We start from the raw sequence: 89,525 nt of genomic DNA on the forward strand, positions 1-89,525 counted from the left end.
ACTGCGCAGAACCTCCACTCGGCCTCCCGAAGGGGCGGGCAGATCAAAATCAAAAGCTGCAGGCGAGCTAACGCTCGGCCTGATGAGTGGTGAAAAGCGGGTGTTCGCCGATCCATTGTAGGAGCCGGCTTGCCGGCGATGGCGGCCTGTCAGCCAACCCGATTTCGCGGATGTACCACGCCTTTGTAGGAGCCGGCTTGCTGGCGATGGCGGCCTGTCAGCCGACCCGATTTCGCGGATGTACCCGAACTTTTGTAGGAGCCGGCTTGCTGCGGGCGGCGTTCCGACGATGGCGTGCGTAGCAGCGCCGCAAAATCCGGAATTTTTCGCCAGCAAGCCGGCTCCTACAGGATCGGGATGCGTCGATTTTCCGGGGGCATAAAAAAACGGCGATCACTTTGGTGATCGCCGTTTTTTGTACGGACTATCGAATCAAGGCATCAATACTTCAATCGACCCATCCGCCGTCATGCTGACCTGGCTGGTGCCGGCTTCAACTTCCGGCGTCACCGGTGCGGCATCCATGCTGGCCGCTTTCATCATCATCGGCCCACGCATGTACGGTTGTGGATAACCGTTGCTGTTCAGGTTCAGGTTGACGATTTTGTAACCCTTGCCGCCCAGCGCGTCGGTGGCCAGTTGTGCACGGGCCTTGAAGGCGGTCACGGCGTCTTTGAGCAGTGCGTCTTCGCTGGCCTTGCGGGTTGGTGTGGCGATGGCGAAGTCCATGCCGCCCATTTTCAGGTCGGTGAGCAGTTCGCCGGTCAGTTTCGACAGGGCGGCGAAGTCGGAGCTTTCCAGGCGCAGTTCGGCGCGCTCGCGCCAGCCAGTGATTTTCTGGCCCTTGGTGTCGTAGATCGGGTAGCTGTTGCGGCTGCCCTGGCGCAAGGTGATGTCTTTGACTTGCTTGGCCTGGGCCAGCGCCTTGTTCATGGTGGTGCTGACGTCGGCCGCGAGTTTGGCCGGGTCGGTGTTTTGTTCTTCGGTGTAGAGGGTCACGATCATCAGGTCGCGTGCGACTTCCTGACTGACTTCGGCGCGCAGGGAAATCTGGTTGTAATGCAGTTCGTCGGCGGCCATGGCCGGGAGGCTGGCGAGGGTGCCAACGCTGAGGGCGAGAAGGGCGGCGCTGCGGCGGAAAGTGTGCATGAAAACTCCTTGGACGATGCGCAGGGGTTAGGTCCGAGCCTGCGTGAAACCATCAGACTCTAGCTTTAATGATCCGGTTCGCACAGTTACAACTTCTATACAGATGTGTGGCGGCAAGCGGCATTCTGTAGGAGCTGGCTTGCCAGCGATGGGCTCAAAAGCGCCACGTCAATGCTGAATGACCGCGTTATCGTTAACGTTCATCGCTGGCAAGCCAGCTCCTACAGGGGATCGTCGCCATCATTCCTGCCATGTGGCCGTTTGCCGCACTTTTGCCTGTCAGCCCCCGTGCTTGGTTATACTCCGTGCGATCTGCCTGGAGCGCTCATCAGGAGAGCTCATGCTCGCCCCCGTTCAAATCACTTCCGCAACTCGTCAGAATCTCTGGCGGCTGACGTTCATCCGCACATTGGTGTTGGCCGCTCAGGCCGGTTCCGTGGGCCTGGCCTACTGGCTCGACTTGCTGCCGCTGCCTTGGTTTCAACTGGCCGCGACCCTCGGTTGCTCCATGTTGCTGTGCGCGTTCACGGCGATTCGGCTGCGCACCTCCTGGCCGGTTACTGAGCTTGAATACGCCGTACAACTGGCCTGCGACCTGTTTATCCACAGCGCCTTGCTGTATTTCTCCGGCGGCTCGACCAACCCCTTCGTCTCTTATTACCTGGTGCCGCTGACCATCGCCGCCGTGACGTTGCCATGGCGTTACTCGGTGATTCTGTCGGGCATCGCCCTGGCGATGTACACCTTGTTGCTGGCGGGTTTCTATCCGCTGCAAACCTTCCCGATTGCCCGGGAAAACCTGCAGGTCTACGGGATGTGGCTGAGCTTCGCCCTCGCCGCGGCGGTCATCACCTTCTTCGCCGCGCGCATGGCCGAAGAGCTGCGGCGGCAGGAAGAGCTACGGGCCATCCGTCGCGAAGAAGGCCTGCGTGATCAGCAATTGCTGGCCGTCGCGACCGAGGCCGCCGGTGCCGCCCATGAACTGGGCACGCCGCTGGCGACCATGAGCGTGTTGCTCAAGGAAATGCGCCGGGACCATCACGATCCGATGTTGCAGGACGACCTCAGCGTGCTGCAGGATCAGGTCAAACTCTGTAAAGAAACCTTGCAGCAACTGGTACGCGCCGCCGAGGCCAATCGCCGCTTGGCGGTGGAGATGCAGGACGTCACTGATTGGCTCGACGAAGCGCTGAACCGCTGGCACTTGATGCGCCCGGAAGCCAGTTACCGCTTCCAGCGCCTGGGCCAAGGCACCGTGCCACGCATGGCGCCGCCGCCGGACCTGACCCAGGCGCTGCTGAATTTGTTGAACAACGCCGCTGACGCATGCCCCGAAGGGCTGCAAGTGACGCTGGACTGGAATGCCGAGAATTTGACCATCAGCATTCGCGACCACGGCGCCGGTGTGCCGCTGGCCATTGCCGAACAGATCGGCAAACCGTTTTTTACCACCAAGGGCAAAGGTTTCGGCCTGGGCCTGTTTTTGAGCAAGGCCAGCGTGACACGCGCCGGCGGCTCAGTGAAACTCTACAGTCATGAGGAAGGCGGTACGCTCACCGAGCTGCGCCTGCCCCGTGTCGCCCGAGGAGACGAACATGAGTGAAGAGATCCAAGTCGAAGGCGAAGAACTGCCGCATTTGCTGCTGGTAGATGACGACGCCACGTTCACCCGCGTGATGGCGCGCGCCATGGCTCGCCGTGGTTTTCGCGTCAGCACCGCCGGCTCCGCCGAAGAAGGCCTGACCATCGCCCAGGCCGATATCCCGGATTACGCCGCGCTGGACCTGAAAATGGACGGCGATTCCGGCCTGGTGTTGCTGCCCAAACTGCTCGAACTCGACCCGGAAATGCGCGTGGTGATCCTCACCGGTTACTCGAGCATTGCCACCGCTGTCGAAGCGATCAAGCGCGGTGCCTGCAACTATCTGTGCAAACCGGCGGATGCCGATGACGTGCTGGCCGCGTTGTTGTCCGAGCACGCTGACCTCGACTCCCTGGTGCCGGAAAACCCGATGTCGGTGGACCGTTTGCAGTGGGAGCACATCCAGCGCGTGTTGACCGAACACGAAGGCAACATCTCCGCCACTGCCCGCGCCCTGGGCATGCACCGCCGTACGCTGCAGCGCAAACTGCAAAAGCGTCCCGTTCGTCGCTGAACCTGCGCTGAACAAATGCCGGCCGCGCCTCGCGACAAACCGAGCCGATCATCTATGATCGGTTCGTGCGTGTTCTTTTCTTTATCGAGCCTTTTCCATGAATCAGAACGCTGAATATTCCGCGGTCAACGATGCCGTGCGCGGGCAGTTTTTTCGCAAAGTCTGGGCGATGATCACGCCTTATTGGCAAAGCGAAGAGAAGGTCAAGGCCTGGACACTACTGATCGCGGTGATCGCGTTGTCGTTGATCAGCGTGGGGCTCTCGGTGTGGTTCAACACCTGGTACAAGGATTTTTACAACGCTCTGCAGAAGAAGGACGAAGCCGCGTTCTGGCAGCTGATTCTGTACTTCTGCGGGATTGCGGCGGTGGCGATCATCGGTGCCGTTTACCGGCTCTATCTGACGCAGATGCTGACCATTCGCTGGCGTGCCTGGCTCACGGAAAAGCATTTCGCCCGCTGGCTCGGCAACAAGAATTACTACCAGCTGGAGCAGGGCGGTTACACCGATAACCCGGACCAGCGGATTTCCGAAGACCTCAACAACTTCACCTCCAATACCCTGGAGCTGGGCATCGGTTTGCTGCGCAACATTGTCAGCCTGGTGTCGTTCTCGATCATTCTGTGGGGCGTGTCGGGCAGTATCGAAGTGTTCGGTTTCACCATCCCCGGCTACATGTTCTGGTGTGTGCTGGTGTATGCCGTGATCGGTAGCTGGCTGACGCATCTGATCGGTCGTCGCCTGATCGGCCTGAACAACCAACAACAACGCTTTGAAGCCGACCTGCGTTTCTCCATGGTACGGGTTCGCGAAAATGCCGAGACCATTGCCCTGTACAACGGCGAACCCAATGAAAATCGTCGCTTGAGCCACCGCTTCGGGCTGGTCTGGCACAACTTCTGGGACATCATGAAGGTGTCCAAGCGTCTGACGTTCTTTACTGCGGGTTACCAACAGGCCGCCATCATCTTTCCGTTCATGGTCGCCGCCCCACGTTATTTCGCTGGCAAGATCGAACTCGGTGATCTGATGCAAATCAGCTCGGCGTTCGGCAATGTGCAGGAGAGTTTCAGCTGGTTTATCAGTGCGTACCAGAACCTCGCGGCCTGGCGTGCCACTTGTGATCGTCTGCTGAGTTTCCGTCAGGCCATGACCGACAACGAAGAGCGTGCGCCGGCCATCGACGTGCAGAATCAGGGTAATGGGTTGAAGATTCACAACCTGGGCCTCGATCTGGCGGACGGTCGGCATTTGCTGACCAATGCCGACATGACCGTGGAGGAGGGCGAGCGCGTGATGCTCAGCGGCCGTTCCGGCAGTGGCAAGTCCACGTTGCTGCGAGCGATGGGGCATTTGTGGCCAGCAGGCCATGGCAGCATTCGTCTGCCGGCGGCGCGCTATTTGTTCCTGCCGCAAAAGCCTTATCTGCCGATTGGCACGCTGCGCGAGGTGTTGAGTTATCCACAGCCTGGCGAGACCTATCCGCAGGAACGCTACGTTCACGTGCTGGAAACCTGTCGTTTGCCGCACCTGGTTTCGCGCCTGGATGAAGCGAATCACTGGCAACGCATGCTTTCGCCGGGCGAACAGCAACGTCTGGCCTTTGCCCGTGCGCTGCTTTATGCACCGCAATGGCTGTACATGGACGAAGCGACTTCGGCGATGGATGAAGAGGATGAAGCTTCGCTGTATCAGGCGTTGATCGATGAGATTCCGGGGCTCAGCATCGTCAGCGTCGGGCATCGCAGCAGCCTGAAACGCTTCCATCCACGGCATGTGCGCATCGATAACGGCCATCTGGTGGACCAGACCGTAACCGCATAATCACCACCACCCCTGTAGGAGCGAGCCTGCTCGCGATGGACCTGAGAGCGCCGCGGAGTGTCAGACTTCCAGCGTTATCGTTGGCGACCATCGCGAGCAGGCTCGCTCCTACAAGGGCGGGGTGATCGTACAACCGCGTTGAGCTATGATGCGGTTTCAGCCGAATTTTTCGAGACAGACGTTCACCATGGAAAACCCGATCGACGCACCACGCCTCCCTCGCAAGCGCCGCAGCCTCGCACAGGAATTGGTGACGGTGCTGTCCGAGCAGATCCGCGATGGTCACCTCAAGCGCGGCGACAAATTGCCCACCGAGTCGGCGATCATGGATGCCCATGGCGTCAGCCGCACCGTGGTGCGCGAGGCGATTTCCCGTTTGCAGGCGGCCGGGCAGGTGGAAACCCGCCACGGCATCGGCACCTTCGTGCTCGATACACCGAGCCCGAGCGGCTTCCGTATCGACCCGGCGACGGTGGTGACGCTGCGTGATGTGCTGGCGATTCTGGAGCTGCGTATCAGCCTCGAAGTGGAATCCGCGGGGCTTGCTGCGCAACGCCGCAGCCCTGAACAGTTGGCGTTGATGCGCGCCGCCCTGGACGCCTTGAACGAAAGCGCGGCCCACGCCAGCGATGCCGTGGCCTCGGACTTCCAGTTCCATCTGCAAATCGCGCTGTCGACCGGCAACCGCTATTTCACCGACATCATGACCCACCTGGGCACCAGCATCATTCCGCGTACGCGCCTCAACTCTGCGCGCCTGGCCCATGACGACCAACAGCACTACATGAGTCGCCTGAGCCGTGAGCACGAAGAGATTTACGATGCGATCGCACGCCAGGATTCCGATGCGGCGCGGGCGGCGATGCGCTTGCATCTGACGAACAGCCGCGAGCGGTTGCGTCATGCGCATGAAGAGGCTGAGGCGCAGCGGGGGTAGGTTTCCAATTGGGTTGATCTGTCGCCTGACAGACCGCTATCGCCGGCAAGCCGGCTCCTACAGGAACCGTGTCGTACGCAAATTTTGTGTGCGACGAAGAACCTGTAGGAGCCGGCTTGCTGGCGATGGGGTCAGTGGCCGTTACACCACAGCGTCAGCCAGTACGAAGAATCGAACGATCCACCCTCACCGCCAACCGACCTGCACCGGGCTTGGTATCGAACACCACATCCCCATGCTTACCCACCACCGCTTTGGCAATGGCCTTGCCATCAGCCAACAACTCCAGCGGCGCACCCTTCAGCGAATCGCCCGAAGCCAATTCCAGTTTCAGTTTGATAGTCATCATCGATCTCCTTATCAGGCCACGTTGCCAGTCGGGTTGTAGTCCTTGAGCAGCAGGTAAGTGCTCCAGCCCCACCAGTCATCGACGGTGGCGGTGTCATTCAGGTTATTGACGTCCTTGCGCCGCAACACCTTGTTGCCCTCGACCTTGAACAGCGGCGAGAAATTGCCCGTCGGGTTCAGTACCGCCTGCAGATCAGGCAGTTTTTTCAATGCCGCGAAGCTGCCGGGCGACGGGGCGATGCCGCTGAGGTACGTCGCGAAAATTTCATCCGCCGACACCTGGACCGCTAGATTGACCTGGACGCGATTGGCGCTGTCGATTGCATCGAAGTAGCGCTTGTCGCCATAAGCGTGCCATTGAACGCCGTCACCGTTGCGCACATTGAGGCCGAACTTGCTGTCTTCGTCGTGCATGAAGCGGGTAATCAACGAGCCCAGGTCACTCGGCGTGACCACCGCTGCCAACTGTTTGCGTGGCACCCGCAGGTGACCGGCGGAAAACAGGTCAGTCAGGTAGTGATCGGCGAAAGCGTTCATCGCGTAAGCCAGTTCCAGCGACGCGTCATCGCCACTGTTGTGGGCGACCACCGCTTGTTGCAATGCCGCTGTATGCCCGGCGATGTAGGCCAGCAGTGCCCACTCGGCGAAGTGGTCAGCGTTGTTGGCGGCCAGTTTCAGGTAGCGGCCCAATGGATACAGGGCCGAGACGAAACTGCCGCCGCCGGTGATTTTGTTCCACTCTTCCGACAACGTATCACCCAATGCTTCATACGCCTCGTGGGGCTGTTTGCCGTCCTTTATCGCCTGTTTAACCGCGGCGATTTCCTTCTGCATGACGCCGAGGATCAGCTTCGCTTCGGCATTTGACGCCGGCAGCACCGCCAGGGAATTGAAGGCCTCAGTAAAGCGCTGGATCCGGTCGGCAGCGGTTGCGCCTTCGCTGACCGGTTTGTCCGGGATTCCATAGAAATCACCGCCCAGTGCAACAACCTGCCCATACGTCAGAGCCAGTCCGTTAGGCAAATGCAACTCGACCTGCGAGGCCGTTATCGCCGGTGCATCCTTGACGAAACGCAGCAGCGTGTTATCGCCGATGGCGGTGTGTTCACCACCCTCGAACCTCAGCTGTGGCTTGCCTTTCAAGGCGCTGCCGGATGCAGGGGCGGATGGCTGTTGGGTGTCGGTTTGGTGCTCGTCGAGGCGCAGGACCAGATGGTCATTGCCCGTAATGGCGATGCCGTTCTCGGTGAACAGATCATCCAGCCCGGCAATGACCTGTTTTGGTTTTTCCTGAGTTTTTGTGTGTAGACCTGACATTTCTATCTCCTTGATATGTCGTCGGTATGTTTCAAATAACTGTATGCATATACAGTTGTTCAGAGCATAGAGGAGATCTTTCCTACGTCAAGAAAATACTTTTCCGACGCATAAATTTTGGGTGCGGCGATGAAATGCAGTTGACGGTTGTTTTTTAAGTTGTACGATGACCTACAACTTCGGCGCAGGCTGAACGGTTTTCTCACACACACAAACAAACGTTGCTACCCAGGGTGTTCGAATAATGAATCCACAAGAACTGAAGTCCATCCTCTCTTCCGGTCTGTTGTCTTTCCCGGTTACCGATTTCAATGCTCAGGGCGACTTCAATCGCGCGGGCTACATCAAGCGTCTCGAATGGCTGGCCCCATACGGCGCCTCGGCTTTGTTCGCCGCAGGCGGCACCGGTGAGTTCTTCTCCCTGGCGGCCAGCGAATATTCGGAAATCATCAAGACTGCCGTCGACACCTGCGAAACCAGCGTGCCGATTCTGGCCGGCGTTGGCGGTTCGACCCGTCAAGCCATCGAATACGCACAGGAAGCCGAGCGTCTGGGCGCCAAAGGCCTGTTGCTGCTGCCGCACTACCTGACCGAAGCCAGCCAGGACGGCGTTGCCGCCCACGTTGAAGCCGTGTGCAAATCGGTGAAGATCGGCGTGGTGGTTTACAACCGTAACGTCTGCCGCCTGACCGCGCCGCTGCTGGAACGCCTGGCTGAGCGCTGCCCGAACCTGATCGGCTACAAGGATGGCCTGGGCGATATCGAGTTGATGGTGTCGATCCGTCGTCGCCTCGGCGATCGCTTCAGCTACCTGGGTGGTTTGCCGACCGCCGAAGTCTACGCCGCTGCCTACAAGGCCTTGGGCGTACCGGTTTACTCCTCGGCGGTGTTCAACTTCATCCCGAAAACCGCGATGGATTTCTACCACGCCATCGCTCGCGAAGATCACGCCACCGTCGGCAAGATCATCGACGACTTCTTCCTGCCGTACCTGGACATCCGTAACCGCAAATCCGGTTATGCGGTGAGCATCGTCAAGGCGGGTGCGAAAATTGCCGGCTATGACGCAGGTCCTGTGCGTGCGCCGCTGACCGATCTGACCGGCGAAGAGTACGAAATGCTCGCCGCGCTGATCGACAAGCAAGGTGCGCAGTAACACACCCGATTAAACAAGGCCGCTGAGCAATCAGCGGCCTTTTGCGTGAGGAGATTGTTGTGGCTGATACAAAGCGTTTCGATAACTACATCAACGGTGAATGGGTTGCCGGCAGTGAATACTGCGCCAACATCAACCCGTCCGAACTGACCGACACCATCGGTGAATACGCCAAGGCTGATCTGGCCCAGGTCCACGCCGCCATCGACGCCGCTCGCGCTGCGTTCCCGGCCTGGTCGACCTCGGGCATTCAAGCCCGCCACGACTCGCTGGATAAAGTCGGTACTGAAATCCTCGCTCGCCGCGAAGAACTCGGCACTTTGCTGGCTCGGGAAGAGGGCAAGACCCTGCCTGAAGCCATCGGCGAAGTGACCCGCGCCGGTAACATCTTCAAGTTCTTCGCCGGTGAAACCCTGCGTCTGTCCGGCGACTATTTGCCGTCGGTGCGTCCGGGCGTCAACGTCGAAGTCACTCGCGAAGCCTTGGGCGTGGTTGGCCTGATCACCCCGTGGAACTTCCCGATCGCCATTCCTGCGTGGAAAATCGCTCCGGCCCTGGCCTACGGCAACTGCGTCGTGCTGAAACCGGCGGATCTGGTGCCGGGCTGCGCCTGGGCGCTGGCTGAAATCATCTCCCGCGCAGGCTTCCCGGCCGGCGTGTTCAACCTGGTGATGGGCAGCGGTCGCGTGGTTGGCGATGCAATGGTTCAGAGCCCGAAAGTCGATGGCATCAGCTTCACCGGTTCCGTCGGTGTCGGTCGTCAGATCGCCGTCAGCTGCGTGTCGCGCCAGGCCAAGGTTCAGCTGGAAATGGGTGGCAAGAACCCGCAGATCATTCTCGACGACGCCGACCTCAAGCAAGCGGTCGAACTGTCGGTACAGAGCGCGTTCTACTCCACCGGCCAGCGTTGCACCGCTTCCAGCCGCTTCATCGTCACTGCCGGCATCCACGACAAGTTCGTCGAAGCGATGGCCGAGCGCATGAAGTCGATCAAGGTCGGCCACGCGCTGAAAACCGGCACCGACATCGGTCCGGTGGTCTCGCAAGCTCAGCTTGAACAGGACATGAAGTACATCGACATCGGCCAGTCCGAAGGTGCACGTCTGGTCAGCGGCGGCGGTCTGGTGACCTGCGACACCGAAGGCTACTACCTCGCGCCTACGCTGTTTGCCGACAGCGAAGCTGCGATGCGCATCAGCCGCGAAGAGATCTTCGGCCCGGTGGCCAACATCGTTCGCGTGGCGGATTACGACGCTGCACTGGCCATGGCCAACGACACCGAATTCGGTCTGTCGGCGGGCATCGCCACCACGTCGCTGAAGTACGCCAACCACTTCAAACGCCACTCCCAGGCCGGGATGGTGATGGTCAACCTGCCGACGGCGGGCGTGGATTACCACGTTCCATTCGGTGGGCGTAAAGGTTCATCCTATGGTTCCCGCGAGCAAGGTCGCTACGCGCAAGAGTTCTACACCGTGGTGAAAACCAGCTACATCGGCTCTTAACAGGAACCACCGCGGTATTGGCAACGATACCGCACCCCCTGTAGGAGCGAGCCTGCTCGCGATGGTCTCGAGGTCGTGAAGTTCAGCCTGATGCCCAGCGTCATCGTTGACGACCATCGCGAGCAGGCTCGCTCCTACAAGGGACACAAAACGATCCACCCCGCATAAAAATAATCAGTGGGAGTACATCTACATGCAAGCGACCAAGCCGACCCACGTCCGCTATTTGATTTTGCTCATGCTTTTTCTGGTGACCACGATCAACTACGCCGACCGGGCAACCATCGCAATCGCGGGCTCCAGCCTGCAAAAAGACCTCGGCATCGACGCGGTCACCCTCGGTTACATCTTCTCCGCATTCGGTTGGGCCTACGTGGCCGGGCAAATTCCCGGTGGCTGGCTGCTGGACCGTTTCGGCTCGAAAAAAATCTATGCGCTGAGCATTTTCACCTGGTCATTGTTCACCGTGCTCCAGGGCTATGTCGGCGAGTTCGGCATGTCCACGGCAGTGGTTGCGCTGTTCATGCTGCGCTTCCTGGTGGGCCTGGCCGAAGCGCCGTCCTTCCCCGGTAACGCACGCATCGTGGCCGCCTGGTTCCCGACCGCTGAACGTGGCACCGCCTCGGCGATCTTCAACTCGGCGCAATACTTTGCCACCGTGTTGTTCGCGCCGCTGATGGGCTGGATCGTCTACAGCTTCGGCTGGCAGCACGTGTTCATCGTGATGGGCGTGATCGGCATCATCTTCTCGGGCATCTGGCTGAAGGTGATCTACAGCCCACGCCAGCACCCGATGATCAACGACGCCGAGTTCAAGCACATCGCCGACAACGGCGGCATGGTCGATATGGACCAGGACAAAGGCAAAGGCAAAAAAAGCGACGGTCCGAAGTGGGACTACATCCGCCAGTTGCTGACCAACCGCATGATGCTCGGCGTGTATCTGGGCCAATACTGCATCAACGGCATCACCTACTTCTTCCTGACCTGGTTCCCGGTGTACCTGGTGCAAGAACGCGGCATGACCATCCTCAAGGCTGGTTTCATCGCCTCGTTGCCGGCGATCTGCGGTTTCATCGGTGGTGTGCTCGGCGGCGTGATTTCCGACTACCTGCTGCGCAAGGGCCATTCCCTGACCTTTGCTCGCAAGGCGCCGATCATCGCGGGCTTGCTGGTTTCCAGCAGCATCGTGGCTTGCAACTATGTCGATGTTGAATGGATGGTCGTGGGCTTCATGGCCTTGGCTTTCTTCGGCAAAGGCGTGGGTGCGCTGGGTTGGGCCGTGGTGTCCGACACCTCGCCGAAACAGATCGCCGGTCTCAGCGGTGGCCTGTTCAACACCTTCGGCAACATCGCGTCGATTACCACGCCGATCGTCATCGGCTACATCATCAGCTCCACTGGCTCGTTCAAATGGGCGCTGGTGTTTGTCGGTTGCAACGCACTGGTTGCAGTGTTCAGCTACCTGGTGATCGTTGGTCCGATCAAACGTGTGGTGCTCAAAGAGCCACCGGTCAGCGGCCCTGAAACAAACAACAAATTGTCACAAGCGCATTCCTGAGGAGCGGCGTCATGCAGTTGATTGAACATTCCGACTCGCCGCGCTACATCCGCCTGCACGAGCGAGACAACGTCGTGATCGTGGTCAACGATCAGGGCGTGCCGGCGGGCACCGAGTTTCCCGATGGCCTGGTCACCGTGGACTTCGTGCCGCAGAGCCACAAGGTCACCCTCGAGGACATTCCCGAGGGCGGCCAGGTGATTCGTTACGGCCAGACCATTGGCTACGCGTTGCAGCCAATTCCGCGCGGCAGTTGGGTCAAGGAAGATCAACTGCGCATGCCCACCGCGCCACCGCTGGACAGCTTGCCGCTGTCCACCGAAGTGCCGGCGGCGCAGGCACCGCTGGAAGGCTTTACGTTCGAGGGGTATCGCAACGCCGACGGCACCGTCGGCACGCGCAACATTCTCGGGATTACCACCACGGTGCAGTGTGTCACCGGCGTTCTGGATCATGCGGTCAAGCGCATCAAGGACGAGTTGCTGCCCAAGTATCCGAACGTCGATGACGTGGTCGCGTTGACTCACAGCTACGGCTGCGGCGTGGCAATCACCGCGACGGATGCGTACATCCCGATTCGCACCGTGCGTAACCTGGCGCGCAACCCGAACCTGGGTGGCGAAGCGCTGGTGATCAGTCTGGGCTGCGAGAAATTGCAGGCCGGGCAGGTGATGTACGAGAACGACAGCTCGGTGGATTTGAGCGATCCGTGGCTGTATCGCTTGCAGGATTCGAGTCACGGTTTCACCGAAATGATCGAGCAGATCATGGCCCTGGCCGAGACCCGATTGAAGAAGCTCGATCAACGTCGCCGGGAAACCGTGCCGGCGTCCGAGCTGATTCTTGGCATGCAGTGTGGTGGCAGCGATGCGTTCTCCGGCATCACCGCCAACCCGGCGCTGGGCTACGCCTCTGACCTGTTGCTGCGCGCCGGTGCGACGGTGATGTTTTCCGAAGTCACCGAAGTGCGCGACGCGATTTACCTGCTGACGTCCCGCGCCGAAACCGAGGAAGTCGCTCAGGAACTGGTGCGGGAAATGGACTGGTACGACCGTTACCTGGCCAAGGGCGAAGCGGATCGCAGCGCCAACACCACGCCGGGCAACAAGAAGGGCGGGTTGTCGAACATTGTCGAGAAATCCCTTGGGTCGATCGTCAAATCCGGCAGCAGCGCGATCAATGGCGTGCTGGGCCCTGGCGAGCGCTTCAAGCGCAAAGGCCTGATTTTCTGCGCGACCCCGGCCAGTGATTTTGTCTGCGGGACGTTGCAACTGGCGGCCGGGATGAACCTGCACGTGTTCACCACCGGGCGTGGCACGCCGTATGGTCTGGCGATGGCGCCGGTGGTGAAGGTATCGACCCGGACCGAACTGGCGCAGCGCTGGCCGGACCTGATCGACATCGATGCCGGGCGGATTGCGACTGGACGCGCGTCGATCGAGGATCTGGGGTGGGAGTTGTTTCACTACTACCTGGACGTGGCCAGCGGGAAGAAACAGACGTGGTCGGAGCGGCACAAGCTGCATAACGACATTACCCTGTTCAACCCGGCGCCGATCACGTAAGACCGCGTCATCGTTCTTCGCGGGCAAGCCTCGCTCCTACAGGTCCGGTGATCTTCTGTAGGAGCGAGGCTTGCCCGCGAAGGCTTTCCACCAGACGCCAACGCCTCGGGTGGCTTATCATTAGCCCCCTAACGACGCCCACCCAAGGTGACCCCCGGCATGCTGGCTATCTTCCTCGAAACCCTGAACATCACCGCGCCGGTGTTTGCCATGCTGTTTCTGGGCGTGCTGCTCAAGCGCATCAACTGGATCAACGACAATTTCATCCACACTGCGTCGGCTCTGGTGTTCAACGTCACCATGCCGGCGTTGCTGTTTCTGGGCATCTTGCATGCCGACTTGCACGCGGCGCTGCAACCGTCGCTGCTGATCTATTTTTCGATTGCCACGCTGGTCAGCTTCGCCATCGCCTGGGGCTGGGCGATCTGGAAGTGCCCGCGTGAAGACCGCGGGATTTACACCCAGGGTGCGTTTCGCGGCAACAACGGCGTTATCGGCCTCGCGCTGGCAGCGAGCATGTACGGCGATTACGGAATTTCCCTCGGGGCGATTCTCGCGGCATTGGTGATCCTGTTTTACAACACGCTGTCGACCATTGTGCTGGCGGTGTACAGCCCGGTGATCAAGTCCGACCCGTGGAGTATCTGCAAAAGCGTGATGAACAACCCGCTGATCATCAGCGTGTTTGCGGCGGCGCCGTTTGCGTATTTCAATATTGCCTTGCCGGGCTGGCTGGAGAAGTCCGGGCAGTACCTGGCGCAAACCACGTTGCCCTTGGCGTTGATCTGCATCGGCGGCACGCTGTCGCTGGCGGCGATGCGCAAAAGCGGCAACATGGCGCTCAGTTCCAGCCTGGTGAAGATGATCGGCCTGCCGGTGCTGGCGACGCTGGGCGCTTGGCTCTGGGGGTTTCGCGGGGCGGAGTTGGGGATTCTGTTCCTGTACTTCGGCAGCCCGACTGCGGCGGCCAGTTTTGTCATGGCGCGTCAGGCCGACGGCAATCATGAACTGGCGGCGGCGATCATTGTGATCACCACGTTGATGGCGGCGGTGACCACCAATATCGGGATCTTTTTGTTGCAGTGGGGTGGGTGGATCTAGCGTCGGGATTTGTAGCGTTCTTCAGGGCCTCATCGCGGGCGAGCCTCGCTCCTACAGAAGGTCATCGAGCGTGTAGGAGCGAGGCTTGCCCGCGAAAGCGGCGGACCTGCTTACTCCGGCTTCTGATAGCTATCGATCACTTCCTGCGCCGCCCGAAACGCATCGATCGCCGCCGGCACACCGGCATACACCGCGCAATGCAGCAGTGCCTCGCGAATCTCCTCCACGGTGCAGCCATTGTTCAGCGCGCCGCGCACGTGGCCTTTCAATTCCTGCGGGCACTTCAACGCGGTCAGCGCGGCGAGGGTGATCAGGCTGCGGGTTTTCAGCGGCAACCCTTCGCGACTCCACACACTGCCCCAGGCGTGTTCATTGACGAAATCCTGCAACGGCTGGGTGAACTCGGTGGCATTGCCCAATGCGCGATCGACGAAAGCGTCGCCCATCACTTGGCGGCGGACTTCAACGCCGGTTTTTTTGTTGTCGGTCATGGCAATTCCTTCTTGTGGTGTTGGCGACGCCAGGCGCGCAGCGACGTGAACAGCAAAAACGCCAACAGCGCCGGCAGGACGAAAAACAGCATCAGGTGTTCAAGCTTGCCGGCCAGCGGCATGCCGGTGGTGAACGACACCACGTGCAGACCGTAAGCCAGGTACAAACCCAAAAACAGCAGACCTTCGGCGCGGGTCACCCGGTAGCCGGAATAAAACATCGGCAAGCACAGCACCGCGACGCCGAGCATCACCGGCAAGTCGAAATCCAGCGCGTTGGGCGAGACCGACAGCGGCGACGGCGCGATCAGTGCGGTAACGCCCAGCACGCCCAACAGGTTGAACAGGTTGCTGCCGATCACGTTGCCTACGGCGATGTCGCGCTGGCCACGCAATGCCGCGATCAACGAGGTCGCCAGTTCCGGCAACGAAGTGCTGACGGCGACGATGGTCAGGCCGATGATCCGTTCCGACAGCCCCAGATCCGTGGCGACCGACACCGCGGCGCCCAGCAGCAAATGCCCGGCGTAGATCAGCATCGCCAGGCCGGCGACGATCATCAGCAGGCTGCTGAACCACGGAACTTCAGGGCCTTCATGCGGGCTCGTTTGTGGGCGCGCCGAATGCCGCGACTGGCGCAGCAACAGGCCCAGATACACCATCAGCGCCGTCAATAGCAGGACGCCGTCGACCCGGGTCAGTTCTTCATTCCATGCCAGAACGAACACCAGCAGGCTGGCGCCGATCATCAACGGAATATCCAGGCGCACCAGTTGTCGCGAGACCCGCAGCGGGATGATCAGCGCCGAGAGCCCGAGGGTGACGAGGATGTTGAAGATGCTGCTGCCGATCACGCTGCCGACGGCGATATCGGCGTTCTGCGCCAGCGTGGCTTGCAGGCTGACGGCCATCTGCGGCGCGCTGCTGCCGAGGGCGACAATGGTCAGGCCGATGATCAGCGGTCGAACGTGCAGTCGCGCGGCCACGCGCACGGCGGCGCGCACCATCAGTTCGGCACCGGCGATCAGTAGAACCAGGCCGCTGAGCAGTTCAATCACGCTGAGCAGGGGTAAGTCGGCAAGTCCGAAAATGGTCGGGGCTCCGTGAGTCAGTCGAGGGCTTGCACGCGAACCCGTGCGGTGCCGCTTTTGATCATGCCCAGTTGCTCGGCGGCCTCATGGGACAAGTCGATCAGGCGCCCGCGAGTGTGCGGCCCGCGATCATTGATGCGGACCACGCAGGATTTGTCGTTTTTCAGATTGGTGACCTTCACCCGCGTACCAAAGGGTAGTTGGCGGTGGGCAGCGGTCATGGAATTTTTGTCGAAACGTTCACCGCTGGCGGTGCGTTTGCCCTGGTGTTTGGCGCCGTAGTAGGACGCCACGCCTGTCTGGTCGTAACCGTGAGGATCGACGGCATCGGTGCTGGCGCAACCGGCCAGTAAAGACAACAGGGCGCAGGCCCCCAGTAGACGTTTCATTCAAAGGTATCCACATACAAATGTGGGAGCGGGCTTGCTCGCGAAAGCGGTATCACATTCAACATCGATGTTGACTGTTTTACCGCTTTCGCGAGCAAGCCCGCTCCCACAGGGGGTAGAGCCAGGTTTGAATACTGGCTCCATGCTCATCAGCCTTCGAGCTTGCTTTTCAGCAGTTCGTTGACCTGTTGCGGGTTGGCCTTGCCTTTGGAGGCTTTCATGGCCTGGCCGACGAAGAAGCCGAACATCTTGCCGCGTTTGGCTTCGTCTGCCGCGCGGTATTGTTCGACCTGCTCGGCGTTGGCCGCGAGCATTTCGTCCAGCACCGCCGAGATCGCGCCGGTGTCGGTCACTTGCTTCAGGCCGCGCTTGTCGATGATCTCGTCCGCGCTGCCTTCGCCATTGGCCATCGCTTCAAACACCACTTTGGCGATCTTGCCGGAGATGGTGTTGTCCTTGATGCGCAGCAGCATGCCGCCCAGTTGCTCGGCCGAAACCGGCGACTGATCAATGTCCAGGCCTTGTTTGTTCAACAGGCTGCCCAGTTCAACCATGACCCAGTTGGCTGCCAGTTTGGCATCGCCGCCAATGCTCGCGACTTTCTCGAAGTAATCGGCTTGCTCGCGGCTGGTGGCCAGGACGCTGGCGTCGTAGACCGACAGACCGAACTGCTCCTGGAAACGCTCGCGTTTCTGCGGTGGCAATTCCGGCAGGGTGGCGCGCACGTCGTCGAGGAACGAGTTCTCGATGACCACCGGCAGCAGGTCCGGATCGGGGAAGTAACGGTAGTCGTTGGCTTCCTCTTTGCTGCGCATCGGACGGGTTTCGTCCTTGTTCGGGTCGTACAGGCGGGTCTGCTGGATCACCTTGCCGCCGTCTTCGATCAGTTCGATCTGACGCTGCACTTCGGTGTTGATCGCCTTCTCGATGAAGCGGAACGAGTTGACGTTCTTGATCTCGCAACGCGTGCCGAACTCAGCCTGGCCTTTCGGGCGGATCGACACGTTGCAGTCGCAACGCAGCGAACCTTCGGCCATGTTGCCGTCGCAGATACCCAGGTAGCGCACCAGCGCGTGGACAGCCTTGACGTAAGCCACGGCTTCCTTGGCGCTGCGCATGTCCGGCTCGGAAACGATTTCCAGCAGCGGCGTGCCGGCGCGGTTCAGGTCGATGCCGGTGGCACCGTTGAACTCTTCGTGCAGGCTTTTACCGGCGTCTTCTTCCAGGTGCGCGCGGGTGATGCCAACGCGTTTGACCGTACCGTCTTCAAGGGCGATGTCCAGGTGGCCTTTGCCGACAATCGGCAATTCCATCTGGCTGATCTGGTAGCCCTTGGGCAGGTCCGGGTAGAAATAGTTTTTACGGGCGAACACGTTGTGCTGGCCGATCTCGGCATCGATAGCGAGGCCGAACATCACGGCCATGCGCACCGCTTCCTGGTTCAGCACTGGCAAGACGCCAGGCATGCCGAGGTCAACCAGGCTGGCCTGGGTGTTCGGCTCGGAACCGAAAGTGGTGGAGCTACCGGAAAAGATTTTCGACCGGGTGGTGAGCTGGGTATGAATCTCCAGCCCGATCACGACTTCCCATTGCATGTGTTTCTCCTCAGAAGCCGGTTGGGGTGCGGGTGTGCCAGTCAGTGTTCAACTGATACTGATGGGCAACGTTCAACAGGCGACCTTCCTGGAAATACGGGGCGAGCAGTTGCACGCCGACCGGCAGGCCGTCGACGAAACCGGCGGGCATGGACAAGCCCGGCAGGCCGGCGAGGTTGGCGGTGATGGTGTAGACGTCTTCCAGGTAGGCAGCGACCGGGTCGCTGCTCTTGGCGCCAAGCTTCCAGGCCGGGTTCGGCGTGGTTGGGCCGAGGATGATGTCGACTTCATTGAAAGCCGCCATGAAGTCGTTTTTCACCAGGCGACGAATCTTCTGCGCCTTCAGGTAGTAGGCGTCGTAGTAACCGGCCGACAGCGCGTAGGCGCCGACCATGATCCGGCGCTGCACTTCTGCACCGAAACCTTCGCCACGGGAACGCTTGTACAGGTCTTCCAGGTTTTTCGGGTCTTCGCAGCGATAGCCGAAACGCACGCCGTCGAAACGCGACAGGTTGGAAGATGCTTCTGCCGGGGCGATCACGTAGTACGCAGGAATCGCGTGCTGCATGTTCGGCAGGCTGATTTCCTTGATCACGGCACCGAGCTTTTCCAGCTCCTTGATGCTGTTCTGGATCAGCTCGGCGATACGCGGGTCGAGACCGGCGCTGAAGTATTCCTTCGGCACACCGATGCGCAGGCCTTTCAGCGAATCGTTGAGGCTGGCGCTGTAATCCGGCACGGGCTCGTCGATGCTGGTGGAGTCATTGCTGTCGAAACCGGCCATGCCTTGCAGCAGGATCGCGCAGTCTTCGGCGGTGCGCGCCAGCGGGCCGCCCTGATCGAGGCTGGATGCGTAAGCGATCATGCCCCAGCGCGAAACGCGACCGTAGGTCGGTTTCAGGCCGGTGAGGTTGGTGAACGCAGCCGGCTGGCGAATCGAGCCGCCGGTGTCGGTGGCGGTCGCGGCTGGCAACAGGCGAGCGGCAACGGCCGCCGCCGAACCACCGGACGAACCGCCCGGCACGTGTTCCAGGTTCCACGGGTTTTTCACCGCGCCGTAGTAGCTCGACTCGTTGGCCGAACCCATGGCGAATTCGTCCATGTTGGTCTTGCCCAGGGTCACCGCGCCGGCGGCTGCCAGTTTGGCGACGACGGTGGCGTCGTACGGTGCCTTGAAGTTGTCGAGCATCTTCGAGCCGCAGCTGGTGCGCACGCCTTGGGTGCAGAACAGGTCTTTATGGGCGATCGGCGCGCCGAGCAGGGCGCCGCTCTCACCATTGGCACGGCGTGCGTCAGCGGCTTTCGCCTGCTGGAGCGCCAGGTCTTCGGTGAGGCTGATGAAGCTGTTGAGCTGTGGGTCGAGCTGGGCGATGCGCGCCAGCAGGACTTTGGTCAGCTCTTCGGAAGAAAACTTTTTATCGGCGAGTCCGCGGGCGATCTCGGCCAGAGTCAATTGATGCATTGCAGGCTCTTTCCCTTTAGTCGATGACTTTCGGAACCAGGTACAGGCCGTTTTCGACCGCTGGTGCGATGGACTGATAGGCCTCGCGATGATTGGTCTCGGTCACGACGTCTGCACGCAGGCGCTGGCTGGCTTCCAGTGGGTGGGCGAGCGGCTCGATACCGTCGGTATTGACCGCCTGCATTTCGTCGACCAGTCCCAGAATGCTGTTCAGGGCCGAAGTGATGTGTGGAAGATCGGCATCATTGAGGCCCAGACAGGCCAGATGAGCGATTTTTTCCACGTCGGAGCGTTCAAGCGTCATGGGATTCTCCAGTGGAAGGAAAACAGAACGGATGCTATCCGTGTGTTAGATTGTCGGAACACTACCGCATTTCTACGGTCATAAGGCCGCGATTGTGGGGGTTGGTGCACAGAAAAGCGGCCAATTTAACATATTGGCGCCTTGCCCAAAATCCCTGTCGTTGTTAGAGTTTGCCGCACTTTTTTACCCACGCGTTGCCTAGGGTCCCTTTCCCATGTTCAAGAAACTGCGTGGCATGTTTTCCAGCGATCTTTCCATTGACCTGGGCACTGCCAACACCCTTATTTACGTGCGCGAGCGCGGAATCGTCCTGAATGAGCCATCGGTTGTGGCTATTCGGACACACGGTAACCAGAAAAGTGTCGTTGCTGTCGGCACCGAGGCCAAGCGCATGCTCGGCCGTACGCCGGGCAACATTGCCGCCATTCGTCCGATGAAGGATGGCGTCATTGCCGACTTCAGCGTCTGCGAAAAGATGCTGCAATACTTTATCAACAAGGTTCACGAAAACAGCTTCCTGCAGCCTAGCCCTCGTGTGCTGATCTGCGTTCCGTGCAAATCCACTCAGGTTGAGCGTCGTGCCATCCGTGAATCGGCCCTTGGTGCCGGCGCACGTGAAGTGTTCCTGATTGAAGAGCCGATGGCGGCTGCGATCGGTGCCGGCCTGCCGGTTGAAGAAGCACGCGGTTCGATGGTGGTCGATATCGGTGGTGGTACCACTGAAATCGCACTGATCTCCCTGAACGGTGTGGTTTACGCCGAATCCGTACGGGTTGGCGGCGACCGCTTCGACGAAGCGATCATCACCTACGTGCGTCGCAACTACGGCAGCCTGATCGGCGAATCCACCGCCGAGCGCATCAAACAGGAAATCGGTACTGCCTACCCGGGCGGCGAAGTTCGCGAAGTCGACGTTCGCGGCCGTAACCTGGCCGAAGGCGTTCCACGCGCATTCACCCTGAACTCCAATGAAGTGCTGGAAGCTCTGCAAGAGTCCCTGGCCACTATCGTTCAGGCTGTTAAAAGCGCACTGGAGCAATCGCCTCCGGAGCTGGCTTCCGATATCGCCGAGCGTGGCCTGGTACTGACCGGTGGTGGCGCCTTGCTGCGTGACCTCGACAAGTTGCTGGCCCAGGAAACCGGTCTGCCGGTGATCGTTGCCGAAGACCCGCTGACCTGCGTTGCTCGCGGCGGTGGCCGCGCATTGGAAATGATGGATAAACACACCATGGATCTGCTGTCGAGCGAGTGATCGCCCGATGCAACTATGCTGTTGAGCGCGCAGGCGGCACTTTGCAGTGCTGCCTGTTTGCGTTTACCTTCTGTCAGTCTGTATCCAGGCCGGTCTGCCGTATGAATAAAGAAAACATTTGCCTGGGAGGAGCGGCTTATTAAACCGCTTTTCACCAAAGGGCCTTCACTGGGCGTGCGCTTGTTGGTGCTGGTCGTGCTATCGGTCGCGCTGATGGTGGTCGATGCCCGCTTCACACTGCTCAAGCCAGTGCGTAGCCAGATGTCGCTGGTGCTGATGCAGTCTTACTGGATCACCGACCTGCCGCAGCGGCTATGGCAAGGTGTGGCCAGCCAGTTTGGCAGCCGTACCGAACTGGTCGCCGAAAACGAAAAACTCAAGACCGAAAACCTGCTGCTGCAGGGTCGCATGCAAAAGCTTGCCGCCCTCACCGAGCAGAACGTTCGGCTGCGCGAGTTGCTCAATTCCTCCGCGCTGGTCAACGAGAAGGTCGAAGTGGCCGAGTTGATCGGCATGGACCCCAACCCCTTCACCCATCGCATCATCATCAATAAAGGTGAGCGCGACGGTGTGGTCCTCGGTCAGCCGGTGCTCGATGCCCGTGGCCTGATGGGCCAGGTGGTCGAGTTGATGCCGTACACCTCTCGTGTGCTGTTGCTCACCGACACCACCCACAGCATCCCGGTGCAAGTGAACCGTAACGGACTGCGAGCGATTGCCAGCGGCACCGGCAACCCGGAGCGTCTGGAACTGCGTCACGTGGCCGACACGGCGGACATCAAGGAAGGCGACTTGCTGGTCAGCTCCGGTCTCGGCCAGCGATTCCCGGCGGGTTACCCGGTGGCGACGGTCAAGGAAGTGATTCACGATTCCGGCCAGCCATTTGCCATTGTCCGCGCCGTGCCGACCGCTGCCTTGAACCGTAGCCGTTACCTGTTGTTGGTGTTCAGCGATACGCGTACACCGGAAGAGCGTGCAAACGACGCCGCTCAGGCTCAGGAAAACCTCGATGCGCAAGGCGGCGGGCCAATCATTCCCGCCACCGTGCCGAAACCTGCTGCGGTGATTGCACCTGCCGCCGCCGCCGTTCCAGCGACTGCACCTGCTGCGACCCCGGCCAAGCCTGCTGCCACAACCCCGGTCAAACCCGCTGCCGCACACCCTGCCGCCGCCAAGCCGCCCGCGACTGCACCCGCCGCCAAACCACCGGCGACACAACCCGCTGTCGTGAAGCCCGCTGCCAAACCGCCTGTCTCTGCACCGGCTACCACTGGGGGAAGAGAATAATGGTCAGTGCTACCGCCTCCCGAAATGGCTGGATGATCTGGCTGACGTTCGCCATCGGCATGTTGCTCAGCGTTTCGCCGCTGCCGCAATTCATGGAAATCCTTCGCCCGCTATGGCTCGCCTTGTTGCTGGCGTTCTGGGCATTGGCCTTGCCGCAGAAAGTCGGCATGGTCACCGCGTGGTGCCTGGGCCTGGCCGAAGATGTGCTTTACGGCACGCTGCTGGGCCAGAACGCACTGATCCTGACGCTCATCACGTTCCTGGTGCTGTCGCTGCAACAGCGGCTGCGGATGTTCCCGATGTGGCAACAGAGCCTGGTGATCCTGGTGATCTTCGGCCTCGCGCAGCTTGTTCAGCTGTGGCTCAGCGCCCTGACCGGCAATCGTCAGCCAACGCTGGCGCTGGTCTTGCCGGCACTGGTCAGCGCGTTGCTCTGGCCGTGGATCAGCTTCGGTTTGCGCGGTCTGCGTCGACGTTACAAAATTAACTGATTCGGTCAGGCATTTGCCCACACCACGACAAGGGAGATGTCTTGATGAAACAGCTATTCCTCGCCTCAGGCTCGCCGCGTCGGCGTGAACTGCTAACGCAGATCGGCGTGCCGTTCTCCGCCATCAGCGCGGACATCGATGAAACCCCTTTGAATCATGAATCGCCGTCGGCCTATGTCGAGCGCCTTGCGCGCGGCAAGGCTGAAGCCGGGCGCGACACGGTCATGTCCGACGCCGATTTTTGCGTGCTGGGCGCTGATACCGCCGTAGTGCTCAACGGCAAAATTCTCGGCAAACCGGTGGACGAAGCCGACGCGTGCGCCATGCTTATGATGTTGGCAGGACAAGAACATGAAGTGCTGACCGCCATTGCCTTGCTTGACGGTGAGCGTTGCGAGTCTCGTGTTGTGCGCAGCCTGGTGCGTTTTCGCCCCATCGATCTCAATGAGGCGAAGGCCTACTGGGCCAGCGGCGAACCGCGGGACAAGGCGGGTGGCTATGGCATTCAAGGACTGGGCGCGGTGTTTGTCGCCGGGCTCAATGGCAGCTACTCGGCGGTGGTCGGACTGCCGCTGTGCGAAACCGCTGAGCTGCTTGGCCATTTCGGCATACCCTGTTGGCAAACCCTTAACGCGCGCTGAGCGTCGTACTGACAAGATGCGGCCATTATCGTGAACATGCCTGAACGAGACCCTGCCATGAGTGAAGAGATCCTGATCAACATCACGCCGATGGAATCGCGCGTGGCGGTGGTTGAAAACGGTGTCCTGCAAGAGGTCCACGTCGAACGCACGCAAAAACGCGGTATCGTCGGCAACATCTATAAAGGCAAGGTCGTACGGGTGTTGCCGGGCATGCAGGCGGCGTTCGTCGACATCGGTCTGGACCGCGCTGCGTTCATTCATGCCTCGGAAATTTCCCTGCGCGAAGGCCCTGCGGTCGAAAGCATCAGCTCCCTGGTCCATGAAGGCCAAAGCCTGGTCGTGCAAGTCACCAAGGACCCGATCGGTTCCAAAGGCGCACGCCTGACCACTCAACTATCAATACCTTCGCGTTATCTGGTGTACATGCCGCGTACCGCGCATGTCGGCATTTCCCTGAAGATCGAAGACGAAGCCGAGCGCGAGCGCCTCAAGCAAGTGGTCACCGATTGCGTGGCCACGGAAGGCATCAAGGAAGCCGGTGGTTTCATCCTGCGTACCGCCGCCGAAGGCGCCGGGGCCGATGAGATCCTCATGGACATCCGCTACCTGCGCCGGCTCTGGGATCAGATCAACGAGCAGATCAAAACCATCAGCGCGCCGAGCGTGATCTACGAAGACCTTGGCCTGGCATTGCGCACTTTGCGCGACCTGGTCAGCCCGAAGATCGAGAAGATCCGCATCGACTCCCGGGAAACCTTCCAGAAAACCACGCAGTTTGTGGCCGAACTGATGCCGGAAATCGCAGATCGCCTGGAGCATTATCCGGGCGAGCGGCCGATCTTCGACCTGTACGGCGTCGAAGACGAAATCCAGAAGGCCCTCGAACGCAAAGTCCCGCTGAAGTCCGGCGGTTATCTGGTGGTGGACCCGGCGGAAGCCATGAGCACCATCGACGTCAACACCGGGGCGTTCGTCGGTCATCGCAACCTTGAAGAAACCATCTTCAAGACCAACCTCGAAGCCGCGACCGCCATTGCTCGCCAGCTGCGCCTGCGCAACCTGGGCGGGATCATCATCATCGACTTCATCGACATGGAAGACGAAGAGCATCAGCGTCAGGTACTGCGCACGCTGGAGAAACAACTGGAGCGCGACCACGCCAAGACCAACATTATCGGCATCACCGAGTTGGGCCTGGTGCAGATGACCCGCAAGCGCACCCGCGAAAGTCTCGAACAAGTACTGTGCGAGCCGTGCAACAGTTGCCAGGGGCGCGGCAAGCTCAAGACACCGGAAACGGTCTGCTACGAAATTTTCCGCGAAATCCTCCGTGAGGCTCGCGCCTATCAAGCGGAAGGCTATCGTGTATTGGCGAACCAGAAAGTCGTCGACCGTTTGCTCGATGAAGAGTCGGGCAACGTCGCCGAGCTGGAAGGATTTATCGGACGCACCATTCGGTTCCAGGTGGAAACCATGTATTCCCAGGAACAATACGACGTGGTGCTGCTCTGAATCGCTGTGTTTCAACCCGACTAGAACAGCTGGCCTCAGCTTTTTGCAGTAATTTTGCCATGGGAGCCAACTGACATGGACCGTCTGACACGCATTTTGGCCGCACTGACCCGCTGGGGTCTGGGCCTGTGCGCGTTGGCTTTGGTGATGATGGCGCTTTACGTCAGTCTCGGTCGCGAGCTGGCGCCGCTGGTGGCCGAGTACCGGGCCGAAGTCGAAACCAAAGCCGGTGCTGCCCTGGGCATGCCGCTGCATATCGGTGAGCTGGAAGGCAACTGGAGTGGCTTCGCGCCGATTCTGCTGGCTCACGACGTGATGGTCGGCGAGGGCGCCAATTCCCTGCGTCTAGATCAGGTGCGCGCGGTGCCGGACCTCTGGGCCAGCCTGACGGCCCGCGAAGTGCGCATCGCTCATCTGGAACTCAACGGTCTGAAGATCAGCCTCAAGGAAGGCGAGGACGGTCATTGGGCGCTGGAAGGCTTGCCGGTGCAGCAGGATCAGCCGCTGGATCCGGAACAACTGCTCAATCGCATGCAGATGGTCCAGCAGTTGTCGGTGCTCGACAGCCAAGTGACCTTGCAGCCGCTGGATCACCCGCCGCTGACCTTGACCTACGTTGGCCTGAATCTGAAAACCGGCGTATCCCGGCAGCGACTCGACGCACGACTGACCCTGCCCGACGGGCAGCCGGTCGCCATGAGCGTGCGCACCCGCATTAGCGCCAGTCAGTGGCAGGAGGGGGCAGCGGATGCGTACCTGAGCCTGCCGCAAAGCGACTGGTCGAAATGGCTGCCCGAGCGCGTGACCCGGCAATGGAACTTCTCCGAAATCAAGGCCGGTGGCGAACTCTGGGTCAACTGGGATAAAGGTGCTCTGCAAAGCGCCGCAATCCGCTTGAACGCGCCGCAACTCAAGGGCGCTTACGCCGAGCGCAAGCCGATCCAGATCAACAACCTGGCGCTCAACAGCTATTTCCAGCGCAGTGCAGCAGGCCTTCTGGTGACTGTGGACTCCCTGTCCATGAACCTGGGCGAAACCCGCTGGGAATCGCACCTGCAACTCAAACAGAGCCTGGCCACCGACGCGACCGAAGAACTCTGGCATCTGCAAGCCGACCGCCTCGACCTCACCCCGCTGACTCCGCTGCTGAATGCCTTGGGGCCATTGCCCGAAGGCCTCGCCACCGCCGTCGAGCGGCTCAAGGTGACGGGTGGTTTGCGTAATGTGCTGGTCGACATCCGGCCCAACGCCACCGACGACAGCAAGGTCAGTTTTGCCGCCAACCTCGACCGGGTCGGCTTTGATGCCTATCACGGCGCCCCGGCAGCGCGGAATGTCAGCGGCAGCATCAGCGGTGATCTGGGGCACGGCGAACTGCGCATGGACAGCAAGGATTTTTCCCTGCACCTGGACCCGATTTTCGCCAAGCCATGGCAATACATTCAGGCCAACGCCCGTTTGACCTGGAAGCTCGACAAAGAAGGTTTCACCCTGATCGCTCCGTACCTGAAGGTGCTGGGCGAAGAGGGCAAGATTGCCGGCGACTTCCTGATCCGCCTGCATTTCGATCACACCCAGGAAGACTACATGGACCTGCGGGTCGGCCTGGTGGAGGGCGATGGCAAGTACACCGCCAAGTACCTGCCCGAAGTGCTCAGCCCGGCGCTGGACGAATGGTTGCGTACGGCGATTCTCAAGGGCGCGGTGGACGAGGGCTTCTTCCAGTATCAAGGCTCGCTGAACCATGACGCCGCCGACACCGCGCGCAGCATCAGTCTGTTCTTCAAAGTGCACGATGCCGAGCTGGCGTTCCAGCCGGGCTGGCCGCATGTCAGCAAGGTCACTGGCGACGTGTTCATCGAAGACAGTGGCGTGCGGATTCTGGCCAGCAAAGGCCAGTTGCTCGACACACAAGTCAGCGACATTTACGTCAATATTCCCCACGCGCCCGCCGGGCAAAACCCTCACCTGTTGCTCGATGGCGCTTTCGCTGGCGGGTTGGGCGATGGCCTGAAAATTCTCCAGGAAGCGCCGATCGGCACCGCCGCCACCTTCGCCGGATGGGAAGGCGAGGGAGAGCTGAAGGGCAAGCTGAATCTGGATATTCCGCTGGCCAAAGGCGAACAGCCGAATATCCTCGTCGACTTCAAGACCGCCAAGGCGCGCTTGAAACTGGCCGAGCCAGTCCTTGAGCTGACTCAGTTGAAGGGCGATTTCCGCTTCGACAGCACCAAAGGTTTGAGTGGGCAGAACATCACCGCTCGTGCCTTTGACAAACCGGTCAGCGCACAGATTTTCGCTGATGGCAGACCGGGTGACATCAAGACGCGTGTCACTGCTTCCGGCCAGGTCGAGGTCAAGAAACTGACTGATTGGCTGAGTGTCACGCAGCCGTTGCCGGTCTCCGGCTTGATCCCGTATCAGTTGCAACTGAACCTGGATGGCGCAGACAGCCAGTTGATGGTCAATTCCAGCCTCAAAGGCGTGGCCGTCGATTTGCCGGCGCCGTTCGGCATGGCGGCCGATGTGGGGCGCGACACGACGTTCCGCATGACCCTGCAAGGGCCGGAACGGCGTTACTGGGTCAAGTACGGCGAATTGGCCAGCTTCACGTTTGCAGCGCCGGCCGGCAGTTTTGCCGACGGTCGCGGTGAACTGTTCCTCGGTGGTGGCGATGCCGTATTGCCAGGCGGCAAAGGCCTGCGGGTGCGCGGCGTGCTGTCGGAGCTGGATGTCGGCCCGTGGAAGGATCTGGTGGACAAGTATGCCGGCCAGGATCCGGGCGGCAGCGCCAAGCAGTTGCTCAGCGGCGCGGATTTCAAGGTCGGCAAGCTCAGCGGCATCGGTACCACGCTTGATCAGGCCTCGGTGCAGCTGAACCGCAAGCCGAGTGCGTGGGCCCTGCAACTCGACAGCCAACAAGTCAAGGGCACCGCCGGTATCCCCGATGCGAAAGCCGCACCGATTGCGATCAATCTGCAATACGTGCGTTTGCCGGCACCGGACCCAACGGTTTTGGCCGATGAAAATTCGCCGGATCCATTGGCCTCCGTGGATCCGACGAAGATTCCGGCGCTGGATATCACCATCAATCAACTGTTCCAGGGGCAGGATCTGGTAGGGGGCTGGTCGCTGAAAGTGCGTCCGACCGCCAAAGGCATCGCGCTCAATACGCTGGATCTGGGCCTCAAGGGCCTTCTGTTGCAGGGCAGCGGTGGCTGGGAAGGCGCGCCTGGTGCTTCCACCAGTTGGTACAAGGGCCGGGTCAGCGGCAAAAATCTGGCGGATGTGCTGAAAGGCTGGGGCTTTGCGCCCAGTGTCACCAGCGAAGAGTTTCATATGGATGTCGACGGTCGCTGGCCCGGTTCACCGGCCTGGCTGGCCACCAAGCGCTTCTCCGGGACGCTTGATGCGTCGCTGAATAAAGGCCAGTTCGTTGAAGTCGAGGGTGGCGCTCAGGCGTTGCGGGTATTTGGCCTGCTCAACTTCAACTCCATCGGCCGGCGCTTGCGGCTGGACTTCTCCGATCTGTTTGGCAAAGGCTTGAGTTACGACCGGGTCAAAGGCCTGCTGGTCGGGACCAACGGCGTTTACGTGACCCGTGAGCCGATTCTGCTGACCGGTCCGTCGAGCAATGTCGAGCTCAATGGCACGCTGGACCTGGTGGGTGATCAGATCGATGCGAAACTGCTGGTGACCTTGCCGGTTACCAACAACCTGCCGATTGCCGCGCTGATTGTCGGTGCCCCGGCCATCGGTGGGGCGCTGTTCCTGATCGACAAGCTGATCGGTGACCGCGTGGCACGTTTCGCCAGCGTGAAGTACACCGTCAAAGGCCCGTGGAAAGAGCCGAAAATTACCTTCGACAAACCTTTTTGACGCGAGCCGATGGAGTAGCATGGCCGTAGAGAAATTTGACTGTAGGAGCGAGCCTGCTCGCGAAGGACGTCAACGATAACGCGTACATTCTGGATAAACGCGTTGTCATTAAGTCCATCGCGAGCAGGCTCGCTCCTACAGGGAATCTGTCGATTTCGGTATAGGAAAGCACCATGTCTTTTGCGGTGATTCAAATGGTCAGCCAGAGCGACGTGCTGGCCAATCTGGCCCAGGCCCGTCGGCTGCTCGAACAAGCGGCCGTCGGGGGCGCAAAGCTTGCCGTGCTGCCGGAAAACTTTGCCGCCATGGGCCGACGCGACATCGCTGACATCGGCCGCGCCGAGGCGTTGGGCGAAGGTCCGATCCTGCCCTGGTTGAAACAGACCGCCCGCGACCTCAAGTTATGGATTGTGGCCGGCACATTGCCGTTGCCGCCGGCGGATCAGCCGACGGCGAAAGTGCATGCCTGCTCGCTGCTGGTCAATGATCAGGGCGAGACGGTGGCACGCTACGACAAGCTGCACTTGTTCGACGTGGACGTGGCGGACAACCGTGGGCGGTATCGTGAGTCCGATGACTATGCTTATGGCAGTGACGTGGTGGTCGTGGACACGCCCGTCGGTCGAGTCGGCCTGACGGTCTGTTACGACCTGCGCTTCCCGGAGCTGTACAGCGAATTACGCGCTGCCGGGGCGGAGTTGATTACCGCGCCGTCAGCTTTTACCGCAGTGACCGGCGCGGCGCATTGGGATGTGCTGATTCGTGCGCGGGCCATCGAGACCCAGTGTTACGTGCTCGCGGCTGCCCAGGGTGGAACGCATCCGGGGCCGCGAGAAACCTGGGGGCATGCCGCAATTGTCGACCCGTGGGGTCGAGTGCTGGCGCAACAGGATCAAGGCGAGGCCGTGCTGCTGGCCGAACGCGATAGCAGCGAACAGGCGTCCATACGGGCGCGGATGCCGGTGTCCAGTCACCGGCGCTTTTTCTCGCAGGGCGCCCGGCGACCTGCCTCAGAACGATGAATTTAAGGCGTAAAGCATATGAGCGAGTTGTTGTCCTCAGTCAGTGAACACCTCCTGGCGCCCGGCGGCGTCACCATCGAAAGCCTGCAAGGTGTGCTCGGCGATCTGGCCGGCCCGGGCATCGATGCCGCCGACCTGTATTTCCAGGGGCAGATTTCCGAGTCCTGGGCGCTGGAAGACGGCATCGTCAAGGAAGGCAGTTTCAACCTTGACCAGGGCGTTGGCGTGCGCGCGCAATCGGGTGAGAAAACCGGTTTTGCCTACAGCAATGCCATTACCCTCGAAGCCCTTGGCGCTGCGGCCCGTGCTGCGCGCTCGATCTCCCGCGCCGGGCAGAACGGCACGGTGCAGGCCTTCACCACTCAGGACGTCGCCCAGTTGTACGGGCCGGACAACCCGCTGGAAGTGATGACCCGCGCCGAGAAAGTCGAACTGCTCAAACGCATCGACGTCGCCACCCGCGCCCTCGATCCGCGCATTCAGCAAGTCACGGTGAGCATGGCCGGCGTCTGGGAGCGCATTCTTGTCGCTTCGACCGACGGCAGCCTGGCGGCGGATGTGCGGCCGCTGGTGCGCTTCAACGTCAGCGTGATCGTCGAGCAGAACGGTCGTCGCGAGCGCGGCGGCCATGGCGGCGGCGGTCGGACCGATTACCGTTATTTCCTCAGCGACGACCGCGCCATGGGCTACGCCCGTGAAGCGTTGCGTCAGGCGCTGGTCAACCTCGAAGCCATTCCGGCACCGGCCGGTACGTTGCCGGTGGTGTTGGGTTCGGGCTGGTCCGGCGTGTTGCTGCACGAAGCGGTCGGCCACGGTCTGGAAGGCGATTTCAACCGTAAGGGCAGCTCCGCTTACAGTGGCCGTATGGGCGAGATGGTTGCGTCCAAGCTCTGCACCATCGTCGATGACGGTACGCTGGCCGGTCGTCGCGGTTCGTTGAGCGTCGACGACGAAGGCACGCCGACCGAATGCACCACGCTGATCGAAAACGGCGTACTCAAAGGCTACATGCAGGACAAGCTCAACGCGCGCCTGATGGGTGTCGCCCGCACCGGCAACGGTCGCCGTGAATCCTACGCGCACCTGCCAATGCCGCGCATGACCAATACCTACATGCTGGCGGGCGAAAGCGATCCGGCGGAAATCATCGCCTCGGTGAAGCGCGGCATCTACTGCGCCAACCTTGGCGGCGGTCAGGTGGACATCACCAGCGGCAAGTTCGTGTTCTCCACCAGCGAGGCGTACCTGATCGAAGACGGCAAGATTACGGCGCCGGTCAAAGGCGCGACGTTGATCGGCAACGGGCCTGAAGCGATGAGCAAGGTGTCGATGGTCGGTAATGACCTGTCGCTGGACAGCGGCGTGGGCACGTGCGGCAAGGATGGGCAGTCGGTGCCGGTGGGTGTCGGCCAGCCAACGCTGAAAATCGATGCGATCACTGTGGGTGGTACAGGATCGTAAGTTGATAGACGTAGGAGCTGCCGCAGGCTGCGATCTTTTGATCTTTGAAAAAGCAAAGATCGCAGCCTGCGGCAGCTCCTACAGGGCGAGATTTAACGCAGACCGCGTTGAGTCTCGTCCAGCTCACGGATGTACTTGAAGATTTTACGGCTCGATGCCGGTGGCTTGTTGGTCGCCAGTTCGTGCTGGGCCTGACGGATCAGGGAGCGCAACTGCTGACGATCAGCCTCCGGGTAGTCGAGCACGAACTTCTCCAGGACTGCATCGTCGCCCGCGATCAAGCGATCGCGCCAGCGTTCCAGGCCATGGAAACGTTCGTTGTACTGCCGGGTGGAGGCATCGAGTTGATCGAGCAAAGTCAGAATGGCGTCAGTGTCCTGATCGCGCATCAGTTTGCCGATGAACATAAGGTGCCGTTTACGCGCGATATTCGCGGTGTGCTTGGGCGCATCGCCCAGAGCCCGGCGCAGAGCGTCGGTCAACGGGAGTTTTGCCAGCAAGTCAGGCTTGAGCGTTGTAAGGCGTTCGCCGAGGTCAACCAGAGCATGCAGCTCGCGTTTAACCTGGGATTTGCTTTTTTCTCCCGTATCGAGGGAGTCGTCGTAAGAATCAACCATGGTGGCCGTCCGCAAAGAAACGCCGCCATGATAACCAGTCGGGGGCCGCTTGTCCGGCCCGGTCGCTCGAAGGCCTTTACCGAAAGCAGAATTTGAGTGGAGAACAGCATGAGTGCAGTTGAAAGCGTCGGCCCACAAGCGTTGCCGGCACTGCAAGAACAAGTCGAGCAGATCATCGCTGAAGCCAAGCGTCAGGGCGCCAGTGCCTGTGAAGTGGCGGTGTCCCTGGAGCAGGGCCTGTCCACATCGGTACGTCAGCGCGAGGTCGAAACCGTCGAATTCAACCGCGATCAGGGCTTTGGCATCACCTTGTACGTCGGGCAGCGCAAGGGCTCGGCCAGCACGTCGGCCAGCGGTCCTGAAGCGATTCGTGAAACCGTCGCTGCGGCGCTGGCCATCGCTAAACACACCTCCGAAGACGAAGCTGCCGGCCTGGCGGATGCCGCGCTGATGGCCAAGGATCTGCAGGATTTCGACCTGTTCCATCAGTGGGACATCACACCGGAACAAGCCATCGAGATGGCCCTGAGCTGTGAAGCTGCGGCATTTGCCACCGACAGCCGGATCAAGAACGCCGACGGCACCACCCTCAGCACGCATCAGGGCTGCCGCGTTTATGGCAACAGCCACGGTTTTATCGGCGGCTATGCATCGACTCGTCATAGCTTGAGCTGCGTCATGATCGCCGAAGCCGACGGCCAGATGCAGCGTGATTACTGGTACGACGTCAATCGCCAGGGCAACTTGCTGGCCGACCCTGCGAGCATCGGCCAGCGTGCCGCGCAGCGGGCGGCAAGCCGACTGGGCGCGCGTCCGGTGCCGACCTGTGAAGTGCCGGTATTGTTTTCCGCTGAACTGGCCGGTGGCTTGTTCGGCAGTTTCCTTTCGGCGATTTCCGGCGGCAGTCTGTATCGCAAATCGTCGTTCCTTGAAGGCACGCTGGGTCAGAAGCTGTTCCCGGAATGGCTGACCATCGATGAGCGTCCGCATTTGATGCGCGCGATGGGCAGTTCGGCGTTCGACGGCGATGGCCTGGCGACTTACGCCAAACCGTTCGTCGAAAAAGGCGAGTTGGTGTCCTACATCCTCGGCACCTATTCCGGTCGCAAACTCGGCATGCCGAGCACGGCCAACGCCGGCGGCGTGCACAACCTGTTCGTCACCCATGGCGATGAAGATCAGGCGGCGTTGCTGCGCCGCATGGGTCGCGGCTTGCTGGTCACCGAGCTGATGGGCCAGGGCCTGAACATGGTCACGGGCGATTACTCCCGTGGCGCGGCGGGTTACTGGGTCGAGAATGGCGAAATCCAGTTTGCCGTCCAGGAAGTGACCATCGCCGGCAACATGCGCGACATGTTCAAACAGATCGTTGCGGTGGGTAACGACCTGGAATTGCGCAGCAACATTCGCACAGGTTCGGTGCTGATCGAGCGGATGACAGTCGCAGGCAGCTAACTCGCGACCGCTACACAAAAGGCGCGCCACCCAATGGGTGGCGCGCCTTTTTTATGCCTGCACAACACACATGTAGGAGCCGGCTTGCTGGCGATTACGGTCAATCAGTCGACATCGATGTTGAATGCCAGATCGCAATCGCCAGCAAGCCGGCTCCTACAAAGGATCATGCTCGAGCTTGTGTTGGTTCTCATTATCATATAATAATAAATCTCATTACCGAATGAGCCCCGGATCATGAGTTCTGCCTTGCACGAGCAGCCTTACCTCGAAAGCTGGCGCTGGATGAGTCGCCAGATCCGTTGCGGGATGGACCCTGACGAGCCGCGCCTGATCGACCACTACCTGGCCGAAGGCCGGTATCTGGCGTGTTGCACGGCGACTTCACCCTGGACCATCGCTGAAACCTCTTTCCGTTTATTGCTCGACACCGCCGCAGACGTCGCGCTGCCTTGGCACTGGCGAACCTATTGCCTGGACCAGGCGTGGCGCCCGCTGCGCGAACTCGAACGCCTCTCTCTGTGCAAGTGCCGCCTCAAGCGCTGGCAAAGCTACACCTGGCAACTGGCGACCTGCGAGTTGCAGCCTTCGATTCCTCTCATAGAACTGGTGCAAGGATTTTCTGATGACCAAGACACGTATTGAGCGCGACAGCATGGGCGAGCTCCAAGTCCCGGTGGACGCCCTCTACGGCGCACAGACCCAGCGTGCGGTGAACAACTTCCCGATCAGCGGCAAGCCGATGCCCGTGCAGTTCATTCGCGCGCTGATCCTGGCCAAGGCTGCCGCCGCCCGCGCCAACGTCGAACTCAAGCAGATCAGCGAATCTCAGGGCAATGCCATCGTCGAAGCGGCGTTGGGTTTGCTCAAGGACGACTTCATGCAGCACTTCCCGGTGGATATCTTCCAGACCGGTTCCGGCACCAGTTCCAACATGAACGCCAACGAAGTGATTGCCACGCTGGCGAGCCGACTGCTTGGCGAGCCGGTGAACCCCAACGATCACGTCAACTGCGGGCAGAGCAGCAACGACATCATCCCGACCACCATCCACGTCAGCGCTGCGCTGGCATTGCATGAGCAATTGCTGCCGGCATTGGTGCGCTTGGTGCAGGTGGTCGAGCAAAAGGCTGAAGAGGTTCACCACTACGTCAAAACCGGTCGCACTCACTTGATGGATGCGATGCCGGTGCGCATGAGCCAGGTGCTCAACGGTTGGGCGCAACAGCTGAAAGCCAACATCGGCCATCTGCAGGATCTGCTGCCTAGCCTGCAATCCCTGGCTCAGGGTGGCACGGCGGTGGGCACCGGTATCAATGCGCACCCTGAATTTGCCGGGCTTTTCAGCCAGCAATTGAGCAAGTTGACTCAGGTGCAATTCACGCCGGGCACCGATCTGTTTGCACTGATCGGCTCCCAGGACACCGCCGTTGCGGTTTCCGGGCAGCTGAAAACCACCGCTGTCTCGCTGATGAAAATCGCCAACGACCTGCGCTGGATGAACTCCGGCCCGCTGGCCGGCCTCGGTGAAATCGAACTCGAAGCCTTGCAGCCGGGCTCGTCGATCATGCCCGGCAAGGTCAACCCGGTGATCCCGGAAGCCACCGCGATGGTCGCCGCCCAGGTGATCGGCAATGACACGGTGATCACCATCGCCGGTCAGTCGGGCAATTTCGAGCTGAACGTGATGCTGCCGATCATCGCCCAGAACCTGCTGAGCAGCATCGAATTGCTGGCCAACTCCAGCCACCTCTTGGGTGAAAAGGCTATCGCCAGTTTCAAGGTCAACGAAGCCAGGCTCAAGGAAGCGCTGTCGCGCAACCCGATTCTGGTCACGGCACTCAACCCGATCATTGGTTACCAAAAAGCTGCGGAGATCGCCAAGAAGGCTTATCAGCAGGGCCGGCCGGTGATCGATGTCGCTCTGGAGCACACCGAACTGTCGCGCAGCCAACTGGAAGAGTTGCTCAATCCGGAAAAGCTCACCGCAGGCGGCGTGTAATCACCGCAACCGCTTTGGAGGCTCACCATGGAGCACTGGAAACGCACGATCGAAAGGGCAAACCGTTGTTTCATGCTGGGCGAATACGTCGATGCCCGCGAGGCTTACTTGCAGGCATTGGCCCTGGCCCAAGTGTTGTTCGAGCGCTGGGCGGATGCCGACGAAGCGGTGGCGGCCTGCGTCATTTCCCATCACAACCTCGCGGACCTGCATTTGCGTCTGAACCAGCCGGAGGAGAGCGCCGAATACCTGTGCGCCATCCACCAGCGCTTGTTGAAGACCATGCAGGACCCGCGACTGGCGCCCGCATTGCGTGAAGCCGCACTGCGTCAGAGCAGCAAAACCTACGTCGAACTGCTGAATTTCATCAGCGAGCATGGCGAATACCCGCGCACTCATCGTTTGCTGCACGTCGATGCCGCGTCGCCCCCTGCGCCTCTACATCACGGAGTCCACTGAAATGGCTTTTAGCTTGCCTGCCTTGCCGTACGCCTACGATGCCCTGGAACCGCACATCGATGCGCAGACCATGGAAATCCACTACACCAAGCATCACCAGACTTACATCAATAACCTCAACGCTGCCGTCGAAGGCACCGAGTTCGCCGAGTGGCCGGTGGAAAAACTGGTGGCAGCAGTCCAGCAACTGCCGGAGAAGCTCCGCGCGGCGGTGATCAATCAGGGCGGCGGTCACGCCAACCACTCGCTGTTCTGGGAAGTGATGGTGCCCAACGGCGGCGGTCAGCCGGACGGTGAATTGGCCAAGGCCATCGAAGACCAGTTGGGCGGTCTCGACCGTTTCAAGGAGGCCTTCACCAAAGCCGCGCTGACCCGTTTCGGCAGTGGCTGGGCTTGGCTGAGTGTGACGCCGCAAAAGACGTTGGTCGTTGAAAGCAGCGGCAACCAGGACAGTCCTTTGATGAACGGCAATACGCCGATTCTGGGGCTGGATGTCTGGGAGCATGCCTATTACCTGCAGTATCAAAACCGCCGGCCGGAATACATCAACGCTTTTTACAACGTGATCAATTGGCCCGAAGTCGCTGCGCGCTATCAGGCTGCACTGGTTTAAGTCTTCTATAAAAACAATCCTGGGCGGACTATGGGCACTGAAACACTGGCGATCGGAAGTGGACGAATGTTTCGTTACGCGTTTGGGTCGCTGTTACTACTGGCGGGCATGAGCCTGTTGGTTGCGCATGGGCTCGCGTGGCTGGATCTTGAGCCGAAACTGCTGCGTGCGTTGCAGGGCGGGGCCATTTGCGCCTTGGGCACAGCCTTGGGCGCGGTGCCGGTGCTGGTGATTCGACGCATGCCCCAGGCGGTCAGCGATACGCTGCTCGGCTTCGGTGCCGGGGTGATGCTTGCTGCGACGGCGTTTTCGCTGATCGTGCCGGGCATTGCCGCCGCTGAAAGCCTGGGGCTGACCCCTTGGGCGGCCAGCGGTCTGATCAGTTTCGGCATCATGCTTGGCGCATTCGGGCTGTATCTGGTGGATCGAAAGGTCTCAGGTGCTTCGCCGGAAATGCTCGTCGGCACGCTGGAGCGGCCGGTCATTCCGCCACGGATCTGGTTGTTCGTGTTTGCCATCATTGCCCACAACATTCCCGAAGGCATGGCCGTCGGTGTCTCGGCGGGGGGCGGCATGCCCGACGCCGACAGCCTGGCCATGGGCATCGCCTTGCAGGATGTGCCGGAAGGATTGGTCATTGCGTTGGTGTTGGCCGGGGCAGGGATGTCGCGGGTCAAGGCGTTCCTGATCGGGGCGGCATCAGGCTTGGTCGAGCCGGTCTTCGCGCTGTTGTGTGCCTGGCTGGTGAGCCTGGCCGAATTGCTGTTGCCGTTGGGCCTGGCGCTCGCGGCCGGGGCCATGTTGCTGGTGGTCACGCACGAAGTCATTCCCGAGTCGCGCCGCCATGGTCACGACAAGCTGGCCAGCCTTGGGCTGCTGATCGGGTTTTGTTTGATGATGGTGATGGATACAGCGCTCGCCTAGGCGAGCGTTATTCGCCTTCGTCGAAGTAACGGTTGATCAAGTCTGTCAGCGCATCCAGCGCTTTTTGCTCGTTTTCGCCTTCGGTGCTGATATAGATTTTGGTGCCTTTACCCGCAGCGAGCATCATCATTGCCATGATGCTTTTGCCGTCGACCGTTGATTCCGGCGTTCGTCCGACTCTGATCGTGCAGTCTTTGAACTCGCCGGCGACACCAACGAATTTGGCGGAAGCGCGGGCATGCAGGCCCAGCTTGTTGATGATTTCGATTTCCAGAGCAGGCATCGCGATGTGAATCCTTTAGCTGAGGTCGCGGTGGCGGACCTGGACGTTCTTCAGGGTTTTTTGCAGGGCCTGACCCAGACGTTCGGTCAGATAGACGGAGCGGTGATGCCCGCCGGTGCAGCCGATGGCAATGGTGACATAAGCGCGGTTGCTGGCGGCAAAGCGCGGCAGCCATTTGAGCAGGTACGTGGAAATGTCCTGGAACATCTCTTCGACGTCCGGCTGGGCGGCCAGGTACGTGGCAACCGGTTCATCAAGCCCGGACTGATCGCGTAGCTCAGGCTTCCAATAGGGGTTCGGCAGGCAGCGCACGTCGAACACCAGGTCGGCGTCAACCGGCATGCCGCGCTTGAATCCGAACGACTCCACCAAAAACGCGGTACCGGGTTCCGGCTGGTTCAGCAGGCGCAACTTGATGGTATCGCGCAGCTGGTACAGGTTCAGGTTGGTGGTGATGACCTTGAGATCGGCGAGGTCGGCAATCGGCCCGAGCAGGCTGGTTTCGTCGTTGATCGCCTCGGCCAGCGAGCGGTTGGCGCTGCTCAGCGGGTGACGACGGCGAGTTTCCGAAAAACGCTTCAGTAAGGTTTCTTCGTCGGCGTCCAGGTACAGGACGTCGCACTGGATATGTCGGCTGCGAACTTCTTCGAGCAGTTCCGGAAACCGGCTCAGGTGGCTCGGCAGGTTGCGCGCGTCAATGGACACGGCAACCAGCGGTTGCGCCAGTTCGGTGTGGATCAGCGCGCGTTCAGCCAGTTCCGGCAACAACCCGGCGGGCAGGTTGTCGATGCAGTAATACCCGTTGTCCTCGAGAACATCGAGCGCGGTGCTTTTACCTGAGCCGGAACGGCCACTGACGATGATCAAGCGCATGATTAGTGCCCGTTTTGCTCGTCCAGGACAACCTGATACAAGGCTTCATTGCTCGGGGCGCTACGCAGGCGATCGCGGACTTCCTTGCGATCGAGCATGCTGGCGATCTGGCGGAGCAATTCAAGGTGCGCATCGGTAGCGGCTTCGGGGACCAGCAAGACGAACAGCAGGTCAACCGGAGCACCGTCGATGGCGTCGAAATCGATGGGGGCGTCCAGGTGCATCAAGGCGCTGATGGGCGAGGTGCAACCTTTCAGCCGGCAGTGAGGGATAGCGATGCCGTTACCAAAACCGGTCGAGCCGAGTTTTTCACGGGCAATCAACGCCTCGAAGACATCTTGCATCTCCAGATCCGGCACTTCCCGGGCGATCAGGTTGGCAATTTGCTCGAGGGCTTTCTTTTTGCTGCCGCCCGGCACGTTCACGAGGGAACGGCCGGGGGTCAGGATGCTTTCAAGTCGGATCATGGGTTGGGAGTGTTAACGACCGGTCGCGCCCTGGAGGAGGCTCTGGGTCTTTTCCTTATGCTTTTTGAGTTGTTTATCCAGCTTGTCGGTCAATGCGTCGATCGCCGCGTACATATCGGTATGTTCCGCGTTGGCGACCACTTCATTGCCGGGAATATGCAGCGTGGCTTCGATTTTCTGCTTCAGCTTTTCGACCGTCATCGTGACCTGCACGTTGGTGATCTTGTCGAAATGCCTCTCTAACCGTTCGAGTTTTTCGCCGATGTAGCTGCGAAGAGGTTCGGTCACTTCCAGTTGGTGTCCACTGATGTTGACTTGCATACAGCTTCTCCTTCGTTGCCAGTGCATAAAGCGGTAGACCAGATGATCTACCACTGGAACGCTGTGGCGTGGCTCTACATCAACCGCTTGCGTTCGCTCGAAGGCGCGATCCCGAGGGATTCGCGGTACTTGGCGACGGTGCGGCGAGCCACCTGAATGCCTTGTGCCTCCAGTAAACCAGCGATCTTGCTGTCACTCAACGGCTTTTTCTGATTTTCCGCGGCAACCAGTTTTTTGATGATCGCGCGGATCGCCGTGGACGAGCATTCACCGCCTTCGGAGGTGCTGACGTGGCTGGAGAAAAAGTATTTCAGCTCATATATGCCCCGGGGGGTATGCATGAATTTTTGTGTGGTTACGCGGGAAATCGTCGACTCGTGCATGCCCACCGCTTCGGCGATGTCATGCAGCACCAGCGGTTTCATCGCTTCGTCGCCGTATTCCAGAAAACCGCGCTGATGCTCGACGATCTGGGTGGCAACTTTCATCAGGGTTTCGTTGCGGCTTTGCAGGCTCTTGATGAACCAGCGGGCCTCTTGCAACTGATTGCGCATGAAGGTGTTGTCGGCACTGGTGTCGGCGCGGCGCACAAAACCGGCGTATTGGGCGTTGACCCGCAGCCGTGGCACCGATTCCTGGTTCAACTCGACCAGCCAGCGCTCGTTGTCCTTGCGCACGATCACGTCGGGGACGACGTACTCGGCTTCGCTGGATTCGATCTGCGAGCCGGGGCGCGGGTTGAGGCTCTGAACCAGTTCGATCACCTGGCGCAGTTCATCTTCCTTGAGCTTCATGCGGCGCATCAGCTGGCTGTAGTCGCGGCTGCCGAGCAGGTCGATGTAATCGGTGACCAGGCGCTTGGCCTCGGCCAGCCAAGGTGTCTTGGCCGGAAGCTGGCGCAATTGCAGCAGCAGGCATTCACCCAGGTTGCGGGCGCCGATGCCGGCGGGTTCGAATTGCTGGATGCGATGCAGGACGGCTTCGATTTCATCCAGTTCGATGTCGAGTTCCGGATCGAAGGCTTCGAGGATTTCCTCAAGGGTTTCGTCCAGGTAGCCCTGATTGTTGATGCAATCGATCAGGGTCACGGCGATCAGGCGATCGGTGTCGGACATCGGCGCCAGGTTCAGTTGCCACAACAGGTGGCTTTGCAGGCTCTCACCGGCGGATGTACGGGTAGTGAAATCCCACTCGTCGTCATCGTTGCTCGGCAGGCTGCTGGCGCTGGTCTGGTAGACGTCTTCCCAGGCGGTGTCGACGGGCAGTTCGTTGGGAATGCGCTCATTCCAGTCACCTTCCTCGAGGTTGTCCACCGTCGGGGCGGTTTCCTGATAGGAGGGTTCTGAAACGTCGGCGTTGGGTTGCTGTTCGGCTTTGTCGGCCAAGGGGTCGGCGTTATCGAAGTCGTCGCCTTCTTCCTGGCGTTCGAGCATCGGATTGGACTCCAGGGCCTCCTGGATTTCCTGTTGCAGGTCCAGGGTCGACAATTGGAGCAGGCGGATGGCCTGTTGCAGCTGCGGTGTCATCGTCAGCTGCTGGCCCATTCTCAAGACTAGCGATGGTTTCATGGCAGGGGCTAAACACCTTATTCGCCGGCGCACATGCGCCATCCACTACAGGGCGCCGAAGCGCCAAACATAAGCAAATTATATGCCCGAAACCGTAGCGTTTGCCTAGAGCGCTGTAACAATAAAAAAGTATTGATTTTTTATCGAGACAAGCGCTCGGGCAGCCAGCCAGACACCTCTGTGCTTACAGGCGGAACTCATGGCCCAGATAGACTTCTTTCACGAGGTCGTTGGCCAGGATGGTGGCCGAATCACCTTCGGCGATCAGTTGGCCGTCGTTGACGATGTAGGCGGTTTCGCAGATATCCAGCGTTTCACGGACGTTGTGGTCGGTGATCAGCACGCCAATGCCCTTGGCCTTGAGGTGGTAGATGATCTGTTTGATGTCGCCCACCGAAATCGGGTCCACGCCGGCGAACGGTTCGTCGAGGAGGATGAATTTCGGGTTGGTGGCCAGTGCCCGGGCGATTTCCACGCGGCGGCGCTCGCCACCGGACAGGCTCATGCCGAGGCTGTCGCGGATGTGGCTGATGTGGAATTCCTGCAGCAGGCTTTCCAGTTCCTTGCGGCGATCGGCCTTGTCGAGTTCCTTGCGGGTCTCGAGGATCGCCATGATGTTGTCGGCGACCGAGAGTTTGCGGAAGATCGACGCTTCTTGCGGAAGATAGCCGATACCTGCCTTCGCACGACCGTGCATCGGCTGGTGGCTGACGTCCAGATCATCGATCAGTACGCGACCCTGATCGGCCTGAACCAGGCCGACAATCATGTAGAAGCAGGTGGTTTTACCGGCGCCGTTAGGGCCAAGCAGGCCGACGATCTGACCGCTGTCGATAGACAGGCTGACGTCGCGCACGACCTGACGGCTCTTGTAGCTCTTGGCCAAATGCTGAGCTTTCAGAGTTGCCATTACGGGGCCTTTTGCTCGTCGGTTTTCTTTTTCGGCTGGATAACCATGTCGATACGCGGGCGCGACTCGGTCACATTGGTGCCCGTGGCTCGGCCTGCGCTGGCGAGCTTTTTGTTGGTGTCGTAGACGATTTTCTCGCCTTGGGTGACGTTACCGTCCTTATCGACAACTTTGGCGCGATCGATCAGCACGACGCGGTCTTGCGAGGCGTGGTACTGGATGGTGACGCCCCAGCCCTGAACCGGCTTGGTGTCGCCCGCCGTTTGCAGTTGTTCGAAATAGGCAAGGTTGCCCACCGAAGTCACCACGTCGATGTCGCCCGCAGGGGTGCGGGTCATGGTCACAGTATTGCCTTTAACGATCATCGAACCTTGGGTGATGATCACGTCACCTTTATAGGTGGCAATACCGTTCTTGTCGTCCAGTTGGGCGTCGTCGGCCTGGATGCGGATCGGCTGCTGTTGATCGTTCGGCAGAGCCCAGGCGCTCACGCTTCCCAGTGCTGCGCTCAGACCGAGCAAAATAGGGAGAGTTTTAACGAGCCTCATACTGTCCTCTTACGTTCGATAGCAGGTGTATCCTGCTTTCTTTCAAATACGCTTTCATTCCCTTGCCAGTCGATACACCGCCAGCGCCGTCGATTCTAACGGGTTGCTCGGTCTGCGCATATTGCTGTTGCGGGAACACGGTCATACGGGTGGTGGTAATCAGGGTCTTGCGGTTTTTCTCGTCGAAACGCGTGATGCGCACCGAGTCGATCAGTTCGACCTGGGTGCCGTCCGGGTTGACCTCGCCGTGTTCGCTCTGGACATGCCAAGGGAACTGGGTGCCGCGGAACAGGTTCAGGTCGGGATTGGTCAGCAGCGTCACTTCGGTCGCCTTCAGGTGTTCAACCTTGTCGGACGTCATTTCGTATTGCAGTTTGCCATCCGGCAGGAACTGGACGCTGTGCGCGTTGATCGCGTAGTAGTCGATTTCGCTTTCATCGACCTTTGCCACAGGCTTGTCGAGGAAGCGCTCCGGGCTGATGTTCCAGTAGCCGACCGCAGCAAATATCGCTGCGATGCAACCGAACATCAGGATGTTGCGAAATTTCTTGCTCAGCATAGTTGGCTCACAGGTACGCGGCGTTGGCCGCATCGAGGCGGCCCTGGGCGCGCAGGATCAATTCGCAGAATTCGCGAGCGGCACCCTCGCCACCACGGGCCTGGGTGATGCCGTGGGCGTGTTCACGCACGAAGCTGGCGGCATTGGCCACCGCCATGCCCAGGCCAACGCGGCGGATCACCGGCAGGTCTGGCAGGTCGTCGCCGAGGTAGGCGACTTGTTCATAGCTTAGATTGAGCTGTGCGAGAAGCTCGTCAAGCACCACCAGTTTATCTTCACGGCCCTGATAAAGGTGGGGAATACCGAGGTTCTTCGCCCGTCGCTCGACCACCGGGGTCTTGCGGCCGCTGATGATAGCCGTCTGTACGCCCGCTGCCATCAACATCTTGATGCCCTGGCCGTCGAGTGTATTGAATGTCTTGAATTCGCTGCCGTCTTCAAGGAAGTACAGGCGTCCGTCGGTCAGGACGCCGTCGACGTCGAATACCGCCAGTTTGATCTCTTTGCCGCGTTGCAGCAGGTCCGTGCTCATTACATTACTCCCGCACGCAGCAAATCGTGCATGTTCAAGGCGCCGACCGGGCGGTCTTCGCTATCGACCACGACCAGCGCGTTGATTTTATGGTCTTCCATGATTTTCAGAGCCTCGGCCGCGAGCATCTCGGCGCGGGCGGTCTTGCCGTGGGCGGTCATGACCTGGTCGATCGTCGCGCTGTGGATGTCGATGCTGCGATCCAGGGTGCGGCGCAAATCGCCGTCGGTGAAGATCCCGGCGAGTTTGCCGTCGGCTTCCAGGATCACGGTCATGCCCAGACCCTTGCGGGTCATTTCCATCAGCGCGTCTTTGAGCAAGGTGCCGCGCTGGACTTGCGGCAGTTCCTGCCCGGCGTGCATGACGTTTTCCACTTTCAACAGCAGGCGTCGGCCCAGCGCGCCACCAGGGTGGGAAAAGGCGAAGTCTTCAGCAGTAAAGCCGCGGGCTTCCAGCAGCGCAACGGCCAGGGCGTCGCCCATGACCAGCGCCGCGGTGGTCGACGATGTCGGCGCCAGGTTCAGCGGGCAGGCTTCGTGCTCGACGTGCACGTTGAGGTTGACCTCGGCGGCCTTGGCCAGCGGTGAGTCGGGGTTGCCGGTCACGCTGATCAGTTTGATGCCCAGGCGCTTGATCAGCGGCAGCAGGGTCACGATTTCGTTGGTGGAACCGGAGTTCGACAGGGCCAGGATGATGTCATCGCGGGTAATCATGCCCATGTCGCCGTGACTGGCTTCGGCCGGGTGCACGAAGAATGCGGTGGTGCCGGTGCTGGCCAGGGTGGCCGCGATCTTGTTGCCGATGTGCCCTGATTTGCCCATGCCGACCACGACCACGCGGCCTTTGCTGGCCAGAATCATCTCGCAAGCGCGTACGAAATCTGCGTCGATGTGGGGTAGTAAGCCTTCTACGGCTTCCAGTTCGAGGCGGATGGTGCGTTGTGCTGATTGAATCAGGTCGCTGGATTGGCTCATGTCAGAAATCGTATAGCCTGATGAAAAGGCGGCGATTATAGCGGTAATGATCGAAACCCTCACGCAAGTTCGTCGCGCTTTGTCATTCCCTGTTACCGAAACCCTCCGAGTGAAAGCTTTTTGCCTGTCATGTTGCTGAACATGGCCCGGCTTGGCGCTTGGGCGCTTGGCCTTTGCAGTGATATAGTTCGCCGCCAGTTCGGCCTGCCCGGGAGGTATGTGCTTTCGTCAGAAAGTCAGGCGTCCGAGTGAGAGGCTGCATCGCAAGGAGTTTAGATGAGTGCCGATAACGCCTACGCGGTCGAGCTGAAGGGACTGACCTTCAAGCGCGGTTCGCGCAGCATTTTCAATAACGTCGATATCCGTATTCCACGCGGCAAGGTCACCGGCATCATGGGGCCTTCCGGGTGTGGCAAGACCACATTGCTGCGTTTGATGGGCGCACAGCTGCGTCCCACCAAGGGCGAAGTCTGGGTCAACGGTCAAAACCTGCCGAAGCTGTCGCGCAGCGATTTGTTCGACGCGCGCAAGCACATGGGCGTGCTGTTTCAGAGCGGCGCACTGTTTACCGATCTCGATGTGTTCGAGAACGTCGCCTTTCCGCTTCGCGTTCATACCGAGCTTCCGGAAGAAATGATCCGGGACATCGTCCTGCTCAAATTGCAGGCCGTGGGCCTGCGTGGCGCCATCGACCTGATGCCCGAGGAGCTGTCCGGCGGCATGAAGCGTCGTGTGGCGCTGGCCCGGGCAATTGCTCTCGATCCGCAGATTCTCATGTATGACGAGCCCTTCGTCGGTCAGGACCCGATCGCCATGGGCGTCCTGGTGCGCCTGATCCGCCTGCTCAACGACGCGCTGGGCATCACCAGCATCGTGGTCTCCCACGATCTGGCCGAGACGGCAAGCATCGCCGACTACATCTATGTGGTGGGCGAAGGCCAGGTGTTGGGGCAGGGCACGCCTGAGGAGCTGATGAACTCCCAGGAGCCGCGAATTCGCCAATTCATGACCGGTGAACCCGACGGCCCGGTGGCGTACCACTTTCCAGCGACGGATTACCGCGCAGATCTTCTGGGGAAGCGTTGATGCGCAAGATTTCACTATTGGAGCGCGTGCGCCGGTTCGGCCACTCCGGCATCGATGTGCTGGCGGTGTTCGGTCGTTCGACGATCTTCCTGTTTCATGCCTTGCTCGGCCGTGGCGGTATCGGCGGCGGGTTCGGGCTGCTGATCAAACAATTGCATTCGGTGGGCGTGATGTCCCTGGTGATCATCGTGGTCTCCGGGGTGTTCATCGGCATGGTGCTGGCACTGCAGGGGTTCAACATCCTGTCCAGCTATGGTTCGGAGCAGGCGGTCGGGCAGATGGTTGCGCTGACGTTGCTGCGTGAACTGGGACCAGTGGTCACGGCGTTGTTGTTCGCCGGGCGCGCCGGTTCGGCCCTGACGGCTGAAATCGGCAACATGAAGTCCACCGAGCAGTTGTCCAGTCTGGAAATGATTGGTGTCGACCCGCTCAAGTACATCATTGCCCCGCGCCTGTGGGCCGGCTTCATTTCCCTGCCGGTGCTGGCGATGATTTTCAGCGTGGTGGGTATCTGGGGCGGTTCGTGGGTGGCCGTCGACTGGCTGGGTGTCTATGAAGGTTCCTACTGGTCGAACATGCAAAACAGCGTGACCTTTGCCGACGATGTGCTGAACGGCATCATCAAAAGCATTGTCTTCGCTTTTGTCGTGACCTGGATCGCCGTATTCCAAGGCTATGACTGCGAGCCCACATCCGAGGGGATCAGTCGTGCCACTACCAAGACCGTTGTGTACGCCTCGTTGGCGGTACTCGGCCTGGACTTTATTCTGACCGCCTTGATGTTTGGAGATTTCTGATGCAAAACCGCACCCTGGAAATCGGTGTCGGCCTTTTCTTGCTGGCTGGCATCCTGGCTTTGCTGTTGCTGGCGTTGCGGGTGAGTGGCCTGTCCCCGAGCGCAACCAACGATACTTATAAACTTTATGCGTATTTCGACAATATCGCCGGTTTGACGGTCAGAGCTAAAGTGACCATGGCCGGTGTGACCATCGGCAAGGTCACGGCGATCGATCTGGACCGCGACAGTTTCACCGGTCGAGTGACGATGCAGCTGGAAAAGCGCGTAGATAACCTGCCGAATGACTCCACTGCATCTATCCTGACTGCTGGTCTGTTGGGCGAGAAGTACATCGGTATCAGCGTGGGCGGCGAAGAAGCCCTGCTCAAGGATGGTGGAACCATCCATGACACCCAGTCGTCGCTGGTGCTCGAGGACCTGATCGGTAAATTCCTGCTCAATACCGTTAGCAAAGACGCCAAATGAGGAGCTTTTGAATGATCTCTACCTTGCGACGTGGCCTGTTGGTATTACTCGCGGCCCTGCCGTTGATGGCTAACGCCGTGGCGGCGCCTTCCGCGCACGAACTGGTACAAGACACCACGACCCGGTTGCTGGCGGATCTGTCGGCCAACAAAGAGAAGTACAAGCAGGACCCGCAGGACTTTTACACGGCGCTGAACACCATCGTCGGGCCTGTGGTGGATGCCGAGGGCATCTCCAAGAGCATCATGACGGTCAAATATTCGCGCAAGGCCACGCCGGCGCAAATGAAGACCTTTGAAGAAAACTTCAAGAAAGGCCTGTTCCAGTTCTATGGCAACGCCTTGCTCGAGTACAACAACCAGGGCATCGTCGTCGACCCAGCCAAGGATGAGTCGGGAGACCGCACCAGCGTAGGCATGACGGTCAAAGGCAGCAACGGCGCGATCTATCCTGTGTCCTACACGCTCGAGAAGATCAACGGCGAGTGGAAGCTGCGTAACGTGATCATCAACGGCATCAACATCGGCAAGCTGTTCCGCGACCAATTCGCCGATGCGATGCAGCGCAATGGCAACGACCTGGACAAGACCATCAATGGTTGGGCCGGTGAAGTCGCCAAGGCCAAGGAAGCCAGCCAGAAGCAATCCACCGAGCAGCAAGCCCAATGAGTGTATCGGCCATTCGCATGAACGAATCCGGTGAACTGATGCTCAGCGGCATGCTGGACTACCTGACCGGTCCGGGCCTGCGCAAGCAGGGCCAGGCGCTGATCAAGGCCAGCAAGGCCACTGCATTGGTGGTGGACTGCTCGGCGGTGTTGAAATCCAGCAGCGTCGGCTTGTCGTTGCTGCTGTGTTTCATGCGGGATGCGCACGAGGCCGGCAAGTCGCTGAGCATCCGCGCGATGCCCGAAGACATGCGCGAAATCGCTCAGGTCAGCGAAATGACCGAGCTGTTGGCGCATCCCTAACCGCATCGACAGAGAAGCCCCCCGTCAGAGTCCTGCTTCGCGGGGTTCGCAGGCGCGGGGCTTTTTTGTATGATGTCCGACCCGCGCGCACAGGGCGCCGATTGAGGTTGAGCATGCAGGCCGTAGAAGTGAAGAGCTTCCTTGAAGGAAAGCTGCCGAACACCAAGGTGGAAGTTGAAGGCGAAGGCTGCAACTTTCAGCTGAATGTGATTAGCGATGAACTGGCGGCGTTGAGCCCGGTGAAGCGTCAGCAGCAGGTCTATGCCCATTTGAACCCATGGATCACCGATGGCAGCATCCATGCGGTCACTATGAAATTTTTCAGCAGCGCGGCCTGGGCCGAGCGCACCTGAGCCCAAGGGCGTCGAGATTCTTATGGATAAATTGATTATTACCGGTGGCGCTCGTCTTGATGGCGAGATCCGCATTTCCGGGGCAAAGAACTCTGCCCTGCCGATCCTGGCTGCAACTTTGCTGTGCGATGGCCCGGTTACCGTTGCCAACCTGCCGCACCTGCACGACATCACCACCATGATCGAGCTGTTCGGTCGCATGGGCATCGAGCCGGTGATCGACGAGAAACTCAGCGTCGAAATCGACCCGCGCACCATCAAGACCCTGATCGCTCCGTACGAACTGGTTAAAACCATGCGTGCGTCGATCCTGGTACTGGGCCCGATGGTTGCCCGTTTCGGTGAAGCCGAAGTCGCACTGCCTGGCGGTTGCGCCATCGGTTCGCGTCCGGTGGACCTGCACATCCGTGGTCTTGAAGCCATGGGCGCGGTCATCGACGTCGAAGGCGGTTACATCAAGGCCAAGGCGCCTGAAGGCGGCCTGCGTGGCGCGCACTTCTTCTTCGACACCGTCAGTGTGACCGGTACCGAAAACATCATGATGGCCGCTGCCCTGGCCAAGGGCCGCAGCGTGCTGGCCAACGCCGCGCGCGAGCCTGAAGTGGTCGACCTGGCGAACTTCCTGATCGCCATGGGCGCCAAGATCTCTGGCGCCGGCACCGACACCATCACCATCGATGGCGTCGAGCGTCTGCACACCACCACTTACAAAGTGATGCCGGACCGTATCGAAACCGGTACCTACCTGGTTGCCGCCGCCGTGACCGGCGGTCGTGTGAAGGTCAAGGACACCGATCCGACCATCCTCGAAGCCGTCCTGGAAAAACTCCGTGAGTCGGGTGCCGAAATCAACTGCGGCGAAGACTGGATCGAGCTGAACATGCACGGCAAGCGGCCAAAAGCCGTCAACGTGCGCACCGCTCCATACCCGGCGTTCCCGACCGACATGCAAGCGCAGTTCATCTCGCTCAACGCCATTGCCGAAGGCACCGGTGCCGTGATCGAGACGATCTTCGAAAACCGCTTCATGCACGTTTACGAACTGCACCGCATGGGCGCCAAGATCCAGGTCGAAGGCAACACCGCCATTGTCACCGGTACCGAGAAGCTGAAAGGCGCGCCAGTGATGGCCACCGACCTGCGTGCTTCGGCCAGCCTGGTGATCTCGGCGCTGATCGCTGAAGGTGACACCCTGATCGACCGCATTTACCACATCGACCGTGGTTACGAGTGCATCGAAGAGAAACTGCAGATGCTCGGCGCCAAGATCCGCCGCGTACCGGGCTAGTTTTTTGCTGCATGGGCATAAGGATGTGCCCGTTGAATTCGTTTCAAGTCGAGGGTACTTCACCCACGATGTGTGTCCGGCGCCGTTTGTGACCGGGCACGTACCTTGATAAGGACTGACGTTTCCCATGTTGACCATCGCACTGTCCAAGGGCCGCATCCTTGACGACACCCTGCCGCTTCTGGCTGAAGCGGGCATCGTGCCGACCGAGAATCCGGACAAGAGCCGCAAGCTGATCATCCCCACGACCCAGGAAGATGTACGCCTGCTGATCGTGCGCGCCACCGATGTGCCGACCTATGTCGAGCATGGTGCCGCTGACCTGGGCGTCGCCGGTAAAGATGTGCTGATGGAATATGGCGGCCAGGGCTTGTACGAGCCACTGGACCTGCGCATTGCCCTCTGCAAGCTGATGACCGCTGGCCGAGTCGGTGACGTCGAGCCCAAGGGCCGTTTGCGGGTGGCGACCAAGTTCGTCAACGTTGCCAAGCGTTACTACGCGGAACAGGGCCGTCAGGTCGACATCATCAAGCTGTACGGCTCGATGGAACTGGCGCCGCTGATCGGTCTGGCGGACAAGATCATCGACGTGGTCGACACCGGCAACACCCTGCGCGCCAATGGCCTGGAGCCCCAGGATTTCATTGCCGACATCAGCTCCCGGCTGATCGTCAACAAAGCTTCGATGAAAATGCAGCACGCCCGTATCCAGGCGTTGATCGACACCCTGCGCAAGGCAGTGGAGTCTCGACACCGCGGCTGATTCACCTGCGCGACCTTGAGTCGCGCCCGTCTATCCGCCTCATAGCCAGAATCTCAGGTGCCCAAGCGGAAACGACTGCTAAGTTAGGGCGCCTGAGTTTTTGCCATTCCTATGAGGCTCTCGCTATGACCGCACCGACTGCAATTCGCCGACTCAACGCTGCTGACCCGGATTTCGCACATCATCTGGATCATCTGCTGAGCTGGGAAAGTGTGTCTGACGACTCGGTCAATCAGCGGGTGCTGGACATCATCAAGGCCGTGCGCGAGCGTGGCGATGCGGCGCTGGTGGAGTTCACCCAGAAGTTCGACGGCCTGGAAGTCGCCTCGATGGCCGACCTGATCCTGCCGCGCGAGCGCCTGGAACTGGCGCTGACCCGAATCACCGTGCCGCAGCGTGAAGCGCTGGAAAAAGCCGCGGCCCGTGTGCGCAGCTACCACGAAAAGCAGAAACAGGATTCCTGGAGCTACACCGAGGCCGATGGCACCGTGCTGGGCCAGAAGGTCACGCCGCTGGATCGTGCCGGTCTTTATGTCCCGGGCGGCAAAGCGTCGTACCCGTCGTCCGTGCTGATGAATGCGATCCCGGCCAAAGTGGCGGGCGTGACCGAAGTGGTCATGGTGGTGCCGACCCCGCGCGGTGAAATCAACGAGCTGGTATTGGCCGCAGCGTGCATCGCGGGTGTCGACCGTGTCTTCACCATTGGCGGCGCGCAAGCCGTTGCCGCGCTGGCTTATGGCACCGAAAGCGTGCCGAAGGTCGACAAGGTGGTCGGCCCGGGCAACATCTATGTCGCCACCGCCAAGCGTCACGTGTTCGGCCAGGTTGGCATCGACATGATCGCCGGCCCGTCGGAAATCCTCGTTGTGTGCGACGGCCAGACCGATCCGGACTGGATCGCCATGGACCTGTTCTCCCAGGCCGAGCACGACGAAGACGCCCAGGCGATTCTGGTCAGCCCGGACGCCGGGTTCCTCGACAAGGTCGCCGCCAGCATCGCCAAACTGCTGCCGACCATGGAACGCGCCGAGATCATCGAAACCTCGATCAATGGCCGTGGGGCGCTGATCCAGGTTCGCGATATGGAGCAAGCCATCGAAGTGGCCAACCGCATCGCACCGGAGCACCTGGAGTTGTCGGTCGCCGATCCACAAGCGTGGTTGCCGCAGATTCGTCACGCCGGCGCAATCTTCATGGGCCGTCACACCTCCGAAGCCTTGGGCGACTATTGCGCCGGCCCGAACCACGTGCTGCCGACCTCCGGCACTGCTCGTTTCTCGTCGCCGCTGGGCGTGTACGACTTCCAGAAACGCTCGTCGATCATCTTCTGCTCCGAGCAGGGTGCGTCGGAACTGGGCAAGACCGCTTCCGTGCTGGCCCGTGGCGAATCGCTGACCGCCCACGCCCGCAGCGCCGAATACCGCATCATCGACGACAAGCAGGGGAACTGAGATGAGTAAATTCTGGAGCCCGTTCGTCAAGAACCTGGTGCCTTACGTGCCGGGCGAGCAACCGAAACTGGCGAAACTGGTGAAGCTCAACACCAACGAAAACCCGTACGGCCCATCGCCAAAAGCCCTGGCGGCGATGCAGACCGAGCTCAACGACAATCTGCGTTTGTACCCGGACCCGAACAGCGACTTGTTGAAGAACGCTGTCGCCAAGTACTACGGCGTGCAAAGCAATCAGGTGTTCCTCGGCAACGGTTCCGATGAAGTCCTGGCGCACATCTTTCACGGTTTGCTGCAACACGATCAGCCGGTGCTGTTCCCGGACATCAGCTACAGCTTCTACCCGGTCTACTGCGGGTTGTATGGCATCACGTTCGACGCGGTGCCGCTGGACGAACAGTTCCAGATCAACCCGGCGGATTACGCCAAACCGAACGGCGGGATCATCTTCCCGAACCCGAACGCGCCGACCGGTTGCCTGTTGGCGCTGGACGCGGTTGAGCAAATCCTCAAGGCCAGCCCGGGTTCGGTGGTCGTGGTGGATGAGGCTTACATCGACTTCGGTGGCGAGACGGCGATCAGTCTGGTGGACCGTTATCCGAATTTGCTGGTCACCCAGACGTTGTCCAAGTCCCGTTCTCTGGCTGGCCTGCGGGTCGGTCTGGCGGTGGGGCATCCGGACCTGATCGAGGCGCTGGAGCGGATCAAGAACAGCTTCAACTCTTATCCGCTGGATCGCCTGGCGAACGTCGGCGCAGCCGCCGCGTTCGAAGACCGCGAGTACTTCGACAAGACCTGCGGGTTGGTGATCGAGAATCGCGAGAAGGTCGTTGCGCAACTGCAAGCCAAGGGCTTTGAAGTGCTGCCGTCAGCGGCGAACTTCATCTTCGCCCGGCATCCGCAACACGATGCGGCGGGGCTGGCAGCGAAGTTGCGCGAGCAAGGCGTGATCGTCCGGCACTTCAAGCAGGAGCGCATTGCGCAGTTCCTGCGGATTTCGATTGGCACGCCTGAACAGAATCAGGCACTGATCGACGGCCTCGGCGAGCTCTAAAACATACCTCTGTAGGAGCGAGGCTTGCCCGCGAAGAACGATGACACGGTGCATCAAGTACACCGCGTCATCGTTCTTCGCGGGCAAGTCGGATCGCCGCACCGCTCGCTCCTACAGGGATTGTGTGGTGAGTGCTTACTGTTCTTCTTTCTCTTTGACCGGCGCCGGTGGCGGGCGCAAGCCGATTTCTGCGGTGAGCTTCAGCTCCTTGCCGTTGCGCATCACTTGAACCGTGACTTTGTCGGTCGGTTTGATCCGCGCGACCTGGTTCATCGAGCGGCGACCATCACCGGCCGGTTCGCCGTCGATGGTGAGAATCACGTCACCCAATTGCAGGCCGGCCTTCTGCGCCGGGCCGTCACGGAAAATCCCCGCGACCACAATGCCCGGACGTCCCGACAGACCATACGACTCCGCCAGTTCCTGGCTCAACGGCTGCACTTCGATACCGAGCCAGCCGCGAATCACCTGGCCGTGTTCGATGATCGACTTCATCACTTCCATCGCCAGTTTGACCGGGATCGCGAAACCGATGCCTTGCGAACCGCCGGACTTGGAGAAGATCGCCGTGTTGATCCCGGTCAGGTTGCCATTGGCATCCACCAGCGCACCGCCGGAGTTGCCGGGGTTGATCGCGGCGTCGGTCTGGATGAAATCTTCGTAGTTGTTCAGGCCCAGCTGATTGCGGCCGGTAGCGCTGATGATGCCCATGGTCACGGTCTGGCCGACGCCGAACGGGTTGCCGATGGCCAGCGCGACGTCGCCGATGCGGATGTTGTCGGAGCGGCCGACGGTGATCGACGGCAGGTTTTTCAGATCGATCTTCAGGACCGCGAGGTCGGTTTCCGGGTCGCTGCCGATGACGCGGGCCAGGGTTTCACGCCCGTCCTTCAGCGCGACGACAATCTGGTCGGCGCCGCTGGTCACGTGGTTGTTGGTCAGCAGGTAGCCTTCCGGGCTCATGATCACGCCGGAGCCGAGGCTCGATTCCATGCGTTTCTGCTTGGGCGCGTTGTCGCCGAAGAAGCGGCGGAACTGCGGGTCTTCGAACAGCGGATGGTTCGGTTTGTTGATGACTTTGGTGGTGTACAGGTTCACCACCGACGGCGCAGCGGTGGTGACGGCGTCGGCATAGGACACCGGACCTTGCTGCATGGTGGTGGTTTGCGGGGCTTGCTGCAGGTTGACGTCGAGGCTTGGAAGCCCGACCCACTGCGGGTAACGCTGGATGATCAATAGAGCGATAAGCACGCCGGCCAACAGCGGCCAGCCGGAAAAACGCAGCGCCTTGAGCATTAAGCACGTCCTGAGAGGTTGCAGGCGGTTAGAGACCGCCCATAATGTCGCGCATTATACGAGGCCGCGCGTGCCTCTGAACGGGATATTTAGGAGTCTTTTATGGCCGTCGCCCTGAGCACCCTGGTCGAAGAAGCCGACCGTTATCTGAACAGTGCAAAGATTGCCGATTATTGCCCCAACGGGTTACAGGTCGAAGGCCGGCCGCAGGTGATGCGCATCGTCAGTGGCGTCACGGCCAGTCAGGCGTTGCTGGATGCCGCCGTCGAAGCGCAGGCCGATCTGGTGCTGGTGCATCACGGTTACTTCTGGAAGGGCGAGAACCCGTGCATCACCGGCATGAAGCAGCGTCGCTTGAAAACCCTGCTCAAGCACGACATCAGCCTGCTGTCCTATCACTTGCCGCTGGACCTGCACCCGGAAGTCGGTAACAACGTGCAGCTCGCCCGTCAGTTGGACATCACCGTCGAAGGGCCGCTGGACCCGGATAACCTGAAGATTGTCGGTCTGGTCGGCTCGTTGAGCGAACCGGTGACGCCGCGTGATTTTGCTCGCCGCGTGCAGGAAGTCATGGGCCGCGAGCCGCTGCTGATTGAAGGCAGCGAGATGATTCGTCGGGTCGGCTGGTGCACCGGTGGCGGCCAGGGTTATATCGATCAGGCGGTTCTGGCGGGCGTCGATCTGTACCTCAGCGGCGAGGCGTCCGAGCAAACCTTCCACAGCGCCCGGGAAAACGACATCAGCTTCATCGCCGCCGGTCACCACGCCACCGAGCGTTATGGTGTGCAGGCGCTGGGGGATTACCTGGCGCGACGGTTTGCGCTGGAGCACATCTTCATCGATTGCCCGAATCCGATCTAGTTTCATGTAGGAGCGAGGCTTGCCCGCGAAAAACGATAACGCAGTACATCAGGTACACCGCGTTATCGTTTTTCGCGGGCAAGCCTCGCTCCTACAAGGTCCCTGCGCCCAAACAGGGGGGTATATTCATATACCCTTTCGATCTAGCTCGCGGCCTGATTAGAAGAGGTCGCTGTGCTAGGATTCCCCGCTCGAACACGGCCCGCTGGCCGTCCATAAGATCGTTTTCGTGAGTAGCCATGGTCGACAAACTGACGCATCTGAAACAGCTGGAGGCCGAAAGCATCCACATCATCCGCGAGGTCGCCGCCGAGTTCGATAACCCGGTGATGCTGTACTCCGTCGGTAAAGATTCCGCCGTGATGCTGCACCTTGCGCGCAAGGCATTCTTCCCGGGCAAATTGCCGTTCCCGGTGATGCACGTCGACACCCGGTGGAAGTTCAAGGAAATGTACGAATTCCGCGACCGCATGGTCGAAGAACTCGGCCTGGACCTGCTGGTGCACGTGAACCCCGATGGCGTGGCCCAGGGTATCAACCCGCTGACCCACGGCAGTGCCAAGCACACCGACATCATGAAAACCGAGGGCCTGAAACAGGCGCTCGACAAGTACGGTTTCGACGCCGCTTTCGGTGGCGCTCGCCGCGACGAAGAGAAGTCCCGCGCCAAAGAGCGCGTGTATTCCTTCCGCGACACCAAGCACCGCTGGGACCCAAAAAACCAGCGTCCAGAGTTGTGGAACGTCTACAACGGCAACGTCAACAAGGGCGAATCGATCCGCGTTTTCCCATTGTCGAACTGGACCGAACTGGACATCTGGCAGTACATCTACCTCGAAGGCATCCCGATTGTGCCGCTGTATTTCGCCGCCGAACGCGACGTCATCGAGATGAATGGCACCTGGATCATGATCGACGACGAACGCCTGCTCAATCACCTGAGCGACGAAGACAAGGCGCGCATCGTCAAGAAGAAAGTCCGTTTCCGTACACTGGGTGACTACCCGCTGACCGGTGCGGTCGAGTCCGAGGCCACCAGCCTGACCGACATCATTCAGGAAATGCTCCTGACGCGAACTTCCGAACGCCAGGGCCGGGTCATCGATCACGATGGCGCAGGCTCGATGGAAGAAAAGAAACGTCAGGGTTATTTCTAAGGGGTTGTCATGTCGCACGCATCTGATTTGATCAGCGAGGACATCCTCGCCTACCTGGGCCAGCACGAACGCAAGGAAATGCTGCGCTTTCTGACCTGTGGCAACGTCGACGACGGCAAGAGCACCCTGATCGGGCGCCTGCTGCACGACTCCAAGATGATCTACGAAGATCACCTGGAAGCCATTACCCGCGACTCGAAAAAAGTCGGCACCACCGGCGAAGACATCGACCTGGCATTGCTGGTCGACGGCCTGCAGGCCGAGCGTGAGCAGGGCATCACCATCGATGTCGCTTACCGCTACTTCTCCACCTCCAAGCGCAAATTCATCATCGCCGACACCCCTGGCCATGAGCAGTACACCCGCAACATGGCCACCGGTGCGTCCACCTGTGACCTGGCGATCATCCTGGTCGACGCCCGCTACGGCGTGCAGACCCAGACCCGTCGCCACAGCTTCATCGCCTCGTTGCTGGGCATCAAGCACATCGTGGTCGCCATCAACAAGATGGACCTCAATGGCTTCGACGAAAGCGTGTTCGAGTCGATCAAGGCCGATTACCTGAAGTTCGCCGAAGGCATCGCGTTCAAGCCGACCACCATGGCCTTCGTGCCGATGTCGGCGCTGAAGGGCGACAACGTGGTGAACAAGTCCGAGCGCTCGCCGTGGTACACCGGCCAGTCGCTGATGGAAATTCTCGAAACCGTCGAAATCGCCAGCGACCGCAACTACACCGACCTGCGTTTCCCGGTGCAGTACGTCAACCGTCCGAACCTGAACTTCCGTGGTTTCGCCGGCACCCTGGCCAGCGGCGTCGTGCACAAGGGCGATGAAGTCGTTGTGCTGCCGTCGGGCAAGAGCAGCCGCGTGAAATCCATCGTCACCTTCGAAGGTGAGCTGGAGCATGCCGGTCCTGGTCAAGCGGTGACGCTGACCATGGAAGACGAGATCGATATCTCTCGCGGCGACTTGCTGGTGCACGCCGACAACCTGCCGCAAGTGACTGACGCCTTCGACGCCATGCTGGTGTGGATGGCCGAAGAACCGATGCTGCCGGGCAAGAAATACGACATCAAGCGCGCCACGACGTACGTGCCGGGTTCGATCACCAGCATCGTCAACCGCGTTGACGTGAACACCCTGGAAGAAGGTCCTGCCAGCGCGTTGCAGTTGAACGAGATCGGTCGCGTCAAGATCAGCCTCGACGCCGCCATCGCGCTGGACGGTTACGCGAGCAACCGCACCACCGGTTCGTTCATCGTCATCGACCGTTTGACCAACGGCACCGTCGCCGCCGGCATGATCATCGCTCAGCCGTTGGCGCATGGCAGCAGCACGCACCACGGCAAACTGGCGCACGTTGCCACCGAAGAACGCGCTCAGCGTTTCGGCCAACAGCCGGCCACCGTGTTGTTCAGCGGCTTGTCGGGCGCGGGCAAAAGCACTCTGGCGTATGCGGTTGAACGCAAGCTGTTCGACCTTGGCCGTGCGGTGTTTGTGCTCGATGGCCAGAACCTGCGTCACGACCTGAACAAAGGTCTGCCGCAGGATCGCGCCGGGCGTACCGAGAACTGGCGTCGTGCCGCGCACGTTGCGCGTCAGTTCAACGAAGCCGGTCTGCTAACCCTCGCTGCCTTCGTTGCGCCGAGTGCAGAAGGGCGTGAGCAGGCCAAGGACCTGATCGGCAAGGAGCGTCTGCTGACGGTCTACGTCCAGGCCTCGCCGACTGTTTGTGCCGAGCGTGATCCGCAAGGCTTGTACGCAGCGGCCGGGGATAACATTCCGGGCGATTCCTTCCCGTACGACGTGCCTCTGGACGCCGATCTCGTGGTCGACACCCAGTCGCTGTCGCTGGAAGAGAGCGTCAAGCAAGTGCTGGATCTGCTGCGCAAGCATGGCGCGATCTAAGCGTTAGCTGCTCATGAAAAACCCGCCGATGAGTGATCATCGGCGGGTTTTTTTGTGTCTGGTCGGACGCCTTCGCGAGCAAGCCCGCTCCCACATTGGATTATTGCCGTACACAAAATTTGTGTCTCTTGAAGATCCAATGTGGGAGCGGGCTTGCTCGCGAAGGGGCCGGTGCAGACGACTGATTACTTCCCAGGATACTCGCGATGCATCTGCGTCAACAACGCATCCTTGTCTAACCAAAGCTGATTGATCCACCCCTGAAACTGCAACCGATACTCCCCATCCTGGTCGTAGTTCTTGCCAATAAACTGCGGCGGAATCCTCAACTCCTGAAAGTGCACCACAACATCTTCAACGTTCCCGCAGAGCAAATCCCAATACCCCGGACGCCCGCCCGGATAGTGAATCGTCACGTTGACGATCGACTCCAGCTGCTCACCCATGGCGTCCAGCACAAACGCAATGCCACCGGCCTTGGGTTTGAGCAGGTACTTGAACGGGGATTTCTGCTGCGCATGCTTGCCTTCGGTGAAGCGCGTGCCTTCGACGAAATTGAAAATCCCCACCGGGTCATCACGAAACTTCGCACAGGTCTTGCGCGTGGTTTCCAGGTCTTTACCTTTCTTCTCCGGGTGCTTTTCCAGGTAAGCCTTGGAATAGCGCTTCATGAACGGAAAGCCCAGCGTCCACCAGGCCAGGCCAATCACCGGCACCCAGATCAGCTCTTGCTTGAGAAAGAACTTCAGCGGCTGGATACGACGGTTGAGCACGTACTGCAACACCATGATGTCGACCCAGCTCTGGTGGTTGCTGGTGATCAGGTACGAGTGCTGATAGTCCAGCCCTTCAAGGCCGCTGAGGTGCCAGCGGGTGCGGCGGACCAGGTTCATCCAGGCCTTGTTGTTGCTGATCCAGGCTTCATGGGTATGGTTCATCAGCCAGCGTGTGAAACGCTGGGTGAGGGCGAACGGCAACACCTTGAAAATCGCCACGCAGAACAGAAACGAGCAGAGCAGAATCGTATTCAGTGCCAGCAACAACGATGCAATCACGCCGCGTGCGGCGGCAGGCAGGAAATCCAGCATTTAAACATCCAGAGGTCGGTTGGCAGCTTGAATCGCGGTCAACGCGATGGTGTACACGATGTCGTCGACTTGCGCGCCACGCGGCAGGTCGTTCACCGGTTTGCGCAGGCCTTGCAGCATCGGGCCGAGGCTGACGCAGTCGGCGCTGCGCTGCACGGCTTTGTGCGTGGTGTTGCCGGTATTCAGGTCGGGGAACACGAACACCGTGGCGCGACCGGCGACCTGACTGTTCGGTGCCAGTTGCCGGGCAACGGTTTCGTTGGCGGCGGCGTCGTACTGCAACGGACCGTCGATCAGCAGCGAATGTTGTTGCTCGTGGGCGAGCAACGTCGCCTCGCGGACCTTCTCGACCTCTTCGCCGCTGGCCGATTCACCGCTGGAGTAGCTGATCATCGCCACGCGCGGCGTAATGCCGAACGCTGCTGCCGAGTCCGCACTTTGCAGGGCGATCTCGGCCAGTTCCGTGGCGCTCGGGTGCGGGTTCATCACGCAGTCGCCGTAGACCAGCACCTCTTCGGGAAACAGCATGAAGAACACCGACGACACCAGGGTGCAGCCCGGCGCGGTCTTGATCAACTGCAAGGCCGGGCGGATGGTGTTGGCGGTGGAGTGAATGACACCGGACACCAGGCCGTCGACTTCATCCAGCGCCAGCATCATCGTGCCGATCACCACGGTGTCTTCCAGTTGCTGCTCGGCCATCGGCGCGTTGAGGCTTTTGGTCTTGCGCAGCGCAACCATCGGCTCGACGTAACGTTCGCGAATCAGGTCCGGATCGAGAATCTCCAGGCCTGGCGGCAGCTCGATATCGTGGGCACGCGCCACGGCTTCGACGTCCGCCGGTTTCGCCAGCAACACACAACGGGCAATGCCGCGCGCCTGACAGATCGCCGCGGCTTGCACGGTCAGCGGCTCACTGCCTTCGGGCAGCACGATGCGCTTGTTGGCGGCCTGGGCGCGCTGGATCAATTGATAACGGAACACCGCTGGCGACAGGCGCATTTCCCGTGGCGTGCCGCAACGCTGGTGCAGCCAGTTGGCGTCGAGGTGGCTGGCGACGAAGTCGGTGATGATCTCCGCACGCTCGCGGTCGTCGATCGGGATTTCCTTGTTCAAACCGTTCAGCTGGTTCGCGGTGTCGTAGGAGCCGGTGCTCACCGACAGCACCGGCAAACCGGCCTGCAAGGCGCCACGGCACAGGTCCATGATGCGCGGGTCAGGCAGGGTGTCGCTGGTCAGCAGCAGGCCGGCCAGCGGCACGCCGTTCATGGCGGCGAGGCTGACGGCGAGGATGATATCGTCGCGATCACCGGGCGTCACCACCAGCACGCCGGGCTTGAGCAGCTCCACGGTGTTGCGCATGGTGCGCGCACAAATGATGATTTTGGTCATGCGCCGGGTTTCGTAGTCGCCGGCATTGAGGATTTGCGCGCCCATCAGATCGGCCACGTCGCGGGTGCGCGGCGCGTTCAGTTCCGGCTGGTACGGGATGCAACCGAGCAAGCGGAAATCACCGCTGCGCAGCAACGGCGAATGCTCCTTGAGGCGGGAGGCGAAGGCCTCCATGCTCTCGTCGGTCTTGACCTTGTTGAGGATCACGCCGAGGACTTTCGGGTCTTTCGGCCCGCCGAACAATTGCGCTTGCAACTCCACGCGGCCGGAGAGCTCGGTCAGCACTTCGTTTTCCGGTGCCGAAACCAGAATCACGTCGGCGTCCAGACTCTTGGCCAAATGCAGATTGACCCGCGCGGCGTAACTGGCGCTGCGGGTCGGGACCATGCCTTCGACGATCAGCACGTCCTTGCCGATGGCCGCTTGCTGATAGAGCGTGATGATTTCTTCGAGCAGCTCATCGAGCTGGCCGTCGCCGAGCATGCGCTCGACGTGCGCCAGGCCCAGCGGTTGCGGCGGTTTCAAGCCGTGGGTTCGCGCCACCAGTTCGGTGGAGCGCTCCGGCCCGGTATCACCCGGATGCGGCTGGGCAATCGGTTTGAAAAAGCCGACCTTGAGGCCGGCCCGCTCGAGGGTGCGCACCAGCCCGAGGCTGATGGAGGTCAGACCCACACCAAAATCGGTGGGCGCGATAAAAAAAGTTTGCATGCGGATTCTCTAAGGGAGCATGACAAAGGTGATCATCTATAGCTGACGATCTACCGAAATTCAGTCGCCAAGGTTATCGCTAACCGAGCCTTGTGCGCACCAACCGCATTCAAAGGGCTGGCCTATTTTTTCAATACGTTGCGCCGGGTCCATGACCCAGGCGCGCGATTGCCACGGCGGCTGGTGGCGCAGGTGCTGCGTGTGGCCACAGGACAGCTCGGCCACCCAATGCCCGTCCTCGTCCTGATGAAAACCTGTGACCGTCGAGCCTGGCGCCGCATTCCGTCTGTCCGGGTTGTGTTCGCTTTCGGACGATTGCTTCGCTAAACTTGGCCTTTCTAAATTCTTATGCAAAAGGTCTCGCCCCATGCTGATCGCCGCCAATAAGGCTGTCTCCATCGACTATACCCTGACCAACGACGCTGGTGAGGTCATCGACAGCTCCGCCGGCGGCGCGCCGCTGGTCTACCTGCAAGGCGCAGGTAACATCATTCCAGGCCTGGAAAAGGCTCTGGAAGGCAAAGCAGTCGGCGACGAGCTGACCGTGGCCGTTGAACCTGAAGACGCTTACGGCGAATACGCTGCCGAACTGGTCAGCACCTTGAGCCGCAGCATGTTCGAAGGCGTCGACGAGCTGGAAGTGGGCATGCAGTTCCACGCTTCCGCACCAGACGGCCAAATGCAGATCGTGACCATTCGCGATCTGGACGGCGACGATGTCACCGTCGACGGCAACCACCCGTTGGCCGGTCAGCGCCTGAACTTCCAGGTCAAGATCATCGCCATCCGTGACGCCAGCCAGGAAGAAATCGCTCATGGTCACGTCCATGGCGAAGGTGGCCATCACCACTGATTTTCTGCGCTAAGCTCAGAGAACTGGAGAGGCGCCCGAGGGCGCCTTTTTAGTCCGCGGCTGTCCCCGATGACACCGCTAAGTGGCTGTTTCGAGAAGAACACGGGAATCTGGAGTACGTCATGAGTGCTTTTCACGACCTTAAATTGACAGCCCTGGATGGTCAGGAGCTTCCGCTGGCGCCCTTCAAGGGGAACGTCGTGCTGGTGGTCAACGTTGCCTCCAAATGTGGCTTGACCCCACAGTACGCGGCGCTGGAAAACCTCTATCAACAGTACAAAGGCAAGGGCTTCAGCGTGCTGGGCCTGCCGTGCAACCAGTTTGCCGGACAGGAACCGGGTACCGAGAAAGAGATCCAGGAGTTCTGCAGCCTCAACTATGGCGTGACCTTTCCGTTGTCCAGCAAGCTGGAAGTCAATGGTCATGAGCGTCATCAGTTGTACCGCCTGCTGGCGGGCGAGGGGGCTGAATTCCCGGGTGATATCACCTGGAACTTCGAAAAATTCCTGCTCGGCAAGGACGGTCGCGTACTGGCACGGTTCTCACCGCGTACGGCGCCGGATGATCCCACTGTCATTCAGGCAATCGAAAAAGCCCTGAGCTGACACCTCCCCTGTAGGAGCGAGCTTGCTCGCGATGGACTGGAGAACGCCGCGGGCTGTCAGGGCCCCAGCGTCATCGTTGACGACCATCGCGAGCAAGCTTGCTCCTACAGTTCCGTGTGACTTTTGGATCTTAATCACTGCAATGAATAGTGCTGTTCATCGCGTGGAACTCTCCATATTATCGCCGTCATAAAGTCTATTCCCGTGGAGCGTCCCATGCCTGTCAAAGCCCTGTTCAAACCGTTCCACCTCGGCACCCTCGAACTGCCGACCCGTGTCGTCATGGCGCCGATGACCCGCTCGTTTTCGCCGGGTGGCGTACCCAATTCCAAAGTGATCGAGTACTACCGTCGTCGCGCCGCCGCCGGCGTGGGTTTGATCATCACTGAAGGCACCACCGTCGGCCACAAGGCCTCCAACGGCTACCCGAACGTGCCGCATTTCTACGGTGAAGCCGCGCTGGCCGGCTGGAAGAAAGTCGTCGACGCGGTGCATGCCGAAGGCGGCAAGATCGTTCCGCAGCTTTGGCATGTCGGCAGCGTGCGTCGCATCGGCACCGAGCCTGACGCCAGCGTGCCGGGTTACGGTCCGTCGGAAAAACTGAAGGATGGTCAGGTCGTGGTTCACGGCATGACTAAACAGGATATCCAGGACGTGATCGCCGCGTTCGCTCAAGCTGCCAAAGACGCGCAAAGCATCGGCATGGACGGCGTGGAAATCCACGGCGCCCATGGCTATCTGGTGGACCAGTTCTTCTGGGAAGGCAGCAATCAGCGCACCGATGAATACGGTGGCGACCTGGCGAACCGTTCGCGTTTCGCCATCGAACTGATTCAGGCGGTGCGTGCGGCAGTCGGTGAAGGCTTCCCGATCATCTTCCGTTTCTCTCAGTGGAAGCAGCAGGATTACACCGCGCGTCTGGTGCAAACTCCGGAAGCGCTGGGCGAGTTTCTCAAGCCGTTGTCCGACGCAGGCGTGGACATTTTCCACTGCTCGACGCGCCGTTTCTGGGAGCCGGAGTTCGACGGTTCCGAGCTGAACCTGGCAGGCTGGACGCGCAAACTGACCGGCAAGCCGACCATCACCGTGGGCAGCGTCGGCCTGGATGGCGAGTTCCTGCAATTCATGGTCAACACCGACAAGATCGCGCAGCCGGCCAGTCTGGAAAAACTGCTGGAGCGTTTGAACAACGACGAGTTCGATCTGGTGGCGGTGGGGCGTGCGTTGCTGGTGGACCCGGACTGGGCGCAGAAAGTGCGTGACGGTCGTGAGGGAGACATCCTGCCGTTCAGCCGTGAGGCGTTGATGACGCTGGTTTAAGCGGCGACTGCGCTGACGCCATCGCGAGCAGGCTCGCTCCCACAGGTTTTGTGCACGACACACAACCACTGTAGGAGCGAGCCTGCTCGCGATGGCTGACTGAAAATCACCGAAGATTCAGGGGACGGTCGGTGCATTCGGCACCACCAACTCCCCAACACAAGCCCCCCGCAACTGCCCCTCGAACTGCTCGATAATCGCTGCCCAACCCTGCCGACTTGCATGCTGGCGCGCATTCAGCCTTACGCATCGCAAGTTCTCGTGCTTCTCCAGCAGCCAAGCCGCGGCATCGCTGAACGCCTCCTCATCCCCTGGCATCGCCAGCACCCCGTTGTAGCCATGGCGAATATGCTGAGCCGCCGCAGCCTGATCGTAGGCCACCACGCCTAACCCTGACGCGAGTGCCTCAAGCACCACATTGCCGAACGTTTCGGTCATGCTCGGAAACAAAAACACATCCCCTGACGCATAGTGGCTGGCCAGGGCCTCGCCGCGCTGAGTGCCACAGAAAATCGCTTCGGGCAGTTCCTGTTCCAGCGCCACTCGTTGCGGACCGTCACCGACGATGATCAGCTTTAGGATTCGCTGTGGATAAGTCGCTTTCAACGTATCGAAACAACGCTTGAGCAAACCAAGGTTTTTCTCCGGTGCCAGGCGTCCTACATGGATGACTGCGATGTCCTTCTCGCCCAAGCCCCATTGCTCACGCAACGATTGCAGCCGTTTGGTTGGGTGGAACAACTGACTGTCGACCCCGCGGGACAGCAATGCCAGCCGCTCGAAATGCCGACGCTCCAGCTCCAGCCGCTGGCTGACACTCGGCACCAGCGTCAGGGTCGAGCGATTGTGAAACCAGCGCAGGTAGTGGGTCAGCAGGCGCGTGAGTAAACCGAGCCCGTACTGATTGGAGTACTGCTGGAAGTTGGTGTGAAAACCGCTGACCACCGAAATCCCCAGGCGCCGTGCCGCGCGCAACGCAGACAAGCCCAGCGGTCCTTCCGTGGCGATGTACAGCACGTCCGGGCGCTGGCGCTTCCAGCGTCGTAGCAGTTTGTGCATCGACGACTGACCCCATTGCAAGCCCGGATACCCCGGTAGCGGCCAGCCCCGGCACAGCAGTAATTCATCGTCGCTGCCCAGCTGCTGATCGCAACCCTGGCGTGGCCGCACCAGTTCCACCTGATGCCCGCGCGCGCGCAAACCGTCGCACAAGCGGCCAAGGGTATTGGCCACGCCGTTGATTTCGGGAGGGAAGGTTTCGGTGATCAGGGTGATATGCAGAGCTGTCGTCATGACCTCAGTGTCGGCTGAGGCCATGTCGTCGTTGTGGCGTTTTGATGATGGATTTGTGACCGGCTTAGCGTTGCGTCACCAGATTCTCCGCACCGCGCTCTCGCACCCAGAACAATGTCGCCCCGGCTACTGCCGCCGGCATCATCAGAATATTGACCACCGGAATCAGCAGCACCAGGTAAACACTGCCGCCGAAACTCATGCTCTGCCAGCGCTTCTCGCGCAGCCAGGCAAGCATCTCGTTCCAGCCCAGCTTGTGGTTGTCCGCCGGGTAGTCGATGTACTGGATCGCCATCATCCATACGCCGAACAGTAGCCACAGCGGCGCGGCGATGATGTTCACCACCGGGATGAACGAGAGGATGAACAGCCCGATCGCCCGCGGCAGGAAGTAACCGAGTTTGCGCATTTCCCGGGAGAGGGTGCGCGGGATCATGGCGATCAGTTCACTCCAGCTGAAAGCCGGGAAGTCGTCGGTGCCGCGCACCACCACTTCGACTTTCTCCGCGAGAAAACCGTTGAACGGCGCCGCGATGACGTTGGCGAGCATGGTGAAGGTGAAGAACACCATCAACACCACCAGCACCACGAAAATCGGCCAGAGGATGTAACTGAGAAAACTCAGCCAGTCGGGCAGGGACGGCATCAGCGTATCGACCCACAGACTGAATTGATGGCCGGCCAGATAAATCAATCCGACGAACAGCACCAGATTGATTGCCAGCGGCAGCAACACGAATAAACGCAGGCTGGGGCTCAGGACCAGCTTGAGGCCTTCGCGCAGGTATTGCGGGCCGGACAGAACAGGGGCGGGCATATCGAGCTCCGAGCAGAAGGGAAACGCGCCGACCTTACCGGCTTTGCCTGACGGGCGAAAGCGCGGTCGCAGCATCGACATCAACTGTAACAAAGGCGCCTATATATAAGCGGTAACCGGATAGAGACCGCCTATGAGCTGGATTGTTAAACCGTATTTCCTTAATCTTCGCCCCCTCGATACGCTGCACCCAATCTTTTTACAGGACTGTCGAGTTCAAGCCTTCCCCAAGTGCTTTCAACGGTCCTTTTTTATTCCCGCCGGCAACCCGGCGTTCCGCGCCAGGTGTTCCAGGCCGGTCAACAGGAGCAGGTCATGTCTGAAGTCCGTCATTCGCGAGTGATTATTCTCGGTTCCGGCCCTGCCGGTTACAGCGCCGCGGTGTATGCCGCCCGTGCCAACCTCAAGCCACTGCTGATCACCGGCATGCAGGCCGGCGGTCAACTGACCACCACCACCGAAGTCGACAACTGGCCTGGCGATGTCCACGGTCTGACCGGCCCGGCGTTGATGGAGCGGATGCGTGAGCACGCCGAGCGCTTTGAAACCGAGATCGTTTTCGATCACATCAATGCCGTGGACTTCGCCGCCAAGCCTTACACCCTGACCGGCGACAGCGCGACTTACACCTGCGACGCCCTGATCATCGCCACCGGCGCCAGCGCTCGTTACCTGGGCCTTCCATCGGAAGAAGCGTTCATGGGCAAAGGCGTTTCGGCCTGCGCGACCTGCGACGGTTTCTTCTACCGCAACAAGCCAGTGGCCGTGGTCGGTGGCGGTAACACCGCTGTCGAAGAAGCCCTGTACCTGGCCAACATCGCCAGCACCGTGACCCTGATCCACCGTCGCGAAACCTTCCGCGCCGAGAAGATCCTGATCGACAAGCTCAACGCTCGCGTTGCCGAAGGCAAGATCATCCTGAAGTTGAACTCGAACCTGGACGAAGTCCTGGGCGACAACATGGGCGTGACCGGTGCTCGCCTGAAGAACAACGACGGCAGCTTCGACGAGCTGAAAGTCGACGGCGTGTTCATCGCCATCGGCCACACCCCGAACACTTCGTTGTTCGAAGGTCAGCTGACATTGAAAGACGGTTACCTGGTGGTGCACGGCGGCCGTGAAGGCAATGCGACCGCGACCAACGTTGAAGGCATCTTTGCTGCCGGTGACGTGGCTGACCACGTTTACCGTCAAGCGATCACCTCGGCGGGCGCTGGTTGCATGGCTGCACTGGACACCGAGCGTTACCTCGACGGTCTGCAGAACGCTTCGTTCTGATTCTGTTGAAATGAAAAAAACCGGCTTCGGCCGGTTTTTTTGTGCCGCTCATTTTGCTTGTCCTGTAGGAGCCGGCTTGCTGGCGATGCAGGCGGCGCGGTGCTCCTGTCATGCCGAGTCGACTGGATCGCCAGCAAGCCGGCTCCTACAGGGATCAGGTCAGCTTTTTCAGGCACGCTTCCAGGATGTCGAGGCCTTCTTCCAGCACCGCCGCCTCCGTGGTCAACGGCGCCAGCAGCCGGATGATGTGCCGCGACTTGCCGCTAGGCATCAGCAGCAACCCCGCTTCACGGGCCAGGGCCAACAGTTGTGTCAGCTGCGCCGGGGCGGGTGTGCCGTCGGCGTTGGCCAGTTCGATGCCGCGCATGGCGCCGACACCGGTCAGGCGTCCGAGATAAGGGGAAACCTTGTTGGCGCGCCAGGCTTCGTAGCGGCTGACGATCGCTTCTTCCTGTTGCGAACCCCAGGCGTGCAGGTTGGCATCGGTCATTTCATCCAGCGTCGCCAATGCAGCGGCGCAGGCGATCGGATTGCCCGAGTAAGTGCCGCCCAGACCGCCCTTGGGCAAGGTGTCGAGCAGCGACTTGCGCCCGACCACCGCCCCCAGCGGCACGCCGCCGGCAATGCTTTTGGCCAGCAGGATCAGGTCCGGCTCGATGCCCAGTCGCGAGAACGCAAACCGCTGGCCGGTGCGGCCGAAGCCGGACTGGATTTCATCGGCGATCAGCAGAATGTTCTTTTCATCACAGAACTTGCGCAAGGCCTGAGCGAACTCGACATCCATCGCCAGGAAACCGGCTTCACCCTGCACAGGCTCGACGATAAAGCACGCCACGTCGTCGACATCGATCTCGACGCTGAACAGCCGATCCATCGCCTTCAACGCTTCGGCGCAGGTCACGCCGTTGTCCTTGCTCGGGTAGGGCAAGTGGAACACCGGACCGGGCAACACGCCGACCTTCTGTTTGTAGGGCGCGACTTTGCCATTGAGGTTGAGAGTGGCGAGGGTGCGCCCGTGGAAGGCGCCGTCGAAAGCGATGACGGCCGTGCGACCGGTCGCGCCCCGGACGATCTTCAGGGCGTTTTCCGCCGCTTCCGCGCCGCTGTTGGTGAGCATGCCGCTGACCGGGTAATCCACCGGGATGAACGCGGCCAGACGCTCCATGAGTTCGAGGTAAGGCACGTGCGGGGCGGCGTTGAACGCGTAATGCGTCAACTGGGTGGCTTGTTCGCGAATGGCCTCGACGATGCGCGGGTGGCAATGGCCGAGGTTCAACACGCCGATGCCACCGACAAAGTCGATGTAGCGTTTGCCCTCGGTGTCCCAGACCTCGGCATTTTTGCCGTGGCTGAGCGTGACAGGGTGCACGATGTTGATCGACCGGCTGATGGTTTCGCTGCTCATGGATGACCGACTCTGAAGAAGGGATGCTTCTTTTTATCTAAGCCGCGAGCAGTGGTGCCCGGCAAACGAAATAAAGTTGCCGGGTCAATCTTAAAAGTCGGGATGTGGTTTGGGCGTTGTGCAAATTTTTTCGAAACAACGCAAAACCATTGTAGGAGCCGGCTTGCTGGCGATGGGGCCCTTAAGTCTTGCATCGACATTGAGGACGCCATCGCCAGCAAGCCGGCTCCTACAGTGGGAGGTGTTGCTCAGAAATCAGCGGCGGGTCAGGGGTTGCTGGGTGAACTTCACACCGGCCAATCCATGGGCAATCAATGCGCGGATGTTGCCATGATCGGTGCCATCGGGCGTGGCCACGACGGAGCGGTAATGCTCGCCGAATGCCAACAGCGCTTCTTCATCGCTCAACCCTTCCAGCAGCGCCAGGCCCAGGGTCTTGCACGAACCTTCGTTTTGCCCGGCGGCGTTTTCCACGCCACCGTTGTTGAACGGCTGTGGCTGGTAGTCATAACCGGCGGCGATGAAGGCCAGGGTGTCGGCAAAAACGTGTTCGCCGCTCTTGAGGCTGGCGCGCAGGGTGTTCAAATCACTCATTGGGTTTTCCTTTGGCGAACGCCGCTTGTTGCTCGGCGCTGGCTTCTTGCTGATATTGGGCTTTCCACTCGGCGTACGGCATGCCGTAGACGACTTCACGGGCGTCGTCGAGGCTGACCTCGATCTGACGTTCGTCAGCCGCGGCCTTGTACCATTTGGACAGGCAGTTGCGGCAGAAACCCGAGAGGTTCATCAGGTCGATGTTCTGCACATCCTTGCGGCTGTCCAGGTGCGCGACCAGCCGGCGGAAGGCGGCGGCTTCAAGTTCGAGGCGTTGTTGGTCAGTCATGATGGGCTCTGTGTTACTCAGTCGTGCGCGAGATAATAAAAGTCTGGCGAGCAATGCGCCAGACGCGGTCAGCGGCTCGCGGCCAGGGTGATCGACACCGACTCGGCGAAACGCAGGGCGTGGGGCTTGTCGACTTCGACTTCGGCGTACAGCACCGACTCATTGGCCATGACCAGATCGAGAATTTCCTGGGTCAGGCGTTCGAGCAGGGCAAAGCGATTGCCTTCCACGTGAGCGATGATCGCTTTGGTGATGGTCCGGTAATTCAGCGCGTGATCGATGTCGTTGTCACGCACCGCTTCCTGGGCTGCATACAGGATCGTCAGGTTGATCAGCACGTCCTGCTTGTTGAGGATTTCATCCTCGTTGATCCCGATGAACGTCCGCAGGCACAGGTCCTTGACCCGGATGCGTGCCATTCCTGGTTGAAGTTGTGGCATTGCTACTTGCTCCGTCCAATCAATTGCAGGAACTCCTGGCGGGTGTTGCTCGACTCGCGGAAGGCGCCGAGCATCACCGAGGTGTTCATGGTCGAATTCTGTTTCTCGACGCCGCGCATCATCATGCACATGTGCTGTGCCTCGATGACCACCGCGACACCGGCGGCACCGGTCACTTGTTGCACTGCGTCGGCGATTTGCCGGGTGAGGTTTTCCTGGATCTGCAGGCGACGCGCAAACATGTCCACCAGCCGTGCAATCTTCGACAGGCCCAGCACTTTACCCGTGGGAATATAAGCCACATGCGCCTTGCCGATGAAGGGCAGCAGGTGATGTTCACAGAGTGAATACAGCTCGATGTTGTCGACAATGATCATTTCATCGTTGTCGGAGGCGAACAACGCGCCGTTGACGATTTCTTCGACACATTGCTCGTAACCATGACACAGGTACTGCATGGCTTTGGCTGCGCGCGCCGGGGTATCGAGCAGGCCTTCGCGGTCGGGATTTTCACCGAGGCCGATGAGGATCTCGCGGTAGTTCTGGGACAGGGCGTTCTGGGGCCGGGATAACGTCATGAAATATCCTCGCGGGACACCTTACTTGAGGTGCCGTCCGCCGTTGACGGTCAGGGTCGTGCCGGTGACATAAGGGTTGTCGAGCAAATAACGCAGGCTTTGGTAGATCACGTCGCTACCGGGTTCGATACCCAATGCGGATTTGGCCAGAGCCTTGGCGCGGTACGCCGCGTCGTCGTCAGGGTTGAACAGTAGCAGGGCAGGGGCGATGCCGTTGACCTTGATGTGCGGCGCGTACTTCGCCGCGAAGGACAGGGTCAGGCTGTCGAGCCCGGCTTTGCTGGCGCAGTAGCCGATGTGCTTGCTGCTGCCCTTGCGCGTGACGTCATCGCTGATGTGCACGATGTCCGCCGGGGTCGAGCGTTGCAACAAGTCGGCACAGTGCAGGTTGATCAGGTAGGGCGCCAGCATGTGCACGCTGAACATGCGGGTAAACGCTGCGGCGTCGGTGTCCGGTGTTTCGGCCAGCCATTCGGATGCGTTGTGGATGATCGCCCGCAGGCAGTCGGTGTGGGTTTTCAGTTCGCTGATGAAGGCGAGAATCCCCGCCTCGCTGGAAAAGTCGGCGAGGATTGCCGTCGCCCCCAGATCGCGCAATGCCTGTACGCCGGGGCGTTCAGTGCGATAGCTGAAGATCAGCGCATGGCCGTCTTCGAGCAATCGCTGCGCACAGTGCAGGCCGACACGCTGGCCGGCACCGGTGATGAGGATCGGGGCGGATGAAGAGGTCATGAACGGCTCGCGTCGCGGTAAGAGCAAAACTATACCAGCGACGAGCCGTGAGGTGGCTTTTGTAGGAGCGAGCGATGCGGCGATCCGACTTGCCCGCGAAGAACGATGACGCGGTCCAGGCATTCAACCGCGTCATCGTTCTTCGCGGGCAAGCCTTGCTCCTACAGGTGGCGGTCAGTGATTCTGGGTGGTGGGTTCAGCGGGCAATCGCCGTGTCGGCGTGCTGTTCAACCAACCGGCGAGCACCCGGGTCGACAGTGGAATAAAGAAGTAGACCATCAACGGCGTCAGACACAGTGTGCTGATGAACACCCGAGGCAGCAGGCTCATTTCGCCGAGCAACGGCCCCAGTACGAAGTTGAACAACAACGATACCGGGAAGAACGCCAACCAGATTGCCACGGCCTGTTTCCAGCGAGGCGGACGTGCGCCGGCAGCACCGAACCAGCCTTCGATGCCGCTCACGCGATGTTCCGTCTTATGCGCAAACAAGTCGCTGCCGCGCGCGAGCCAGGCGGTACGCGAGGCCGAATGCTCCCAGGCGTGCATGGTCTGCGCGTTGGCGAAGCGGAAAATGATCTGGAATTCGTCATCGTCGGGCGGCGGGGCGAGTACGCCTGAGCCGAGATAACCCTGGAAGTCGGTGGCCAGTTGTTCGCCTTCGCGCAACCAGGCCATCAGGTCCTGATAACGCCCATCGGCGACGCGGCGCGCAACCATCAGCGTGACGGGGGAGGTAGACATTTTGTATCTCCGGATGACAATCGCGTTACTCCGGATAGGAGTTTCGCCAGGCGCAGCGCCGGGGTGATGGGCTGCGACTTGGAACAAGCAAGGATTATTCCGGATTCTACAGGTTATGGCCGCGACAATCGTCGTCCATCAAGGTATTGAATGCTGATGGGGCAAGAGAGGTAGAATGGGATCCAATTTATGCGCGGACGTTGACTGCCCTATGCCTGTCTTGACCGAAGATGTCACTGGTTTGCCGCGTGCTCTTTCCATAGAAAAGGAAGAACTGTTTCCGATCCGTGAAGTGTCAAGGCTGACGGGCGTCAACCCGGTCACCTTGCGGGCGTGGGAGCGACGTTATGGTCTGATTCAGCCAATGCGCACCGAAAGCGGGCATCGCTTGTACGCAATGACCGATATCGAGCGGGTCCGCAGCATCCTGGGCTGGATCGAACGTGGCGTCGCCGTCAGCAAGGTCGGCAAGATACTGGCCAAGACTGCCCCGCTTCAAGCGTTGTCCCACATCATCCCCAACGAACTGGTGCAGGCTGACTACGCGCAGTGGCAGGAACAAGTCAAAGCGGCGGTGAGCGTGTTCGATGAGGTGCAACTGGAGCAGGTCTATGGGCAGATCTTTTCCAGTTACCCCCTGACCGTGGCGTTTCAGGACATTCTGATGCCACTCTGGAAGCAATTCCTGCAACGTCAGGAAGTGTTCGGCCAAGCCAGCGAGTGGCTATTCCTGGACGGTTTTTTGCGTTCACGGGTATTACAGCGGCTGCTGCTGGTGCGCGTCATGCAGCCACGACGGGTGATTGTCTGTCCCCTGAACGATCAATGTCGCGAACTCGAACTGTTGGTCACGGCGCTGTTTTTGAGCAGTGTCGATTCGGCCATTCAATTGCTGGCGATCGGTCAGCCCTTCGATGAACTGACGCTGGTCTGCGAAAGGGTCAAGCCCCAGGCGTTGGTGCTGTTTTCCAATCACGCGCCGACCGGTGATTTACCGCGACGTTTGAATCGTCTGGCGATGAGCCTGGATTGCCAGTTGATGCTGGCCGGTGACGCGTCGGAACTGGCGCAGGAGAGCCTGGACGGATCGTCCATTGGCTGCCTGGGTAACGAAGGAGTGGTGATGCGTCAGCGCCTGAAACAGTTCCTGGCAGGCAACCTGGACACCTGAATCACAGATGCAGGGTCGGATGGGTCAGTCGATGCTGCTGAAGAATGTACTGGCGCAGGCGCTCGGTTTCATCCTTGTCGCTCTGACTCAACTGATAGGCATAGAAGCCGTTCTCGGTTTCTCTCTCGAAGGTGCCGCGCAACGCTATACGTTCGTAGCCTGACGGGCTGAACCACAACGCGAAATGCTTGGGCGGTTTGGTCTTGTTGCGAACTTCCAGCAAAACCCCTTTGAACGACACTTCATGCACCCACATCGTGCCGGGTTGTCCGACGGCATTCTCCAGGGCGACCGGTTCTTCGAGGACCAGGCGCCATGGCCGGACCAGCGGTCCGTCTTCATAAATGCTGGGAACGCCGAGACGTAAATGCAGCGCGTGAAATTCGTCTTCCACCAGGTGCAGCGGGAAGGTCATTTGCTGATTTTCGAAGTTGGCCTGGATCGTGACTTGCTCATGAGCAGCAAGGCGCGTGAGCAAGTCACGAATTTGCGAACCACCATTTACAAGCAGACTCGACGTCGCATCCCGCACATTGAGTTGCGGGTTGTGTTGCATGGTCTGGATAAAGTCCAGCTCATCCTGGGTCAGGAGTGCGTCGCGCTGCATGATTGGCTCGAAAGGAAAAGTAACAAAGTCATCGGTGATTGTAGTTAATGACAATCAATTATCGGTTTTGTTTGCGCCGTTCGTCGGTTTGAGCGCGGCGAGCTCGGCCTGAAGCTCTGCCACTTGCGCTTCAAGCTGCGCTACCCGCTGCTGCGCCTTGACCTGCACGGTGACGTCCTTTTGCACGCCGACAAAATACGTCTGACCGTCACTCGGGTTTTTCACCGTCGAAAGCGACAGCTCATTCCAGAAGGGCGTGCCGTCCTTGCGGTAGTTTCGCAGGATTTCCCGGCAGGAGCCGCCACTGCTCAACGCATTGCGAATCAAGGGCAGCGCTTCCTGGTCGCGGTCACCTGATTGCAGAAAGCGGCAATCCTGGTAGAGGATTTCTTCGCTGGTGTAACCGGTCAGCCGTTCAAATGCAGGGTTGACGTAAATCAGGATGTTGTCGTGTTCACCTTCTTTTTCGGCAATCACGATGCCGTCGTTGGACGCGTTAATCACCATTTGCAGCAATTGTGCGTTGATCATCGGAGAATCCTTTCCAGATTGATTGAGCGCAGCATTCTAAAAGAACTCTAGCGGCCTTCAATGCTTAATGAGAGCTAATCGCAGCTTTTTTGCTGTGGCTGTTAATATCCCTCATCTTTTTACTCAGCTTCAGGATCAGATTGATGAAAGTCGCCATCTTTTCGGGCTCGGTGTACGGCACGGCTGAAGAAGTCGCTCGCCACGCTGCGAATATTTTGAAAACCGCGGGCTTCGAAACCTTTCACAACCCGCGCGCAAGCCTTGCCGATGTTCAGGCGTTTGGCCCGCAAGCCTTTCTGGCAGTGACTTCGACCACGGGCATGGGCGAACTGCCGGACAACCTGCAACCGTTGTATTTCGCCATTCGTGATCAATTGCCGGCCGCCTGGCGTGGTTTGCCGGGCGCGGTGATCGGCCTGGGCGATGCGAGCTACGGCGATACGTTCTGCGGCGGCGGTGAGCTGATGCGCGAGCTGTTCGGCGAACTGGGCATCCGCGAAGTGCTGCCGATGCTGCGCCTGGATGCCAGCGAAAGCGTCACCCCGGAAACCGATGCCGAACCCTGGCTGGCGGAACTCGTCACCGCTCTGCGGGGCTGACTGGCCATTCGTGCAGCAAGGCGAGCCAGGATTGTACCGTTTCGGGGCTGCGGAACCGGTTCGCTGACTCCTTGTTGGCGGCGGTACTTTGACATGGATCCAAGCTGTCTGGCGCAGTGACTCGCTAGGTCATCAAGCTGGCTGCCAATGCAACTACATGAACCCCGGGGGCTGACTAGACTGCTAAACGTGAGCAAAACAATAAGAACAGGAGTTCCTTGTCGTGAGCGTAGCCCCCGTCCAATCGCCCCACAGTGTCAAAGACCAGGTCAGTGCCGCCGAGTGGCAGACCCGCGTCGATCTGGCCGCCTGTTATCGTCTGGTCGCCCTGCATGGCTGGGATGATCTGATCTTCACGCACATTTCCGCCAAGGTGCCAGGCACTGAAGATTTCCTGATCAACCCGTTCGGGTTGATGTTCCACGAGATTACCGCGTCGAGCCTGGTCAAGGTCGATCAGGCCGGCAATAAGCTGATGGACAGCCCCTACGAGATCAACCCGGCGGGCTACACCATCCACAGCGCCGTGCACGAAGTGCGGCACGATGTCGTCTGTGTATTGCACACGCACACGGCGGCCGGCGTTGCGGTGTCGGCGCAGAAGCAAGGCGTTTTGCCGATCAGCCAACAGTCGCTGTTTGTTCTGTCGAGCCTGGCGTATCACGCCTATGAAGGCGTTGCGCTGAACCACGAAGAGAAGGCGCGGCTGCAGGCCGACCTCGGTGAAAACAATTTCCTGATGCTGCACAACCACGGGTTGCTGACCTGCGGCGGCACCATCGCTGACACGTTCCTGATGATGTTCACCTTCCAGCGCGCCTGCGAAATCCAGGTGCTGGCACAGAACGGTGGTGCGGAACTCATCGCCATCGAACCGCAGATTCTGGCGGGCGCCAAGGCGATGATCGCCGGCGTTACCAAAAGTGCACAAGGGATGGGCGGCGCGCTGGCCTGGCCGGCGCTGCTGCGCAAACTCGATAAACAAGACGCGGGATATAAACTCTGATGCCTCTCGCCGAGATCCCCCTGTGTGTCTGGCGCAAGCGCAGCCAGACGTTCGTCTTTCGTGATCAGACGGTGCGTTACTGGACGGCGGGGCAGGGTGAGCCGCTGTTGCTCATTCATGGCTTCCCGACCGCCAGTTGGGACTGGCATTACCTGTGGCAGCCGCTGGCCCAGCGTTATCGGGTGATTGCCTGCGACATGCTCGGTTTCGGCGATTCAGCCAAACCGGTGGATCATGAATACAGCCTCTTGGCGCAAGCCGATCTGCAACAGGCGTTGCTGGAACATTTGAACGTCGAGCAACCGGTGCACGTGCTCGCCCACGATTATGGCGACAGCGTGGCTCAGGAACTGTTGGCCCGGCATTACGAGGCGCGCATTCACCTCGCCAGTTGCGTGTTCCTCAATGGGGGGCTGTTTCCTGAAACCCATCGTCCGGTATTGATGCAAAAATTGTTGCTCAGCCCGTTGGGCTGGATGATCGGTCGCGCGTTTTCCCGTGATGCACTGGTGAAGAGTTTCCGCCAGATTTTCGGACCGCAGAGCCGTCCTACCGAGAGTGAGATGGATGATTTCTGGAGCCTGATCGACAGCAATCACGGGCCACGGATCATGCACAAGCTGATTGCCTACATCCCTGAACGTCGGGTTCAGCGCGAGCGTTGGGTGAGTGCCATGCAGCGCGGCGAAGTGCCGTTGCGGGTGATCGATGGCGAGGTCGATCCGATCTCTGGCGGGCACATGGTTGAACGCTATCGGGAGCTGATCCCGAACCCGGACACGGTCCTGCTGCCCGGCATCGGCCATTACCCGCAAACCGAAGCACCGGCTCAGGTGCTCAAGCATTATCTGGCGTTTCGCGACCGGCTGATTTCAACGCCGCTGAAAGTGGCCTGTTCGTAGACATCATCGCAACCTTGCCGGCGAATGCGTCCTTGAGGGTTGTGGTGCTTGTCGGATTGCCATCGCCAGCAAGCCGGCTCCTACAGGTTTTGTGGTGTTTGGTGAGGTGGTGTTCACCCCAATCCTTGCCGGCGAATGCGTCCTTGAGGGTTGTGGTGCCTGTCGGATTGCCATCGCCGGCAAGCCGGCTCCTACAGTGTTTTTGTGGTGTCTGATGAGTTTGGGGCACCCCGGTCCTGTAGGAGCCGGCTTGCTGGCGATGGGCCGTGACTCGGTCCACGCGCTCATCATCCCCCCGCCTTATCGAGCACCATTCAGCCTACCCCGTGTTCATTGTGACCGGCAGCGCCTTGCCTGAGACTCGGACTTATTGTCCCTCGGCCTGCTGGAGTCCCCCCTAATGAATGAGCCTGTGCGCTTCGAAGATAAAGTCGTGATCATCACCGGAGCCGGTGGTGGCCTGGGCCGCGCTCATGCGCTGTTATTCGCGAAACAGGGCGCCAGGGTGCTGGTCAACGATCTCGGTGGCTCGGCGCAAGGTGAAGGTGCAAACGCTTCGGCAGCAGACCGCGTAGTCGCGGAAATTCGTGAGGCCGGCGGCACTGCCGAGGCCAACCATGACTCCGTCACCGACGGCGACAAAATCGTCCAGAACGCCCTCGACGTTTTCGGCCGGGTCGACGTAGTGGTCAACAACGCCGGGATCCTGCGGGACAAGACTTTCCACAAAATGGACGATGCCGATTGGGACCTGGTCTATCGCGTCCACGTCGAAGGCGCCTACAAAGTCACCCGCGCCGCCTGGCCGCACATGCGCGAGCAAAATTATGGTCGCGTCATCTTCACCGCATCGACTTCGGGGATTTACGGCAACTTCGGCCAGTCCAACTACGGCATGGCCAAGCTCGGCCTCTACGGCCTGACCCGCACCCTGGCCATCGAAGGCCGCAAAAACAACATTCTGGTCAACGCCATCGCCCCCACCGGCGGCACCCGCATGACCGAAGGCCTGATCCCGCCGCAAGTGTTCGAACAACTCAAGCCGGAACTGGTCAGCCCGCTGGTGGTGTACCTCGCCAGCGAAAACTGCCAGGAAACCTCGGGGCTGTTTGAGGTCGGTGGCGGCTGGATGGGCAAGGTGCGTTGGGAGCGCAGCCTCGGCGCCGGGTTCGATCCACGGGTCGGGTTTTCACCGGAAGATGTGGCGGCGCACTGGCAGCAGATCTGCGACTTCGAAGGCGCAGCGCATCCGAAGGACAACATCGAAGCACTGAAGGAAATGATGGGCAATTTGCAGAAGTATTCCCTCTGATTCCTTCGCCTCGCGCAGGGCTCGCCTGAGTCCTGCCTCCCCAAAACCATCGCCCATAAAAAAGGCCGCTGCAAACGCAGCGGCCAAAGTAAGACGTTGGATCAAGGAGCTACAAATCAACGTCAGTGAACACGGGGCGATGAGTCGAAACCTTCGACACATCTGAAATCTGTCGCCAACGGCACGGACTGATCGCACGCCATCGCTGTGTGCTGTCAGGCTGTTTGCCGTGAAAGCCCGACAAGAATAAGCACTTGAGTCCAAAGGAAAAATAGCGATTCCAGACATGCAGTATTGCAGCCTGGGCAACAGTCTCGCGCTCATGCATCCGGCTGATGAGCCTCTATCCACTTCATCCATACCTCGCGCAACTCCCCGCGCCGCAAGGCCATTCATCCTTTAGAGCGACACAACGAATACCTCCTTGGTGCGCTTATCGCTCCCGACCTGCGGCAGTAGGGTGTGGCCTTCTGTCACTCACCGGGGAAGACGCATGACAAAAACAACAATGCGCGCCATCTTCACACCGCAGGCGCTGGCCGCTGCGGTTGCCTTGGGTTGCTGTGCCCAGGCGCAGGCCGTTTCATTCAACATTGGCGAAATCGAGGGGACTTTCGACTCCTCGCTGTCCGTCGGCGCGAGTTGGGGCATGCGCGATGCCGATAAATCGCTGGTGGGCATCGTCAACGGCGGGACCGGCCAGGCGTCGACCGGTGACGACGGGCGTCTGAACTTCAAGAAGGGCGAAACCTACTCCAAGATCTTCAAAGGTATTCACGACCTCGAACTGAAGTACGGCGACACCGGCATGTTCGTCCGTGGCAAGTATTGGTACGACTTCGAACTGAAGGACGAAGACCGCGAGTTCAAGCCGATCAGCGATCACAATCGCAAAGAAGGTTCCAAGTCTGCCGGCGCGCAGATCCTCGATGCGTTCGTCTATCACAACTACTCCATCGCCGATCTGCCGGGCACCTTGCGCGCGGGTAAACAGGTGGTCAGTTGGGGCGAAAGTACCTTCATCGGCAACTCGATCAACAGCATCAACCCGGTCGACGTTTCAGCGTTCCGTCGTCCTGGCGCGGAGATCAAGGAAGGCCTGATTCCGGTGAACATGCTGTTCGCCTCTCAGGGCCTGACCGACAAACTTACCGTGGAAGGTTTCTATCAACTGGAGTGGGACCAGACCGTTCTCGACAACTGCGGCACCTTCTTCGGAGGGGACGTGGCGGCAGATGGCTGCACCACGGGATACACGGTCGCCAGCCCGGCGATTGCACCGTTGCAACCGATCGCTGCCGCTTTTGGCCAAGGCTTCCAGGTCGGCAAGGAAGGGGTGATCGTGCCCCGTGGCGGCGACCGCGACGCCCGCGACTCCGGGCAATGGGGCACGGCGTTGCGTTGGCTGGGTGATGACACCGAGTACGGCCTGTACTTCATGAACTACCACAGCCGCACGCCGAATGTCGGCACCACCACTGCCGGCGCGGGGACGCTGGCACGGATTCCGGCCATCGTCGGTACCGCCAATGCCGTTGCACCCGGCACCGGTTCGGCACTGGCCCAGAGCGTGATGCTCGGTCGCGGTCAGTACTACCTCGAATACCCGGAAGACATCCGCCTCTACGGAGCGAGTTTCTCCACCACCTTGCCGACCGGCACCGCATGGACCGGCGAGATCAGCTACCGCCCCAACGCACCGGTACAGGTCAACAGCACCGACCTGACACTGGCCTTGCTCAACCCGATTGCCGGCGGCGCGGCCTCGCCAATCGCCACGACCCCCGGGGCGGATAACAAAGGCTATCGCCGCAAGGAAGTGACGCAAATCCAGAGCACCCTGACGCACTTCATCGATCAGATCGCCGGCGCGGACCGTTTGACCCTGGTGGGTGAGGCGGCCGTTGTTCACGTCGGCGGGCTGGAAGACAAAAGCAAGCTGCGTTACGGCCGCGACTCGGTCTACGGACAGTACGGTTTCCGCGGTGATACCGACGGTTTCGTCACATCGACGTCCTGGGGCTACCGCGCCCGCGCGATCCTTGATTACAACAACGTCATCGCCGGGATCAATTTCAAACCCAACCTGTCGTGGTCCCATGACGTCGCCGGTTACGGCCCCAACGGGCTGTTCAACGAAGGCGCCAAGGCCATCAGCGTCGGCGTCGATGCGGACTATCGCAACACCTACACCGCGAGCTTGAGTTACACCGATTTCTTCGGCGGTGACTACAACACCCTGGAAGATCGCGACTTCCTGGCGCTGAGCTTTGGCGTGAACTTCTGATCTGGCTGAGAAGGATGATTTCAATGCGCAAAATGATTCTGCAATGCAGCGTTCTGGCCTTGAGCCTGTTGGCCGTTGATGTAATGGCCGCGGTGTCGCCGGAAGAAGCCAACAAACTCGGTACCAGCCTGACGCCGTTGGGCGCCGAGAAGGCGGGTAATGCCGATGGCTCGATTCCGGCATGGACCGGCGGCATCCCGAAAAACGCCGGTGCGGTGGACAGTAAAGGGTTCCTTGCCGACCCGTTCGCCAATGAAAAACCGCTGTTTACCATCACGGCGGCAACCGTCGACAAATACAAGGACAAGCTCTCCGACGGCCAGATCGCGATGTTCAAACGCTACCCGGAGACCTACAAGATCCCGGTCTATCCGACCCACCGTACAGTGGCCGTGCCACCGGACATCTACGAGTCGGCCAAGCGTAGCGCGCTGAATGTAACGCCGATCAACGACGGCAATGGCCTGGCCAATTTCACCGGCAATCGCTACTACGCGTTTCCGATTCCGAAGAACGGCGTCGAAGTGATCTGGAACCACGTCACCCGTTATCACGGCGGCAATTTGCGTCGCACCATCACCCAGGCCACGCCGCAGTCCAATGGCGACTTCACGGTGATCCGCTTCAAGGACGAAGTCGCCGTGCCTTCGCTGCTGGGGGACTTGAAACCCGGCAGCGACGACAACGTGCTCAGCTACTTCAAGCAGGAAGTCACGGCGCCGGCGCGGTTGGCGGGCAACGTGTTGCTGGTTCACGAGACCCTCGACCAGGTCAAGGAACCGCGCAAGGCCTGGATCTACAACGCCGGCCAGCGTCGCGTGCGGCGTGCGCCGCAGGTGGCCTATGACGGCGTCGGCACCTCGTCCGACGGGTTGCGCACCACCGACAACTTCGACATGTTTTCCGGCGCACCGGATCGCTACGACTGGAAGCTGATCGGCAAGAAGGAAATGTACATCCCTTACAACAGCTACAAGCTCGACTCGCCCAACCTCAAGTACACCGATGTGATCAAGGCCGGGCATATCAATCAGGATCTCACACGCTACGAGTTGCACCGGGTCTGGGAGATTGTCGCCACGGTCAAGCCCAACGAACGGCACGTGTACGCCAAGCGTCACATGTACATCGACGAAGACAGCTGGCAGGTGGCACTGGCCGATCACTATGACGGTCGCGGTCAGCTGTGGCGTGTGGCCGAAGGTCATGCCCAGTTCTACTACGATCACCAGGTTCCGGCCTACACCGTTGAAGCGCTGTACGACTTGATCGCCGGTCGCTACATCGCACTGGGGATGAAGAACGAGGAGAAGCGCAGCTTCGAATTCGGTATCGATGCCAAAGCAGGTGACTACACGCCAGCAGCGCTGCGGAGTACAGGGGTGAGGTAATCATTCCTACAGGCTCTACAGAAAAAGGTGACTTCGCGGTCACCTTTTTTATAGGTGTCGATAAGTGTGTTGAATACTTCTTCAACAAGCCGTGTAGAGAGGGCTAGGGTGGCGCCACAATTATAAAAAGGCGCACCACTATGACCGCCATGACCCCGTGTCTGGACCGTCCTGGACTTCTGCCCCGTTTGTCGTCCCACCACCAGTCTCGCGAGCGGCTGATCGAGCCGTTACTGGCCTCGACCGCACGCGTGAAATTGCTCTGTGCGCCGGCTGGCAGTGGCAAGAGTGCGCTGCTGATCGAATGCCTGTTGCAGGCACCGGAGCAGTGCCGGGTCTGTTGGTTGCCGTTGGCGGGGGAGCCGATGGAGGCTGCCGATTTTCGGCAGCGGCTGGCCCACGCGTTGGGATTGGCCGCGGCGGACGAATCCGCATTGCTGTCATCGCTGGCTCAATGGCAGACGCCGACCTGGCTGTGCCTCGATGACTATTGCCGCACGCCCAACCCGGAGCTGGACCTGCTGCTCGACCGGTTGCTGGCCATCAGCAGCCCGATGATTACCTGGTGGCTCAGTGGTCGCCGCCGCCCGCAATGCAATTGGCCACGCTTGTTGCTCGCCGATGAGCTGTACGACTGCGAGCGCGCCACGCTGGCCTTCACTCAAACGGAAATTGCCCGACTGCTGCATCACCTGGAGCCGGAGCAGGCAGCGAAACGTGCCGGCAGGATCATCGAACTCAGCGGTGGCTGGTGCGCGGGTGTGCGGATAGCGCTGCTGCAAAAATGCGACTGGTCGCGCAACGAGTCGCTGCACGGTCGGCCGGACACCCTGCACGATTACCTCGAACACGAATTGTTCGGCATGCTGACCCCGGAGCTCGCAGAAGCCTGGCGGGTGCTGGCCCATTTGCAGCGATTCAATGCGCGGTTGTGCGACCACCTGTTCGGTGCAGGCGAGGGCGCCCAATGCCTGAGCACGTTGCAGGCGTTGGGCTGCTTCATCGAGCCCTGGCAGGACTCGACCGACTGGCTGCAGATTTTCACCCCCCTCACGCAATTGATGCGCGAAGAGCAATGGCCGGCAGGGCGCTCCTGGCATCGCCGCGCTTGTCAGTGGTTCGCCGCCGAACTGGACTGGAAAGCCGCGTTTGAACAAGCCTTGCTGGCCGAAGAGTTCGAGGTCGCGGTCAGCCTGTTGCAGCATTTCAGTTTCGAGCACCTGTTCGAAGAGCAGACCGTGGTGCTGTTGTTGCGTCTGCATGAGCACAAAGGCGACGAGCTGATGCTTGGCTCGCCGCAACTGGTGGGGCTGATCACCGCGGCGTTGCTGTTTGCCGGGCGGTTCGAGCAGGCGGGTGAGTGCATTGGGCATTTGTCACGTTTCGCCCCTCAGCCGTCGGCGTTGCATCAACGGCAGCTGATGGCGCGTTGGCAGGCGATGCAGGGTTGGCTCCTGCATTTGCAGGGGCGCATGGAGCCTTCGCGCGCGCATTTGCTTGAGGCACTCGACGAACTCGACCCCTCGCTCTGGACGGCTCGGCTGATGTGCCTGTCAGCGCTGACCCAGCAAGCCTTGCTCAGGGGCGAGCTCGACGTGGCGCAGGCGACCAACCGTGAGGCGTTGTGCCTGGCGCGTGCGCAAGGTTCGCTGGTGTTCGAGGGGCTGCTGGAACTCGATCATGCGCAATTGCTCGAGCAGCGTGGAGCATCCGGTCGGGCTGAAACCCTGCTGGCCAACATGCATGGCTTGCTCGTCCAGCAGCAACCGCTGGCCCAACCGCTGCTGGGAAGGATTGCCTTGCAGCGCGGACGTTTGAGCCTGTGTCAGGGACGAGAGACGCAGGCGGCCGCGTACTTCGAGAACGGCCTGCAAATCTGCCTGCGCAGCCAGGACAAACGCGTGCTGTACGGTTTCCTCGGCCTCGCGCAATTGGCCGCCAATCGCCAGGACTACGCCCAGGCTTTTGTCCTGCTGCGTGACGCCGAACGATTGATGCAACAGCGGCGGATACCAGACACGGTCTACCGCAGTGTTCTGCTGCAATACAGCTGCCATTTCTGGCTACAGCAGGGCCGTCCGGATTTGGCCCATGAAGCCCTGACCCGGGTGCTGCGCCACTATCACGGCGTCCATGCTCGTCAGGCGCCGCCGGCGACGCTGGAGCTGATTCCCGGCCTTGAATACCTGCTGGTGCTGACCGAAGTGTATCGAGGGCAGGCGCCAAACCCTCTGGTGCAGCTCGAGGCTCAGTTGCACTGGGCGCGCCAACGGGGAATGGCGGGGCTGCAAGCGCAATTGCACCTGGCGCTAGCAGAAGTGGCCTGGCTGACGGGCGACATGCCTGCCGCTCGCGAGGCGATGCAGGAAGGTTTGGCACTGGTCGAGCGCTGCAATCTTCAACAGGCCCTGCGCGATCTGCAATTGCGCCAGCCACGCTTGCCGGAGGCGATCGGGCGTACCGAGTCGGGTAACCCTGCTGAACCGTTGGCTTCGGTCCAGAACCGCTTGAGTCAGCGTGAAATAGAAGTGCTTGAGTTAGTCGCCCTGGGTAACTCCAATCAACAGATAGCTGATCAGTTGTTCATATCGTTACATACAGTTAAAACCCACGCGCGGCGGATCAATGGGAAGTTGGGTGTAGAACGAAGGACTCAGGCTGTGGCCAAAGCCAAAGTTCTGGGGATTGTTATTTGAAGTGTTCGGTATGTTTACGTCTGCATACAAGTTGCGGGGTGTACTAAGTTAATTGAGTTGTTTATAAAGTGGGCGTCGGCCCGTCAATCAGTGTTTGTATTTTTTGAATGTGTTTTGGCCGACTTCCATTATTAGTAAGGATGCTATTTGTGAGTAATAAGTTGCTGGAAGAAGTAAGTAAGAAGCTGGCTGAGGTGTTCGGTCATATGGGGTATTCCATCAGCGTCGATGAGACCTACCTGAATTCGGTAGTGGTCAACGACGAGGGCAAACAGGTAGTTGATTACTCCGAGAGTTTGAGCTGGGCTGTCATGGAAAAAGTGCAGGCGGATGAGTTGCCTGCTTTCAATACTGTTTACGCAGGCATCTTTTCCGAACGGTGGACTTTTGATAAAGCTGATCGAGTTGTCGGTTTGGACATCATCGATCTTAATAATGCAGGTCGTGTTGTGGTCGAGTCCTACCGAAGCAAGTAATCACGGCAGTAGGCTGACAACTTAGTTAGCCAGTGAAAGCGGATGGCTCATACCCCATTCGCCAACTCACGGCCCGCGTCGCCGCCAGCAATCGCTGCGCCGCCGGGCCGTTTTCGTCGGCGTGAAACAGTGACGCCGGGCCAACGATGGTCATGACGGCCACCACATTTCCCACCGCGTTGAACACTGGGGCCGACAACGCATCGACGCCGGGCATCAACAAACCATGCACATGGTGCAGGCCGCGCTCGCGGATCTGTTCACACAAGGTCACATAAGCCTGATCGTCCGCCAACGTATGGGAATTGCTTGCCAGCACTTCCTGCTCGCGCAAATCCACCGTTTCACGCTTGGGCAGATAAGCGCCAAACACCAATCCCGTGGATGAACTGAGCAACGGCAACACAGAGCCCAATTGCGTCACCACGGTCACCGCGCGCACCGCCGGTTCGATATGCACCACGGTTGCGCCCTGATTGCCCCACACCGCCAAAAAACACGTTTCATTCAATTCATCGCGCAGTTCGGCCAGGGGCAGGGCGGCGACTTTCAGCACGTCCATACTGTTAAGTGCGGCCAACCCCACGCGCAGCGCTTCGCGGCCCAGACCGTAGTGGTTGGTGGCGGTGTTCTGTTCGGCAAAACCGCTGGCGATCAACGCCTGTAGATAGCGGTGAACCTTGCTTGCCGGCATCTGCACATGCTCGGCCAGGCGCGACAGTGAAGTCGATGGCGACAACTCGGCCAGTGCCTTGAGGATGTCGGTGCCGACCTCGGCCGAGCGGACTTTCTGTTTGTCGTTGTTGCGCGGCGTTTCCATGGAGGCAGTCTGATCCCGGGACGAATGGGCGTCTTTATAGCTTGACGGTCAATACCAATCAAATTACGTTATGCGTAATTGAATTACGATAAAAATAACCCAGGCGTGCCGAGACCTCTGCAACAGAGCGACAGGCCATTGCCTACTCCCTGTTCAGGAGGCTCCATGAACCTCGATTCAACGGCGCCCGCGCTGGCTTATCAGTCCGGTTTCGGCAATGAGTTCAGCAGTGAAGCGTTGCCCGGCGCACTGCCCGTCGGCCAGAACTCCCCGCAAAAAGCCCCATACGGCCTCTACACTGAGCTGTTCTCCGGCACCGCGTTCACCATGGTTCGCGCCGAAGCGCGGCGGACCTGGATGTACCGCATTCAGCCGTCGGCCAATCACCCGGCGTTCGTCAAACTGGATCGGCAACTGGCCGGCGGACCGTTGGGTGAAGTGACCCCCAATCGCTTGCGCTGGAACCCGTTGGACATCCCGACCGAGCCCACCGATTTCATTGACGGGCTGGTGAGCATGGTTGCCAATTCGGCGGCGGAAAAACCGGCCGGAATCAGCATTTACCATTACCGTGCCAACCGCTCCATGGAGCGCGTGTTCTTCAACGCGGATGGCGAACTGCTGCTGGTGCCGGAACTGGGCCGCCTGCGCATTGCCACCGAACTGGGCGTGCTGGAACTCGAACCGCTGGAAATTGCCGTGCTGCCGCGCGGTCTGAAATTTCGCGTCGAACTGCTCGACCCGCAGGCGCGTGGCTACATTGCGGAAAACCACGGCGCGCCATTGCGCCTGCCGGACCTCGGACCGATTGGCAGCAACGGTCTGGCCAATCCACGGGACTTCCTGACCCCGGTCGCTCATTACGAAAATCTCAAGCAGCCGACCACCCTGGTGCAGAAATTCCTCGGCCAGTTGTGGGGTTGCGAGCTTGATCATTCGCCGCTGAACGTGGTCGCCTGGCACGGTAATAACGTGCCGTACAAATATGACCTGCGCCGTTTCAACACCATTGGTACGGTCAGCTTCGATCATCCGGATCCTTCGATTTTCACCGTCCTGACTTCGCCGACCAGCGTCCATGGCCTGGCCAATCTCGACTTCGTGATCTTCCCGCCACGCTGGATGGTCGCCGAAAAAACCTTCCGTCCACCGTGGTTCCACCGCAACCTGATGAACGAATTCATGGGCCTGATCAAGGGCGAGTACGACGCCAAGGCCGAAGGCTTCGTGCCCGGCGGTGCGTCGCTGCACAGTTGCATGAGCGCCCACGGCCCGGACGGCGAAACCTGCACCAAGGCAATCAACGCAGAACTCGCACCAGCGAAAATCGACAACACCATGGCCTTCATGTTCGAGACCAGTCAGGTGCTGCGCCCGAGTCGCTTCGCCCTCGACTGCCCACAACTGCAACCCCATTACGATGCCTGCTGGGCCACGCTGCCCGCTACTTTCGACCCGACCCGGAGATAACCCATGACTCAGACTTCCATCACTCGTAGCTGGGTTGCCTCCGCCAACGGCCATGTCGACTTCCCGCTGCAAAACCTGCCGCTGGGCGTGTTCAGCGTGAAGGGTTCTGCGCCGCGCAGTGGCGTGGCGATTGGCGAACACATCTTTGATCTGCAAGCGGCACTCGACGCCGGCCTGTTCGACGGTGCTGCAAAAGCGGCGGTCGAAGCCACCCGTGGCGGTCAGCTCAATGCGTTTTTCGAACTCGGCCGCGAGGCTCGTGTTGCCCTGCGTGAGCGCTTGATCGAACTGTTCAAGGAAGGCAGCACCCTGCACGGCAAGATCGAAGCCCAAGGTGCAAAACTGCTGCCGCTGGCGGCGAACTGCGAGATGCACCTGCCGGCGAAAATCAACGATTACACCGACTTCTACGTCGGCATCGAGCACGCGCAAAACGTCGGCAAACTGTTCCGTCCCGACAACCCGCTGCTGCCGAACTACAAGTACGTTCCGATCGGTTACCACGGCCGCGCATCGACCATTCGCCCGTCCGGCACCGACGTTCGCCGTCCGAAAGGCCAGACCCTGCCGGCCGGTCAGACCGAACCGACCTTCGGCCCGTGTGCACGGCTGGACTACGAACTGGAACTGGGCATCTGGATCGGCCAGGGCAACGACATGGGCGACTCGATTGCCATCGGCGACGCCGCCGATCACATCGCCGGTTTCTGCCTGCTAAACGACTGGTCGGCGCGGGATATCCAGGCGTGGGAATACCAGCCTCTGGGGCCGTTCCTGTCGAAGAGTTTCATTACCAGCATCTCGCCATGGGTGGTGACGGCCGAAGCGCTGGAGCCGTTCCGTCGTGCGCAACCGGCGCGTCCGGAAGGCGATCCGCAGCCGCTGCCTTACCTGTTCGACAAACGTGACCAGGCCGCGGGTGCCTTCGACATCGAACTGGAAGTGCTGCTGCTGACCGAAGGCATGCGCGAGCAGAACCTGCCGGCCCATCGACTGACCCTGAGCAACACCCGACACATGTACTGGACCGTGGCGCAAATGGTCGCGCACCACAGCGTCAACGGCTGCCAGTTGCAGGCCGGCGATCTGTTTGGTTCGGGCACTTTGTCAGGGCCGGAAAACGGTCAGTTCGGCAGCCTGCTGGAAATCACCGAGGGCGGTAAAAAGCCGATCGAACTGGCTTCCGGCGAAGTGCGTAAATTCCTTGAGGACGGCGACGAAATCATCCTGCGCGCCCGTTGCAGCCGCGACGGTTTTGCCTCCATCGGTTTCGGCGAATGCCGCGGCAAAGTGCTGCCGGCGCGTTAAGAGGAACGGGTCATGGAACTCTATACCTACTACCGTTCGACCTCGTCTTACCGGGTGCGTATCGCCTTGGCGTTGAAGGGCCTGGATTACCGGGCGCTGCCGATCAACCTGATCGCGCCGCCGGGCGGTGAGCATCGCCAGCCACCGTACCTGGCGATCAATCCGCAAGGCCGGGTGCCGGCCTTGCGCACCGACGAAGGCGAGTTGCTGATCCAGTCTCCGGCGATCATCGAGTACCTGGAGGAACGTTATCCACAGGTGCCGCTGCTGTCCAAAGACCTCGCCGCTCGCGCGCATGAGCGCGGTGTGGCGGCGGTGATTGGCTGCGACGTGCATCCGCTGCACAACGTCAGCGTGCTCAACAGGCTGCGGCAGTTGGGCCACGATGAAGCGCAGGTGGTCGAGTGGATCGGGCACTGGATCAGCCAAGGGCTGGCGACGGTGGAACAGTTGATTGGTGATGAAGGTTATTGCTTCGGCGTTGAACCGGGGCTGGCGGATGTGTACCTGATTCCGCAGCTGTACGCGGCTGAACGTTTCAACATTTCGCTGGAGGCATACCCACGGATTCGTCGAGTGGCGACGCTGGCCGCGACGCATCCAGCGTTCATGAAAGCGCACCCGGCCAATCAGCCAGACACTCCTTGAAAACATCACACCGCCCCCTGTAGGAGCAAGCTTGCTCGCGATGAACGATAACGCGGTGTTCCTGATGGACCGCGGCGTATCAATCGCCAGCAAGCCGGCTCCTACAGGT

The 89,525-nt window shown here is 60.1% G+C and carries 88 protein-coding genes; 52 read left to right on the forward strand and 36 right to left on the reverse strand.

Translation table 11 applies throughout. The features are described 5' to 3' along the window. Positions 1-432: 432 nt before the first annotated feature. On the reverse strand, positions 433-1,149 hold the full coding sequence (locus PMI32_RS20955) for an SIMPL domain-containing protein (RefSeq protein WP_008026841.1): 717 nt from the start codon (positions 1,147-1,149) through the stop codon (positions 433-435). Between the two features lie 340 nt (positions 1,150-1,489). Between PMI32_RS20955 and PMI32_RS20950 the strand changes: the two genes are divergently transcribed. The 4 genes from PMI32_RS20950 (at position 1,490) to PMI32_RS20935 (ending at position 6,067) form a co-directional block, all read left to right on the forward strand. After that, entirely contained in the window at positions 1,490-2,752 is a 1,263-nt protein-coding gene (locus tag PMI32_RS20950) for an ATP-binding protein (protein ID WP_008026843.1), read from the forward strand. Next, the gene (locus PMI32_RS20945) at positions 2,745-3,305 is read left to right on the forward strand and encodes a response regulator transcription factor (RefSeq protein WP_008026845.1); all 561 of its coding nucleotides are present in this window, start codon (positions 2,745-2,747) and stop codon (positions 3,303-3,305) included. The genes PMI32_RS20950 and PMI32_RS20945 overlap by 8 nt, the downstream gene beginning before the upstream one ends. A 97-nt stretch (positions 3,306-3,402) precedes the next feature. Beyond that, positions 3,403-5,130, forward strand: coding sequence for an ABC transporter ATP-binding protein/permease (locus PMI32_RS20940; protein WP_008026847.1), 1,728 nt, complete (start codon positions 3,403-3,405; stop codon positions 5,128-5,130). A 187-nt stretch (positions 5,131-5,317) separates the two neighbouring features. Continuing rightward, entirely contained in the window at positions 5,318-6,067 is a 750-nt protein-coding gene (locus PMI32_RS20935; RefSeq protein ID WP_031318393.1) for a FadR/GntR family transcriptional regulator, read from the forward strand. Positions 6,068-6,221: 154 nt separating this feature from the next. Here PMI32_RS20935 and PMI32_RS20930 read toward each other — a convergent pair whose 3' ends face one another. Beyond that, the gene (locus PMI32_RS20930) at positions 6,222-6,413 is read right to left on the reverse strand and encodes a hypothetical protein (RefSeq protein ID WP_008026852.1); all 192 of its coding nucleotides are present in this window, start codon (positions 6,411-6,413) and stop codon (positions 6,222-6,224) included. A gap of 14 nt (positions 6,414-6,427) precedes the next feature. Continuing rightward, a complete protein-coding gene (locus PMI32_RS20925; protein ID WP_008026853.1) occupies positions 6,428-7,732 on the reverse strand; it encodes a hypothetical protein in 1,305 nt (434 codons plus the stop codon). Positions 7,733-7,976: 244 nt separating this feature from the next. Here PMI32_RS20925 and kdgD point away from each other — a divergent pair, with 244 nt between their 5' ends. The 5 genes from kdgD to PMI32_RS20900 all read left to right on the forward strand — a co-directional run bounded on the left by kdgD (position 7,977) and on the right by PMI32_RS20900 (position 14,620). Beyond that, entirely contained in the window at positions 7,977-8,888 is a 912-nt protein-coding gene (gene kdgD / locus PMI32_RS20920) for a 5-dehydro-4-deoxyglucarate dehydratase (RefSeq protein WP_008026855.1), read from the forward strand. Between the two features lie 59 nt (positions 8,889-8,947). Then, on the forward strand, positions 8,948-10,393 hold the full coding sequence (locus PMI32_RS20915; RefSeq protein ID WP_008026857.1) for an aldehyde dehydrogenase family protein: 1,446 nt from the start codon (positions 8,948-8,950) through the stop codon (positions 10,391-10,393). 193 nt (positions 10,394-10,586) lie between these two features. Further along, on the forward strand, positions 10,587-11,954 hold the full coding sequence (locus PMI32_RS20910; RefSeq protein WP_008026859.1) for an MFS transporter: 1,368 nt from the start codon (positions 10,587-10,589) through the stop codon (positions 11,952-11,954). 11 nt (positions 11,955-11,965) lie between these two features. Further along, positions 11,966-13,519, forward strand: a complete 1,554-nt coding sequence (garD, locus tag PMI32_RS20905) for a galactarate dehydratase (protein ID WP_008026861.1) — start codon at positions 11,966-11,968, stop codon at positions 13,517-13,519. A gap of 159 nt (positions 13,520-13,678) precedes the next feature. Then, positions 13,679-14,620, forward strand: coding sequence for an AEC family transporter (locus tag PMI32_RS20900; RefSeq protein ID WP_008026863.1), 942 nt, complete (start codon positions 13,679-13,681; stop codon positions 14,618-14,620). 110 nt (positions 14,621-14,730) lie between these two features. Here PMI32_RS20900 and PMI32_RS20895 read toward each other — a convergent pair whose 3' ends face one another. From PMI32_RS20895 to gatC, 6 genes are all read right to left on the reverse strand, one after another. Next, positions 14,731-15,111: a carboxymuconolactone decarboxylase family protein gene (locus PMI32_RS20895; RefSeq protein ID WP_008026864.1), complete on the reverse strand. Its 381-nt coding sequence runs from the start codon at positions 15,109-15,111 to the stop codon at positions 14,731-14,733. After that, positions 15,108-16,169 carry a calcium/sodium antiporter gene (locus PMI32_RS20890; RefSeq protein WP_008026867.1) on the reverse strand — a complete coding sequence of 354 codons (1,062 nt, stop codon included), beginning with the start codon at positions 16,167-16,169 and terminating at the stop codon, positions 15,108-15,110. The genes PMI32_RS20895 and PMI32_RS20890 overlap by 4 nt, the downstream gene beginning before the upstream one ends. 50 nt (positions 16,170-16,219) lie before the next feature. Then, complete coding sequence (locus PMI32_RS20885) at positions 16,220-16,591, reverse strand: septal ring lytic transglycosylase RlpA family protein (protein WP_008026869.1); 372 nt, start codon at positions 16,589-16,591, stop codon at positions 16,220-16,222. Between the two features lie 149 nt (positions 16,592-16,740). Further along, positions 16,741-18,186 carry an Asp-tRNA(Asn)/Glu-tRNA(Gln) amidotransferase subunit GatB gene (gene gatB / locus PMI32_RS20880; protein WP_008026871.1) on the reverse strand — a complete coding sequence of 482 codons (1,446 nt, stop codon included), beginning with the start codon at positions 18,184-18,186 and terminating at the stop codon, positions 16,741-16,743. Positions 18,187-18,196: 10 nt separating this feature from the next. Next, a complete protein-coding gene (gene gatA, locus PMI32_RS20875; RefSeq protein WP_008026874.1) occupies positions 18,197-19,648 on the reverse strand; it encodes an Asp-tRNA(Asn)/Glu-tRNA(Gln) amidotransferase subunit GatA in 1,452 nt (483 codons plus the stop codon). 16 nt (positions 19,649-19,664) lie between these two features. Beyond that, a complete protein-coding gene (gene gatC / locus PMI32_RS20870; RefSeq protein WP_008026876.1) occupies positions 19,665-19,952 on the reverse strand; it encodes an Asp-tRNA(Asn)/Glu-tRNA(Gln) amidotransferase subunit GatC in 288 nt (95 codons plus the stop codon). 214 nt (positions 19,953-20,166) lie between these two features. On the opposite strand from gatC, the gene mreB reads away from it, so the two are divergent. From mreB to tldD, 8 genes are all read left to right on the forward strand, one after another. Next, on the forward strand, positions 20,167-21,204 hold the full coding sequence (mreB, locus tag PMI32_RS20865) for a rod shape-determining protein MreB (protein WP_002555108.1): 1,038 nt from the start codon (positions 20,167-20,169) through the stop codon (positions 21,202-21,204). Positions 21,205-21,342: 138 nt separating this feature from the next. After that, positions 21,343-22,491, forward strand: coding sequence for a rod shape-determining protein MreC (gene mreC, locus PMI32_RS20860; protein WP_081501758.1), 1,149 nt, complete (start codon positions 21,343-21,345; stop codon positions 22,489-22,491). Beyond that, a complete protein-coding gene (gene mreD, locus PMI32_RS20855) occupies positions 22,491-22,982 on the forward strand; it encodes a rod shape-determining protein MreD (protein ID WP_008026879.1) in 492 nt (163 codons plus the stop codon). The genes mreC and mreD overlap by 1 nt, the downstream gene beginning before the upstream one ends. A gap of 44 nt (positions 22,983-23,026) precedes the next feature. Beyond that, positions 23,027-23,623, forward strand: a complete 597-nt coding sequence (locus PMI32_RS20850) for a Maf family protein (RefSeq protein WP_008026882.1) — start codon at positions 23,027-23,029, stop codon at positions 23,621-23,623. 57 nt (positions 23,624-23,680) lie between these two features. After that, positions 23,681-25,138, forward strand: a complete 1,458-nt coding sequence (gene rng / locus PMI32_RS20845; protein ID WP_008026884.1) for a ribonuclease G — start codon at positions 23,681-23,683, stop codon at positions 25,136-25,138. A 75-nt stretch (positions 25,139-25,213) separates the two neighbouring features. Next, entirely contained in the window at positions 25,214-29,017 is a 3,804-nt protein-coding gene (locus PMI32_RS20840) for a YhdP family protein (RefSeq protein ID WP_008026886.1), read from the forward strand. Between the two features lie 173 nt (positions 29,018-29,190). Next, positions 29,191-30,039 carry a carbon-nitrogen hydrolase family protein gene (locus PMI32_RS20835; protein ID WP_008026888.1) on the forward strand — a complete coding sequence of 283 codons (849 nt, stop codon included), beginning with the start codon at positions 29,191-29,193 and terminating at the stop codon, positions 30,037-30,039. An 18-nt stretch (positions 30,040-30,057) separates the two neighbouring features. Then, positions 30,058-31,500: a metalloprotease TldD gene (gene tldD, locus PMI32_RS20830; protein WP_008026890.1), complete on the forward strand. Its 1,443-nt coding sequence runs from the start codon at positions 30,058-30,060 to the stop codon at positions 31,498-31,500. Positions 31,501-31,592: 92 nt separating this feature from the next. Here the strand turns inward: tldD and yjgA are convergent, their stop codons facing one another. Continuing rightward, positions 31,593-32,117 (reverse strand): ribosome biogenesis factor YjgA, encoded by a 525-nt coding sequence (gene yjgA, locus PMI32_RS20825; RefSeq protein ID WP_008026892.1) that lies wholly within the window; start codon positions 32,115-32,117, stop codon positions 31,593-31,595. Positions 32,118-32,225: 108 nt separating this feature from the next. Here yjgA and pmbA point away from each other — a divergent pair, with 108 nt between their 5' ends. The 6 genes from pmbA to PMI32_RS20795 all read left to right on the forward strand — a co-directional run bounded on the left by pmbA (position 32,226) and on the right by PMI32_RS20795 (position 37,570). Further along, the gene (pmbA, locus tag PMI32_RS20820) at positions 32,226-33,572 is read left to right on the forward strand and encodes a metalloprotease PmbA (RefSeq protein WP_008026894.1); all 1,347 of its coding nucleotides are present in this window, start codon (positions 32,226-32,228) and stop codon (positions 33,570-33,572) included. Between the two features lie 237 nt (positions 33,573-33,809). Next, positions 33,810-34,217, forward strand: coding sequence for a hypothetical protein (locus PMI32_RS20815; protein WP_008026896.1), 408 nt, complete (start codon positions 33,810-33,812; stop codon positions 34,215-34,217). After that, a complete protein-coding gene (locus PMI32_RS20810; RefSeq protein WP_008026898.1) occupies positions 34,198-35,574 on the forward strand; it encodes a class II fumarate hydratase in 1,377 nt (458 codons plus the stop codon). Before PMI32_RS20815 ends, PMI32_RS20810 begins: the two co-directional genes overlap by 20 nt. A 27-nt stretch (positions 35,575-35,601) precedes the next feature. Beyond that, positions 35,602-36,033 (forward strand): DUF2753 family protein, encoded by a 432-nt coding sequence (locus PMI32_RS20805; protein WP_008026901.1) that lies wholly within the window; start codon positions 35,602-35,604, stop codon positions 36,031-36,033. A 1-nt stretch (position 36,034) separates the two neighbouring features. Beyond that, on the forward strand, positions 36,035-36,646 hold the full coding sequence (locus tag PMI32_RS20800; RefSeq protein WP_008026904.1) for a superoxide dismutase: 612 nt from the start codon (positions 36,035-36,037) through the stop codon (positions 36,644-36,646). A 30-nt stretch (positions 36,647-36,676) separates the two neighbouring features. Further along, on the forward strand, positions 36,677-37,570 hold the full coding sequence (locus PMI32_RS20795) for a ZIP family metal transporter (protein WP_032828650.1): 894 nt from the start codon (positions 36,677-36,679) through the stop codon (positions 37,568-37,570). Between the two features lie 7 nt (positions 37,571-37,577). Here the strand turns inward: PMI32_RS20795 and PMI32_RS20790 are convergent, their stop codons facing one another. The 10 genes from PMI32_RS20790 to PMI32_RS20745 form a co-directional block, all read right to left on the reverse strand. After that, the gene (locus PMI32_RS20790; protein ID WP_008026909.1) at positions 37,578-37,853 is read right to left on the reverse strand and encodes an HPr family phosphocarrier protein; all 276 of its coding nucleotides are present in this window, start codon (positions 37,851-37,853) and stop codon (positions 37,578-37,580) included. Positions 37,854-37,868: 15 nt separating this feature from the next. Further along, positions 37,869-38,726: an RNase adapter RapZ gene (rapZ, locus tag PMI32_RS20785; protein ID WP_008026911.1), complete on the reverse strand. Its 858-nt coding sequence runs from the start codon at positions 38,724-38,726 to the stop codon at positions 37,869-37,871. 2 nt (positions 38,727-38,728) lie between these two features. Further along, positions 38,729-39,193: a PTS IIA-like nitrogen regulatory protein PtsN gene (gene ptsN, locus PMI32_RS20780; protein ID WP_008026914.1), complete on the reverse strand. Its 465-nt coding sequence runs from the start codon at positions 39,191-39,193 to the stop codon at positions 38,729-38,731. A 12-nt stretch (positions 39,194-39,205) separates the two neighbouring features. Next, positions 39,206-39,514, reverse strand: a complete 309-nt coding sequence (gene hpf, locus PMI32_RS20775) for a ribosome hibernation-promoting factor, HPF/YfiA family (protein WP_008018717.1) — start codon at positions 39,512-39,514, stop codon at positions 39,206-39,208. Between the two features lie 74 nt (positions 39,515-39,588). Further along, complete coding sequence (locus PMI32_RS20770) at positions 39,589-41,082, reverse strand: RNA polymerase factor sigma-54 (protein ID WP_032828652.1); 1,494 nt, start codon at positions 41,080-41,082, stop codon at positions 39,589-39,591. 184 nt (positions 41,083-41,266) lie between these two features. Next, entirely contained in the window at positions 41,267-41,992 is a 726-nt protein-coding gene (lptB, locus tag PMI32_RS20765) for an LPS export ABC transporter ATP-binding protein (RefSeq protein WP_008026918.1), read from the reverse strand. Beyond that, on the reverse strand, positions 41,992-42,540 hold the full coding sequence (gene lptA, locus PMI32_RS20760; protein ID WP_008026920.1) for a lipopolysaccharide transport periplasmic protein LptA: 549 nt from the start codon (positions 42,538-42,540) through the stop codon (positions 41,992-41,994). The genes lptB and lptA overlap by 1 nt, the downstream gene beginning before the upstream one ends. Beyond that, a complete protein-coding gene (gene lptC, locus PMI32_RS20755) occupies positions 42,527-43,099 on the reverse strand; it encodes an LPS export ABC transporter periplasmic protein LptC (protein ID WP_008026921.1) in 573 nt (190 codons plus the stop codon). Before lptC ends, lptA begins: the two co-directional genes overlap by 14 nt. Before the next feature lie 7 nt (positions 43,100-43,106). Further along, entirely contained in the window at positions 43,107-43,631 is a 525-nt protein-coding gene (locus PMI32_RS20750) for a KdsC family phosphatase (protein WP_008026922.1), read from the reverse strand. Next, complete coding sequence (locus PMI32_RS20745; protein ID WP_008026924.1) at positions 43,631-44,605, reverse strand: KpsF/GutQ family sugar-phosphate isomerase; 975 nt, start codon at positions 44,603-44,605, stop codon at positions 43,631-43,633. Before PMI32_RS20745 ends, PMI32_RS20750 begins: the two co-directional genes overlap by 1 nt. Before the next feature lie 276 nt (positions 44,606-44,881). Between PMI32_RS20745 and PMI32_RS20740 the strand changes: the two genes are divergently transcribed. From PMI32_RS20740 to hisC, 10 genes are all read left to right on the forward strand, one after another. Beyond that, positions 44,882-45,691: an ATP-binding cassette domain-containing protein gene (locus tag PMI32_RS20740; RefSeq protein ID WP_008026926.1), complete on the forward strand. Its 810-nt coding sequence runs from the start codon at positions 44,882-44,884 to the stop codon at positions 45,689-45,691. Beyond that, positions 45,691-46,488: a lipid asymmetry maintenance ABC transporter permease subunit MlaE gene (gene mlaE, locus PMI32_RS20735; RefSeq protein ID WP_008026928.1), complete on the forward strand. Its 798-nt coding sequence runs from the start codon at positions 45,691-45,693 to the stop codon at positions 46,486-46,488. Before PMI32_RS20740 ends, mlaE begins: the two co-directional genes overlap by 1 nt. Further along, a complete protein-coding gene (mlaD, locus tag PMI32_RS20730; protein ID WP_008026930.1) occupies positions 46,488-46,955 on the forward strand; it encodes an outer membrane lipid asymmetry maintenance protein MlaD in 468 nt (155 codons plus the stop codon). The genes mlaE and mlaD overlap by 1 nt, the downstream gene beginning before the upstream one ends. A gap of 11 nt (positions 46,956-46,966) precedes the next feature. Beyond that, positions 46,967-47,623, forward strand: a complete 657-nt coding sequence (locus PMI32_RS20725) for an MlaC/ttg2D family ABC transporter substrate-binding protein (protein ID WP_008026933.1) — start codon at positions 46,967-46,969, stop codon at positions 47,621-47,623. Further along, positions 47,620-47,925, forward strand: a complete 306-nt coding sequence (locus tag PMI32_RS20720) for an STAS domain-containing protein (RefSeq protein ID WP_008026936.1) — start codon at positions 47,620-47,622, stop codon at positions 47,923-47,925. The genes PMI32_RS20725 and PMI32_RS20720 overlap by 4 nt, the downstream gene beginning before the upstream one ends. Before the next feature lie 113 nt (positions 47,926-48,038). Continuing rightward, positions 48,039-48,278: a BolA family protein gene (locus tag PMI32_RS20715; protein WP_007901566.1), complete on the forward strand. Its 240-nt coding sequence runs from the start codon at positions 48,039-48,041 to the stop codon at positions 48,276-48,278. Between the two features lie 22 nt (positions 48,279-48,300). Then, complete coding sequence (gene murA / locus PMI32_RS20710; protein ID WP_008026938.1) at positions 48,301-49,566, forward strand: UDP-N-acetylglucosamine 1-carboxyvinyltransferase; 1,266 nt, start codon at positions 48,301-48,303, stop codon at positions 49,564-49,566. A 127-nt stretch (positions 49,567-49,693) separates the two neighbouring features. Beyond that, the gene (gene hisG, locus PMI32_RS20705) at positions 49,694-50,329 is read left to right on the forward strand and encodes an ATP phosphoribosyltransferase (RefSeq protein WP_008026940.1); all 636 of its coding nucleotides are present in this window, start codon (positions 49,694-49,696) and stop codon (positions 50,327-50,329) included. Between the two features lie 125 nt (positions 50,330-50,454). Next, entirely contained in the window at positions 50,455-51,780 is a 1,326-nt protein-coding gene (gene hisD / locus PMI32_RS20700; RefSeq protein WP_008026941.1) for a histidinol dehydrogenase, read from the forward strand. A gap of 1 nt (position 51,781) precedes the next feature. Continuing rightward, positions 51,782-52,834 carry a histidinol-phosphate transaminase gene (gene hisC, locus PMI32_RS20695; protein ID WP_008026942.1) on the forward strand — a complete coding sequence of 351 codons (1,053 nt, stop codon included), beginning with the start codon at positions 51,782-51,784 and terminating at the stop codon, positions 52,832-52,834. Between the two features lie 135 nt (positions 52,835-52,969). Here the strand turns inward: hisC and algW are convergent, their stop codons facing one another. Then, positions 52,970-54,130, reverse strand: a complete 1,161-nt coding sequence (gene algW, locus PMI32_RS20690) for a Do family serine endopeptidase AlgW (RefSeq protein ID WP_008026944.1) — start codon at positions 54,128-54,130, stop codon at positions 52,970-52,972. Positions 54,131-54,232: 102 nt separating this feature from the next. On the opposite strand from algW, the gene PMI32_RS20685 reads away from it, so the two are divergent. From PMI32_RS20685 to cysN, 3 genes are all read left to right on the forward strand, one after another. After that, the gene (locus tag PMI32_RS20685) at positions 54,233-54,991 is read left to right on the forward strand and encodes a Nif3-like dinuclear metal center hexameric protein (RefSeq protein WP_008026945.1); all 759 of its coding nucleotides are present in this window, start codon (positions 54,233-54,235) and stop codon (positions 54,989-54,991) included. Between the two features lie 239 nt (positions 54,992-55,230). Further along, entirely contained in the window at positions 55,231-56,148 is a 918-nt protein-coding gene (gene cysD, locus PMI32_RS20680) for a sulfate adenylyltransferase subunit CysD (protein ID WP_008026947.1), read from the forward strand. Positions 56,149-56,157: 9 nt separating this feature from the next. Further along, the gene (cysN, locus tag PMI32_RS20675) at positions 56,158-58,056 is read left to right on the forward strand and encodes a sulfate adenylyltransferase subunit CysN (RefSeq protein WP_008026949.1); all 1,899 of its coding nucleotides are present in this window, start codon (positions 56,158-56,160) and stop codon (positions 58,054-58,056) included. Between the two features lie 185 nt (positions 58,057-58,241). Here cysN and yihG read toward each other — a convergent pair whose 3' ends face one another. The 3 genes from yihG to PMI32_RS29620 are packed head-to-tail and all read right to left on the reverse strand — an operon-like array spanning position 58,242 to position 61,643. Beyond that, the gene (gene yihG / locus PMI32_RS20670) at positions 58,242-59,144 is read right to left on the reverse strand and encodes a 1-acylglycerol-3-phosphate O-acyltransferase, YihG family (protein WP_008026950.1); all 903 of its coding nucleotides are present in this window, start codon (positions 59,142-59,144) and stop codon (positions 58,242-58,244) included. Then, positions 59,145-61,244, reverse strand: coding sequence for a phosphate acetyltransferase (pta, locus tag PMI32_RS20665; protein WP_008026952.1), 2,100 nt, complete (start codon positions 61,242-61,244; stop codon positions 59,145-59,147). A gap of 60 nt (positions 61,245-61,304) precedes the next feature. Further along, positions 61,305-61,643: a DUF3565 domain-containing protein gene (locus PMI32_RS29620; protein ID WP_081500182.1), complete on the reverse strand. Its 339-nt coding sequence runs from the start codon at positions 61,641-61,643 to the stop codon at positions 61,305-61,307. On the opposite strand from PMI32_RS29620, the gene PMI32_RS20660 reads away from it, so the two are divergent. From PMI32_RS20660 to PMI32_RS20650, 3 genes are all read left to right on the forward strand, one after another. Next, entirely contained in the window at positions 61,612-62,097 is a 486-nt protein-coding gene (locus PMI32_RS20660; RefSeq protein ID WP_008026954.1) for an FKBP-type peptidyl-prolyl cis-trans isomerase, read from the forward strand. The genes PMI32_RS29620 and PMI32_RS20660 overlap by 32 nt on opposite strands. Before the next feature lie 122 nt (positions 62,098-62,219). Then, positions 62,220-62,702: a glutathione peroxidase gene (locus PMI32_RS20655; protein ID WP_008026956.1), complete on the forward strand. Its 483-nt coding sequence runs from the start codon at positions 62,220-62,222 to the stop codon at positions 62,700-62,702. A 216-nt stretch (positions 62,703-62,918) separates the two neighbouring features. Next, on the forward strand, positions 62,919-64,022 hold the full coding sequence (locus PMI32_RS20650) for an NADH:flavin oxidoreductase (RefSeq protein ID WP_008026958.1): 1,104 nt from the start codon (positions 62,919-62,921) through the stop codon (positions 64,020-64,022). Positions 64,023-64,139: 117 nt separating this feature from the next. Here PMI32_RS20650 and PMI32_RS20645 read toward each other — a convergent pair whose 3' ends face one another. Next, entirely contained in the window at positions 64,140-65,339 is a 1,200-nt protein-coding gene (locus PMI32_RS20645; RefSeq protein WP_008026959.1) for a glycosyltransferase family 4 protein, read from the reverse strand. A gap of 40 nt (positions 65,340-65,379) precedes the next feature. After that, positions 65,380-66,132 (reverse strand): sulfate transporter CysZ, encoded by a 753-nt coding sequence (gene cysZ, locus PMI32_RS20640; protein ID WP_008026961.1) that lies wholly within the window; start codon positions 66,130-66,132, stop codon positions 65,380-65,382. A gap of 315 nt (positions 66,133-66,447) precedes the next feature. Between cysZ and trxB the strand changes: the two genes are divergently transcribed. Beyond that, positions 66,448-67,410, forward strand: coding sequence for a thioredoxin-disulfide reductase (trxB, locus tag PMI32_RS20635; RefSeq protein WP_008026963.1), 963 nt, complete (start codon positions 66,448-66,450; stop codon positions 67,408-67,410). 154 nt (positions 67,411-67,564) lie between these two features. On the opposite strand, the gene PMI32_RS20630 is transcribed toward trxB, so the two are convergent. The 7 genes from PMI32_RS20630 to PMI32_RS20600 form a co-directional block, all read right to left on the reverse strand. Then, a complete protein-coding gene (locus PMI32_RS20630; protein WP_008026965.1) occupies positions 67,565-68,815 on the reverse strand; it encodes a 2-aminoadipate transaminase in 1,251 nt (416 codons plus the stop codon). Between the two features lie 255 nt (positions 68,816-69,070). After that, the gene (locus tag PMI32_RS20625; protein ID WP_008026966.1) at positions 69,071-69,409 is read right to left on the reverse strand and encodes a HopJ type III effector protein; all 339 of its coding nucleotides are present in this window, start codon (positions 69,407-69,409) and stop codon (positions 69,071-69,073) included. After that, entirely contained in the window at positions 69,402-69,698 is a 297-nt protein-coding gene (locus PMI32_RS20620) for a DUF1244 domain-containing protein (protein ID WP_008026968.1), read from the reverse strand. Before PMI32_RS20620 ends, PMI32_RS20625 begins: the two co-directional genes overlap by 8 nt. A gap of 68 nt (positions 69,699-69,766) precedes the next feature. After that, positions 69,767-70,138 carry a dihydroneopterin triphosphate 2'-epimerase gene (folX, locus tag PMI32_RS20615; RefSeq protein ID WP_008026970.1) on the reverse strand — a complete coding sequence of 124 codons (372 nt, stop codon included), beginning with the start codon at positions 70,136-70,138 and terminating at the stop codon, positions 69,767-69,769. Between the two features lie 2 nt (positions 70,139-70,140). After that, entirely contained in the window at positions 70,141-70,716 is a 576-nt protein-coding gene (folE, locus tag PMI32_RS20610; RefSeq protein WP_008026971.1) for a GTP cyclohydrolase I FolE, read from the reverse strand. 21 nt (positions 70,717-70,737) lie between these two features. After that, on the reverse strand, positions 70,738-71,448 hold the full coding sequence (folM, locus tag PMI32_RS20605; protein ID WP_008026972.1) for a dihydromonapterin reductase: 711 nt from the start codon (positions 71,446-71,448) through the stop codon (positions 70,738-70,740). A 174-nt stretch (positions 71,449-71,622) separates the two neighbouring features. Beyond that, the gene (locus tag PMI32_RS20600) at positions 71,623-72,192 is read right to left on the reverse strand and encodes a putative antibiotic biosynthesis monooxygenase (protein ID WP_008026974.1); all 570 of its coding nucleotides are present in this window, start codon (positions 72,190-72,192) and stop codon (positions 71,623-71,625) included. A gap of 211 nt (positions 72,193-72,403) precedes the next feature. On the opposite strand from PMI32_RS20600, the gene PMI32_RS20595 reads away from it, so the two are divergent. Next, entirely contained in the window at positions 72,404-73,363 is a 960-nt protein-coding gene (locus tag PMI32_RS20595) for a MerR family transcriptional regulator (protein WP_177318876.1), read from the forward strand. 1 nt (position 73,364) lies between these two features. On the opposite strand, the gene PMI32_RS20590 is transcribed toward PMI32_RS20595, so the two are convergent. Together PMI32_RS20590 and PMI32_RS20585 are read right to left on the reverse strand one after the other, a co-directional pair. Continuing rightward, the gene (locus PMI32_RS20590) at positions 73,365-73,970 is read right to left on the reverse strand and encodes a hypothetical protein (protein WP_008026978.1); all 606 of its coding nucleotides are present in this window, start codon (positions 73,968-73,970) and stop codon (positions 73,365-73,367) included. 54 nt (positions 73,971-74,024) lie between these two features. Beyond that, positions 74,025-74,501: a PAS domain-containing protein gene (locus PMI32_RS20585; RefSeq protein WP_008026981.1), complete on the reverse strand. Its 477-nt coding sequence runs from the start codon at positions 74,499-74,501 to the stop codon at positions 74,025-74,027. Between the two features lie 143 nt (positions 74,502-74,644). Here PMI32_RS20585 and PMI32_RS20580 point away from each other — a divergent pair, with 143 nt between their 5' ends. The 8 genes from PMI32_RS20580 to PMI32_RS20545 all read left to right on the forward strand — a co-directional run bounded on the left by PMI32_RS20580 (position 74,645) and on the right by PMI32_RS20545 (position 85,170). Continuing rightward, positions 74,645-75,100: a flavodoxin gene (locus PMI32_RS20580; RefSeq protein WP_008026983.1), complete on the forward strand. Its 456-nt coding sequence runs from the start codon at positions 74,645-74,647 to the stop codon at positions 75,098-75,100. 223 nt (positions 75,101-75,323) lie between these two features. Continuing rightward, on the forward strand, positions 75,324-76,106 hold the full coding sequence (locus tag PMI32_RS20575; protein WP_008026984.1) for a class II aldolase/adducin family protein: 783 nt from the start codon (positions 75,324-75,326) through the stop codon (positions 76,104-76,106). Continuing rightward, the gene (locus PMI32_RS20570; protein ID WP_008026986.1) at positions 76,106-77,008 is read left to right on the forward strand and encodes an alpha/beta fold hydrolase; all 903 of its coding nucleotides are present in this window, start codon (positions 76,106-76,108) and stop codon (positions 77,006-77,008) included. The genes PMI32_RS20575 and PMI32_RS20570 overlap by 1 nt, the downstream gene beginning before the upstream one ends. A gap of 400 nt (positions 77,009-77,408) precedes the next feature. After that, positions 77,409-78,320: an SDR family oxidoreductase gene (locus tag PMI32_RS20565; RefSeq protein ID WP_008026988.1), complete on the forward strand. Its 912-nt coding sequence runs from the start codon at positions 77,409-77,411 to the stop codon at positions 78,318-78,320. Between the two features lie 493 nt (positions 78,321-78,813). After that, entirely contained in the window at positions 78,814-80,607 is a 1,794-nt protein-coding gene (locus PMI32_RS20560; protein ID WP_008026990.1) for a DUF1302 domain-containing protein, read from the forward strand. 23 nt (positions 80,608-80,630) lie between these two features. Continuing rightward, positions 80,631-81,998: a DUF1329 domain-containing protein gene (locus PMI32_RS20555; protein WP_008026993.1), complete on the forward strand. Its 1,368-nt coding sequence runs from the start codon at positions 80,631-80,633 to the stop codon at positions 81,996-81,998. A 140-nt stretch (positions 81,999-82,138) separates the two neighbouring features. Further along, positions 82,139-84,694 (forward strand): LuxR C-terminal-related transcriptional regulator, encoded by a 2,556-nt coding sequence (locus PMI32_RS20550; RefSeq protein WP_008026994.1) that lies wholly within the window; start codon positions 82,139-82,141, stop codon positions 84,692-84,694. Between the two features lie 140 nt (positions 84,695-84,834). After that, complete coding sequence (locus tag PMI32_RS20545) at positions 84,835-85,170, forward strand: hypothetical protein (protein ID WP_032828655.1); 336 nt, start codon at positions 84,835-84,837, stop codon at positions 85,168-85,170. A 25-nt stretch (positions 85,171-85,195) separates the two neighbouring features. On the opposite strand, the gene PMI32_RS20540 is transcribed toward PMI32_RS20545, so the two are convergent. Next, entirely contained in the window at positions 85,196-85,990 is a 795-nt protein-coding gene (locus PMI32_RS20540) for an IclR family transcriptional regulator (protein WP_008026998.1), read from the reverse strand. Positions 85,991-86,155: 165 nt separating this feature from the next. Here PMI32_RS20540 and hmgA point away from each other — a divergent pair, with 165 nt between their 5' ends. Genes hmgA through maiA form a run of 3 tightly spaced genes read left to right on the forward strand, consistent with a single transcriptional unit; the run spans position 86,156 to position 89,416 of the window. Further along, the gene (gene hmgA, locus PMI32_RS20535) at positions 86,156-87,460 is read left to right on the forward strand and encodes a homogentisate 1,2-dioxygenase (RefSeq protein ID WP_008026999.1); all 1,305 of its coding nucleotides are present in this window, start codon (positions 86,156-86,158) and stop codon (positions 87,458-87,460) included. Positions 87,461-87,463: 3 nt separating this feature from the next. Continuing rightward, entirely contained in the window at positions 87,464-88,768 is a 1,305-nt protein-coding gene (gene fahA, locus PMI32_RS20530; RefSeq protein WP_008027000.1) for a fumarylacetoacetase, read from the forward strand. A 12-nt stretch (positions 88,769-88,780) separates the two neighbouring features. Next, the gene (maiA, locus tag PMI32_RS20525) at positions 88,781-89,416 is read left to right on the forward strand and encodes a maleylacetoacetate isomerase (protein ID WP_008027001.1); all 636 of its coding nucleotides are present in this window, start codon (positions 88,781-88,783) and stop codon (positions 89,414-89,416) included. The last annotated feature ends 109 nt before the right edge of the window (positions 89,417-89,525 follow it).

This window comes from Pseudomonas sp. GM60, assembly GCF_000282415.1.
Taxonomy (GTDB): Bacteria; Pseudomonadota; Gammaproteobacteria; order Pseudomonadales; family Pseudomonadaceae; genus Aquipseudomonas; species Aquipseudomonas migulae.

Bases quoted from the DNA above. Each gene is read 5' to 3' on its own strand.
- gatC (WP_008026876.1), bottom strand. From the start codon at position 19,952: ATGACGCTTGAACGCTCCGACGTGGAAAAAATCGCTCATCTGGCCTGT.
- PMI32_RS20805 (WP_008026901.1), top strand. From the start codon at position 35,602: ATGGAGCACTGGAAACGCACGATCGAAAGGGCAAACCGTTGTTTCATG.
- mlaE (WP_008026928.1), top strand. From the start codon at position 45,691: ATGCGCAAGATTTCACTATTGGAGCGCGTGCGCCGGTTCGGCCACTCC.
- PMI32_RS20560 (WP_008026990.1), top strand. From the start codon at position 78,814: ATGACAAAAACAACAATGCGCGCCATCTTCACACCGCAGGCGCTGGCC.
- PMI32_RS20835 (WP_008026888.1), top strand. From the start codon at position 29,191: ATGTCTTTTGCGGTGATTCAAATGGTCAGCCAGAGCGACGTGCTGGCC.
- PMI32_RS20740 (WP_008026926.1), top strand. From the start codon at position 44,882: ATGAGTGCCGATAACGCCTACGCGGTCGAGCTGAAGGGACTGACCTTC.
- PMI32_RS20650 (WP_008026958.1), top strand. From the start codon at position 62,919: ATGCCTGTCAAAGCCCTGTTCAAACCGTTCCACCTCGGCACCCTCGAA.
- PMI32_RS20790 (WP_008026909.1), bottom strand. From the start codon at position 37,853: ATGCCTGCTCTGGAAATCGAAATCATCAACAAGCTGGGCCTGCATGCC.
- PMI32_RS20555 (WP_008026993.1), top strand. From the start codon at position 80,631: ATGCGCAAAATGATTCTGCAATGCAGCGTTCTGGCCTTGAGCCTGTTG.
- PMI32_RS20580 (WP_008026983.1), top strand. From the start codon at position 74,645: ATGAAAGTCGCCATCTTTTCGGGCTCGGTGTACGGCACGGCTGAAGAA.
- PMI32_RS20625 (WP_008026966.1), bottom strand. From the start codon at position 69,409: ATGAGTGATTTGAACACCCTGCGCGCCAGCCTCAAGAGCGGCGAACAC.
- cysN (WP_008026949.1), top strand. From the start codon at position 56,158: ATGTCGCACGCATCTGATTTGATCAGCGAGGACATCCTCGCCTACCTG.
- yihG (WP_008026950.1), bottom strand. From the start codon at position 59,144: ATGCTGGATTTCCTGCCTGCCGCCGCACGCGGCGTGATTGCATCGTTG.
- PMI32_RS20620 (WP_008026968.1), bottom strand. From the start codon at position 69,698: ATGACTGACCAACAACGCCTCGAACTTGAAGCCGCCGCCTTCCGCCGG.
- PMI32_RS20585 (WP_008026981.1), bottom strand. From the start codon at position 74,501: ATGATCAACGCACAATTGCTGCAAATGGTGATTAACGCGTCCAACGAC.
- mreD (WP_008026879.1), top strand. From the start codon at position 22,491: ATGGTCAGTGCTACCGCCTCCCGAAATGGCTGGATGATCTGGCTGACG.
- rapZ (WP_008026911.1), bottom strand. From the start codon at position 38,726: ATGCGCTTGATCATCGTCAGTGGCCGTTCCGGCTCAGGTAAAAGCACC.
- PMI32_RS20885 (WP_008026869.1), bottom strand. From the start codon at position 16,591: ATGAAACGTCTACTGGGGGCCTGCGCCCTGTTGTCTTTACTGGCCGGT.
- lptC (WP_008026921.1), bottom strand. From the start codon at position 43,099: ATGCTGAGCAAGAAATTTCGCAACATCCTGATGTTCGGTTGCATCGCA.
- PMI32_RS20900 (WP_008026863.1), top strand. From the start codon at position 13,679: ATGCTGGCTATCTTCCTCGAAACCCTGAACATCACCGCGCCGGTGTTT.
- hmgA (WP_008026999.1), top strand. From the start codon at position 86,156: ATGAACCTCGATTCAACGGCGCCCGCGCTGGCTTATCAGTCCGGTTTC.
- PMI32_RS20925 (WP_008026853.1), bottom strand. From the start codon at position 7,732: ATGTCAGGTCTACACACAAAAACTCAGGAAAAACCAAAACAGGTCATT.
- PMI32_RS20930 (WP_008026852.1), bottom strand. From the start codon at position 6,413: ATGACTATCAAACTGAAACTGGAATTGGCTTCGGGCGATTCGCTGAAG.
- PMI32_RS20725 (WP_008026933.1), top strand. From the start codon at position 46,967: ATGATCTCTACCTTGCGACGTGGCCTGTTGGTATTACTCGCGGCCCTG.
- pta (WP_008026952.1), bottom strand. From the start codon at position 61,244: ATGCAAACTTTTTTTATCGCGCCCACCGATTTTGGTGTGGGTCTGACC.
- algW (WP_008026944.1), bottom strand. From the start codon at position 54,130: ATGCTCAAGGCGCTGCGTTTTTCCGGCTGGCCGCTGTTGGCCGGCGTG.
- PMI32_RS29620 (WP_081500182.1), bottom strand. From the start codon at position 61,643: ATGGAGACAGCCTTATTGGCGGCGATCAGCATGGGGCGAGACCTTTTG.
- tldD (WP_008026890.1), top strand. From the start codon at position 30,058: ATGAGCGAGTTGTTGTCCTCAGTCAGTGAACACCTCCTGGCGCCCGGC.
- yjgA (WP_008026892.1), bottom strand. From the start codon at position 32,117: ATGGTTGATTCTTACGACGACTCCCTCGATACGGGAGAAAAAAGCAAA.
- maiA (WP_008027001.1), top strand. From the start codon at position 88,781: ATGGAACTCTATACCTACTACCGTTCGACCTCGTCTTACCGGGTGCGT.
- mreB (WP_002555108.1), top strand. From the start codon at position 20,167: ATGTTCAAGAAACTGCGTGGCATGTTTTCCAGCGATCTTTCCATTGAC.
- ptsN (WP_008026914.1), bottom strand. From the start codon at position 39,193: ATGATCCGACTTGAAAGCATCCTGACCCCCGGCCGTTCCCTCGTGAAC.
- PMI32_RS20630 (WP_008026965.1), bottom strand. From the start codon at position 68,815: ATGAGCAGCGAAACCATCAGCCGGTCGATCAACATCGTGCACCCTGTC.
- PMI32_RS20550 (WP_008026994.1), top strand. From the start codon at position 82,139: ATGACCGCCATGACCCCGTGTCTGGACCGTCCTGGACTTCTGCCCCGT.
- PMI32_RS20600 (WP_008026974.1), bottom strand. From the start codon at position 72,192: ATGTCTACCTCCCCCGTCACGCTGATGGTTGCGCGCCGCGTCGCCGAT.
- PMI32_RS20945 (WP_008026845.1), top strand. From the start codon at position 2,745: ATGAGTGAAGAGATCCAAGTCGAAGGCGAAGAACTGCCGCATTTGCTG.
- folE (WP_008026971.1), bottom strand. From the start codon at position 70,716: ATGACGTTATCCCGGCCCCAGAACGCCCTGTCCCAGAACTACCGCGAG.
- PMI32_RS20895 (WP_008026864.1), bottom strand. From the start codon at position 15,111: ATGACCGACAACAAAAAAACCGGCGTTGAAGTCCGCCGCCAAGTGATG.
- mlaD (WP_008026930.1), top strand. From the start codon at position 46,488: ATGCAAAACCGCACCCTGGAAATCGGTGTCGGCCTTTTCTTGCTGGCT.
- PMI32_RS20655 (WP_008026956.1), top strand. From the start codon at position 62,220: ATGAGTGCTTTTCACGACCTTAAATTGACAGCCCTGGATGGTCAGGAG.
- PMI32_RS20590 (WP_008026978.1), bottom strand. From the start codon at position 73,970: ATGCAGCGCGACGCACTCCTGACCCAGGATGAGCTGGACTTTATCCAG.
- PMI32_RS20770 (WP_032828652.1), bottom strand. From the start codon at position 41,082: ATGAAACCATCGCTAGTCTTGAGAATGGGCCAGCAGCTGACGATGACA.
- cysZ (WP_008026961.1), bottom strand. From the start codon at position 66,132: ATGCCCGCCCCTGTTCTGTCCGGCCCGCAATACCTGCGCGAAGGCCTC.
- PMI32_RS20565 (WP_008026988.1), top strand. From the start codon at position 77,409: ATGAATGAGCCTGTGCGCTTCGAAGATAAAGTCGTGATCATCACCGGA.
- murA (WP_008026938.1), top strand. From the start codon at position 48,301: ATGGATAAATTGATTATTACCGGTGGCGCTCGTCTTGATGGCGAGATC.
- lptA (WP_008026920.1), bottom strand. From the start codon at position 42,540: ATGAGGCTCGTTAAAACTCTCCCTATTTTGCTCGGTCTGAGCGCAGCA.
- PMI32_RS20850 (WP_008026882.1), top strand. From the start codon at position 23,027: ATGAAACAGCTATTCCTCGCCTCAGGCTCGCCGCGTCGGCGTGAACTG.
- gatA (WP_008026874.1), bottom strand. From the start codon at position 19,648: ATGCATCAATTGACTCTGGCCGAGATCGCCCGCGGACTCGCCGATAAA.
- PMI32_RS20540 (WP_008026998.1), bottom strand. From the start codon at position 85,990: ATGGAAACGCCGCGCAACAACGACAAACAGAAAGTCCGCTCGGCCGAG.
- pmbA (WP_008026894.1), top strand. From the start codon at position 32,226: ATGAGTGCAGTTGAAAGCGTCGGCCCACAAGCGTTGCCGGCACTGCAA.
- PMI32_RS20685 (WP_008026945.1), top strand. From the start codon at position 54,233: ATGGCCGTCGCCCTGAGCACCCTGGTCGAAGAAGCCGACCGTTATCTG.
- PMI32_RS20955 (WP_008026841.1), bottom strand. From the start codon at position 1,149: ATGCACACTTTCCGCCGCAGCGCCGCCCTTCTCGCCCTCAGCGTTGGC.
- gatB (WP_008026871.1), bottom strand. From the start codon at position 18,186: ATGCAATGGGAAGTCGTGATCGGGCTGGAGATTCATACCCAGCTCACC.
- hpf (WP_008018717.1), bottom strand. From the start codon at position 39,514: ATGCAAGTCAACATCAGTGGACACCAACTGGAAGTGACCGAACCTCTT.
- PMI32_RS20545 (WP_032828655.1), top strand. From the start codon at position 84,835: ATGCTATTTGTGAGTAATAAGTTGCTGGAAGAAGTAAGTAAGAAGCTG.
- PMI32_RS20840 (WP_008026886.1), top strand. From the start codon at position 25,214: ATGGACCGTCTGACACGCATTTTGGCCGCACTGACCCGCTGGGGTCTG.
- PMI32_RS20660 (WP_008026954.1), top strand. From the start codon at position 61,612: ATGCTGATCGCCGCCAATAAGGCTGTCTCCATCGACTATACCCTGACC.
- PMI32_RS20720 (WP_008026936.1), top strand. From the start codon at position 47,620: ATGAGTGTATCGGCCATTCGCATGAACGAATCCGGTGAACTGATGCTC.
- lptB (WP_008026918.1), bottom strand. From the start codon at position 41,992: ATGGCAACTCTGAAAGCTCAGCATTTGGCCAAGAGCTACAAGAGCCGT.
- folM (WP_008026972.1), bottom strand. From the start codon at position 71,448: ATGACCTCTTCATCCGCCCCGATCCTCATCACCGGTGCCGGCCAGCGT.
- fahA (WP_008027000.1), top strand. From the start codon at position 87,464: ATGACTCAGACTTCCATCACTCGTAGCTGGGTTGCCTCCGCCAACGGC.
- rng (WP_008026884.1), top strand. From the start codon at position 23,681: ATGAGTGAAGAGATCCTGATCAACATCACGCCGATGGAATCGCGCGTG.
- cysD (WP_008026947.1), top strand. From the start codon at position 55,231: ATGGTCGACAAACTGACGCATCTGAAACAGCTGGAGGCCGAAAGCATC.
- PMI32_RS20795 (WP_032828650.1), top strand. From the start codon at position 36,677: ATGGGCACTGAAACACTGGCGATCGGAAGTGGACGAATGTTTCGTTAC.
- folX (WP_008026970.1), bottom strand. From the start codon at position 70,138: ATGCCACAACTTCAACCAGGAATGGCACGCATCCGGGTCAAGGACCTG.
- PMI32_RS20800 (WP_008026904.1), top strand. From the start codon at position 36,035: ATGGCTTTTAGCTTGCCTGCCTTGCCGTACGCCTACGATGCCCTGGAA.
- garD (WP_008026861.1), top strand. From the start codon at position 11,966: ATGCAGTTGATTGAACATTCCGACTCGCCGCGCTACATCCGCCTGCAC.
- kdgD (WP_008026855.1), top strand. From the start codon at position 7,977: ATGAATCCACAAGAACTGAAGTCCATCCTCTCTTCCGGTCTGTTGTCT.
- PMI32_RS20745 (WP_008026924.1), bottom strand. From the start codon at position 44,605: ATGAGCCAATCCAGCGACCTGATTCAATCAGCACAACGCACCATCCGC.
- PMI32_RS20910 (WP_008026859.1), top strand. From the start codon at position 10,587: ATGCAAGCGACCAAGCCGACCCACGTCCGCTATTTGATTTTGCTCATG.
- hisD (WP_008026941.1), top strand. From the start codon at position 50,455: ATGACCGCACCGACTGCAATTCGCCGACTCAACGCTGCTGACCCGGAT.
- hisG (WP_008026940.1), top strand. From the start codon at position 49,694: ATGTTGACCATCGCACTGTCCAAGGGCCGCATCCTTGACGACACCCTG.
- PMI32_RS20815 (WP_008026896.1), top strand. From the start codon at position 33,810: ATGAGTTCTGCCTTGCACGAGCAGCCTTACCTCGAAAGCTGGCGCTGG.
- PMI32_RS20570 (WP_008026986.1), top strand. From the start codon at position 76,106: ATGCCTCTCGCCGAGATCCCCCTGTGTGTCTGGCGCAAGCGCAGCCAG.
- PMI32_RS20715 (WP_007901566.1), top strand. From the start codon at position 48,039: ATGCAGGCCGTAGAAGTGAAGAGCTTCCTTGAAGGAAAGCTGCCGAAC.
- PMI32_RS20940 (WP_008026847.1), top strand. From the start codon at position 3,403: ATGAATCAGAACGCTGAATATTCCGCGGTCAACGATGCCGTGCGCGGG.
- PMI32_RS20935 (WP_031318393.1), top strand. From the start codon at position 5,318: ATGGAAAACCCGATCGACGCACCACGCCTCCCTCGCAAGCGCCGCAGC.
- PMI32_RS20645 (WP_008026959.1), bottom strand. From the start codon at position 65,339: ATGGCCTCAGCCGACACTGAGGTCATGACGACAGCTCTGCATATCACC.
- hisC (WP_008026942.1), top strand. From the start codon at position 51,782: ATGAGTAAATTCTGGAGCCCGTTCGTCAAGAACCTGGTGCCTTACGTG.
- PMI32_RS20810 (WP_008026898.1), top strand. From the start codon at position 34,198: ATGACCAAGACACGTATTGAGCGCGACAGCATGGGCGAGCTCCAAGTC.
- PMI32_RS20950 (WP_008026843.1), top strand. From the start codon at position 1,490: ATGCTCGCCCCCGTTCAAATCACTTCCGCAACTCGTCAGAATCTCTGG.
- PMI32_RS20750 (WP_008026922.1), bottom strand. From the start codon at position 43,631: ATGAGCACGGACCTGCTGCAACGCGGCAAAGAGATCAAACTGGCGGTA.
- PMI32_RS20595 (WP_177318876.1), top strand. From the start codon at position 72,404: ATGCCTGTCTTGACCGAAGATGTCACTGGTTTGCCGCGTGCTCTTTCC.
- trxB (WP_008026963.1), top strand. From the start codon at position 66,448: ATGTCTGAAGTCCGTCATTCGCGAGTGATTATTCTCGGTTCCGGCCCT.